Origin of the sequence: Streptomyces ardesiacus, assembly GCF_003112575.1 — a bacterium.
Lineage (GTDB): Bacteria > Actinomycetota > Actinomycetes > Streptomycetales > Streptomycetaceae > Streptomyces > Streptomyces ardesiacus.
Genome location: NZ_BEWC01000004.1, coordinates 115344 through 227079 on the forward strand (window position 1 = coordinate 115344; position 111736 = coordinate 227079).

The 111736-nt window shown below is 72.1% G+C and carries 107 protein-coding genes and 1 tRNA gene (2 of these 108 only partly in view); 45 read left to right on the forward strand and 63 right to left on the reverse strand.

What is annotated here, in order from left to right:
- A protein-coding gene (locus tag Sdi02f_RS15420; protein WP_159107654.1) for an ABC transporter substrate-binding protein crosses the window boundary here: on the reverse strand, positions 1–212 show its 5' portion. 1102 nt of this gene lie to the left of the window's left edge; the window shows 212 of its 1314 coding nt (coding positions 1–212); the start codon lies at positions 210–212; the stop codon falls past the left edge of the window.
- Between the two features lie 223 nt (positions 213–435).
- Here Sdi02f_RS15420 and Sdi02f_RS15425 point away from each other — a divergent pair, with 223 nt between their 5' ends.
- Complete coding sequence (locus Sdi02f_RS15425; RefSeq protein WP_108933470.1) at positions 436–1446, forward strand: LacI family DNA-binding transcriptional regulator; 1011 nt, start codon at positions 436–438, stop codon at positions 1444–1446.
- Positions 1447–1547: 101 nt separating this feature from the next.
- On the opposite strand, the gene Sdi02f_RS15430 is transcribed toward Sdi02f_RS15425, so the two are convergent.
- The gene (locus tag Sdi02f_RS15430) at positions 1548–2858 is read right to left on the reverse strand and encodes a phytase (RefSeq protein ID WP_108933471.1); all 1311 of its coding nucleotides are present in this window, start codon (positions 2856–2858) and stop codon (positions 1548–1550) included.
- Positions 2859–3166: 308 nt separating this feature from the next.
- Positions 3167–4288 carry an FAD-dependent oxidoreductase gene (locus Sdi02f_RS15435; RefSeq protein WP_108933472.1) on the reverse strand — a complete coding sequence of 374 codons (1122 nt, stop codon included), beginning with the start codon at positions 4286–4288 and terminating at the stop codon, positions 3167–3169.
- A gap of 54 nt (positions 4289–4342) precedes the next feature.
- Between Sdi02f_RS15435 and Sdi02f_RS15440 the strand changes: the two genes are divergently transcribed.
- Both Sdi02f_RS15440 and Sdi02f_RS15445 read left to right on the forward strand, forming a co-directional pair.
- Positions 4343–5035, forward strand: coding sequence for a TetR/AcrR family transcriptional regulator (locus Sdi02f_RS15440; RefSeq protein WP_108933473.1), 693 nt, complete (start codon positions 4343–4345; stop codon positions 5033–5035).
- 277 nt (positions 5036–5312) lie between these two features.
- Positions 5313–6146, forward strand: a complete 834-nt coding sequence (locus Sdi02f_RS15445; protein ID WP_108933474.1) for an SDR family oxidoreductase — start codon at positions 5313–5315, stop codon at positions 6144–6146.
- A gap of 226 nt (positions 6147–6372) precedes the next feature.
- Here the strand turns inward: Sdi02f_RS15445 and Sdi02f_RS15450 are convergent, their stop codons facing one another.
- Positions 6373–6741, reverse strand: a complete 369-nt coding sequence (locus Sdi02f_RS15450) for a VOC family protein (RefSeq protein ID WP_031082477.1) — start codon at positions 6739–6741, stop codon at positions 6373–6375.
- Between the two features lie 39 nt (positions 6742–6780).
- Entirely contained in the window at positions 6781–7554 is a 774-nt protein-coding gene (locus Sdi02f_RS15455; protein ID WP_108933475.1) for an oxidoreductase, read from the reverse strand.
- A gap of 81 nt (positions 7555–7635) precedes the next feature.
- On the opposite strand from Sdi02f_RS15455, the gene Sdi02f_RS15460 reads away from it, so the two are divergent.
- On the forward strand, positions 7636–8214 hold the full coding sequence (locus Sdi02f_RS15460; protein WP_108933476.1) for a TetR/AcrR family transcriptional regulator: 579 nt from the start codon (positions 7636–7638) through the stop codon (positions 8212–8214).
- 165 nt (positions 8215–8379) lie between these two features.
- Here Sdi02f_RS15460 and Sdi02f_RS15470 read toward each other — a convergent pair.
- A tRNA-Trp gene (locus Sdi02f_RS15470) sits at positions 8380–8452 on the reverse strand.
- 416 nt (positions 8453–8868) lie between these two features.
- On the opposite strand from Sdi02f_RS15470, the gene Sdi02f_RS15480 reads away from it, so the two are divergent.
- A complete protein-coding gene (locus tag Sdi02f_RS15480) occupies positions 8869–9312 on the forward strand; it encodes a nuclear transport factor 2 family protein (protein WP_108933477.1) in 444 nt (147 codons plus the stop codon).
- Between the two features lie 253 nt (positions 9313–9565).
- On the opposite strand, the gene Sdi02f_RS15485 is transcribed toward Sdi02f_RS15480, so the two are convergent.
- Positions 9566–10537 (reverse strand): NAD(P)-dependent alcohol dehydrogenase, encoded by a 972-nt coding sequence (locus tag Sdi02f_RS15485; protein ID WP_108933478.1) that lies wholly within the window; start codon positions 10535–10537, stop codon positions 9566–9568.
- 102 nt (positions 10538–10639) lie between these two features.
- On the opposite strand from Sdi02f_RS15485, the gene Sdi02f_RS15490 reads away from it, so the two are divergent.
- Entirely contained in the window at positions 10640–11221 is a 582-nt protein-coding gene (locus Sdi02f_RS15490) for a TetR/AcrR family transcriptional regulator (RefSeq protein WP_030400583.1), read from the forward strand.
- 78 nt (positions 11222–11299) lie between these two features.
- Here the strand turns inward: Sdi02f_RS15490 and Sdi02f_RS15495 are convergent, their stop codons facing one another.
- From Sdi02f_RS15495 to Sdi02f_RS15505, 3 genes are all read right to left on the reverse strand, one after another.
- Positions 11300–11728, reverse strand: a complete 429-nt coding sequence (locus Sdi02f_RS15495) for a cyclophilin-like fold protein (protein WP_368668288.1) — start codon at positions 11726–11728, stop codon at positions 11300–11302.
- A gap of 226 nt (positions 11729–11954) precedes the next feature.
- Positions 11955–12332 carry a nuclear transport factor 2 family protein gene (locus Sdi02f_RS15500; protein WP_108933479.1) on the reverse strand — a complete coding sequence of 126 codons (378 nt, stop codon included), beginning with the start codon at positions 12330–12332 and terminating at the stop codon, positions 11955–11957.
- Between the two features lie 199 nt (positions 12333–12531).
- Positions 12532–13527, reverse strand: coding sequence for an alpha/beta hydrolase (locus Sdi02f_RS15505; RefSeq protein ID WP_108933562.1), 996 nt, complete (start codon positions 13525–13527; stop codon positions 12532–12534).
- A 182-nt stretch (positions 13528–13709) separates the two neighbouring features.
- Here Sdi02f_RS15505 and Sdi02f_RS15510 point away from each other — a divergent pair, with 182 nt between their 5' ends.
- Positions 13710–15218, forward strand: a complete 1509-nt coding sequence (locus Sdi02f_RS15510) for a serine/threonine-protein kinase (protein ID WP_108933480.1) — start codon at positions 13710–13712, stop codon at positions 15216–15218.
- Positions 15219–15404: 186 nt separating this feature from the next.
- On the opposite strand, the gene Sdi02f_RS15515 is transcribed toward Sdi02f_RS15510, so the two are convergent.
- Together Sdi02f_RS15515 and Sdi02f_RS15520 are read right to left on the reverse strand one after the other, a co-directional pair.
- Positions 15405–15830, reverse strand: coding sequence for a DUF4267 domain-containing protein (locus Sdi02f_RS15515; protein ID WP_030400579.1), 426 nt, complete (start codon positions 15828–15830; stop codon positions 15405–15407).
- 26 nt (positions 15831–15856) lie between these two features.
- Positions 15857–16303, reverse strand: a complete 447-nt coding sequence (locus Sdi02f_RS15520; protein WP_030400578.1) for an anthrone oxygenase family protein — start codon at positions 16301–16303, stop codon at positions 15857–15859.
- 91 nt (positions 16304–16394) lie between these two features.
- On the opposite strand from Sdi02f_RS15520, the gene Sdi02f_RS15525 reads away from it, so the two are divergent.
- On the forward strand, positions 16395–16973 hold the full coding sequence (locus Sdi02f_RS15525) for a TetR/AcrR family transcriptional regulator (protein ID WP_030400577.1): 579 nt from the start codon (positions 16395–16397) through the stop codon (positions 16971–16973).
- A 101-nt stretch (positions 16974–17074) separates the two neighbouring features.
- Here the strand turns inward: Sdi02f_RS15525 and Sdi02f_RS15530 are convergent, their stop codons facing one another.
- The 5 genes from Sdi02f_RS15530 to Sdi02f_RS15550 all read right to left on the reverse strand — a co-directional run bounded on the left by Sdi02f_RS15530 (position 17075) and on the right by Sdi02f_RS15550 (position 23359).
- Positions 17075–19426, reverse strand: a complete 2352-nt coding sequence (locus Sdi02f_RS15530) for an MMPL family transporter (RefSeq protein ID WP_108933481.1) — start codon at positions 19424–19426, stop codon at positions 17075–17077.
- Positions 19427–19835: 409 nt separating this feature from the next.
- A complete protein-coding gene (locus Sdi02f_RS15535; protein WP_037798700.1) occupies positions 19836–20471 on the reverse strand; it encodes a response regulator in 636 nt (211 codons plus the stop codon).
- Positions 20471–21631 (reverse strand): sensor histidine kinase, encoded by a 1161-nt coding sequence (locus Sdi02f_RS15540; RefSeq protein WP_108933482.1) that lies wholly within the window; start codon positions 21629–21631, stop codon positions 20471–20473. Before Sdi02f_RS15540 ends, Sdi02f_RS15535 begins: the two co-directional genes overlap by 1 nt.
- A gap of 128 nt (positions 21632–21759) precedes the next feature.
- Positions 21760–22422 (reverse strand): DedA family protein, encoded by a 663-nt coding sequence (locus Sdi02f_RS15545; protein ID WP_031082453.1) that lies wholly within the window; start codon positions 22420–22422, stop codon positions 21760–21762.
- Positions 22423–22888: 466 nt separating this feature from the next.
- Positions 22889–23359 carry an ArsI/CadI family heavy metal resistance metalloenzyme gene (locus Sdi02f_RS15550; protein ID WP_030400572.1) on the reverse strand — a complete coding sequence of 157 codons (471 nt, stop codon included), beginning with the start codon at positions 23357–23359 and terminating at the stop codon, positions 22889–22891.
- An 80-nt stretch (positions 23360–23439) separates the two neighbouring features.
- Between Sdi02f_RS15550 and Sdi02f_RS15555 the strand changes: the two genes are divergently transcribed.
- Genes Sdi02f_RS15555 through Sdi02f_RS15565 form a run of 3 tightly spaced genes read left to right on the forward strand, consistent with a single transcriptional unit; the run spans position 23440 to position 25362 of the window.
- Entirely contained in the window at positions 23440–23841 is a 402-nt protein-coding gene (locus Sdi02f_RS15555) for an ArsR/SmtB family transcription factor (RefSeq protein ID WP_030400571.1), read from the forward strand.
- Positions 23838–24962 carry an ACR3 family arsenite efflux transporter gene (gene arsB / locus Sdi02f_RS15560; RefSeq protein ID WP_108933483.1) on the forward strand — a complete coding sequence of 375 codons (1125 nt, stop codon included), beginning with the start codon at positions 23838–23840 and terminating at the stop codon, positions 24960–24962. Before Sdi02f_RS15555 ends, arsB begins: the two co-directional genes overlap by 4 nt.
- Complete coding sequence (locus Sdi02f_RS15565) at positions 24955–25362, forward strand: arsenate reductase ArsC (RefSeq protein ID WP_108933484.1); 408 nt, start codon at positions 24955–24957, stop codon at positions 25360–25362. The genes arsB and Sdi02f_RS15565 overlap by 8 nt, the downstream gene beginning before the upstream one ends.
- Before the next feature lie 123 nt (positions 25363–25485).
- On the opposite strand, the gene Sdi02f_RS15570 is transcribed toward Sdi02f_RS15565, so the two are convergent.
- A complete protein-coding gene (locus Sdi02f_RS15570) occupies positions 25486–26412 on the reverse strand; it encodes an oxidoreductase (protein ID WP_167458181.1) in 927 nt (308 codons plus the stop codon).
- 334 nt (positions 26413–26746) lie between these two features.
- On the opposite strand from Sdi02f_RS15570, the gene Sdi02f_RS15575 reads away from it, so the two are divergent.
- Positions 26747–27421, forward strand: coding sequence for a TetR/AcrR family transcriptional regulator (locus Sdi02f_RS15575; RefSeq protein ID WP_108933486.1), 675 nt, complete (start codon positions 26747–26749; stop codon positions 27419–27421).
- Positions 27422–27698: 277 nt separating this feature from the next.
- Here Sdi02f_RS15575 and Sdi02f_RS15580 read toward each other — a convergent pair whose 3' ends face one another.
- Positions 27699–28061, reverse strand: a complete 363-nt coding sequence (locus Sdi02f_RS15580) for a DUF6223 family protein (RefSeq protein WP_030400566.1) — start codon at positions 28059–28061, stop codon at positions 27699–27701.
- Between the two features lie 235 nt (positions 28062–28296).
- Between Sdi02f_RS15580 and Sdi02f_RS15585 the strand changes: the two genes are divergently transcribed.
- Genes Sdi02f_RS15585 through Sdi02f_RS15595 form a run of 3 tightly spaced genes read left to right on the forward strand, consistent with a single transcriptional unit; the run spans position 28297 to position 30731 of the window.
- Entirely contained in the window at positions 28297–29424 is a 1128-nt protein-coding gene (locus Sdi02f_RS15585) for a sensor histidine kinase (RefSeq protein WP_108933487.1), read from the forward strand.
- Positions 29421–30083 carry a response regulator gene (locus Sdi02f_RS15590; RefSeq protein WP_030400564.1) on the forward strand — a complete coding sequence of 221 codons (663 nt, stop codon included), beginning with the start codon at positions 29421–29423 and terminating at the stop codon, positions 30081–30083. Before Sdi02f_RS15585 ends, Sdi02f_RS15590 begins: the two co-directional genes overlap by 4 nt.
- A gap of 54 nt (positions 30084–30137) precedes the next feature.
- Positions 30138–30731 (forward strand): GNAT family N-acetyltransferase, encoded by a 594-nt coding sequence (locus Sdi02f_RS15595; RefSeq protein ID WP_108933488.1) that lies wholly within the window; start codon positions 30138–30140, stop codon positions 30729–30731.
- Positions 30732–30792: 61 nt separating this feature from the next.
- On the opposite strand, the gene Sdi02f_RS15600 is transcribed toward Sdi02f_RS15595, so the two are convergent.
- Entirely contained in the window at positions 30793–31494 is a 702-nt protein-coding gene (locus Sdi02f_RS15600) for a helix-turn-helix domain-containing protein (RefSeq protein ID WP_108933489.1), read from the reverse strand.
- A 366-nt stretch (positions 31495–31860) separates the two neighbouring features.
- Here Sdi02f_RS15600 and Sdi02f_RS15610 point away from each other — a divergent pair, with 366 nt between their 5' ends.
- From Sdi02f_RS15610 to Sdi02f_RS15620, 3 genes are all read left to right on the forward strand, one after another.
- Positions 31861–32853, forward strand: a complete 993-nt coding sequence (locus Sdi02f_RS15610) for an Acg family FMN-binding oxidoreductase (RefSeq protein ID WP_108933490.1) — start codon at positions 31861–31863, stop codon at positions 32851–32853.
- A gap of 182 nt (positions 32854–33035) precedes the next feature.
- On the forward strand, positions 33036–34562 hold the full coding sequence (locus Sdi02f_RS15615; RefSeq protein ID WP_030400560.1) for a bifunctional aminoglycoside phosphotransferase/ATP-binding protein: 1527 nt from the start codon (positions 33036–33038) through the stop codon (positions 34560–34562).
- Positions 34563–34680: 118 nt separating this feature from the next.
- Positions 34681–37011, forward strand: coding sequence for a heavy metal translocating P-type ATPase (locus tag Sdi02f_RS15620; RefSeq protein ID WP_108933491.1), 2331 nt, complete (start codon positions 34681–34683; stop codon positions 37009–37011).
- Between the two features lie 72 nt (positions 37012–37083).
- On the opposite strand, the gene Sdi02f_RS15625 is transcribed toward Sdi02f_RS15620, so the two are convergent.
- Both Sdi02f_RS15625 and Sdi02f_RS15630 read right to left on the reverse strand, forming a co-directional pair.
- Entirely contained in the window at positions 37084–37482 is a 399-nt protein-coding gene (locus Sdi02f_RS15625; RefSeq protein ID WP_030400558.1) for a DUF302 domain-containing protein, read from the reverse strand.
- A 119-nt stretch (positions 37483–37601) separates the two neighbouring features.
- Positions 37602–38486 (reverse strand): universal stress protein, encoded by an 885-nt coding sequence (locus Sdi02f_RS15630; RefSeq protein ID WP_108933492.1) that lies wholly within the window; start codon positions 38484–38486, stop codon positions 37602–37604.
- Positions 38487–38994: 508 nt separating this feature from the next.
- Here Sdi02f_RS15630 and Sdi02f_RS15635 point away from each other — a divergent pair.
- The 5 genes from Sdi02f_RS15635 to Sdi02f_RS15660 all read left to right on the forward strand — a co-directional run bounded on the left by Sdi02f_RS15635 (position 38995) and on the right by Sdi02f_RS15660 (position 43171).
- Positions 38995–39654 (forward strand): CBS domain-containing protein, encoded by a 660-nt coding sequence (locus tag Sdi02f_RS15635; protein ID WP_053639541.1) that lies wholly within the window; start codon positions 38995–38997, stop codon positions 39652–39654.
- 408 nt (positions 39655–40062) lie between these two features.
- Positions 40063–40521, forward strand: a complete 459-nt coding sequence (locus Sdi02f_RS15645) for a universal stress protein (RefSeq protein ID WP_055469673.1) — start codon at positions 40063–40065, stop codon at positions 40519–40521.
- A gap of 241 nt (positions 40522–40762) precedes the next feature.
- Complete coding sequence (locus Sdi02f_RS15650) at positions 40763–41431, forward strand: CBS domain-containing protein (protein WP_055469603.1); 669 nt, start codon at positions 40763–40765, stop codon at positions 41429–41431.
- Positions 41432–41603: 172 nt separating this feature from the next.
- Positions 41604–42185 carry an Rv1733c family protein gene (locus Sdi02f_RS15655; protein WP_108933493.1) on the forward strand — a complete coding sequence of 194 codons (582 nt, stop codon included), beginning with the start codon at positions 41604–41606 and terminating at the stop codon, positions 42183–42185.
- Between the two features lie 101 nt (positions 42186–42286).
- Positions 42287–43171, forward strand: coding sequence for a universal stress protein (locus Sdi02f_RS15660; RefSeq protein ID WP_108933494.1), 885 nt, complete (start codon positions 42287–42289; stop codon positions 43169–43171).
- A gap of 85 nt (positions 43172–43256) precedes the next feature.
- Here Sdi02f_RS15660 and Sdi02f_RS15665 read toward each other — a convergent pair whose 3' ends face one another.
- On the reverse strand, positions 43257–44993 hold the full coding sequence (locus Sdi02f_RS15665) for a sensor histidine kinase (protein WP_438363744.1): 1737 nt from the start codon (positions 44991–44993) through the stop codon (positions 43257–43259).
- Between the two features lie 270 nt (positions 44994–45263).
- Here Sdi02f_RS15665 and Sdi02f_RS15670 point away from each other — a divergent pair, with 270 nt between their 5' ends.
- From Sdi02f_RS15670 to Sdi02f_RS15680, 3 genes are all read left to right on the forward strand, one after another.
- Positions 45264–47915: a winged helix-turn-helix domain-containing protein gene (locus Sdi02f_RS15670; RefSeq protein WP_108933564.1), complete on the forward strand. Its 2652-nt coding sequence runs from the start codon at positions 45264–45266 to the stop codon at positions 47913–47915.
- Between the two features lie 117 nt (positions 47916–48032).
- Positions 48033–48497 (forward strand): SHOCT domain-containing protein, encoded by a 465-nt coding sequence (locus Sdi02f_RS15675; protein ID WP_030400549.1) that lies wholly within the window; start codon positions 48033–48035, stop codon positions 48495–48497.
- A 59-nt stretch (positions 48498–48556) separates the two neighbouring features.
- Positions 48557–48820 carry a LapA family protein gene (locus tag Sdi02f_RS15680; RefSeq protein ID WP_030400548.1) on the forward strand — a complete coding sequence of 88 codons (264 nt, stop codon included), beginning with the start codon at positions 48557–48559 and terminating at the stop codon, positions 48818–48820.
- 116 nt (positions 48821–48936) lie between these two features.
- Here the strand turns inward: Sdi02f_RS15680 and Sdi02f_RS15685 are convergent, their stop codons facing one another.
- The 9 genes from Sdi02f_RS15685 to Sdi02f_RS15725 form a co-directional block, all read right to left on the reverse strand.
- Positions 48937–49374, reverse strand: a complete 438-nt coding sequence (locus Sdi02f_RS15685; protein ID WP_031082414.1) for a pyridoxamine 5'-phosphate oxidase family protein — start codon at positions 49372–49374, stop codon at positions 48937–48939.
- 126 nt (positions 49375–49500) lie between these two features.
- Positions 49501–50571 carry a zinc-dependent alcohol dehydrogenase family protein gene (locus tag Sdi02f_RS15690; RefSeq protein ID WP_030400546.1) on the reverse strand — a complete coding sequence of 357 codons (1071 nt, stop codon included), beginning with the start codon at positions 50569–50571 and terminating at the stop codon, positions 49501–49503.
- A 223-nt stretch (positions 50572–50794) separates the two neighbouring features.
- A complete protein-coding gene (locus Sdi02f_RS15695; protein WP_108933495.1) occupies positions 50795–53488 on the reverse strand; it encodes a bifunctional acetate--CoA ligase family protein/GNAT family N-acetyltransferase in 2694 nt (897 codons plus the stop codon).
- 92 nt (positions 53489–53580) lie between these two features.
- Positions 53581–54432, reverse strand: coding sequence for a universal stress protein (locus tag Sdi02f_RS15700; protein WP_108933496.1), 852 nt, complete (start codon positions 54430–54432; stop codon positions 53581–53583).
- Positions 54433–54458: 26 nt separating this feature from the next.
- Positions 54459–55364: a universal stress protein gene (locus Sdi02f_RS15705; protein WP_108933497.1), complete on the reverse strand. Its 906-nt coding sequence runs from the start codon at positions 55362–55364 to the stop codon at positions 54459–54461.
- A gap of 155 nt (positions 55365–55519) precedes the next feature.
- The gene (locus Sdi02f_RS15710) at positions 55520–56209 is read right to left on the reverse strand and encodes a response regulator (protein WP_108933498.1); all 690 of its coding nucleotides are present in this window, start codon (positions 56207–56209) and stop codon (positions 55520–55522) included.
- A gap of 137 nt (positions 56210–56346) precedes the next feature.
- Entirely contained in the window at positions 56347–57084 is a 738-nt protein-coding gene (locus Sdi02f_RS15715) for an FAD:protein FMN transferase (protein ID WP_245962198.1), read from the reverse strand.
- Positions 57077–57520 carry an FMN-binding protein gene (locus tag Sdi02f_RS15720; protein WP_030400540.1) on the reverse strand — a complete coding sequence of 148 codons (444 nt, stop codon included), beginning with the start codon at positions 57518–57520 and terminating at the stop codon, positions 57077–57079. Before Sdi02f_RS15720 ends, Sdi02f_RS15715 begins: the two co-directional genes overlap by 8 nt.
- Positions 57521–57528: 8 nt before the next feature.
- Entirely contained in the window at positions 57529–58899 is a 1371-nt protein-coding gene (locus Sdi02f_RS15725) for a ferredoxin reductase family protein (protein ID WP_030400539.1), read from the reverse strand.
- A gap of 149 nt (positions 58900–59048) precedes the next feature.
- Between Sdi02f_RS15725 and Sdi02f_RS15730 the strand changes: the two genes are divergently transcribed.
- A complete protein-coding gene (locus Sdi02f_RS15730; RefSeq protein WP_030400538.1) occupies positions 59049–59780 on the forward strand; it encodes a response regulator transcription factor in 732 nt (243 codons plus the stop codon).
- Positions 59777–61249, forward strand: a complete 1473-nt coding sequence (locus Sdi02f_RS15735) for a sensor histidine kinase (RefSeq protein WP_108933499.1) — start codon at positions 59777–59779, stop codon at positions 61247–61249. The genes Sdi02f_RS15730 and Sdi02f_RS15735 overlap by 4 nt, the downstream gene beginning before the upstream one ends.
- A gap of 50 nt (positions 61250–61299) precedes the next feature.
- On the opposite strand, the gene Sdi02f_RS15740 is transcribed toward Sdi02f_RS15735, so the two are convergent.
- Positions 61300–61671, reverse strand: a complete 372-nt coding sequence (locus Sdi02f_RS15740; RefSeq protein ID WP_030400536.1) for a hypothetical protein — start codon at positions 61669–61671, stop codon at positions 61300–61302.
- Between the two features lie 37 nt (positions 61672–61708).
- Positions 61709–61966: a hypothetical protein gene (locus Sdi02f_RS15745; RefSeq protein ID WP_108933500.1), complete on the reverse strand. Its 258-nt coding sequence runs from the start codon at positions 61964–61966 to the stop codon at positions 61709–61711.
- Between the two features lie 285 nt (positions 61967–62251).
- Between Sdi02f_RS15745 and Sdi02f_RS15750 the strand changes: the two genes are divergently transcribed.
- Positions 62252–62941 carry a hypothetical protein gene (locus Sdi02f_RS15750; RefSeq protein WP_030400534.1) on the forward strand — a complete coding sequence of 230 codons (690 nt, stop codon included), beginning with the start codon at positions 62252–62254 and terminating at the stop codon, positions 62939–62941.
- 139 nt (positions 62942–63080) lie between these two features.
- Here Sdi02f_RS15750 and Sdi02f_RS15755 read toward each other — a convergent pair whose 3' ends face one another.
- Positions 63081–63578, reverse strand: a complete 498-nt coding sequence (locus Sdi02f_RS15755) for a MarR family winged helix-turn-helix transcriptional regulator (protein ID WP_108933501.1) — start codon at positions 63576–63578, stop codon at positions 63081–63083.
- 30 nt (positions 63579–63608) lie between these two features.
- On the opposite strand from Sdi02f_RS15755, the gene Sdi02f_RS15760 reads away from it, so the two are divergent.
- From Sdi02f_RS15760 to Sdi02f_RS15770, 3 genes are all read left to right on the forward strand, one after another.
- The gene (locus tag Sdi02f_RS15760) at positions 63609–64673 is read left to right on the forward strand and encodes a bifunctional NAD(P)H-dependent oxidoreductase/GNAT family N-acetyltransferase (protein WP_108933502.1); all 1065 of its coding nucleotides are present in this window, start codon (positions 63609–63611) and stop codon (positions 64671–64673) included.
- A 77-nt stretch (positions 64674–64750) separates the two neighbouring features.
- Positions 64751–65194: a VOC family protein gene (locus Sdi02f_RS15765; RefSeq protein WP_053639533.1), complete on the forward strand. Its 444-nt coding sequence runs from the start codon at positions 64751–64753 to the stop codon at positions 65192–65194.
- Positions 65195–65203: 9 nt separating this feature from the next.
- Complete coding sequence (locus tag Sdi02f_RS15770; RefSeq protein ID WP_053639532.1) at positions 65204–65542, forward strand: YciI family protein; 339 nt, start codon at positions 65204–65206, stop codon at positions 65540–65542.
- 233 nt (positions 65543–65775) lie between these two features.
- Here the strand turns inward: Sdi02f_RS15770 and Sdi02f_RS15775 are convergent, their stop codons facing one another.
- The 3 genes from Sdi02f_RS15775 to abc-f (Sdi02f_RS15785) form a co-directional block, all read right to left on the reverse strand.
- Positions 65776–66444, reverse strand: coding sequence for a Type 1 glutamine amidotransferase-like domain-containing protein (locus Sdi02f_RS15775; protein ID WP_108933503.1), 669 nt, complete (start codon positions 66442–66444; stop codon positions 65776–65778).
- Between the two features lie 126 nt (positions 66445–66570).
- Positions 66571–68226 (reverse strand): ribosomal protection-like ABC-F family protein, encoded by a 1656-nt coding sequence (gene abc-f, locus Sdi02f_RS15780; protein ID WP_108933504.1) that lies wholly within the window; start codon positions 68224–68226, stop codon positions 66571–66573.
- 459 nt (positions 68227–68685) lie between these two features.
- Positions 68686–70314: a ribosomal protection-like ABC-F family protein gene (gene abc-f, locus Sdi02f_RS15785; RefSeq protein ID WP_108933505.1), complete on the reverse strand. Its 1629-nt coding sequence runs from the start codon at positions 70312–70314 to the stop codon at positions 68686–68688.
- A gap of 118 nt (positions 70315–70432) precedes the next feature.
- Here abc-f (Sdi02f_RS15785) and Sdi02f_RS15790 point away from each other — a divergent pair, with 118 nt between their 5' ends.
- Positions 70433–71122 carry a TetR/AcrR family transcriptional regulator gene (locus tag Sdi02f_RS15790; protein ID WP_108933506.1) on the forward strand — a complete coding sequence of 230 codons (690 nt, stop codon included), beginning with the start codon at positions 70433–70435 and terminating at the stop codon, positions 71120–71122.
- 116 nt (positions 71123–71238) lie between these two features.
- Here the strand turns inward: Sdi02f_RS15790 and Sdi02f_RS15795 are convergent, their stop codons facing one another.
- Positions 71239–71652: a DUF3291 domain-containing protein gene (locus Sdi02f_RS15795; RefSeq protein ID WP_108933507.1), complete on the reverse strand. Its 414-nt coding sequence runs from the start codon at positions 71650–71652 to the stop codon at positions 71239–71241.
- Positions 71653–71781: 129 nt separating this feature from the next.
- Here Sdi02f_RS15795 and Sdi02f_RS15800 point away from each other — a divergent pair, with 129 nt between their 5' ends.
- Positions 71782–72462 (forward strand): MerR family transcriptional regulator, encoded by a 681-nt coding sequence (locus tag Sdi02f_RS15800; protein WP_108933508.1) that lies wholly within the window; start codon positions 71782–71784, stop codon positions 72460–72462.
- A gap of 165 nt (positions 72463–72627) precedes the next feature.
- Here the strand turns inward: Sdi02f_RS15800 and Sdi02f_RS15805 are convergent, their stop codons facing one another.
- Complete coding sequence (locus Sdi02f_RS15805) at positions 72628–73389, reverse strand: SDR family oxidoreductase (RefSeq protein WP_108933509.1); 762 nt, start codon at positions 73387–73389, stop codon at positions 72628–72630.
- 189 nt (positions 73390–73578) lie between these two features.
- Between Sdi02f_RS15805 and Sdi02f_RS15810 the strand changes: the two genes are divergently transcribed.
- The gene (locus Sdi02f_RS15810; RefSeq protein WP_108933510.1) at positions 73579–74442 is read left to right on the forward strand and encodes a helix-turn-helix transcriptional regulator; all 864 of its coding nucleotides are present in this window, start codon (positions 73579–73581) and stop codon (positions 74440–74442) included.
- A gap of 80 nt (positions 74443–74522) precedes the next feature.
- On the opposite strand, the gene Sdi02f_RS15815 is transcribed toward Sdi02f_RS15810, so the two are convergent.
- Positions 74523–75137 carry a hypothetical protein gene (locus tag Sdi02f_RS15815; RefSeq protein ID WP_030400521.1) on the reverse strand — a complete coding sequence of 205 codons (615 nt, stop codon included), beginning with the start codon at positions 75135–75137 and terminating at the stop codon, positions 74523–74525.
- 230 nt (positions 75138–75367) lie between these two features.
- On the opposite strand from Sdi02f_RS15815, the gene Sdi02f_RS15820 reads away from it, so the two are divergent.
- Positions 75368–76804, forward strand: a complete 1437-nt coding sequence (locus Sdi02f_RS15820; RefSeq protein ID WP_245962199.1) for a transcriptional regulator — start codon at positions 75368–75370, stop codon at positions 76802–76804.
- 24 nt (positions 76805–76828) lie between these two features.
- Here the strand turns inward: Sdi02f_RS15820 and aztD are convergent, their stop codons facing one another.
- The 4 genes from aztD to aztB all read right to left on the reverse strand — a co-directional run bounded on the left by aztD (position 76829) and on the right by aztB (position 81239).
- Positions 76829–78031 (reverse strand): zinc metallochaperone AztD, encoded by a 1203-nt coding sequence (gene aztD, locus Sdi02f_RS15825; RefSeq protein ID WP_108933512.1) that lies wholly within the window; start codon positions 78029–78031, stop codon positions 76829–76831.
- Between the two features lie 85 nt (positions 78032–78116).
- Complete coding sequence (gene aztC / locus Sdi02f_RS15830) at positions 78117–79091, reverse strand: zinc ABC transporter substrate-binding protein AztC (RefSeq protein WP_053639525.1); 975 nt, start codon at positions 79089–79091, stop codon at positions 78117–78119.
- On the reverse strand, positions 79088–80332 hold the full coding sequence (locus Sdi02f_RS15835) for a PQQ-binding-like beta-propeller repeat protein (protein ID WP_108933513.1): 1245 nt from the start codon (positions 80330–80332) through the stop codon (positions 79088–79090). The genes aztC and Sdi02f_RS15835 overlap by 4 nt, the downstream gene beginning before the upstream one ends.
- 49 nt (positions 80333–80381) lie before the next feature.
- Positions 80382–81239, reverse strand: a complete 858-nt coding sequence (aztB, locus tag Sdi02f_RS15840; RefSeq protein WP_053639523.1) for a zinc ABC transporter permease AztB — start codon at positions 81237–81239, stop codon at positions 80382–80384.
- Positions 81240–81253: 14 nt separating this feature from the next.
- Here aztB and aztA point away from each other — a divergent pair, with 14 nt between their 5' ends.
- Positions 81254–81997 carry a zinc ABC transporter ATP-binding protein AztA gene (gene aztA, locus Sdi02f_RS15845; RefSeq protein ID WP_078886483.1) on the forward strand — a complete coding sequence of 248 codons (744 nt, stop codon included), beginning with the start codon at positions 81254–81256 and terminating at the stop codon, positions 81995–81997.
- A gap of 272 nt (positions 81998–82269) precedes the next feature.
- Here the strand turns inward: aztA and Sdi02f_RS15850 are convergent, their stop codons facing one another.
- Positions 82270–82644, reverse strand: a complete 375-nt coding sequence (locus Sdi02f_RS15850; protein ID WP_108933514.1) for a winged helix-turn-helix transcriptional regulator — start codon at positions 82642–82644, stop codon at positions 82270–82272.
- An 81-nt stretch (positions 82645–82725) separates the two neighbouring features.
- Here Sdi02f_RS15850 and Sdi02f_RS15855 point away from each other — a divergent pair, with 81 nt between their 5' ends.
- The gene (locus Sdi02f_RS15855; RefSeq protein ID WP_030400513.1) at positions 82726–83136 is read left to right on the forward strand and encodes a RidA family protein; all 411 of its coding nucleotides are present in this window, start codon (positions 82726–82728) and stop codon (positions 83134–83136) included.
- A 210-nt stretch (positions 83137–83346) separates the two neighbouring features.
- Here Sdi02f_RS15855 and Sdi02f_RS15860 read toward each other — a convergent pair whose 3' ends face one another.
- From Sdi02f_RS15860 to Sdi02f_RS15875, 4 genes are all read right to left on the reverse strand, one after another.
- Positions 83347–83880 (reverse strand): 2'-5' RNA ligase family protein, encoded by a 534-nt coding sequence (locus tag Sdi02f_RS15860; protein WP_030400512.1) that lies wholly within the window; start codon positions 83878–83880, stop codon positions 83347–83349.
- 92 nt (positions 83881–83972) lie between these two features.
- A complete protein-coding gene (locus Sdi02f_RS15865; RefSeq protein WP_108933515.1) occupies positions 83973–85481 on the reverse strand; it encodes a carotenoid oxygenase family protein in 1509 nt (502 codons plus the stop codon).
- Between the two features lie 162 nt (positions 85482–85643).
- Positions 85644–86078 carry a glycoside hydrolase family 95-like protein gene (locus Sdi02f_RS15870; protein WP_055469625.1) on the reverse strand — a complete coding sequence of 145 codons (435 nt, stop codon included), beginning with the start codon at positions 86076–86078 and terminating at the stop codon, positions 85644–85646.
- 96 nt (positions 86079–86174) lie between these two features.
- A complete protein-coding gene (locus Sdi02f_RS15875; protein ID WP_030400509.1) occupies positions 86175–86933 on the reverse strand; it encodes a FadR/GntR family transcriptional regulator in 759 nt (252 codons plus the stop codon).
- 880 nt (positions 86934–87813) lie between these two features.
- Between Sdi02f_RS15875 and Sdi02f_RS15885 the strand changes: the two genes are divergently transcribed.
- Positions 87814–89073: a sulfite oxidase gene (locus tag Sdi02f_RS15885; RefSeq protein ID WP_108933516.1), complete on the forward strand. Its 1260-nt coding sequence runs from the start codon at positions 87814–87816 to the stop codon at positions 89071–89073.
- Positions 89074–89142: 69 nt separating this feature from the next.
- Here Sdi02f_RS15885 and Sdi02f_RS15890 read toward each other — a convergent pair whose 3' ends face one another.
- The 3 genes from Sdi02f_RS15890 to Sdi02f_RS15900 form a co-directional block, all read right to left on the reverse strand.
- On the reverse strand, positions 89143–90066 hold the full coding sequence (locus Sdi02f_RS15890; protein ID WP_108933517.1) for an LLM class F420-dependent oxidoreductase: 924 nt from the start codon (positions 90064–90066) through the stop codon (positions 89143–89145).
- 102 nt (positions 90067–90168) lie between these two features.
- Positions 90169–91314, reverse strand: coding sequence for a homoserine O-acetyltransferase MetX (gene metX / locus Sdi02f_RS15895; protein ID WP_108933566.1), 1146 nt, complete (start codon positions 91312–91314; stop codon positions 90169–90171).
- On the reverse strand, positions 91311–92675 hold the full coding sequence (locus tag Sdi02f_RS15900; RefSeq protein WP_079080706.1) for a bifunctional o-acetylhomoserine/o-acetylserine sulfhydrylase: 1365 nt from the start codon (positions 92673–92675) through the stop codon (positions 91311–91313). The genes metX and Sdi02f_RS15900 overlap by 4 nt, the downstream gene beginning before the upstream one ends.
- A gap of 443 nt (positions 92676–93118) precedes the next feature.
- Between Sdi02f_RS15900 and Sdi02f_RS15905 the strand changes: the two genes are divergently transcribed.
- Positions 93119–93385: a GlsB/YeaQ/YmgE family stress response membrane protein gene (locus Sdi02f_RS15905; protein ID WP_030400504.1), complete on the forward strand. Its 267-nt coding sequence runs from the start codon at positions 93119–93121 to the stop codon at positions 93383–93385.
- 43 nt (positions 93386–93428) lie between these two features.
- On the opposite strand, the gene Sdi02f_RS15910 is transcribed toward Sdi02f_RS15905, so the two are convergent.
- From Sdi02f_RS15910 to Sdi02f_RS15935, 6 genes are all read right to left on the reverse strand, one after another.
- Positions 93429–94604 (reverse strand): acyltransferase family protein, encoded by a 1176-nt coding sequence (locus Sdi02f_RS15910; RefSeq protein ID WP_108933518.1) that lies wholly within the window; start codon positions 94602–94604, stop codon positions 93429–93431.
- 40 nt (positions 94605–94644) lie between these two features.
- Positions 94645–95268, reverse strand: a complete 624-nt coding sequence (locus tag Sdi02f_RS15915; protein ID WP_108933519.1) for a TetR/AcrR family transcriptional regulator — start codon at positions 95266–95268, stop codon at positions 94645–94647.
- A 41-nt stretch (positions 95269–95309) separates the two neighbouring features.
- A complete protein-coding gene (locus Sdi02f_RS15920; RefSeq protein WP_218030778.1) occupies positions 95310–95756 on the reverse strand; it encodes a 2-hydroxyacyl-CoA dehydratase family protein in 447 nt (148 codons plus the stop codon).
- A gap of 208 nt (positions 95757–95964) precedes the next feature.
- Positions 95965–99807 (reverse strand): terpene synthase family protein, encoded by a 3843-nt coding sequence (locus Sdi02f_RS15925; RefSeq protein ID WP_108933520.1) that lies wholly within the window; start codon positions 99805–99807, stop codon positions 95965–95967.
- 190 nt (positions 99808–99997) lie between these two features.
- Positions 99998–100606, reverse strand: a complete 609-nt coding sequence (locus tag Sdi02f_RS15930; RefSeq protein ID WP_030400500.1) for a hypothetical protein — start codon at positions 100604–100606, stop codon at positions 99998–100000.
- A 58-nt stretch (positions 100607–100664) separates the two neighbouring features.
- Positions 100665–101291: a TetR/AcrR family transcriptional regulator gene (locus Sdi02f_RS15935; RefSeq protein ID WP_030400499.1), complete on the reverse strand. Its 627-nt coding sequence runs from the start codon at positions 101289–101291 to the stop codon at positions 100665–100667.
- Between the two features lie 140 nt (positions 101292–101431).
- On the opposite strand from Sdi02f_RS15935, the gene Sdi02f_RS15940 reads away from it, so the two are divergent.
- Positions 101432–102193, forward strand: coding sequence for an SDR family NAD(P)-dependent oxidoreductase (locus Sdi02f_RS15940; RefSeq protein ID WP_053639514.1), 762 nt, complete (start codon positions 101432–101434; stop codon positions 102191–102193).
- 59 nt (positions 102194–102252) lie between these two features.
- Here Sdi02f_RS15940 and Sdi02f_RS15945 read toward each other — a convergent pair whose 3' ends face one another.
- A complete protein-coding gene (locus tag Sdi02f_RS15945; protein ID WP_108933521.1) occupies positions 102253–104061 on the reverse strand; it encodes a flavin-containing monooxygenase in 1809 nt (602 codons plus the stop codon).
- A 172-nt stretch (positions 104062–104233) separates the two neighbouring features.
- Here Sdi02f_RS15945 and Sdi02f_RS15950 point away from each other — a divergent pair, with 172 nt between their 5' ends.
- Positions 104234–105256: an SMP-30/gluconolactonase/LRE family protein gene (locus Sdi02f_RS15950; protein ID WP_167458182.1), complete on the forward strand. Its 1023-nt coding sequence runs from the start codon at positions 104234–104236 to the stop codon at positions 105254–105256.
- A 15-nt stretch (positions 105257–105271) separates the two neighbouring features.
- Here the strand turns inward: Sdi02f_RS15950 and Sdi02f_RS15955 are convergent, their stop codons facing one another.
- Entirely contained in the window at positions 105272–105865 is a 594-nt protein-coding gene (locus tag Sdi02f_RS15955) for a TetR/AcrR family transcriptional regulator (RefSeq protein WP_108933523.1), read from the reverse strand.
- Positions 105866–105993: 128 nt separating this feature from the next.
- Positions 105994–107793, reverse strand: a complete 1800-nt coding sequence (locus Sdi02f_RS15960; protein ID WP_108933524.1) for a glycoside hydrolase family 35 protein — start codon at positions 107791–107793, stop codon at positions 105994–105996.
- Positions 107794–108156: 363 nt separating this feature from the next.
- Between Sdi02f_RS15960 and ctaD the strand changes: the two genes are divergently transcribed.
- Both ctaD and Sdi02f_RS15970 read left to right on the forward strand, forming a co-directional pair.
- On the forward strand, positions 108157–109893 hold the full coding sequence (ctaD, locus tag Sdi02f_RS15965; RefSeq protein WP_031082339.1) for an aa3-type cytochrome oxidase subunit I: 1737 nt from the start codon (positions 108157–108159) through the stop codon (positions 109891–109893).
- A complete protein-coding gene (locus Sdi02f_RS15970; RefSeq protein ID WP_030400492.1) occupies positions 109890–110264 on the forward strand; it encodes a hypothetical protein in 375 nt (124 codons plus the stop codon). The genes ctaD and Sdi02f_RS15970 overlap by 4 nt, the downstream gene beginning before the upstream one ends.
- Before the next feature lie 74 nt (positions 110265–110338).
- Here Sdi02f_RS15970 and Sdi02f_RS35885 read toward each other — a convergent pair whose 3' ends face one another.
- Positions 110339–111310, reverse strand: coding sequence for a zinc-binding dehydrogenase (locus Sdi02f_RS35885; RefSeq protein ID WP_167458183.1), 972 nt, complete (start codon positions 111308–111310; stop codon positions 110339–110341).
- Between the two features lie 201 nt (positions 111311–111511).
- Between Sdi02f_RS35885 and Sdi02f_RS15985 the strand changes: the two genes are divergently transcribed.
- A protein-coding gene (locus Sdi02f_RS15985) for a carboxylesterase/lipase family protein (RefSeq protein WP_108933526.1) crosses the window boundary here: on the forward strand, positions 111512–111736 show its 5' portion. 1284 nt of this gene lie beyond the right edge of the window; only the first 225 of its 1509 coding nucleotides appear in the window; the start codon lies at positions 111512–111514; its stop codon lies off the right edge, out of view.

Genomic DNA, 111736 nt, shown 5'->3' on the forward strand with positions numbered 1-111736 from the left:
ACCCGCAGCCCCGGGTGTGCCTTCTCGAAGCCCCGGATGACCGGCTGGAACGTCTCAGGGGTCTCGGGGCCGAGGAACCGCACGGTCCGCCCGGGGTCGCCGGACGCGTCGGAGGCGCACCCCGTCAGCGCCACGCCGGGAGCGGCGGCGAGAGCCGCGGCGAGCAGAGTTCTGCGGCTGAGGGGGCGCGCGGCGCCCGGTGAGCGGTTCATGGCGACCACTCTGCACCGCGTGGAGCCCCGGGAAGGGACGTTATGGCCATCACGCATCCAAATCGTTTTGCATCGCAGGGGGCGAGAAGAGGGCAGACAGACTCAGGTGCACGAAACTGGCCGACACCTTGATGGCGAGCACGATACAAAACGTTTTGCGTTCTGGATAGGGTGACACCGACCACGGCGCCGCACGGGCGCCGCCGACGACCGGGAGGCGAATGTGCACGGCTCGGGCCGCGTCAAGATCGTGGACGTGGCAGCCGCCGCCGGAGTCAGCGTGACGACGGTGTCCCATGTGATCAGCGGGCGCCGCCCGGTGTCGGCGGCCACCCGCGCCCGGGTCGAGGACGCGGTGCGCCGCCTCGGCTACCAGGCCGACCCGTCGGCGCGCGGCCTGCGCACCCAGCGCACCGACACCGTCGGACTCGTCGTCCCGGACATCACCAACCCGTTCAACACCGAGCTGGCCGCCGGCGTCCAGGCCATCGCGTACGCCCGCGGCCTCCTGACGGTGGTGTGCGAGGCGCCCATGACGGACGGGCCGCGCCTCCCGGCCGTACTGCGCCAGTTGACCGCGCGGCGGCTCGACGGGATCGTGCTCGGGCGGTTCGGCGCACAGCGCGCGGACCTCGACCTGATCGCCGGTTCCGGGGCCCGCCTGGTCCGCCTCGGCACACGGATCGCCGACGGCCCCGGCGATGTGGTCCGCGGCGCCGAGACCGAGGGCATGCGGGACCTGGTCCGGTATCTCGTGCGCGAGCGCGGCTACCGGCGGATCGGCTTCATCGGCGGCGAGGCGGGCGTCGAGCCGGGCGGCGAGCGCTACGAGGGCTACCGGCAGGCCCTCGCCGAGGCGGGACGTACCGTGCCGGAGGATCTGACCGTGTGGACGGGCTTCACGCGGGAGGGTGGGCGTGCCGGGGCGGCCCTCCTGCTCGACGCCACCGAGCCGCCGGACGCCGTGGTGTGCGCCAACGACCTGATCGCGATCGGCGCGCTGGACGTCGCACGTGAACGGGGGTTCGATGTGCCGGGGCGGCTGGCCGTCACCGGCTACGACGACATCGACGCGGCGTCGATGGTCTCCCCCGCGCTGACGACGGTCGTCAACCCCGCGCGGGAGATCGGCCGTTCGGCTGCCCGGCTGCTCATCGACCGGCTCGACGGGGACAAGGGGCCCGCGCGGGAGGTGGTGTTGACGCACCAGGTGGTACGTCGCGCCTCGGCGTGAACCCGGCCTGCCCCGCATGCGCCCGCCACGAGGTCTGCCGGCCGCCCCGCCGACCGGGTCGACGAGCGCGGCCGTGCAGGCCCGGGCCGCCCCGGCGGCCGTCAGTCGTCGAGCGCCTCCAGGACGTCACCGAGGTCGACGAACTTGAAGCCCGTGGCCTCCCGGTCGCCGTCCTCCGGAGTCGCGTGACCGTCCTGGACGACGAGCAGGCCGTTCGGGTACCTGCGGCCGAGCGGCTCGGCGACCGCGTCCGCGCCGTCGCACTCCTCGGAACCGTCCAGCGACTGGGAGGCGGCACCCACCCGGAAGCCGCCCTCGTACTCGTAGTCGTCGGACCGTTCGCGGTCGTAGGCGACGAAGGTGTCGTCGCCCTGGCTGGAGGCGAGCAGGTACCCGTCGCCGTCGTCCTGGCGCACCAGGGTCAGGCCCTCGACGTCCGCCGACACCCGGACACCGCCGAAGCCGGGGTCGTCACCCACAACGCACGCGTCGGACGCCTCGTCGTACGTGGCCGGCACACCGTACTCGCGGACCTTGTCCTGCAGGACGGGGGTGCCCTTGAGGTCGGCCCGCAGGCGCCAGATGCCCACATCCTCCTGCCCGGCGAAGAGCGTGCCGGTCTCCGGGTCGACGACCATGCCCTCGACCTGCGGGCCTTCGCCCGGGTCGCCGCAGGGGGACCACTTCGTGCCGTCGGGCATCGTGAAGGCGGCGGGCAGGTCCAGGGTGCGGACCTTCCGGTAGGACACCGTGCCGCCGCGCGTCGTGGTCAGCTCCAGGAGCGCGATGCGGGTGGTCGCGTTCTGGCTGACGAGCGCGTAGGACCTGCCGGTCCCGGAATCGGTGTACGCGGCCAGTCCGTAGGCGGTGCGCTCCTGGTTGACCTCCTCCTGCGAACCGGAGAAGATCCACGGCGCCGAGGGGTCGGTGACATCGGTGAGCGGGGCGTCCGGCCGGTCACCGTCGACCCGGTAGATGCGCAGTTTGTCGCTGCCGCGGTCGCTGACGACCGCCAGATCCGTGCGGCCCGTACCCAAGGGGGTCCGGTGCACCAGGTCGACGTTGTTGAAACGGCCGGGAGCGTCGTCCGCTCCCGGCGCCGCCGGCGCGGGGACCGACTGGACCTGCCGGGCGTCGAGGTCGTAGACGCGCAGGCCCCCTTCCTTGGCCGTGGCGATGACGAGGCTGGCGTCCGGGTCGGCGAGGTTGCGCCAGATCGCCGGGTCGTCGGCGTTCGCGTTCCCGCCCTCGTCGTCGTCGAACAGCGCCGCGGTCTCGGCCCGGGGAACGACCTGGGGCAGTGCGGCGAACGCCGAGGCCTCCGCCGCCGGTACGTGTGCGACAGCGGCGGTGAACACCAGGGTCGCCGTCGCCGCGACGGCACGGGAACGGCGTCTTGTGAACGCGTGCACGGACGGTCTCCTTCGTCAGGGAGCGGGCGAGGCCGGCGCACATCCGGCGTCGGCTCGCGACCGCACCCACCAGTGGGACGACGTCACATGATCGAGAGCGCAGGCGGAGGGCGCGCGTCACCCGGGCGACCGCCCGACGACGAACGCATGACCACGGGATGAAGGGCCGAAGGCCCGAGGATTGAAGGAAGTCGCCCTGCCTCCCCTTGGCCGCGTCGACGCCCATGGCGCCGACCGCACCGGTCGCCGGGCCACCGCCACCGTGCAGCCCCGGGTCGTAGGGCACCTCCGGCGCCACCGCCGGACGGTCAGGACGGCTGCACCTGGTCGAACAGGGCGAGGGCTTCGGCGGGGTCCGGGCCGACGAGGCGTTCCAGGCCGGCCGTCGTGATCTCCGCCCACCTGCCGGCCCGTGCCCACATCCGTTCCTCGAAGGCCCGGACGGTCTCGTCCAGATCTTGGGAGCCGGTGGCGACGGACTCGGCGAGTTCGGCACCTTCCAGCATCGCGAGGTTCGCGCCCGCCCCCAACGGGGGCATCAGGTGGGCGGCGTCGCCCAGGAGCGTCACCCCGGGGACGTGGGCCCAGGTGTGCGACACGGGCAGGACGTGGAGGGGGCGGTGGACGAACGTGTCGCCGCGGCGGATGAGGTCGAGGACGGGATCGGCCCAGCCGTCGAACAGAGCCAGCAGGCGCGAGCGCACTGCCTCGGCGTCCGCCGGGTCCGGGTCCAGGTCCCTGTGCCCGTCCAGTGGTGCGCGGAACTGGGCGTACACCTTGACGTGGCCGCCGCTGTTGCGCTGGGCGACCAGGGCACGGTTCACGCCGTACACGGCGAGGGAACCGTCGCCGATCAACCGGGCGAGGCCGGGGTGGCGGGTGTCGACGTCGTCGAGGGAGGTCTCGATCGAGGTGACGCCGGTGTAGTGCGGCGTCACCGACGAGACCGCGGGGCGGACCCGGGACCAGGCGCCGTCCGCTCCGACGACGAGGTCGAAGGTGTCCTGCCGCCCGTCCTCGAAGTGAACCAGTACGCCGTCCGCCCCGGGCACCACCCGCGACACGCCCCGGCCCCACTGGACGCCGAGGGGGCCGAGCAGCAGGTCACGGAGTTGTCCGCGGTCGATCTCGGGATTGGCCCGGTCCTCGGGCCGGGGACGCCAGTCGCGCAGGACGGTCCCCTCCGTGTCCAGGATGCGCATGGCCTGCCCCTCGGGCCGGGACAACGCCCGGAACTCCGCCAGCAGCCCCGCCTTGTCCAGCGCGAGCTGGCCCAGGGCTTCCTGCAGGTCCAGCGTGCCGCCCGGGGGGCGCGCGTCAGGGGCGGGGTCGCGTTCGAAGACGGCGACGGGGTGGCCGTGGCGGTGCAGGACACGGGCGAAGGTGAGGCCGGCGGGACCGCTCCCGACCACGGCGATACGACGTCTCATGGCGATACAGCGTATTGTTCCGCTACGTCGCATCGCAACAGTACGATGCCTCCCATGACTGTGTGGGACCGTCCTGAGCCGCCGACTCGCCCCGTGCCGCTCGACCGGGAGCGGATCGTGGCCGCCGCCGTCGCGCTGGCCGACGAGGGCGGGCTGGAGTCCGTGTCGTTGCGCAAGGTCGCCGCCCGGCTCAACGCCGGGCCGATGCGGCTGTACGGATTCATCGCCACCAAGGAGGAGCTGTTCGACCTCATGGTGGACGAGGTCCAGGCCGAGATCCTCCCCGAGGAACAGCCCGGCGACTGGCGCGAGGCGCTGAGCGTCCTCGCCCACCGCACCAGGCAGACCGCTCTCCGCCACGAATGGCTCGCCGACCTGCTCGGCGGCCGCCCGACCCTGGGCCCGAACGGCCTCGCCGTGACCGAGGCCACGCTGGCCGCCCTCGACGGCCTCGCCGACATCGACACCGTCATGCGCGCCGTGGAGACGGTCAGCGCCTACTTCACCGGCGCGATCAGACGCGAGGTCGCGAACCTGCGGGCCGAGCGCGCCACCGGTCTGTCCGAGCGCGACTGGCAGCGCGCCCACGGCCCCCATGTGACAAGGATGTTGGCCACGGGCCGCTTCCCGTCCCTGTCCAAGGCCGTCCACGACGGCACGGACACGGACCCCGAAACGTCCTTCGCGACCGGCCTGGACTGGATCCTCGACGCCGTGGCCACCCGGCTGAACCGGCCGCCGGCGTGACGCTCAACTCCAGCAGGACGTGAGCGGGACCGGGGTCGGCACCTACGGGCGGCACGGGTCACCGCCGTCACCCATGCTCCGGGGGGTGCCTGGACCGCGAGGCCAGCACGCAAGCCCGGCCTGCGAGCCGTCTTGTCGGCGTCCACGTGAAGCGCCCGGACGAGTACGGATGACCGTACCCGCCCTCGGCAAGGGCCCAGGCGTCTTCTTGACCTGAAGCATGATTGAGGTCCTAGCGTGTCGCCCACTCGATCATCTGACGACGGGAGACACGCTGGTGATCCTCGTGACCGGAGCCACTGGAAACATCGGCAGTGCCCTGCTGAAGGAGTTGCACGCGCGCGGTGCCGGACCGTTGAGAGGGCTCACTCGTGATGCCGCCCGGGCCGTCTTCCCTCAAGGTGTGGAGACCGTGGAAGGCGACCTCGCAGAGCCGACGCTGCTGAAGACCGCGCTGAAGGGGGTGCGCTCGCTGTTCCTCGTGTCGCGTCTGGGCCCGGACGGCGACATCCTCGAAGCCGCCCGGCGGGAGGGAGTGGAGCACGTCGTGCTGGTGTCGTCCCTCACCGTCCAGACCCACCCGCACCTCGGCCCCGCCGACGAGAACCTGGCGGTGGAGCAGCTGCTCAGGGAATCCGGCATGGCCTGGACGATCCTGCGGCCGACGCAGTTCGCTTCGAACGCCCTGATGTGGGCTGCGTCCATCCGTGACCGCAAGACCGTCCGCGCGCCGTACGCCGGGACCGCGCTGCCGACCATCCACCCCGCGGACATCGCGTCGGTGGCCCGGGTGGCACTGACCGAGCCCGGCCACCACGGACGCACGTATGCCTTGACCGGGCCAGAGCCCATAACCGCCCGACAGCAGGTCGAGGCCATCGCGGCAGCACTGGGGCGGGAGGTGCCCTTCGCCGAGATCAGCCGTCAGCAGGCCCACCCGCAGATGGCCGCGGTCTTCGGGCCCGCAGCGGCCGACGCGGTACTCGACGTCACTGGTGGAGACGTGAACCCCAAGCTGCTGATGGTGCGCGACACGGTTTCCCAGGTCACCGGAGAGCCGGCTCGCCCGTTCCGGCAGTGGGCGTCGGAAAACGCCGACGCCTTCCGTTGAATCGCCGGGGTTGGAGTGAGAGTCCTCCACATGGAGGGTTTTGGACGAGTGGGCCGCGCGGTGCCAACGAGAACACCGGCCGCCAGCGTCGCGAGCATCTGCCCGAGCGCGCGGACCTGCGCACGCTCAGCCGGGCCGACTTGGAAGCCGTCGCCCACGACCTGAACCACCGACCACGGCAAGACCCTGGCTGACGCTCTCCGACAGCGGTCTGCGTCGGCCTGTGTCAAGCCGCGCGCAGACAGAAAGGATGCCCGGCCGGGCTGGCGTAGACGCGGCTGCCGGTGCGGGTGTCCGAAGTGATCTCCTCGGTGGGGCGCAGTCGGGTGGCGCCGGCGTCGGTGGCCGTCCGGTCGGCGGTCGCGAGGTCCTCGACGCCGAAGTCGAGGTGCATCTGCTGGGAGGTACCGTCCGGCCAGCTCGGGGCGACGTGCCCGGGTGCGGACTGGACGACGAGGACCGGGAGGCCGGGCGCCTGAACGAAGTGATGGGTCGGCGTGCGATGGATCGATCCACCCAGCAGCCGGTGCCAGAAGACGCTCTCCGTCTCGATCTCGGCAGCGTCGATGATCACGGAACTCAGAGTGATGGACATGGTGATGCTCCCCTTCTTCACGCTGGCACTGGTCAGTGTTCAGACGGTCGGGATGATGCCGCCGTCGACGCGGAACTGCGCCCCGGTGAGCCACTTCGCTCGGCCGGAGGCGAGGAAGGCGATCATCTCGGCGACGTCCTCGGGGTCCCCGGGGCGGCCCATGGGGACGTTCAGGTGGTCCACGATCTGCTGCGTGACGTCCTCGGTGGTCACGCCCCGCGCCTCCGCCATTCCGCGGAGGTGGGCGGTGGCGCCCTCGGTGACGACGAAGCCGGGAAGGACGCAGACCACGCGCACTCCGTGCGCGCCGACCTCGGTGGCCAGTTCGCGGCTGTAGGCATTGAGCGCGGCCTTGGCCGCGGCGTAGGACGCCTCCGTGCGCTGGGGCAGGTGGCTCGCGATCGAGGAGACGTGCACGACGACGCCGGAGCCCCGCTCGACCATTCCCGGAACCAGGGCCCGGTCCAGGCGTACGGCGCTGAGGAGATTGATCTCCAGGTCCGCCCGCCAGGACGCGTCGGACCGGCTCAGGGTCGGCGCCGGGGTGCTGGCCGCGCCGGCGTTGTTCACGAGCACGTCCACTCCGCCCACCAGGTCGACGACCCGGCGGCCGAGCTCGGCCACGCCCTGCTGCGTCGAGAGGTCCGCCGGCACGAAGGTGGCGCCGCCGTCCTCCTCGGGTCGGCTGCGGGAGGCCGTCAGCACGGTCGCGCCTGCGGCGACGAAGCGGCGCGCGGTCGCCGCGCCCAGGCCCCGGCTGCCGCCCGTGACCAGCACGCGCAGGCCGTCCAGGCCCTCGTCGGTGTTCGGCATGGGGGACTCTCCTCCGTAAGATGAACCTGACTCCGGAAACGATACCCGTAAACGGAGTCGGACTCACCTTATGGAGGATCCTTGCCGTCATCACGCCCACTGCGCGCCGACGCGCGTCGCAACCGCGAGGCACTGCTGTCAGCGGCCCGCCAAGCGTTCCTCGACGGCGACACCGACGCGCACGTGGAGGAGATCGCCCGCAGCGCAGGCGTCGCCGTCGGAACGCTCTACCGCCACTTCGAGACCCGCGAGGCGCTGATCGAGGAGGTCTACCGCAAGGAGGTCGACGACCTGTGCGCCGCGCCCGTCGGCCTGATGAACGAGCACGCCCCGGATGAGGCCCTGCGGCGCTTCCTGCTGCTGCTCGTGGACCATGCCGCCGTGGGCAAGGGGATGTCCGTCGCGCTGGAGAGCATCATGGCGACGAACTCGCCTGTCTTCGACGACGCCCGCACCCGCATGGGCGACGCCCTCACCCGGCTGCTCGACGCCGGCAGCGCGGCCGGAACTGTGCGCGGCGACGTCACCGGCCCCACCCTGCTGCGCGCCCTGGGCGGCATCTGTGCCATGCGTGCCACCGAGGGATGGCTCGACGAGGCCAGGCAGATCACCGGCCTCCTCCTCGATGGCCTCCGCCACGGGGCCCCGCGCGCGAGCTGAGCCGACGGACGCACGTGCCGGGCACGACACTCCGGCCCGCCCTCACACGGGTCGACTCCGCGCTCCTCGTCCGGCGACAGCATCCCTCTACGGCCCCGACCCGCGTCGCCCTGAACATGGCGCCGCCGTCGCCCGCAGAGCAAGCGACGGCGGCAACGGGGCAGGCGGGGCGACCGGATTCGAACCGGCGTCCTCGCGATTTTGGAGACCGCGCGCGTCGACCGCTGCGCTGCGCCCCCGTCCCGGTACGGGATCATAGTCGGCCCGCTATCGGCCTGGCATTGTCATTTGAGGGGCGGCGTCGAACGCGACTCAGCAGGGTGACCTGACCGCCGAGATCCCCGGCCGGCTCCGGTCCGACCGCACGATGCGGCGACCGACACCGCCGCGGGTCCGCGGCCCCCAGGGCGGCCGATCCCGCCGCCGCCACCGCATCAGCGTGCTCTTCGCCGTGCTCCGCGACGGCACCCTCTACGCACCACGCACCCCTAAGCAGCCGTCGCACGACCGACTCGGGCTCGACGACGGACGTAGAAGCCCTCCACCCGGCCATTACCTCTGACGTCATCGACCACGCTCCCCTGCTGCGGCAACGTGGTGCATGTCAACGAGATCCCGACGACGGTTCCGGCACCCAAGGCCCGAGGAGCAACCATGCCCATCACGTCCGCTGAGCTCACCGCGAGTTCCGTCACCGACACCACCCGCCACGTCGTCCAGGAGTTCCTCGCCGCCCGGATGGCCGGGGACGTCGAGCGGCTCGTCGGGCTCTTCGCGGACGACGTCGACTGGCTACTCGCCGAGAACCCCGCCGTCCCGTGGATCCGGCCGCGCTCCACCGGAGCCGAATGCGCCGCCCAGTTCACGGAGCTGGCCGAGCACACGGTGGCCGAGGATGCACGGGCCTCCGTCGACACGTTCCTCGTTGACGGCACCGACGCCGTCCTGATGGGGCACCTCTCGGGGACCGTGCGCGCGACGGGGAAGTCCTTCGAGGGCCCCTTCGCGCTGCGCCTCACCGTCGAGGAGGGCCGGATCACCCGGCATCACCTCTACGAGAACAGCGTATCGATCGCCGAGGCGTGCACCCCTTCCTGAGTCCCGCCCCCCCCGAGTCGCGACCTGGCCGGTGCCGGGGCAGGCCCTCGCGGAAAGGGTCCGCTCCTCCGCCAAGGGGGCTCAGGTGCTTCTGCGCTTCCTGATGTTCTTCGCTCGAAGCAGCGTCCCGGTCGCGGGCACGGCCGTCTCCACCGGCCCCCATCTGTCGGCACGGCCTACGAGCGTTTGCCGTCGCGGGAGTTGATGCATCGTCCACGGTCGGGAGCGTCGAGTGCGTGGGCGCCTGGTGCGGCTACGCGTGTTCGCGTTCCATGTCGATCACGTACTTCCCCCGGACGCCGCCGGCTTCCAGCCTCCCGTGTGCCTCCGCGATGCCGGACATGGGAAAGATCGAGTCGATCACGGGCCGGATGCTTCCTGCCTCGGTGAGGCGGGTCAGCTCGCCGATCCGGTCCGCGGAAGGGTTGTTGCTGAAGAGCTTGAACCGCCGTGGTGATACGGCGGCCCGCAAGCCGGACCCGAGTATCGAGGTGAGCATGCGGTCGGTGTCGAAGGCGAGGGCCACCATCCGCCCCCGCCGGGACAGCCGCGCCCGATAGGAGCCCAGATCGGTGCCCACGACGTCGACGACGACGTCGAAGCGGCCGAGGTCCGCCGGCCGTGCGGTGCGGTAGTCGAGCGCCTCGTCGGCTCCGAGTGCGGTGACCCAGCCGAGATTGCGGGCTGAGGCGAGGGCGGTGACACGGGCACCGAGGGCCTTGCCCAGCTGTACGGCGACGCTGCCGACGCCTCCGGTCGCACCCCGGATCAGGAGCCGTTCGCCGGGGGCGAGATGGGCCTTGTCCGTCAGTGCCGTCAGTGCCGTCAGTGCGGTGGTGCCCGACACGGGGAGAGCCGCGGCTTCGACGAGGCTCAGGTTCTTCGGCGCCCGGGCCAGCCGCTCCTGGGGAACGGAAACGTAGTCGGCGAGAGAGCCGAAGGCGAAGTGGGGCATGAGCCCCCACACCGCGTCTCCGGCCTGCCAGGCATGGACGCCCGGCCCGGTCGCCGAGACGCGGCCGGCGAAGTCGCCGCCCGTGCCGCGGGGGAACGGGGCCCGGCTGATCCGGCGCATCCGCCCCGAGCGGAAGGCGATCTCTCCCGCGTCCACGCTGGCGGCGTGGACCTCGACGAGTACTTCTCCCGGTCCCGGCCGCGGGGCGGGCACTTCGTTGACGCGTAGCACTTCGGGCGGGCCAAAACGGTCGTACTGCACGACACGCATGCGGGATCCCTCGCTCTCCATAAAAGTGGGGTGGCCCCCCACTTTGCTTGGGCTACAGTAACCGGAGAGCCACCCCATTTAGCAAGCGGCAAGGAGGGCACCGTGACCGACTCCCCCCGGCAGCGCCCCATGCGCGCGGACGCCCGGCGCAACTACGAACGCATCGTCGCCGCGGCCCAGGAAGTGTTCGCCGCGGACGGCGCCGGTGCCTCCCTGGAAGAGATCGCCCGCCGGGCCGAGGTGGGGTCGGCCACGCTGCACCGGCATTTCCCCACCCGGCGTTCCCTGCTCGAAGTCGTCTTCCACGACCGCGTCGAGGCGCTCTGCGCCAGGGCCCGGGAGCACGCCGGGCGCAGCGCGCCCGGTGACGCGCTCATCGCGTGGCTCCGGGATCTCAACATCTACGCTGCGGCCAGCCGCGGTCTGGCGTCCTCACTGCTGCGCGACGGCCGGGACACCGACCTCCTGCAAGAGAACGGAGACTGCCGAGCGATGATCACAGCTACGGCCGGAGACCTCCTGCACCGCGCACAGCAGGCAGGCTCACTGCGCGCCGGTGTACAGCCCGAAGACCTCCTCGCCCTCGTCAACGCCATCTCACTCGCCACCGAGCACCACAGGGACGACGCCCAGGCGAACAGACTGCTCGACCTCGTCATCGACGGCATCCGTCTGCCGCACTGACACCCTCCTCCCCCGCAGTGTCGGGGCGGTCGGCGAGCGCCCGGACGGGGAGGGGCAGCCGGCTGGAAGGGGACCCGGTCACGAACCTGGTGGCGGAGGGCATGCGGATACTTCTTCCGCATGAGAAGGCGAGGGGACGAGACGACCAGATGACGGCGAGGTGGGCGGGTTCAGGAGGCCGCTTCGACGGTCATCCGGGCGGCTCCGGAGAGCTGGTCGGCGTCCGCGTCGGTGTGGCCGAGGATCAGCAGGTCCGGGGAGGCGGAGGGGCAGTCCTTGAGGAAGACGGCGAGGTTTGCCCCAGGGGGCGTAGTAGGCGAGGTCTCCGGCCTTGGCGGCGGTCGGCTCGGGAGCGTTCTCGGTGGTCAGCTCGCGCGGCGGGTCGGCGATGCGCTCCGTTCCCTGGAAGTCCTCAGGCCGAGGGTGAGCGGGAGCAAGGAGGCCAGGTCGCGGGCGGCGGGACTGCAGCCCCCTCCCCCACCCGGAGGCAGGGAAGAGGACCACCACGCCTCCCAGGAAACCCCCTCTTCACGCGCGCGGCGAGTCACCGGCAAGGGGCGTACCGGCAGTACATCCCTACGGCAGTGCGCGGACGCCGACAGACATGAGCGTGGACCACTCTTCGCCCACTGGGGCGGACGCCCCCTCAGCACCGCGGCCTGGCCGACCGTGAACCACAGCCCTGAGGGCCGAGGGGACGGGTTCAGGAGATGGACAGCGACAGGAGGACGCCTCAGGAGGCGGACGGTTCGATCTCGCCCGCGAAGACGATGACCTGGTCGATGAGGTTCCGTCGCAGATGGACGACGTCCGTTCCCGCCAGGCGGGGACCTCCGTCCGGCGTGGTGAAGACCCACTGGTACCGGGCCCACTCGTCAGGCATGTCCACCGCCGAACAGCGCACCATCGTGCCGGTCCCCGCCGGGTGGCGCCGAATGTCCAGCACGAACCGCTCGACCGCCGCGATCCCTTCGCTGCGGCCCAACGGCCCCCAGAAGACCACGTCTGAGGTCAGAGCCTGGGAGAGCAGATCGGTCACATAGCTGTCGTCCGAGGCGTTGAACGCGGAGATGAACATGTCGATCGCGGAGCGTGCAATCTCTTCCTGCATGCCCCAGTAATACCAGCAGTTTCGCGTGCGTTCGTCCTGCGAGCCTGCGCCCAGGCCCCGGTGAACCCCCTGTCACAGCATCACGTCGGCGGTCTTCGTCCGGACGAACGGCCTGGCACTGCCGGGCAACGGTCGCCGACAGCGGCGGAGTTCCGGACCGGACGATGCACACCGCACCGGGGCCGAGTGTCGACTCAGGTCACTGGACTCGGTGCCCTGCGAGCGTGTCCAGGACGTCCGCAACGGGGGTGGGATCCAGGGGGCCGACGTGTGACGCCGCGGGAAAATCGTGCACGCGGAACCTGTTGCCGGGTGTGGACGCGTCGGCCTCCGCGATCATTCTGTCCTGGAGCGCGGTGGCGATCGTACGGTCCCTGCCGAAACGCAGGTACGTGCGGGGAATGCGTCCCCAGGTGCCCGCCCGGCCGACCGCTCGGCCCGCGTAGGCGGCGACGGGCTCGTCGGTCTGCATGCCGGCCAGGACCCGGCGGAAGTCGGCGTCGGGGTAGTCCGCGCAGATCATCTCCTTCAGGAGGGCCAACTCGCCCTTGACACCGGTGCGGAAGTTCAGCCGCAGCACCCCGAGCCGGTCCGGGTCACCCACCGTCAGCTCCACCGGGCTGACCGCGTTCGCGTTCTCGGGTGCCGCCGTGCAGGCGTCAGCCGTGGGCAGGACACGGCTGGGACAGAAGGCCGCCATGTAGCAGATGTGGTGAAGCAGGTGGGGCACGGCGTCGCCCACACGGCTGACCGAGACGCCGCCCAGGCTGTGCCCGACCAGCACCACCGGGCCGTTCCGTGCGGCCCGCCGCACGATGCCCGTGACGCGCGCCTCGTAGTCGTCCAGCCCGAGGCCCTTCAGCGGGGAGGGCTCGACCGCCATCGCCGTGAGGTCCTGCCGCTGGTACGACTCCGCCACGAAAGCCTCCGCGCCGTGCCGCGGCTGGTCCACCATGACGACGCGGTGCCCGCGCAGCACCAGTTCCCGCGCGATCGGCATCCAGAACGCGCCGGCGCTGTGGGTGCCGTGCACCAGTACGTAGGTTGCGGGCCCGCGACGCGGGGCCGCCGCGGCCGGCGAGGCCCCGAGCCCGGTGGCCATCGCCACGCCTCCCACCGCGAGTCCCAGCCCACGCAGCGCCGTCCGCCGGGTGGTGCCTGTCCGTTCTTCGTTCGTGTCATCCCTCATGAACACGACGCTACGGACGGCCTGTTCGGCCCACCAGCGGTCCAGCACCCCCACAGGGGTGGACCCAGCACCACCCTGTCGTGCGGCTGGCGGGCACCGACCCGCGCGCCATGAGCGGCCCGACCGACGCGCAAGCGAGCATCTCCCAAGACCGTCTCACTGCTCGTTCTTCCCCTACCCTGAATCGCATGGACGCACCGGGGGACATCGTTCAGGGCCGTTTCGAGCTGATCGAGCGGCTCGGCAGTGGGGGAATGGGCATGGTGTGGCGAGCTCGCGACACCACGCTGCACCGTGACGTGGCACTCAAATCCGTACGCCCGGACATCGATGCCTCCGACACGATGCGCGAGCGCGTCCTGCGCGAGGCCCGGGCCTTGGCACGGCTCAGCCACCCCAACGTCGTCACTGTCCACCACATCGTCGAGGCTGCACCGCACCCGTGGATCGTGATGGAGCTGGTGCCCGGCACGTCGCTCCAAGAGCGCCTTGCCTCCGGCCCGTTGAGCCCCCGAGATGCGGCGGGCATCGGCCGCCAGGTGCTTTCCGGGCTGACGGTGGCTCATGCGGCCGGCATCCAGCATCGGGACGTCAAGCCGGCGAACATCCTGCTGCGCCCCGACGGCACCGCCGTCCTCACCGACTTCGGCATCGTCTCCTTGCAGGGCACCACCTCGCTGACCGCCACCGGCGAACTCATCGGCTCCCCCGAGTACATCGCCCCCGAGCGCATACGCGGCCACGACGCCGACCCGGCGTCCGACCTGTGGTCCCTGGGGCTCGTCCTGTACGTATGTGTCGAGGGCGTAAGCCCGATGCGCCGCGCGTCCACGCTCGCCACACTCGCAGCCGTCCTCGACGACCCGGTTCCCCCGCCCGCCCACTCGGGTCCGCTCGCCCCCGTCCTCGGCGCCCTCCTCGTGCGCGATCCCTCGGCCCGGCCCGACGCGGCACAACTGGACGCCATGCTGGCCCAGGTCGAAAGGGGCACGAGCCCGTACTGGGCCCAGCCGACGGTGACGGCGGTGACACCGGGGACTCGAACCCCGACCGCAAGCTGCGACCTGCCGGAGACCGCAGGATCCGGGATTCCTCGGCGCCGCCGCACCACGATCATCGCTGCCGCGGCCGCTCTCGTGACCGCCGGGGCGGCACTTGCGCTGGGCCTCACTCTGCGGTCAACCGACAACGGGGCGAAGGCAGTCGGTGCAGGAGACGGCACGACGAGCACCTCGTCGGCACCGACCGTCTCCAGCGCGCTGTCCAGCCCCGCCGCTGAGCGGACGGCGACACCCACCAGGTCCCCCCAGGAGAAGGTCTCCCCCGCTCCGGCCCCGTCGAGGACGCCTTCCGATCCACCCACGGACGGCCGCTGGATCGCACAGCTCTTCTCCGAACCCGTCGCCTCGGGCAGCGCAGCGCGCGACCAACGTCTCAGACGCATCCGCGCCTCCGTCCCTGAGGCGACCTTCGTCCGTAGCGACGAGTACGCCTCCCTCCGCCCGGGCTTCTGGGTGATCTACGCTCCGGGCCCCTTCCCCAACGGGCGGGCAGCGCTTGCCTTCTGCGCCGAACATGGACGTGATACGGCGAACACCTGCATCGGACGCTACCTGAGCACCAGCCGAACCGACTTCCCCCTCCAGTGCCGGCCCCCGGCGGCGAACCCATCGGGCCGCTGCTCCCGCGACACGTAACACCCCCTCTGGGACACGACCACGCCACGCAGGACGAGGCGACGCCCCGGCAAGGAGGCCGGCCTTTCCTGGGCGCGCGAGGCGTAGGGGAAGCCGGTCAGGACGAGTGCCTGAACGTCGCCTGCCTCGAGACCGGGCAAAAGGCCGTACGAGACTCGGGACAGGCGGGCAGACCGCGCCATGGTGTCAGGCGGGCCGTGGAGCGTGCGCGGCCGGAGCAGTCGTGACCTTGCGGGTCTCGCGCATGAGCAGCAGGCCGTTGGCCACCATCAGTGTCGCGGTAAGGCCGTGGACGCCGAGCGCGGCGGCCACGGAGCCGTGGTGGGCCAACACGTTGGCCATGTCCCCGTATGCCGCAAGGGCCTCCACCAGCATGGCCCAGCCCAGCGCCCGGCGGTGACCTGCCACGAGCAGGACCCCCAGCACCAGGGCCATGACGAGGTCGCGGGTGCCCTTGACGATCAGGAAGCCACCACCGTCCCCGGACGGCCAGCTCGGCAGGCCGAAGCCCGGCGCCACCGTCTCCGGGCGCAGGACGAACTCCGACCCGAACCAGAGAATGAAGAGGATGAAAGCGACGGCCAGGACGGTGTTGGTCTTCTTCAGCGACATCGTTCTGCTCCTTGTGGGTGTCGGTCTCAGACGAGGGCGGTGACCAGGAAGACGAAGGCGGCGACGATGACGGCGACGCGGACGTAGTGGTAGCGGTCCCAGCGGTTCATCTGCTCCTTCCAGTCCGCGGGCCGGTTCTCGGGGGTCCACGTCTTGCCCCGGTTGTTGATCGGGACGAGCAGCAGGAGCGACATGATCACGCTGACGATCAGCAGCGCGGCGGCGATGACGACGAGTCCGGTGCCGGGGCGGTCCCATCCGGCGATGGCCCAGACGGCACTGAGGACGAGTGAGCCGATGTACCAGAACGGCATGAGGGCGCCGAGCATCCGGCCACCGTGGGCACGGGCGAGCTGGTCACTGTCCTCGGGAAGGGCGCTGAAGATGCGGTTCATGACGAAGGCGACGGAGAACTCCACCCCCACCATCAGGCCGACGATCACGGTGGTGAACACCTCGAGTGCGTTGAGCATGATGACCCCTCCTGGGATCTAGCGTCGCTAGATGATGAGGCAACGCTAGCACTGTTGCCGCTCGATTGTCTAGCGGTGCTAGGGTTGGGTCATGTCAGTACAAGAACGCAAGCAGCGCGAAAGGGCGGAGCGCGAGCGTCTCATCGTGGCGACAGCCCGCGAACTCGCCGAGCAGCAGGGCTGGGACGCGGTCACGACCCGCCGGCTCGCCGAGCGCATCGAGTACAGCCAGCCGGTCCTCTACAGCCACTTCCGCGGCAAGCGGGAGATCATCGGCGCCGTCGCCCTGGAGGGCGCCACCGAGCTGGCCGGGGCGGTGCGTGCCGCGACCTCCGCCGCGCACGGCCCACGCGAACGGGTCGCCGCGCTCGCCCGCGCCTACCTCGACTTCGCCGCACTCAACCCGGCGGTCTACGACGCCTTGTTCCAGCTCGACGGCGGCCTGGCATACGCGCAGGAGCACACCCCGGAGCCGCTGAAGGACGCCTTCGCCGCACTGCTGGAGAGCCTGGGCGAGGTCGCCGGGGACGGTGTCCATCCGGGGCTGTTCACCGAGGTGTTCTGGGCGTCCCTGCACGGCCTTGCGACTCTGACCCGGGCGGGACGCTTGCTGCCGGAGGACGCCGCGCAGAGGGTGGAGTTGCTGGTGGACCGGCTCGCCGTGGTCTGACACACCGTCCCGGCGGCCGGGCACACGAGAAAGAGGGAGGAAAGAGGGCCGTCTCCGTCCGGGGATGACGGGCGACCCTCTTCCTCGCGGTGGAGCTGGCTCTACTGCTGGTAGGAGCCGGGTCGCGGGGCTTCGTCGTGGTACTGGCCGGGCCGCTGGTGTCCGTCGTGCCGGTAGCCGCCCTGCTGGTAGGGCTGCCGCGGAGCCTGTGGCGCGGACGGCTGCCCGTACTGCTGCTCGGCGGCGAACCGCGCGTACTGGGGCTGCTCCTCGGCGTTGCGCCTGGCGGGCTCGGTCTGGTCCGGGAAGGAGGTCGGTCCGCCGGGGCGCGAGACCCTGCCGGGCCACCAGTTCCCCTTGCCCAGCGCCGTCATCAGGGCCGGCAGCACGTAGATCCGGATGATCACGGCGTCCAGCAGGATGGCGGCCGCGAGACCGACGCCCAACTGCTTGAACTCCACCATGCTCAGCGTGCCGAAGATCGCGAAGACTCCGACCATGACGATCGCGGCGCTGGTGACCACGCCCGCGGAGCGGGTGATGCCCTCACGGACGGCGGTCCTGGTCGGGGCGCCCGCGAGGGCCGCCTCGCGGATCCGGCTGACCACGAAGACGTGATAGTCCATCGACAGCCCGAACAGGACCACGAACAGGAACAGCGGCAGCCAGGAGACAACCGCGCCCGAGCTGTGGAAGTCGAGCAAACCCTCGGCCCAGGTGTTCTGGAAGACGGCGACCAGGACACCGAAGGCTGCCGCGGCGGAGAGCAGGTTGAGCAGGATCGCGGAGAGCGCCACGGCGATCGACCGGAAGATCAGCACCATGGTGACGAAGGTCAGCAGCAGGACGAAGCCCACCACCCAGGGCATGCGCTCCTCGAGGTGCGCCGTGAAGTCGACGCCCTGCGCCACCTTGCCGCCGACCGCGCTCTCGGCGCCCGGCACGTCCGCCATCGCGTGCGGCACCCACTCGCGCAGCACGTCCAGGGACTCACGGGCCCCGTCGCTCTTCGGCTGGAAAGGGGTGCCGACGTCGACGATGTGCACCCTGCCGTCCTCGGACACTTCGATGGTGGGGATGGAGTCGTGGGCGAAGAGTTCGTCCTTCGCGGTGCGCTCCAAGAGGCCGTTCAACGCGGTCTTCACGTCGTCGGCCCGGTCGGCGGGCGCCCGGACGGCGACCTGGTGCACGGTGCCCTTGCTGGGGAAGTGTGCCGTGAGCCGGTCCATCGCCCGCACCACGGCGATGTCCCGGGACAGGTCGTCGGAGCCCGGCTGCTTGAGCTTCATGTCGAGGGCCGGCACCGCCAGCAGCAGCAGCGCGCCCACGGACACCACCAGCGTGATGAACGGCTTCGACAGCGCCGGACGCAGCAGCGCGGGCCACACCCGCGACTCGCCCGAGCGCATGGTGAGCCGCCACAGGAACGGCACCTTGGGCTTGTCGACCCAGCGTCCCAGCTTGGCGAGGAGGGCGGGCAGCACGATCAGCGAGGCCAGTACGGCCACCGCCACCACGATGATCGAACCGGTGGCCAGGGAGGCGAAGGTCGCCTCGTGCGCCAGGTAGAGGCCGGCCATGGCCACGATGACGGTGGTTCCGGACACCACGACCGTGTGCCCGGAGGTCTCCGCCGCGACCTCGATGGCGTCGACGTGGGACTTCCCCGCGCGGCGTTCCTCGCGCTCCCGCTTCAGGTAGAAGAGCGAGTAGTCCACGCCCACGGCCATGCCCATGAGCAGGATGACGTTGCCGACCGCGCTGGTCTCGGGCAGGACGTGGGAGGCGAGCGTGGACAGTCCGACGGCGGCGCCCACGCACGAGAGGGCCAGGACCACCGGCACGCCCGCCGCGATGATCGCTCCGAAGACCACGAGCAGGATCAGCAGGGTCAGCGGCAGGCTGATCAGCTCGGCCTTCTTGAAGTCCTCGCCGAGCGTCTCCGACAGGCCCTTGGCGGTCGAACCGGTGCCCACCTCGTCGACCCGCACGCCCTCGTGGGCGTCCTGGACCGACGCTCCGGCGTCGAGCAACGGCTGCACGCGCCGGTCGGCGTTCTCGGTGTCGCCCTTCATCGTCACGGGGACCAGCAGGGCCTCGCCGTCGGGTGCGGGGACCGGGTCGCCGACGTCCTCCACCTCGTCGAGGGCCTTCATCCGCTCGACGACGTCCGCGGCGGCCTCGCGGCCGGCCGCAGGGTCCAGCTTCCCGCCGTCCTCGGCGGTGATCAGTACGTTCTCCTCGGCCTTCTCGGGGAAGTCACCGGAGTGAACGATCTTGCCGGCCCGGCCGGACTCGCGGACGCCGGACTCCTCGTCGCTGATCGCGTTCGTACCTGCCGCTCCGCCCAGAACGAGGCACGCGGCGACGAAGACGACCCACAGGCCGATGGCGGACCACGGGTGCGTGGCACTCCATCGCGCGATCCGTACTGTTGCCGGCTTCTTTCGCACCTTGCGTCCTTCCGTTGCTGCAGGCCGGCCCCAAAAGCGGGTCGGATCTCGACGAGCAGAACGCTAGATCCACCGGAAGTCGGGGGATACGAGGTAAACCGTCGTACTGACCGCGGCTTTCCGCAGGTTCACCGTGCGGAAAGCCGCAGGTGCCGCCCTGCGGGAAACCGCAGGCAGAAACCTGCGGAAAACCGTAACGCCTCTTGGAATCCTCGCCCCTTGAAAGACGGACGGTTACGTTCGGAGCGCGAATTGACCGGCGCCCCGAAAGGGTGAGCAATAGACGCACATTCCTTGGCGATGATCCGCCGAGGCGCGGCGACATTTGAGGGAGGAAATCGGAGTCACGGTCCTCACCCGGCAGCAGGGTGCCGAAATCGTCAGGAAAACAGAGGCGGCACGTCGCGCGTCAGGACTCCAGGTACCGCAGTACGGCCAGGATCCGGCGGTTGTAGCCGGTGGCGTGGCCGAGTTCGAGCTTGTCGAAGATCATGTTGAGATTCTTCTCGACGGTGCTCATGGAGATGTGCAACTTCTCCGAGATCGCCGCATTGGTGTGCCCCTGCGCCAGTGTCTCCAGGACGCTGCGCTCCCGAGGGGTCAGCCGGGCCAGCGGGTCGCTGTGTGTCGTGCGGATCACCAGCTGCCGTACGACCTCCGGGTCGATGGCGGCGCCGCCCGCCTCGATCCGTTCCAGTGCGTCGAGGAATTCCTCCACTTGGGCGACCCGGTCCTTCAGCAGGTAGCCGACCCGCTCCGCGTTCGCCGTGAGCAGCTGCGCCGCGTAGTTGCGCTCTATGTGCTGGGAGAGGACGAGCACCCCGACGCCGGGCCACCGCTTGCGGATCTCCAGCGCCGCCCGCAGCCCCTCGTCCGTGTGGGTGGGAGGCATCCGGATGTCCACGACGACCATGTCCGGCCGCAGCAGCTCGATCTCCCGCAGGAGGGCGACGGCGTCGCCCACTGCGGCCAGGACCTCGTGACCCTCCTCGCTGAGGAGCCGGACCAGCCCTTCTCGCAGCAGGGTCGAGTCCTCGGCCAGCATTACGCGCACGGCAGCTCCGCGGTGATCGTGGTGGGGCCCCCTGAGGGGCTGTGGACGTGCAGCCGGCCGTCCAGGGCGCCGACGCGGGTGCGCAGCCCGGTCAGTCCGCTGCCCTCCGGCTTGGCGCCGCCGACGCCGTCGTCCTCGACCTGGACGACGAGGACCGGCCCGTACTTGCGGACGCTCACCTGGATCTCCGTGGCGGCCGAGTGCTTGGCGGCGTTGGTCACCGCCTCCGACACGACGAAGTACGCGGCGGTCTCCACGGAGGCGGGCAGCGGCTCGGCGAGCGCGAAGTCGGTCCGGATGGGGATGCTGCACCGTTCCGACACCCCGGCGAGCGCCTCCTGGAGCCCCAGATTGTCCAGCGCCGTCGGATACACCCGCCAGGCCACTTCCCGCAGTTCCGTCAGGACGTCCTGTGATTCCTTGTGGGCCTGCTCCAGCAGGCTGCGCGCCTGCTCGGGCGTGCGGCCGCCGCGACGGGCCCGCCCGAGGAGCATGGCCAGCGCGACCAGACGCTGCTGCACGCCGTCGTGCAGGTCCCGCTCGATGCGCCGGCGCTCGGTGTCGACGGCCTGGAGCACCGCTGCCCGGCTGGTGGCCAACTCGTCGATGCGTTGCTGCATCTGCTCGCGCTCCGAGGGCCCGAAGCACTCTCGGGCCATCCGCGCGTCGAGCGCCTCCAGCGAGAGCAGGCCCTGTACGTCCAGGAAGAGCAGCACCCCGCCGAGTACGACTTGGGTGACCAGTTCCCGGCCGTCGAGGGTGCCCCGGGCCAGACTCGCGACGAGCAGGCCCGCGAGGACGGCGCCGAAGGCGAGGAGGCCGAGCACCACGCCGGTGATCAGGCCGGCGTAGGCACGGGCGGCGAGGTAGCGCAGGATGTGCTGGTCGGGCACGGGACGATCGGGGAAGGAGTCCCCGAAGAAGACCGAGCGGCGCCACCGTTCGAGGGCCGTCAGCCGCCGGGCTCCGGAGGTGAGGACGGCGAACGCCCAGCGCCGGGTGCGCGGCCACAGCAGGAGCGGGCCGAGCGGGACACCGGCGACGACGAAGTACAACAGTCCCAGCACCGCGGTCAGACAGCCCAGGAAGACGCCCGCGGCGCGCCGCGGCAGCGCCGGGGCGGGCTTGGCCGCGGGCTCTGCTGCCGGCAACGTGGTTCCGGGCACCGTCGGGAGGGGCTGGATGGTCGTGTCCGCCGAATCCCCCTGCACATTCGGTGAGCCTAGTGGGGCGGCGCAACCGGGGCAAGATCGCTCGGTCCGGGTCAGGACGGGACTGGTCACGACGAGCGGCGGTGCTGGGCGGTGCCGCGCGAGCGCAGCCGGACCAGGATGTAGAAGGCCAGGGCGAGGACCACCATGACCAGGACGGCCTTGCTGATCACACCGACGTAGTCGCCGACCTTGTCCCACTGGTCGCCCAGCCAGTATCCCGACATGACGAGCACGGTGTTCCACGTCAGCGTGCCCAGGCCCGTGAGGGCCAGGAAGGTCGGCAGGGGCATGCGTTCCAGGCCGGCCGGCACGGAGATGAGGCTGCGGAAGATCGGCACCATGCGGCCGAGGAAGACGGCCTTGGTGCCGTGCTTGGCGAACCACTCCTCCGTCCGCTCCAGGTCGGAGGTCTTGACCAGCGGCAGCTTCGCCCAGATCGCGTACATCCGCTCGCGGCCGACCAGTGCGCCGATCCAGTAGAGGACCGCGGCTCCCACCACGGACCCGAGAGTGGTCCAGAAGAGGGCCGCGAACAGGCTGATGACTCCCTGTCCGGCGGCGAAGCCGGTCAACGGCAGGATGATCTCGCTCGGCAGCGGCGGGAAAACGTTCTCCAGGGCGACAGCGAGGCCGGCGCCGGGCGCGCCCATGGCGTCGACCAGGTCGGCCGCCCATCCCGCGATGCCGTCCGCAGGCTCCTGTGGCAGCGCAAGGGGGATGTGGTCCATACGAAGTCTCCAGGTACGAAGCGCACGCCGCGGGCCGGTGCCGCGATCCGTTGACCACGCTAGAAGTGCCTGCTCAGCGCCGGTATGCGGATAGCCGTCGAAGTCGTACGGTTTCCCGCACCTCGGACCCTGCGGTTTTCCGCAGGGTCCGAGGTGGGGGCGGACGGGGAATCGGCAGCAAGGTGCCGGCGGAACGGCATTCGTTGGACGCCCTGTTTCCGGCCTGATCGGCCTCCCCCCTCTTGCCCCCCTCAAGTCCCGTTGGCTGCAACGGACTTGGCTCTGCGCCCATCAGGACGAACGACGTCACCATGCAGTTACTGACCTCCAAAGCGTGGTGTCGTAGGGGCTGACGCCTGAAGAGCAGGTCGTGGGAGCCGAGTTGTCGGCTTGCCCGGTAGATCGCCCGGGCGTCGACCGGTCCGGGGCCCGATCAGCCCCGGACCGGCACCCCGCACGCGATGCCTCAGCCACCGCAGGCGCAGCCCGCCGCAGGCGTGGCCTCGGCCGCCTCCGGCCGGCCGGAACAGCAGGCGTCGCCGTCCAGGTCGGCACTCTTGCCCATCTGGTCGGCATCGGCCTTGACGACGTAGACCTCCCACGGCTCCTTGCCGGGGCCGGTCACCCAGACCTTGTCCTGGAGGGCATAGCAGCAGGACGTGTCGCTCTCCTCGAAGGTGGCGAGCCCGGCCTCCTTGAGCCGGGTGGTGGCGGCGGTGACCTCGTCGGTGCTCTCCACCTCGACGCCGAGGTGGTCCAGGCGGGTCTCCTGTCCCGGCTCGCCCTCGATGAGGACGAGCTTGAGCGGCGGGGCGGTGATCGCGAAGTTCGCGTAGCCGGGACGGCGCTTGGCGGGCTCGACCCCGAAGAGCTTGGAGTAGAAGGCGACGGACGCTTCGAGGTCAGCGACGTTGAGCGCGAGCTGGGCACGGGACATTACGGACTCCCCCATCAGGTTGCATTGAACACTGTCGATACAACCTTGCGCCTTGAATCGAAGAACGTCAACATAGAGGCATGTCGAAACAAGAGCTTGTGGTGCTCGGCCAGGACGACACCAGGGGGTGCTGCCCCGCCCTGCTGACCACCCCACTGGCCGAGGGCCAGGCAGAGACGCTGGCGAAGGTGTTCAAGGCCCTGGGCGACCCGGTGCGGCTGCGGCTGCTGTCGATGATCGCCTCCCGCGCGGGCGGGGAGGTCTGCGTCTGCGACCTCACCCCCGCCTTCGACCTGTCGCAACCGACGATCTCCCACCACCTCAAGCTGCTCAGGCAGGCCGGGCTCATCGCCTCCGAACGCCGCGGTACGTGGGTGTACTACCGGCTCCTGCCAGAGATGACCGACCGCCTCGCCCAGATCCTCACCCGGCCCGCCGGACAGCCGCCGACCGCAACCGCGACCACCGGTGCCGCCTCATGAGCGCCGACACCACCACGGCCGTGGCGCCCACGGGCCCGGCCGCCGGGCGGCTCTCGTTCCTGGACCGCTTCCTGGCCGTTTGGATTCTGATCGCGATGGGCGTGGGCCTGGGCCTGGGCCGCCTCGTTTCGGGCCTCGGTGACGCACTCGCCAAGGTCACCGTCACCGGCGTCTCCCTGCCCATCGCACTGGGCCTGCTGGTGATGATGTACCCGGTGCTCGCCAAGGTGCGCTACGACCGGCTGGACGCCATCACCCGCGACCGGCGCCTGCTCATCCCCTCCCTGGTACTGAACTGGATCATCGGCCCGGCGCTGATGTTCGCCCTCGCCTGGCTTTTCCTGCCCGACCTGCCCGAGTACCGCACCGGCCTGGTCATCGTCGGCCTCGCCCGCTGCATCGCCATGGTCATCATCTGGAACGACCTCGCCTGCGGAAACCGGGAAGCCGCCGCCGTCCTGGTCGCCCTGAACTCCGTGTTCCAGGTGATCGCCTTCAGTGTGCTCGGCTGGTTCTACCTCTCCGTGCTGCCCGGCTGGCTCGGCCTGGAGCAGACCGGACTGAACATCTCGATGTGGGAGATCGCCCGCTCCGTACTGATCTTCCTCGGCATTCCTCTGCTGGCCGGGTTCCTCACCCGCCGCCTGGGCGAGAAGGCCAGGGGCCGCACCTGGTACGAGACGAAGCTGATTCCGCGTATCGGCCCGTTCGCCCTTTACGGGCTGCTGTTCACCATCGTGGTGCTCTTCGCTCTCCAGGGCGACTCCATCACCTCCCAGCCGCTCGACGTCGCCCGCATCGCACTGCCGCTCCTCGTGTACTTCGCCGTGATGTGGGCCGGGTCCATGGCCGTCGGCCGCGCGGTCGGACTGGACTACCCGAAGGCGACGACGCTGGCGTTCACCGCCGCGGGCAACAACTTCGAGCTGGCCATCGCCGTCGCCATCGCCACCTTCGGCGCCACCTCCGGCCAAGCCCTCGCCGGCGTCGTCGGCCCTCTCATCGAAGTACCGGTCCTCATCGGTCTCGTCCACGTGGCCCTGGCCGTCCGACGCCACTTCCCTCCGCCCGTCATGCCGTCCGGTCGGACCGTCGCCCCGGAAGGCTCTGCCCGTGCCTGAGACCAAGCCGTCCGTGCTCTTCGTGTGCGTGCACAACGCAGGCCGCTCCCAGATGGCCGCCGCGTTCCTCGCCCACCTCGCCGAAGGACAGGTCGAGGTCCGCTCCGCCGGATCCGCCCCGGCCGACGCCGTGAACCCGGCCGTCGTCGAAGCGATGGCCGAGATCGGCATCGACCTGTCCGCCGAAACGCCCAAGATCCTCACCGCGGAGGCGCTACAGGCATCCGACGTGGTGATCACCATGGGCTGCGGCGACACCTGCCCCGTCTTCCCCGGCACGAGGTACCTCGACTGGGCACTCGACGACCCGGCCGGTCAGGGCATCGACGCTATCCGGCCCATCCGCGACGAGATCGCACAGCGCGTTCGCAGCATGCTCACCGAACTCCGAACCCACTGACACGTCCCACGGCAGAAAGGCTGACGTCGTCGTGGCAGACGGTGCACTGGCCCCGGCCTCCTCCCTGAAGGCCGGACGAGAGTGCCAGGCTCCTCGCGCCCGTCTGCGTGAGACGGACCGACCCTAGAGGGCGGCCCCGGCTTCGAGGTCGAAAGGGACACCTGTGAGCTCTTCGCTCGCCGCCCACAGCCGCCTGCCCTCCGCGGGGTCGTCGGCGCCCGTGGGAAGTTTGACGGGCTTGGGGGTGCCGGAGGTCTGGTCGCGTCCGGCGGGGCCGATGAACCGGCCCGACCGGACGTGCGGGCTGGTCGCCGCGTACAGGGAGGGCCAGGCGGCGCCCTCGGGGGAACCCATGAGGAGGCGTGCGGCGATCGGGGTCACGATGCGGCTCAGCGCGCCGGTGCCGTGCTGCTGCAGGCCGGTCATCGCCGACCCCGGGTGGACGACGAGGGCCTCGACGGGGCTGCTTGCGGTACGGCGCGCGAGTTCGAGGGTGTAGACGATGTTGGCGCGCTTGGACTTGGCGTAGGCGCCCATGGCGCGGTAGCTCTTCTCGCTCATCAGGTCGTCCAGCCTGCCCATGGACCACCGCGCCGCGATGGCACTGACGGTGACCACGCGCGGCGCGGGCGAGCGGCGCACGGCGGGCCAGACCTGGGCGTCGAAGGCGAAGTGGCCGAGGTGATTGGTGCCGACCGTCATCTCGAGGCCGTCGCTGGTGGTCCGCCGCTCCGGGAGGTTCATCACGCCGGCGTTATTGAAGAGCAGGTCGACCGTCTCGGTCTCGGCGATTCGGGTGGCCGCGTTGCGCACGGAGGAGAGGTCGGAGAGGTCGAGCACGAGGGTGCCCGTCCGGACCCCGGGGGTCGCGGCGCGCACAGCCTCCGCAGCACGGTCCAGCTTGGCCTGGCTGCGGCCGGCCAGGACGACGCGGGCTCCGTGCCGGGCGAGCGCGCGGGCGGTCTCGAGACCGATTCCGCCGTTCCCGCCGGTGATCAGGGCTGTGCGACCGGTCTGGTCGGGGATGTCGTCGGGGGTCCAGTGGTTCACCGTGGCCACGCTCCTCGAATTCGTTGATTCCGTGCTCGGTCGTGCGGCGCTCGGCGGTTTCGTGACACCGAGTGGGAAGAACATGCCGAGGGTGTCCTCGACGACCGGCGACGACCTGGACGATGTCCAGGCGCACGCCGCTGAAGGCGCCGGCGGCACTGGGCGCCATGAGCCTCCCTCAGGCGTCGGTGCCGGCTTCGTCGACGCGGGGCATGGGGCCCGGTGCGGAATCCAAGACCCACCCCTTTTCAGACCGGTGGTCTGTTCGACTGTGTCCCAACGTATTAGACCGCTGGTCTGATGTCAAAAGACCGGTTGTCTGTAATCTGGGGGCATGACGAACTTCCAGCGCGCGCGCAGTGAGGAGCAGCGGGAGGTACGGCGCCGGGCCATCCTCGACACCACGGCCGCCATGCTCGAGGAGATGCCCATCGGCGAGGTCAGCCTCAACGAGCTGAGCCGCCGCGTCGGGCTGGCGAAGTCCAACGTGCTGCGCTACTTCGAATCGCGTGAGGCGATCCTGCTGGAGCTGCTCGACCGTGCCTGGCGGCAGTGGGTGGCCGACCTGCCTGCCCTGGTGCGCGCGGGCATCGACGAGGACGCTCCGGTGCACCGGCGTGCGGAGCAGTTCGCCGCCGTCATCGCGGGCTCGCTCGCCCAACGCCGGGTCCTGTGCGACCTGCTGAGCGCGCAGGCGGGCGTACTGGAACACAACGTGTCCCCGCAGGTGGCCGCCCGCTACAAGCGCGCAGCCGTGGCCAACGTCGCCGACATCGCGGCGTTGGCCCAGCAGCACCTTCCTGAGCTGGGCGACAGCGCACCGCAGTTGACCGCAGCCATGATCATGGCGGTCGGCGCCGTGTGGACCCACGCACGGCCCTCCGCCGCGATGCTCGCCGCCTACGAAGCCGACCCCTCACTCACCGCGTTCAAGCTGGATTTCGTGACTGCCCTGCGGGAGATGCTGGCCACGCTCATCGCGGGCACCATCGTCCGCGCCTCCGCCTGAGCCCGGTTCTGCCCCGCTCGCCTCGGAGCATCCGCGCGCGTCTGCAACAAGGCTTCGACAAACGACAAGTCCAGGCACCGACGGCCGGCACCGGGCTACGGTGTCGGCCGTCGGTGCCTCCGGCTACGGGCTCCGGCTACGGGCTCCGGCTACGGGCTCCGGCTACGGGCTCCGGCTACGGGCTCCGGCTACGGGCTCCGGCTACGGGCTCCGGCGTGCGTGCGGTGGCCGCACGCACGCCGTGACCAGTGGCGGTCAGACCGGGTCAGACGGGTGGTCAGACAGTCATCCGATCGGCTTGGCGGCAGCGGGTCAGAGCCCGGCGGCCGAGGAGCACGGCGCCCAGCCCCAGCGGAACGGCCACGATGGCGCCGACGAGTCCGTTCCCGGTGCCGGGACCACCACTGGAGGTGGCCAGATGCAGCACCGCGAGCCCCGTGCCGACCGTTCCCACGGCGATGGCCGCCACCCCGCCGGTACGCGCGTTGCCGGTGCTGATCCGGCGACCGGCGCGGGCCAGGGCCAGCCAGCCGATCACCAGCCCGAGCGCCCCCACGGCGAGGGCCAGGTTGGCCCCTGTCCGCCCGTCGCCGATGGCCCCGCCCTCGGCGGCCGCCATCAGTGCCGCTGAAGAAGTCATGCCGCTCCCCTCCTGTTGTCTCCGTCGCCACTTTCGACGTCCGATGTCCCTGGAGAGCATGCGCGCCGGCCTTCATGCCGGTCGTCCAGCAGACGCGGGCACTTCCCGCTGCCGCCGCCGTGGCATCCGGATACCGCGGCGGCGGCACGCGGCTCGGTGGTACCGCAGATGCGGTAGCCGACCGCTCGTCCATGGGGCGGACTCGCCCCCAACGGCATCAGGCTACGGTGCACCCATGAACAAAGGACGGTTCGCTGTCCCGGCCGCAGTCACCGACTGGGTGACCGCCGTGGGCGTGGCGGCGCTGCTGCTGGGCACCGGGCTGTCCGCGCCGCACCCGGCCGGGGGCCACGAGCTGGTCGGTTCCGCGCTGCTGGCGGCCGGCGGGCTGGCGCTGGCCGCGCGCCGCCGGGCACCGCTCGCGGTCCTGGCCGTCACCGGGCTGTGCGCCGTGGGCTACCTGGGAGCCGGGTTCGAGGCGCTCTCCGTGCCGTATCTGATCGCGGTCTACGGCGCGGTGCGCGCCGGGCGCCGCACCGCCGCGCTGGCTGCCTCCGCGGGCCTGCTCGCCGTGCTCCACCTCACGGCCCTGCTCCTTCGTGAGGGATCCGCGCGCGAGGTCGTGGCGCAGGCCCGGAGCACCCTTGAACTCGCCTGGCTGATCGCCGCGTTCGCCGCCGGGGAGGCTGTGCGGCAGGCCGAACGGCGGGCGGACGAAGCCGAGCGCACTCGCGAGGAGACCGCGCGCCGCCGGGCCGACGAGGAGCGGCTGCGCATCGCGCGGGAGCTGCACGACTCGCTCACCCACCAGATCTCGGTCATCAAGGTGCAGTCCGAGGTCGCGGTCCACGTGGCCCGGCGGCGGGGCGAGCGGGTACCGGAGGCCCTGCTGGCGATTCAGGAAGCCGGCCGGGAAGCGAGCCGCGAGCTGCGGGCGACCCTCGAGGCGCTGCGCGACGACGGCACCACCCCGCCGCACGGTCTCGAGCACATCCCCGACCTGGTGCAACGATTCCAGGGGCTTGGTCTGGCGGCGACGCTGATGGTCGAAGGACGTCCGCACGCCGTACCGGCCGCGGTGGGCCGTACCGCATACCGGATCGTTCAGGAGTCGCTCACCAACGTCGCCCGGCACGCTGCCGCCACCACCGCCTCCGTACGCATCGACTACCGGTCGGACGCTCTCGCCATCCGCGTCGACGACGACGGAAAGGCCACCTTGCACCCCGTGCCGACGTCCGGGCTCGGGCTGCTCGGCATGCGCGAACGCGTCACGGCCCTGGGCGGCCGACTGCACACCGAGCCGCGCAGTACGGGCGGTTTCACCGTTCAGGCCGAACTGCCCACGACCGGAGCCTCGTGATCCGGGTCCTGCTGGTCGACGACCAGCCACTCATCCGCAGCGGCTTCCGCGCGCTGCTCGACCTCGAGGACGACATCGAGGTGGTCGCCGAGGCCGCCAACGGTCAAGAGTGCCTCGCACTCCTCGAGGAGTGGCTGCCCGACGTCGCCCTCATCGACATCCAGATGCCCGTCATGGACGGCATCGAGGCGACCCGGCGCATCGCCGCTGACCCGGCCCTGGCCGGCGTACACGTCGTCATGCTGACCAACTACGGCATGGACGAGTACGTCTTCGACGCACTGCGCGCCGGGGCCGCCGGATTCCTGGTCAAGGACATCCTGCCGGAGGACTTCCTGCACGCCGTACGCGTCGCCGCCCGCGGTGACGCCCTGCTGGCCCCCGCCATCACCCGTAAACTCATCGACCGGTACGTCACCCAGCCCCCGCCGGCCCCCGCCGGCGGCGGGCTGGAGGAACTGACCGGCCGCGAACGCGAAGCGGTCGCCCTGGCCGCACACGGCCTGTCCAACGACGAGATCGCCGACCGCCTGGTCATCAGTCCGGCGACCGCCAAGACCCACATCAACCGGGCCATGGCCAAGCTCCACGCCCGCGACCGCGCCCAGCTCGTGGTCCTCGCCTACGAGTCCGGCCTGGTGACTCCGCGCCGCTCCTGAGAAGTCCGTCCGGAACTTGTCCCTCGCCAGTCGGAACGGTCCTACGTTCATGCCATGACGACCATTGAGGACATGGACTACGAGTTCCGAACTGCCCGGCCCGATGACATCGAGGCCATCAAGGCGCTCGACGGGTCCTTCACCACCCGCACCGTCTTCCAGGTGACCGTCACCGAGGCCGGGTTCGCCCTCCGGGAAGTCCCTGTGCACCCGCCCGTCCACAAGGTCTTCCCGGCCGAGGACACCCACGACGCGCATACCCCCGTGGCCGAAGAGGATCCGCACAGCCGCACCTTCGTCGCCGTCGGCACCGACGGCAGCCTGGCAGGCTTCGCCACCGTCTCCCACGCTTCGTGGAACCGGCGGCTGACCGTCGAGGACATCGAAATCGCTCCGGCGCATCGAGGCCGGGGCGTCGGCCGCGCCCTGATCGGCCGCGCCGTCGAGTTCGCCGGTGAGTGCGGCGCCGGGCACATCTGGCTGGAAGTCACCAACATCAACGCCCCGGCGATCCACGCCTACCAGCGGATGGGGTTCACCTTCTGCGGCCTGGACACGACGCTCTACGACGGCACGCCCGCATCGGGCGAGCAAGCCCTCTACATGAGCATGCCCTGCCCGGGAAGGTCAGGGCCGGGACGTATCTGATGTGAACCCACTCCACGGGACGGGCCGGTCTCCGGGGATGGCCGCGAACACGGGCGGCACGCTACGCCTCCCCCAGGGACTGGATGACGCGGCCGCTCACCCGGTGCGGCAGGACACGCACCCACAAGTCGCGCTTTCCCCCCGCCCAAGGGCCCGCCGCACGCCTTCGCGCCAGGGCCTCCAGCGCATCGCGGTCGGCCGGGTGCTCGGCGGTGCCCGCCAGCAGGACGCTCCACCCCGTGCCGGTCAGCTCGTCGACATGGTCGGCCTCGAAGGCGACTGCCTCTCCGGCGCGGATTCCGGCCACGCCCGCCGGATCCGTGCGGTAGACGATGCTCCGCCCGTCCACGAGGAAGTTGACCGGCACCACCACCGGAGCCTGCCTGCCCGGGCCGGCCGTGTAGGAGATGCGGCCTATGCCGTGCGTCCCCAGCCGCTGCCAGCACTCCTGCTCGGACAGACGCGTCAGGACCGGCTGCCCGGCCGGCCCTCCCCTGCCCGGCGGCGCATCGGCCCGGCCGGTCGTCAGCTCCTCGTACGACATGTCCAACACGGCTGCGAGCCGCGCGAGCGCCTCTGAGTCGAAGCCTCCGGGGCGGCTCGCGACCTCGTGCAGGTACGTCGTGGACATGCCGGCTCGCCTGGCCAGCTCGTCGCGGGAGATGCCCATCTGCTCACGCCGCACCGCTATCCGGTCGGCCACGCCGCCGTCGTCGCCGGACGGCTGAGCCCGGGCACCTGACCGTTCTGGATCGGCGTGCACGACGGTCAGCTCCCTTCCTTCCGCCTTCTTCCAGAGGAGCAGATGCGCGGATCGTCCGCCAGCGGAGTGAACGCCGGCGAAGCCGGCCGCCCCGCACGAAGCAGACCGCCTCGCCCCGGCGCGGGACGTCTCCGCCCGGCCGAAAGTCCCACAGGGCCTGGGCCGGGCGGGACCGATGGGGAGTCTGTACGGCCCTCCCCGCCGGCGACACGCTCGATGCACCATGGAGGCGGCGCCGAAGTCACGCGCCGAGACGGCCGACGGGGTCTTGTGAGCGGCGCGAGCACAGGACGGAGGCCCGGTGGGGTCCGGTCGGTCCCGGTCCCCGGGGAGCCGTCCCGCCGGTGGGGTCACAAGGAGGACTCCATGACTCATGTCCAACTCGACGAGCAGACGGTGACCACGTTGGTGGCCGAAGCCACGACCGCCCCGTCCATGCACAACGCGCAGCCGTGGCGCTTCCGTTTCCTCGCAGCCGAGCGCCTCCTGCTTCTGCGTGCCGATCCGGATCGGGCCATGCCCCGCTCCGATCCGGGGAACCGGGCCCTGCACATCGGCTGCGGGGCGGCCCTCTTCAACCTGCGCGTCGCCGCAGTGCACGCGTCCCTGGTGCCACTCACCCGGCTGCTTCCCGACCGGCGGGACCCGTCGCTCCTCGCGTCCGTGCGTCTGGCCGATCCGTCGGAGGCACCGCAGGAGAAGGATCTGTGGCGGCTGCATCCGGCGATCCGACAGCGACGCACGAGCCGACACCCGTTCTCCGAAAGAGACATCCCCGAGAACGTCCGGGCCACGTTGCGGGATGCCGCGGCCCGAGAGAAGGCGATCCTGCTCTTCCCAGGTCGATGGCACGTCGAGACCCTGCTCGAACTGGTCCACGATGCCGAGGACCGCGACCTGGTGCACGCGGAGGGGAACGAGGACGTGGTGCGCTGGACGAGGCTCGGCAATGAGGCGGACACCGCTGTCGACGGTGTCCCCGCGTACGCCTTCGGCCCGCGCAAGACGGACGGCAAGGCCCCCGTGCGCGACTTCTCCGGACGCAGGCCGGTACCCGGCCGAGGAAGTGCGGGCTTCGAGCACACTCCGCACCTGGCGCTGCTCGGCACTCGCGGTGACGGCCCCACGGACTGGCTGGAGGCCGGGCAGGCACTGGAACGCGTCCTGCTGGAGAGCACTCTCGCCGGTCTGTCCACGTCCTTGACTTCACACCCGTTGGAGGACCGGGAGCTACGCCTGCTGGCCCGGGACCGCAGATCGGGAGTGGGCCACGTGCAGATGGTTCTTCGTCTGGGGTACGGGCCGAAGGGCCCGGCCACGCCTCGACGGCCCATACCGGACGTACTGAGTATCGGCTGACGGAGGCCCTCCCCCGCTGCGCGGCCGGCGCCGGACGGCGCACCGGGCCGGCCGCGCCCGGATGCACCCCTGAAGACGATGAGGTACTCCTCGAGGGAGAGCACACGCCATGTCGACACAGCGGAGGCCGCCCGTGATGTCAACGGCTGTCGTCGCGACCTTCGACGCCGGGGCGGCTCGCCGTGCCTGAGCCCGGGCGCCGCGAGGATCCGGCAACGGCACAGCCCGCGGACGTCCGTGAGACGCACACCTCGGTGGTCTTCTTCGTGGAAGACCACGTGTACAAGCGCAAGAAGCCGGTGGACCTGGGGTTCGTGGACTACACCACCTGGTCGTCACGTCGCGCCGTGTGTGAGCGCGAGATCGAACTCAACCGGCGGTTCGCGCCGGACGTGTACATGGGTCTGGGTGAACTCCGCACCCCGGGTGAGCAGGACCCCGAGCCGCTCGTCGTCATGCGTCGCATGCCCGATGATCGCCGTCTGTCGCATCTCGTCCGGACAGGGGCGCCCGTCGAGGACCCCCTGCGGGCCGTGGCCAGAGAGCTCGCGGCATGGCACGCGGTTGCCCCCCGTGGCCCCGGCATCGCGGCACAGGGCACGCGGGAGGCCCTGGCGTCCCGCTGGGAGGCCAACTTCGCGCACGTGGACGCCATGGCGTCCGACGGCCCGCGGCCGGACGAGCCGGCGGAGGTCGAACGGCTGGTCCGCCGCTACCTCGCGGGGCGCACGTCGTTGTTCGATCTCCGCATCGAACAGGGCCGGGTGCTCGACGGCCACGGTGACCTCCTCGCCGACGACATCTTCTGCCTCGACGACGGGCCGCGGATCCTGGACTGCCTGGAGTTCGACGACCGTCTCCGGTACATCGACGGTCTCGATGACGCCGCGTTCCTTGCCATGGACCTCGAGCAGCTCGGCGCGCCCGAGTCAGCGGCCTTCTTCCTCGCCCAGTACAGCGAATACTCCGCCGACGCCGCACCGCCGTCCCTGTGGCACCACTACGTCGCCTATCGTGCCTTCGTCCGGGCCAAGGTCGCCATGATCCGGGCCCGGCAGGGCGCACCCGGCGCCCAGGCGGCGGCACGACGGCTCGTCCTCACGGCGCTGCGTCACCTGAGGGCCTCGGCCGTCGGCCTGACGCTCGTCGCCGGTCTCCCCGGCACGGGAAAGTCCACCCTGTCCGGCGCGCTGGCCGACCGTCTCGGAGCAGTACTTCTCAGCAGCGACCGTGTGCGCAAGGAGATGGCGGGGCTCTCCTCGCAGCACACCGCGGCGGCCGACTATCGCGAGGGCTTGTACACCCCCGAGTGGACGGCCAGAACCTACGCCGAACTTCTCGATCGGGCAGCGGCTCTTCTGGCCGTGGGCGAATCCGTGGTTCTGGACGCCTCGTGGATCGACTCGGCCCAGCGCGAGGCGGCACGGCAGACGGCCGAGCACGCCCACGCCGACCTCGTGGCCCTGCACTGCCATGTGCCCGCCGACCTGGCAGCGGCTCGCCTGAACACCCGCTCCCCCGGCGTATCGGATGCCGACGTCGGCGTGGCCGACGCCATGGCGGCCGAGGAACAGCCATGGCCCGAGGCGGTCAGCGTCGACACCAGTGGTGCGCTGGGGTCGGCGGTGGCCCAGGCTCTGGCATCCGTGCGGCCCTGGGGCGCGGACCAGGCGAAGGTGTTCCGGCGTCCCTACATGGAACCGGGCTGACGTACGGCGCCCGACCGGCCCCGTGGAGGGGGCCGATCGTCCCTGGCCTCGGCGTGCGTACCGCGCTTCCATGGGAGGAGCGGATCGACGTTGCAGCGCCGTACGGACCGAGGTACCCATGAACCGCGCTCTCCTCGTCGCGCCACTGCGCCGCTCAACGGCGGCGCTCGCATCTTCCCGGCTCGAGCACGGCCTTCTCGCGTTCACGGCCGCGGCTCTGGTGGGTGGTGGCGTCGCCCTCTTCGCCGGTGCTGCCGGGATCGCGGACCTCCTCTGGGGACTGGGCACCGTGGCCGCCGTCGTCCCCGCGGTGGGATGGGTACTGGTCGCGCTCCGGCGCGGGCACGCGGGCGTGGACCTGGTCGCCGTACTCGCGCTCGGCGGCACCCTGGCCGTCGGTGAGTACCTGGCCGGGGCCTTGATCGCGCTCATGCTGGCCACGGGCCGCACCCTTGAGGGTGCCGCGCAGCGGCGCGCCTCACACGACTTGCACGCCCTGCTGGCACACGCTCCGCGCTCGGCACGCCGCCGCACCGACGACGGCGTGGTCAGGGTGCCACTGGGGGAGATCGCTGCCGGGGACTCACTGGTCGTCGGTCCAGGCGAGGTGGTTCCGGTCGACGGCCGTGTCGAGAGCGCCGAAGCCGTCCTCGACGAGTCGGTGCTCACCGGTGAACCTCTCCAGGTCACGCGTCACCGGGGTGAAAGGGCGCGTAGCGGCGTGGTCAACGCCGGCGGCGCGTTCGACCTGCGCGCCACCGCCACCGAACAGGACAGTACCTACGCCGGGATCGTGCGCCTTGCACAACAGGCCGGCGCGGAATCGGCGCCGGTCGTGCGGCTGGCGGACCGGTACGCCGCCTGGTTTCTCCCCCTGGCTGTCGCCGCGGCGGCACTGGCGTGGCTGGCCAGCGGTTCGGCGGTGCGCGCGGTTGCCGTTCTGGTCGTCGCCACTCCATGCCCCCTGCTGCTGGCCGCCCCGGTCGCTGTCGTCTCCGGTCTTTCCCGCGCTTCGCGCCGCGGTGTGCTCGTCCGCGACGGCGGGGCGCTGGAGAACCTGGGCCGGGCCCGCACCCTCCTGCTGGACAAGACGGGCACGCTGACCCTGGGCCGTCCCCGCGTCCTGGACGTGGTGGCCGCACCCGGTCACACGCCGGCGGAGGTCTTGCGCCTTGCCGCCTCGCTGGACCAGTTCTCGCCCCATGTACTGGCCCAGGCCATGGTCGACACCGCGCGCAACCGGAGGCTGGAGCTGTCGGTGCCCTCGGGCGTGACGGAGGAGCCGGGCCGTGGGGCCAGGGGTGTCGTCGACGGTCACCGGGTCTTCATCGGCCGGGACGACTCCGCGCGGGTGCGGCCGGCCTGGGCGAAGGCAGTCGACAACCGCGCGTTTCTCGACGGGGCGACGGTGGCGTGGCTCGCCGTCGACGAACGCCTGACCGGCGCCGTCCTGCTGCGTGACCCTCTGCGCCACGACGCACCGCACGCCGTGCGCCGGCTTCGATCGGCCGGCATCGAACGACTGCTGATGCTGACGGGCGACCGCCCGACCACGGCTCACGAGGTGGCAGCCGTTCTCGGACTCGACGGCGTACGCGCGGGACTCGCTCCCGCCGACAAGGTGGCAATCGTGCGCGGCGAACGTGCCCGCGCCGTCACGGCGATGGTCGGGGACGGGGTCAACGACGCACCCGCCCTGGCCGCTGCGGACATCGGTGTCGCCATGGGCGCCCGGGGATCCACGGCATCCTCCGAGGCCGCGGACATCGTGCTCACCACCGACCGCGTCGACCGCCTCGCCGACGCCGTTGCCATCGCGCAGCGATCACGCCGTATCGCCGTACAGAGCGCCCTCGGCGGCATGCTCCTGTCGCTGGCCGCCATGGCCGCGGCCGCTTTCGGTCTGCTCCAGCCGGCCGTCGGCGCGCTGCTGCAAGAGGGCATTGACGTCGCAGTCATCCTCAACGCGCTGCGCGCGCTGCGGGCCGGCCGCGCCGAGCAGCCGGCGCTCACATCCACCGCCGAGGCGCTCGTCCGCCGCTTCGCCGCCGAGCACGACGACCTGCGGGACGTCCTCGCATCGGTGCGTGCCGCCGCGGACCGCCTCTGCGACGGTCCCGGTCTGACGGCCCTCGCGAGCGTCGAGGAGGCGCAACGGCTGATCACCGAGCGGCTGCTGCCGCACGAGTACGCCGAGGAGCATCAGCTCTACCCGGCTCTCGCGCCGGCGCTCGGTGGTCCCGAGTCCACCGCCACGATGAGCCGTGCACACGTCGAGATCGGACGCCTGTCCCGCCGCATCGACGCCCACGTGCGGCTCGCCCACGAGAACGGCGGCCTGGCCCCGGACCAGATGGACGACCTGCGCTCCTGCCTGTACGGCCTCAACACCGTGCTGCGTCTGCACTTCGCCCAGGAGGAGGAGAACTACTTCTCCCTGGCCCCGTGACTGGGGGCCACCACGTCGTAGACCTCCGCGAAGCGGGCAGGGGACACAGGACAGGCCTGTCGTGGACGGCCCCTAGGCATCGGCGGACTCGAGTGAACTCAACGTCGCGTCGAGACGGCGGGCGGCTTCGTCGGCCACGGGCGCCATGGCGTCGAGGCCCGTGAGGGTGACCATGGTGCCGGGGTCGATGGCCTGAACGACGACCCGGTCGCCGTCGCCACGGACGACGACGTTGCAGGGCAGCAGCAGCCCGACGGAGCGGTCGGCCTCCAGCGCTCGGTGCGCCAAGGGCGGATTGCAGGCTCCGAGGATCACGTAGGGCTCCATGTCCTGATCCAGCTTGGCCTTGAGGGTCGCCTGCACGTCGATCTCGGTCAGCACGCCGAATCCCTGGTCGGCCAGGGCTTGGCGGACGTCGTGCTGCACCTTGTCGAAGGGTCCTTCCAGCGTGATGGTCCGGCCGTAACGCATGGTTGCCTCCTGACTTCCGAGGCTACCGAGGTACCCGGCGAGGGCACTGTCCACGCGAGGCTCCGCCCTCCGTGTGCCACCCGCAGAGGGGCGGCGGCAGCGCTCCGCCGGGGAGGCCGTCACGTCGTCTGCGGCACCACGACGACCGGGCAGGCCGCGTGCTGCAACAGCGTGTGGGTGACTCGCCCCAGTTGAAGACCGAAGTGTCCCGACCTGCGGCGCGCCCCGACGACAACGAGGTCCGCGGCACTCGTCTGGTGGACGAGTACCTTGCGGGCCGGGCCTTCCAAGGTCTTCTTGCGCAGCTTCACGCTCGGGTGGTCCGCCGCGGCTTGGGCCACCAGCGTGTCGATCAGAGCGGAGGCCCGCTCCTCGTGCCGGAGCGCGGAGTCCTCGCCGGGTGTCCCGTCGGCGGCATTCGGATACGCCGGGTACCGCCAGGCCCGTACGACGTACAGCTCGCATCCCCGTAGGGCGGCCTCCTGAAAGGCGAACCGCACGGCCTCACCGCTGGTGTCGGCTTCTCCGGCGCCCAGCAGAACGCGTTCGTGGGAGCCGGACAGCGCCGGCTTGTCACCCCTGACGACGACCACTGGGCAGTCGGACCGTGCGGCGACGGCGAGGCTGACGGAGCCGAGGAGGGCTCCCCTCAGCTCACCACGGCCGCGCGCGCCGGTGACCACGGCGGTGGCGCGCCTGCCTTCGGCCAAGAGCGCCGACACCGCTTCCGCGGGCACCGTGTCGGTGTCGACCGCGAGGCCCGAACCATGGCGCCGGACACGCTCCGCAGCGGTGCCGACGATATTCTCAGCCATCACCCGCTCGGAGGGGCGCTCTCGTCCCACGGCCGGCAGGGCTCCCTCGTACCGCTGCCAGAGGGAGGCGTAGACCAGGCGCAGCGGAAGCTCTCGGCGCAGTGCCTCGTCCACCGCCCAGTCCACTGCCAGGAGACTGCCGTCCGACCCGTCGAGGCCCACAACCAGGGGAAGTGCCATCATCCCCACCGCCTTTTCTCCTCGTGCCAGTTCGCGCAGCGCAGAGCTGTCACCTTCACCGTGGCACCAGGCGACCGGGGGCGGCAGGGGCGACCGGGTCCCGGCCGGGGACCTTCGGCCCTGAGGCCGCAGGATCCCTCCACCGAACAGCCGCACGACGGGAAGGCGGTCCGCACGCCGACGAGCGCGTTCCCGCCTTCCGTGGACGCGAGGCACGGACCAGGGCCGGTCGGCCCCACCGCACGGGCCGTTTCGGCCTCCTGACGTGAGCCGGCGGACCCATGGCCCGTGCGGTGCAGGGGAGCGAGCATGAGCAAGGGGGCCATCCCGAGACAAGGCGATCGTCATGGAACGCATCCAGGTGACAAGGCGGCCCCGCCCTCCGCGAGGGCCGTGTCCGCCCGACCTGCGCACGCCGTCGGGACGTCGCTTGCCCTACTAGGGAGCCCTCGTTCGGCTACGCGTCCGTGTGGGCGGCCCGGTCCGCCCTCGCCCCCATGGTCAGCAGGAGGAAGCCATGCTTCACAGCCCCCGCACCGTGAGTGAGGTGATGACGCACACGGCCGTGGCAGTGGGTCTGGAGGCCCCGTTCAAGGACATCGTCGCGCTCATGGACCAGTGGAAGGTCAGCGCTCTGCCCGTGGTCGAGGGCGAGGGGCGGGTGATCGGTGTCGTGTCCGAGGCGGACCTGCTGCCCAAGGAGGAATTCCGGGACAGTGACCCCGATCGGTTCACACAACTGCGTCGCCTGACCGATCTGGCCAAGGCCGGCGGTCTGACCGCGTCAGACGTGATGACGACTCCGGCCGTCACCGTCCACCCGGACGCCACCCTCGCCCAGGCCGCGCGCATCATGGCGCAGCGAAAGGTCAAACGGCTGCCCGTCGTCGGCGCCGGGGGACTCCTCGAGGGCATCGTCAGCCGGGCCGACCTGTTGAAGGTGTTCCTGCGCACGGACGACGACATCTCCGACGAGGTCCGCCAGGAAGTCGTCGCGCCCCTTTTCCGCTCGCCGACCGACACCGTCCGGGTGGAGGTGTCCGACGGAGTCGTCACCCTCGTGGGACGGGTCAAGGACACCTCGCTGGTGCCCGTCGCCACTCGCCTGGTGCGCGCCGTGGAGGGTGTCGTCGACGTCCAGTGGAACCCACCGGGCGCCGAAGCCTCTGCCGGGTGAGGGCAAAGGGCTCCACGGCCGCCACCGCCGGAGAGCGGGTCATGTGCGTCTGCAGTGCCGAGTCTCCGTCTCGACGTCGCAGTATCTCCCCCGTCCCCGTCCCCGTCCCCGTCCCCGTCCTGTCGCCGCCCACGCCGTCGCGCCCGCACCCGGTTCTCAGGACGCGCGAGCGGACCCGGCGGCGCTGCCCGCCGACGCCCTGCGTATCCGGGCCCCCGGCCGGGCCGGGCCGTGTACTCCGAGCGGCTGTCCGATGTGACGGCGGACCTCACCAGGCGCCTCCGCTCGCCCCGGTCTCCGCGCGCGGCACCCGGGGCCTGACGTCCCGCCGCCCTCTCTCCGCTGGCGCGGTGGCGCGGCACCGGGCAGCGTGGTCAGTCACGGACGATGCTTCTGAGCGAGGTGATCATGCAATCCTCCGAGCCGGTGGGACGGGTGGTCGTGGGCGTGGACGGGTCTGCCTCCTCCTACGCCGCCCTGCGCTGGGCCGACCGGTACGCGCGTTCCGTCGGTGGTGTCGTGGAGGCGATCCACGTCTGGGACACGCCGTCCGCCGTGGGTTTCGCCGGTCCGGCCATCGATCCCGACTTCGACCTGACCCAGGCGCGTGAGCGCTTCTCGGCGGAGCTGGGTGCGATCTTCCCCGGGGAACGGCCACCGGGACTGAAGGAGGTTCTCGTGGAGGGCGACCCGTCCGAGATCCTGATCCGTGCTTCGCAGGGAGCCGAGCTCCTCGTCGTGGGCCGCCGGGGCAGAGGTGCGTTCGCGCGGGCGATGCTGGGGTCGGTGAGCCAGCGCTGCGCCCAGCACGCCGCCTGCCCCGTGGTCGTCGTCCGCCAGGAAACGGAAACCGACCCGGTTCACTGATCCTTTCCGTCTCACCGGCGGGCAGGGTCGCTGGACGTCCGCGACGGACGCGTACAGCCCCGCGCGGAGACGCTGTGCCCACCAGGCGGCCCATGGTCCCGGCCAGGTTGCCGAACGGCCTTCGTCGTTGACACGAAGGTCCCAAGCCGGGAGCAGCGCCGGGCGGCACGGTGGAGGTGGGGCAGCGAGCCGCCGCGACACGGGTGGCCCGCAGCCGCTCGCCGTCGAGAGGAGGCGCGCCATGCAGCACCGCACGGTAGGTGATCTCATGACCTGGCCCGTCGTCCACGTCCGAACGGACGCGTCCTTCAAAGCGGTCGCCGAGGCCCTGGCCGGCAACGACGTCACCGCCGTCCCAGTGGTGGACGACATCGGCCACCCTGTCGGCGTCGTGTCGGAGGCGGACCTGGTCCGCAAGGTCGCACAGCACCCCGACCCCGCCGGTCCGACCCGTCTGCCGGAACCGAGGGACCGCTTGGCAGGTGAGCGCGTGACGGTCGAGGAGCTGATGACGGCGCCCGCGGTGTGCGCACGGCCGGAGTGGACCATCGTGGAGGCCGCGCGTCTCATGGTCACCGAGGGAATCAAACGCCTTCCCGTGGTCGACGAGGCGGACCGCCTGGTCGGCATCGTCAGCCGCAGCGATCTCCTCCGGGTGTTCCTGCGCCGTGACGACGCGCTGCGGGAGGAGATATCCGGTGACGTCCTGATCCGCACGCTGGGTCTGGCACCGACCGACATGACGGTCGAAGTGGATGCGGGCCAGGTGACCGTCGAGGGTCTCGTCGACGATGAGCACCTCGTTCCGGTCATCGAGCGGCTGTGCCTGGGCGTCGACGGTGTCGTCTCGGTCCACATGGACGTGTCCAGACGAAGTGACGGCACCCGCGCCTTCGACAGGCGGGACTGAGCCGCCCACCATCACGAGCGCACCGGTCGAGTGCGGTCGGCGTTCTGCGGGGGACCCGACGGGGTTTGGGGTCGATCGACCCACCCGGATCCCGAGTGGTGCCCGAACGGCCCCTGGTGTGCGGATCGCCGCGGCGCGAGGCTGAGGACGACGACAGCCGGAGGTGGTCACAGTGCGCGCAGGTACAACCATTCGGCGGTCCCTGTGGCGTTGGCGCCGCAATCCGCTGCGTCGCCGCGAGGACGTGATCGAGGGCTGGGTCCTCGTGATCGTCTGGCTCGTCGTGGCCCTCGCGGGCCCGGTGGCCGGAGTGCTGGCGGCACACGCCTCGGCACACGGCGACGCCCAACGACGCACGGAGCGACACTCGGTGTCCGCCACCCTCGTGTCCGACGTGTCCAGCACGTCCCCGGCCACGGCGGCGCCCGGCGGCCGGCTCGACGCCACCGTGCGGTGGACGGCGCCCGACGGCACACGGCACTCGGGCAAGATCCCCGTCGACATGGGAACGAAGGCGGGCTCGCGGGTGACCGTATGGACGGACTCCCGCAATCAGGTGACCGCGGCGCCGCCCACCACCACCCAGGCGGGGGTGGACGCGGCGTTCATGGGCGCCGCCTCCTCCTTCACCGTCGCCACGACGGCCGCCGCCGGCTACTACGGCGCGCGGGTCGTCCTCAACCGGCGTCGTCGCGCCGCGTGGGAACACGAGTGGGAAGACGTCGCTTCTCGGTGGGGGCACACGGCCAGTTGAGCCACGACACGTCGTGCGGATCCCGACGGGCTCGGTTTCGAGCGGACCTGACGGTCCGGGGCGGGACGGGTCCAAAACCTCGGAATGGGAGGGTGCGGACTATGCGCACCGACATGAAGGCGTCCCCGATCGTGGTCGGTGTCGATCCCGATGCCGAGAGGCGCACGGCTCTCGCCTGGGCCGCCGACGAGGCACAGCGTCGTCGGCGCCCTCTGAGGCTGGTGTACGCCGAAGGTGAACCGCTTCCGGGCGACCGGCGGAGAGACGGCCTCCCTTCGTGGGAGCGGTGGCGCGACGCGTCCCACGTCGCGGGAGACACCATCCTCGAGGACGCGCTGGCTTTCGTCGAGAGTCGCTGCCCCGGCCTCGCGACGTCCACGCTGCTGGCCGAGGGGCACCCCGCGTGGGTCCTGGCCGAACAGTCGCGCCATGCCGCGCTGGTGGTGACCGGCTCACACCGGACCGGGGCCGCGCGTGAGCTGTTCTCCTCCGCCTCGGTCTCGCTGCCGCTGAGCGCGCGATCGGCATGCCCCGTCGTCGTCCTGCGTGAAGCCGAGCACACGACACAACAGCCGCCCTACTTCGTCGTCGGCGTCGACGGCAGCTCCGGCTCGGCCGCCGCCATGGACTTCGCGTTCGAGGAGGCCCAACTGCGCGACGCGCACCTGCGCGCCTTGTACGTCTGGCACAGCCCCCTGCGCGGTGTCCTGGACGAGCACCACGCGCTGCAGGAGTGCCGACGGCTCCTGGCCGAGACGGCGGCGGGGCGCACCGCGGCACATCCCGGCGTGGAACTGCACCACGAGGTGATCAAAGGGCACCCGGTCCGAGAACTGAGCGAAGCCTCCGCGCACGCACTCGGTCTGGTCGTGGGCGCCCGCGGACACGGCGGCTTCCGCAGCATGCTCCTGGGCTCCGTCAGCCAGGGCGTCCTGCAGCATGCGTACTGCCCGGTGCTCCTCGTCCCCCACCCGCGACACCAATGATCGTCCAGGACACAACGGCCAGGACACAACGGCCAGGAGCCCGAGAGGAAGCCGGTGGCGCGCCGGGACGCTCCCCCCGTGCTCCTTATCCTTCCCCGTTGTCTACCGGTGCCCGCCAGACGAGGCGTGTGCCGCCGCCCTCCCGAGTCCCCAGTTCCAGCTCTCCCCCGCATCTGCGTGCCCGTTCCTCCATGTTCCGCAGCCCGCTGCGGCGGCCCCCGGGAGCGCACCCCACACCGTTGTCACTCACCGTGAGACACACCTCCCTCCCGTCCGTCTCCAGCAGGACGTCGACACGGTCCGCACGCGCGTGCCGGGCGACGTTGGCAAGTGCCTCGGACAGAACGGCCAGAAGGTGGTCCGCGATCCTTCCGGGTACGTGCGTGTCCAGCAGGCCCGCCATGCGCACGCTGGGAGCGAAGCCGAGGACGCCCACCGCGTCCCCGACCGCTCCCACGACCCGGGTACGGAGACCGGAGGCCATTTCGTCGTCCCGGGAACGCAGACCGAAGATCGTCGACCTGATGATCTTGATGGTCTCGTCGAGATCGTTCACCGCCCGCAGCACACGCTGCCGGGCCTTGTCGTGGTCGATCAGCTTTCCGGCACTCTGCAGTGTCATAGCCGTGGCGAACAGACGCTGGATCGCGAAATCATGCAGGTCGCGGGCGATCCGGTCCCTGTCCTCCAGGACAGCGATCTGTTCCGCGTCCCGGCGGCGGTCGGCCAGTTCCATCGCCACGGCTGCCTGGGCAGCGAAAACCTGCAGGGACTCCGTCTCACGATCGCTGAACGACGCACCGCCGGCCTCGCGGGCCAGGAGCACCACGCCACGCACGCCTTCGCCCGACCCGATGGGGACGGTCACCGCCGGCCCCAGCCCCTCGAAGCGCCGGGGGCCGGCCGAGATCCGCTCATCCCGGGACACGTCCGGGCTGCTCACCGGCACCCCTTGTGCGAAAGCCTCTCCGACGAGGGTCCCCCGAACGGGCAGGACCATCCCGCGCATCACCTCGGCCTCCTTCCCGATGGCGAGTTCCACCGTCAAGGAGTCGGTTCCTCGCACCGGCATGGCCACCATCCCCAGCGCCGCGGCGGTGATCTCCTGGCTCCGCTCCGCGATCAGTTCCAGGACGTCGCTCTGCTCGGCTCCCGACATGAGCGACTGAGCGATCTCCGCGTTGGCTGCCAGCCAGCGCTCACGCAGCCGGGACTCCTCGTACAGTCGCGCATTGTCGATCGCCACGCCCGCGGCCACCGCCAGCGTCGACAGCACGGACTCGTCGTCCTCGTCGAACTGCAGACCGCCCCTCTTCTCGGTCAGATACAGGTTGCCGAAGACATGGCCGTGCACACGGATCGGCACTCCGAGGAAGGTGTTCATCGGGGGATGGTGCACGGGGAAGCCGTACGAAGCCGGATGCTCGGAGAGTTTCGGGAGCCGCAAGGGCTCGGGATGCCGAATCAGCTCTCCGAGGATTCCGTGTCCCTCCGGGTACCGACCGATGCGCGCGATCTGCTCTCCCCAGACACCCACCGTATAGAAAGCAGACAGGCTCCGGCCGTCGGGACCGATCACGCCGAGCGCGGCGTACTCCGCGTCCACCAGGCTCGCCGCGGCCTCGACGATCGTGCGGAGGGCCTGTTCCAGCTGCAGATCACGCCCCACGAGAAGCACCGCCTCCAGAAGGCTGTGCACGCGATCCCGCGTTCCACGCGCCGCGTCCAGACGGGCCTGAAGCTCCTCCAACAACTCGTCCAATTTCATCTGCGGCAGACGTACCGAAGCGTCTCGGGCCTCCTCGGAACTTCCCACCGTCATGCCTCCGTGCCCTCGGACTCTCGACCGGCCACGACACCCACTTGCCACGGTAACGAATCGCGACGGAACAGCGATGCCGACGAAGCGCGAGCGCGGAAGCGAACGTGATGCGTCGAGGAATGCACGGGGTTTCCCGGCATCGGACCATCGCGCGAGGAGTCGCGCGGTCGCCGGTCGACGCACCGCGCAGCGGGGCGGAAGTGCTGAGATGCTGGAAGGCGAACCAGCACGGTCCGCGGCACGTCTCGAACGGACACAGTGGTGAGCGACATGGCCCGGAAACACGCAACCGTCGCGAATCCGACCGCCCCGCGCCCCTGCCCTCCGGGGGAGCCTTTCCTGCGAACTCGGTTCACGCTCCCCACACGGCCGGCCACCTTCGTCAGGCGGCAGCGGCTCGTGGCACACCTTGACCACGCCCTCACCACGCCGCTGACTCTGGTCAACGGCACAGCCGGGGCCGGCAAGACCCTGGCGACCGCCGACTGGGCAGCCGGGCTGCGAGAACCGGTCGCCTGGTTGACCCTGGAGGCTGACGACCGCCAGCCAGGGACCTTCTGGGCCTACGTGTTCGAGGCCCTTCGAACCTGCGCGGCAAGGACCTCCCGTACCGGGGAGAACCGCGCCGTGGGTGCCGTCGGGCCGGGTTCGTTGACCTCCCTCGCCGCGGATCTGAACGCGCGCGACCGCCCCGTGGTCCTCGTGCTCGACGCGTACGACCGGCTGACCGAGCCCGAGGTCGGACGACAACTGGAGTTCGTCCTGCGCCACGCCGGACAGGGGCTGCGTCTCGTCCTCGTCACCCGCGGCGAACCAGCGCTTCCCCTGCACCGCTACCGGGCCGCGGGCCGGGTGACGGAGATCCACGATGCCGAACTGTCGTTCACCACCGCCGAGGCCCGGTCGCTGCTGCGACTGCACGGACTGTGTCTCCCCGAGGCCGCCGTCCGCGCCCTGGTGGAGCGCACCCGGGGCTGGGCCGCGGGACTGCGTCTGTCCGCGCTGGCAGCTCAGGGGAGCAGGGATCCGGAACGCTGTCTCAAGGAGTTCGAGGCAGACCACGGTGCGGTCGCGGACTTCCTCCTGGCCGAGGTGTTCGAAGGCCGGACGGAGGAGACCCAGGACCTGCTGCTGCGCGTCAGCGTCCTGGACCGCTTCTGTCCCGGCCTGGCCGACGCCCTGACCCTGCGCCGCGACGCCGAACCCCTCCTGGCCGCGCTGCACCGGGAGAACGCGTTCATCGAGCGTCTCGAACACTCCTGGTACCGCCTGCACCCGCTCTTCCGGGAGGTCCTCCGGGCGCATCTGCACGCACGCATGCCCGGCCTGGAGCCGGAACTGCACCTGCGTGCCGCGCGCTGGCTGCACCGCTCCGGCTTTCTCCTGGAGACGCTCGCCCACGGCGCCGCCGGTGGTGACTGGGACCTGGCTGCCGGCGCGCTCGTCGACGACCTAGCGATCGGACAGATCTTCACGGGCCCCTCCTCGCACACGCTGGCCGCGCTCTTCAGCGGGATGGGGCCCGAAGCGGAGAGCCCGGCGAGCAACCTCGTGCGCGCCGCGGAAGCACTGGGCCGACACCGCCTCGATCACGGTCTGACCCGACTGCGACGGGCGGAGTGGCAACTGTCCCGTGCTCACGACTCCCCTGGTCAGACGGCGGCCCGGATGAGCTGTGCGCTGCTGGACGCGCTCGCTGCCCGGCTCACGGGATGTCCGGCGAGAGCAGAGCGGGCCGCCGCGGCTGCTGCGGAACTACGGGAAGGGCTGCCCGTCCGACTGCTGGACGCGCACCCGGAACTGGTAGCCCTGCTGAGGACACACGTGGGCTCGACCCGTGTGTGGGAAGGGCGTCTCGACGCCGCGCGTGCCGTGCTGGTGGGTGTGTCGAGTGCGCCCGGCGGGTCCGCGACCGCGCTGCCTCGGGCGGAGGCGAGGGGGCACCTGGCTCTGATCGACTACCTGAACGGCTGGATCGGCCGAGCGGAACGCAGGGCCCTGGCCGCGGTCTCGGAGGCGGAAGGCGCGGGTATCGGGTGGCTGGTCCTCGCGGCCGTGGCGGTGGAACGCCAGGAGCTGGACCGGGCGCGCGTGCTGCTCGACAAGGCCGCTCGGCTGCCGGCACAGGACCATGACCCCGTATCGGTGGCAGGCCGGGCCCTTGCCATGTCACGCCTCCTCCTCGACAACGGTGAAGGGGAAGCCGCCGTCGAGACGGCGGAACCGGCCGTGCCCGCGGAAACGGCGTCCCCGTGGGTCAGGAGTCATGCGGCAGTGCTCCGCGCTGCCGCCTGTCTGGCCGACGGCCGGACGCGCGAAGTCAGCCGCTTGCTCCAGGGCGTCTGCGACGGCCCACCGGTGTGCACCGTGGAAGCAGCGGCGATCCAGGCCGCTGCCGGGCGCAGCCGGGCCGCGGTCGACGCCCTCGGCTCCCTTCGCGCCGAGCAACACACCGGCCCCGTGGTGACCGTCGGGACGGCGTTGGTCCAGGCCCGGGCGGCCCAGGAGTCGGGGGACACGGCCACCGCGCGCAGGCTCGTCGCGCGGGCACTTCTCGACGCCCGGCGCGAACGCCTGCGGCGCCCTTTCCGCCAGGCGGGAGAATGGCTCGGACCACTGCTGGCCACGAGCGCCCTGCACGAGCTCGCTGACGGCTGGCTCCTGACCGGCCGGCCACCCGGCCACGGTGCACCACCGCGTTCGGTGCCCGGTCCCGCACCTTTGGTTCCGGTGGAACTGAGCGAACGCGAGCGCGACGTCGTGCGACGCCTGGCGCTCGTGATGACCACGGACGAGATCGCTGCCGACTTGTCCGTGTCGGTCAACACCGTCAAGACCCACCTCAAGAGCGCCTACCGGAAGCTGGCGGTGAATCGCCGCAACGACGCGGTACACCGCGCGCGGGAACTCGGCCTCCTGTGACGGGCCGGGAGTGCCGGGTCACCCGTGTCGGGTGATGCGGAACGGCCGGCGTGGCGGCCAACCTGAACCCGGGAGGAACGACGACCGGGTCATGGCGCCCGGGGACGGAGGCCGGACATGGACGCACAGACCTACCTGGCGTACGACTACCCGTTGCTGGGAGCTTTCTGGACCATGCTGATGATCTTCCTGTGGATCATGTGGCTCGTCCTGCTCTTCCGCATCGTCACCGACATCTTCCGGGACGACGGGCTGAACGGCTGGTCGAAGGCCGGCTGGCTGGTGTTCTGCGTAGTCCTGCCCTTCCTGGGTGTATTCGTCTACGTGATCGTCCGCGGCAGGAACATGGGCCTCAGGGAGACGACCAGGGCACGTGCGCAGCAGGAGCAGTTCAACGCCTACACCAGGAAGACAGCGGCGGGAGGATCCAGCAGCGTCGACGAGCTGGCACGGCTCTCCGAGATCAGGGACCGCGGTGCCATTACGGACGAGGAGTTCCGCAGGGCGAAGGAACTCGTTCTCTCCGGGCACGGTCCGGCTGGAGACTCGGGCAGGGCCGGCACCGGCGCCTCTGCTCACTGACGCAGGGCACAGGACACAGGGGCAGCCGGACGTGGGGGGCACCGTGAGGGAGAGAGACCATGACCCGGACCACCACAGGCAAGACGCACGAGTCCTTCCTTGCCCGCCCCGGCGTCCGCCGCCTCATACCGTTCGCGGTGATCACCGCGATCGCGCTGATCTTCATTTTTGAGAACAGGGCGAGCGTGGAGATCCGCTTGCTGGTTCCGATCGTGACCATGCCTCTGTGGGGCGCGCTCCTGATCGCTTGGGCACTCGGCATGCTCGCCTGCCTCTTCACCCTGCGGCGACGGCCGAGTCGGCATTCCCGCCGGCCGGACTGACTCCTTTGCGCGAGGAGAATCCGATGCTCGGAAGGGGGGGGCCGGGCGGGCCGCACGGGACGGAGGCCAATCCGACGACGGCAGGTGGACGACGGCAGGTGAGAGAGCAGGACCTGTCAGCGGGAAAGACGCACGCCGTCAACGGTTCCGGCGAGGAGTTCACGACCGGTGACGAGTTCGGGGGTGATGCGAACGAAGATCTCGCCGGGCCACGACACCCGCGAGCGTGGGCCCCTCTCCCGGAGGCGTTCCCGCTCGGCGGCGTCGGCTATCACGGAGGCGACTCCGGTGACGACGACGCTCCAGCCCGCGTGTGCCGCCGCGTCGACCTCGTCGGCCTCGAACGCGACGACCGCCCCGTCGACCGCACGGGCCATCTCGGACACCGACGAGGTGCGCAGCACCACGGCACCGTCCCGGTCCAGCCAGAAGCGGAACGGGAGGACGGCGGGCAGGGCTTCCTGCGTGAAGACGACGCGGCCCACGACTGCCGCCGCCAATCGCTCCAGGCATTCCCGCCGGTCCAGTTCGCGGAATCCGTCGTTGCCATACATCAGCCGGCCGTCTCTCGCGTGTGCGTGTGGTGGGTGCGGCCTTCCTCGTCTCGGTCGGGACGGTGTGCGACACCGCGAACGCCGGGCTTCCCCGGGATCGGCCCGCGGGCGCCCGGGCCGGGCGTGTCACACCGCGTCTGCGGCGACGACTTCGCGCTGGGGACCGCCGAGGACGACCTTCAGCGCTCCGGTGTCGGCAGCGGCGGAGAAGACCTCGTACGCCTCCTCCATGCGCTCCAGTGGGAAGGTGTGGGTCACCAACTGGGCAGTGGGGAGCCGGCCGGACGCCGTCATCCGCAGCAGCGTCGGCGTGGACCGGGTGTCGACCAGACCGGTGGTGATGGTGATGTTTTTGATCCACAGGTCTTCCAGGTGCAGGGTCGCCGGCCTGCCGTGCACGCCGATGTTGGCGACGTGCCCGCCCGCGCGCACCATCCGGGTGCACATCTCGAAGGTCTCCGGAACGCCCACCGCCTCGATGACGACATCGGCACCGAGGCCCCCGGTGAAGTCGGCGACCAGTTGCTCCGGCTCTTCCCGGGCGTCGGCGACGGCATCGGCGCCGAGCTTCCGTGCGGCCTCCAGCCGGGCCGCGGCCAGGTCCACGACGACGACCCGTTCGGGGGCGAACAGCCGTGCCGTGGCGACGGCGGCGAGGCCGATGGGGCCGGCGCCCACCACGACCACCGTGTCGCCGGGGCGGACACGTCCGTTGAGCACGCCCACCTCGTAGGCCGTGGGGAAGATGTCGGCCAGCAGTACGGCGTCCTCGTCGGCGACCGCACCCGGCAGGGGGTGTACGGAGAGGTCCGCATGCGGAACCCGGACGTACTCCGCCTGCGTACCGTTGATCAGGTGGCCGAGGATCCAGCCGCCCCCGCCGAGGCACTGGCCGTAGGCGCCCTCACGGCAGTACCGGCACCTTCCGCAGGCGGTGATGCAGGACACCAGGACGCGGTCCCCCGGCCGGACGGTACGCACGTCCGTGCCGACCTCGACGATCTCGCCGACCGCTTCGTGGCCGAGGACGGTTCCAGGGCGCACCTCGGGGACGTCCCCCTTCAGGATGTGCAGGTCGGTCCCGCAGATGGTGACGGCGTCGACCCGCACGATGGCGTCGGTGGGTTCCTTGAGGTCGGGATCGGGCAGATCCTCCCACGCGGACCGGCCCGGACCGTGGAATACGTAGCCCTTCATCGCGATACTCACTCTCTGTGCTCGGGAGCCTCCGGGGCCCGGGGACCGGTCTGCGCCGGGTGGGCCCACGACCGCCACTACGACGGGGACTGCCCCACCACTCCAGGCTGTCCCCGGCAGGGCTCACGCGCTTGGGCCGGTCGGCCCTCTCCCGCCGCCCGTCGGCCCCGGGTCCACCAGGGCCGTCCTGGCGTCGTGAGCCGTTCGGATGCTCGGCCCCTCGTCAGCGGAGCCGGCGCAGATACGGGTCGTGCGGACGGGGTGGCAGCAGGCGCACGCGGGCGTCCAGGACCGCGAGCCCGCCGGGTGTCGCGAGGACCGGATTGAGGTCGGCCTCGGCGAGTTGCGGCACGTTCTCCGCCATCCCCGAGAGCCGGTGGAGCAGTTGCTCCAGACCGTCGAGGTCGAGGGGGTCCGCGCCGGACGCGCCGAACAGCAGCGGAGCGCAGCGCGGTGAGGCGATCAGATCGTGCACGTCCAGGTCGGTGAGCGGGGCGAGGCGAGCCGCCCGGTCGGCGAACACCTCCGTGGCGGTACCACCCAGTCCGAAAATGATCAGCGGTCCGAAGACCTGGTCCTGGACGATTCCCGCGAGCAGTTCGGTGCCGCGTTCCGCCAGCGGTTGCACGACGACACCGGTCATCAGTCCCTCGAAGCGTGTCCGGAGGTCCTGGTACGCGCTCCGTACCTGGGCTTCGCCCAGGAGATCGAGACGAACGGCATGCTGTTCGCTCTTGTGCACCAGACCCGGCCAGTGCGCCTTCAGCACGACCCTGCCGCCGTCCGAGCCGCCCAGGTGCTCGGCGGCGCGTACGGCGTCGTCCTCGGTCTCCGCCCAGGCCCACGGGGACTGCGGGATGCCGTAGCAGCCCAGGAGTTCGGCGCAGGTGCGCGGCCCGGGCCAACCGCCCTCCGGGTGCCCGGTGAGCCACTGGTCGGCCACCGCGCGCGCCCGTGGCGGGTCGATGCCCTCCGGGGTCCGCCTGGTGCCGGGAGGCCGGGCCAGCCAGGCCGTCCGGCGGGCGGCATGGGCCAGCGCACGTGCGGCAGCGTGCGGTTGGGCGTATGAGGGGATCTCCCCTCCCTCGGCCGCCGGCAGCAGGCGGACGGACGCGTCCTGCTCCAAACGGACGAGGGCGACGGGACTGCGCCGTGCGGCGGGCCCCCGTGTGACGGCGCGCACCAGGTCATCGCCGGTCGCGGCGGCCACAGCCGTGGGGACGAGGGCCACCACGACGGCGTCGACACCGCGATGGGCGGTGAGCCGGTCGAGGCAGGCACCCAGTTCGTCCTCGGCGACGGCGGCGGTGACGTCCACGGGGTTGCCGACGGCCGCTCCGTCGGGCAGCACCGCGAGCAGGTCCCCGACCAGGTCGGAGGTGAGCGCGGGCAGGACGAGCCCCGCCTCCACGCACGCGTCGGCCGCGAGTACGCCGGCCCCGCCCGCGTTGGTCACGACGGCGACCCTGGTGCCGGCGGGCAGGGGCTGGGCGTGGAACAGGGCGGCCGCCTCCAGCAGTTCGCCGACGGAGCGGGTCGCGGTGATGCCGGCCTGGATGAACAGGGCCTGCCTCGTCAGGGTGCCGGTGGCCGCGGCGGCGCTGTGCGAGGCGGCCGCCCGACGTCCCGCGTCGGTGCGACCGGCGTCGACGGTGAGCAACGGCATCCGGCGGGTGACGCGCCGGGCGGTGCGGGAGAAGGCCCGCGGGTTGCCGAAGGACTCCAGGTGCAGCAGGGCGAGATCGGTCGTGCCGTCGTTCTCCCACCACTGGAGCATGTCGTTGCCGCTGACGTCGTACTTGTCGCCGAGCGAGGCGAACGTCGACACCCCGATGCCCAGGCGGGCCAGCCCTTCGAGCAGGGCGATGCCGACACCGCCGGACTGGACGCCGATGCCCGCGGTACCCGGACGCGGATGTCCGGCGGCGAAGGTCGCGTCCATCCGCAGCGCCGGGTCGGTGTTGGCGACACCGAGGCAGTTGGGGCCGACGAGGCGTATCCCGTGGGTGCGGCAGGCGGTGAGCAGCGCCTGTGCCTGAACCGGGTCGAGACCCGCCGACAGCACCACCATGGCGTGCACGCCTGCTTCGCCTGCCTCTTCCGCCACGGTCGGCACGGCGGTGGCGGGGGTGGCAACGACCACGAGGTCGGGAGGGAAGGGCAGTGCCGCGACGGCCGGGTACGACGGAACGCCGAGGAGTGCGTGGGCGTGGGGATTGACTGCGAACAATCGACCGGTGAAGCCGCTGGTGCGCAGGTGTCGGAGTACGGCGCGTCCCACGGAACCGGGCCGTCGGCCGGCTCCCACCACGGCGACCGACCGGGGCCTGAAGAGAGGTTCCATACTGGCCAGGTCCGCGGTACGCCCGCGTTCCTCCACGGCCCTGAGGTAGGCGTCGTCCTGGTCGAGCGCGATGGTGCAGCGCGTCTCGGGTCCGTCGGTGCGACGAGTGACCCGCAGCCCCAGGTCGGAGAAGAGACGCAGCACTTCCGCGTTCTCACTGAGGGCGTCGGCCAGGAACAGCGTGATGCCGTCGGCCCGGGCCGCGGACGCCAGGTGCTCCACGAGCAGGGTGCCCACGCCGCGACGGTGCTGGCCGTCCGCCACGGCGACGGCCAGCTCGGCCGATCGTCGCTCGTCGCACGCGTCGTACTCGGCGAGGCCGATGATCCGGCCCTGCAGCTCGGCCGCCAGAGCCCGGTGGCCGGGACCGGAGGGTGTACAGGCGTGATCCGCGGCGAGGGCGGCGGATCGAGGGCTCACGGCGAAGAAGCGCATGCGCAGGTTCTCCGGCGACATCCGCGCGTAGAGCCTGTGCAGTTGATCGCGGTCCTCGGGTTCCACGGCTCGGACGCGGACGGTGGTGCCGTCCGCGAGCAGGGCATGGATCGCGGGACCGCTCAGGTCGCCTGTCATCGGACTCTCCTCTCGCCCCCGTGCCGGCGGCGCGGACCGGCCCCGCGCCAGTCGGTCGACGGTCCCCGCCGGCTCCGGGCCGCGCGGCGCGCTCACGCCCACTCGGGCACGACGACGACCGGGCAGGCGGAGCGGTGCAGGACGGCGTGGGCGGTCCTGCCGAGCCGCCCGTGGGTGCGCCGGCCGATCACCAGCAGGCCGGCTTCCGCCGAAGCCGCGGGCAGCACCGCGCGGGCCGGGCCCTCGACGGTGTGCCGGCGCACAGTGACGTCGGACGGCGCGGCTTCCAGGGCTGCGTCCAGTTCCTTGGCCGCGTACGCCTCGTACAGCCGGGCGGGTTCTCCCGTCAGCAGAGGGTGATCGGCCGTGTCGTGGGCGGGACAGCGCCAGGCCCGTACGGCTGCCAGTGGCACGTGGCGCAGACGCGCTTCCGTGAAGGCGAACCGCAGGGCGGCTGCCGATGCCTCGCCGACCCCGACGACGATACGGCCGTGTCGCCCGCCCAGGGCCCGGTTGTCGTCGCTGCCGCGGACGACGACCACCGGGCAGTCGCTCCCGGCGGCCACGGTCCGGCTGACGGAACCCAGCAGCCTGTCGGCGATGCCGCTGCGGCCCCGGCTGCCCGCAATGATCATGGAAGCGTTGCGTCCGGCGCGTTCCAGGGCCTGCTCCGCCTCGTCGGGCACCGCTTCGGTGGTGACGACGAGGTCGGGGTGCAGCCGCCGCGCACGCCGGGCGGCGGCGCGCACGATGACGTCGGCCTTCAGACCGGCGGAGGGTTTGCCCAGTTCACGTGCGAGCGCCGCACCCTCATACCGCTCCCACAGGGTCCCGAAGACCACAAGGAGGGGAACTCCGTGCAGGGCGGCCTCGTCCGCCGCCCAGTCCACAGCCCGCAGGCTGGGCTCGGAGCCGTCGACTCCGACCACTAGAGGCAGATACATGACGCCCCTCCTCTCAAACGGGACGGTCAGGGATGCGCGACGACGGCGACGGGTGCACCGACGTGGTGCAGCGCCGCGTGCGCGACCGCGCCGACGTGCACGCCGAACGGGTTGTGCCGGACGCGGCGCCCGACGACCAGCAGGGACGCACCGTGTGAGACGTCGACCAGATGGCGGGCGGGGCTGCCCGGGCGGGACGCCTCGATGACCTCGACGTCCGGGTACTTCTGCCGCCAGGGCAGGAGCAGCCGGGTGAGGTCCGCGGCCTTCCTGCGGGCCGCTCCTTGGCCGAGTACGGCGTCGGCGGCCAGGGGGTAGGTGGAGGAGGGCGGCGGCCGCCAGGCGCTGACCACGTGCACGGCCGTTCCGCGGCGCTGTGCCTCCTCGAAAGCGAAGGCGAGCACACCGTCGTCGGGGCTGTCGGCGTCGAGTCCGACGACGACCGGCCGGAAGGCGGTGACCGCGGACGGGATGCCGACGGGGTCCATGACATGTTCGTCGGCCGCCTGCGCGCCGGCGCGCACGAGGACCACGGGAGTCTCGCTGCGGGCGATCACGGACTGTCCGACGGAACCGACCAGAAAGCCGCCGAGTCCGCTCAGGGCGCGCGAGCCGAGGACCAGCAGTTCCGCCGCGTCGGCGTCGCTGACCAGGGTGTCGGCCGGCGGGCCGGACCGCTGGTCACTGGTCACCAGGACACCCGGGTGGCGCAGCCGGAGCCCTTCGGCCACCTTCCGCGGGATGTGCTCGACCCAGTTCTGGTGGGTCTTGGAGCCGAGAATCGGCTCCTGGGCCAAGACCGCGGGAGCCGGCTCCCAGACGTGCAGCAGTCGTACCGGCAGGTGGCGCAGTTCGGCCTCGCGGGCGGCCCACTCGGCGGCGGCGTGGCTCTCGGGCGAGCCGTCGATCCCGACGGTGATCGTGCGGGTCATGCCGCTCACCTCCGTGTCGCCTTCTCCCTTCAGCCTGTCGTGCTGCCGGTCGGCGGGGGTAGGGCCGCTCGTCCCCGGACACGGCCGAGGGTCCCTTCGGCGGGCTCGTGGGGTCGGGCCCCACGGCGGACGGAGAGCGAACTCGCGGTGGGCGCTCAGTGCCCTTCGTCCCGCAGGCGTTCCTCCGCGTGGGTGGCGATGACGGCGGCCTGAACGCGACGCTCCACGCCCAGCTTGGCGAGCAGGCGTGAGATGTGGTTCTTGACCGTCTTCTCGGCCAGATACAGCCGCTGGCCGATTTGCCGGTTGGTGAGCCCCTCCCCGATCAGCGCCAGGATGTCCCGCTCCCGCTCGGTCAGACCGGGCAGCGCGTCCGGCTCCTCCTCCTGTTTCGGACCGCCTCGCAAGCGGGCCATCAGTCTCGCGGTGGCACTCGGGTCCAGCAGCGACTGGCCTCGGGCCACCGTGCGTACGGCCGCGACGAGGTCCGAGCCCTCGATCTGTTTGAGGACGTACCCGGCGGCGCCTGCCATGATCGAGTCGAGCAGCGCTTCCTCGTCGTCGAACGAGGTCAGCATCAGACAGGCGAGGTCCGGCAGTGCCGACCGCAGTTCCCGGCACACGGTCACCCCGTCGCCGTCCGGCAGCCGTACGTCCAGCACGGCCACGTCGGGACGCAGTGCGGGGACGCGCACGAGGGCCTGTTCGACGGTCGCCCCCTCACCGACCACCGTGATGTCGGGTTCGTCGTCGAGCAGGTCGTGCACCCCTCGCCGGACGACCGCGTGATCGTCCAGGAGGAAAACTCTGATCTCGGTCGCCCGGCCGGCCTGCTCGCTGTCCATCGTCGGTCGCTCCTCGAAGAGGCGTCCTTGCCACTGGACCAGTCTTCTCCCGGACCGGCTCCGGTGCCAGCGCCGGCCGGGCCCTCTTCGGGCCGTCCTTCCGACTGCGCCTCCGGTGCCACTCTCCGCACCCTCGTTCAAAAGGCGCCGGCGCTCCAGGTCTGTTCGTCCGGCATCACCCCGAATGCCGCGACGCCCTGCTGCGCGCCCAGCCACCCGCGCGCCTCGGAGCCCATGCAGGAGGCCGCCGTCGCGAGCATGTCGGCCTCGGTGAGCGAAGGACCGGTCACCGTCAGCGAGGCGGGGCCGTTGGCGGGTGGCAGGCCGGTGCGCGGGTCAATGATGTGGCACCCTCGCTCGCTGGGCCCGGACGTGGCGATCCCCAGCGGGCCTCCGGGCGACTCGACCACCGCGGCGCAGAAGCCGGGCCGCAGGGGATGGGCGATGCCTACGCGCCAGGGTCCGCCGTACAGTTGCACATCGCCTCCCCCGTTGAGACAGACGCGTTCGGCTCCCGCCTCGTGGAGCAGGAGCGCGGCACGCTCCACCGCCCATCCCTTGACGAGACCGGTCGGGTCGAAGACTCCCGAGTGCCACGCAGAGAACGCGCCTCCGGTTCGCCGGTGGGCGTCGGCGCACAGGGTGACGATCTCGCTCAGCTCGGGCTGCCACTGCCTGGGCACGGGCCGCCCGTGCCTGACACGGGTGACGGCACTGTCGGGCCGGAAGGGTGAGAAGACCTCGTCGACGTGGTGCAGCAGGCTTTCGGCCTCGTCGAGGGCACGGCGCAGGCGAGGCGTCGGCTCGACGCGCACCGTGCAGGAGAACACCGTGCCCATCGTGTGCACCACACGGTGCAGCTCCGGCTCACGCACGGGCCTGGTCCAGCGCGCTCTGCAGGGAGCCGATGTAGCCCTCGCTGGTGTAGGTCGCGCCCGAGACGGTGTCGAGGTGGGCGCTCTGGGCCTGCACCGTCTCCTTGATGAGGGCGGGCACCGCGGAGGCGTTGATCTGCCGGCTGCGGGGGTCGCCGCCCGGGGACTGCACCGCGCGCGCTGCGGTGATCCGGGAACCGTCGAGGGTGAGTTCCACCTGGACGGGTCCGTAGCGGGTCTGGACCGTGGGGCCCGTGACCGTGCGGACCCCCGAGGACGCTCCCCCGGCACCGGCGCTGCTGCTCGGCGCGGGCGCCGTGGTGGGCGGCAGCGTGCCGACCGGCTGGTGGTGGGGTTTGAGGGACAGGGCGAGGACCGTCACGGTGACGGTGGCCGCGCAGGTCAGCGCCGTGCGGCGGACGGGGTGGGCACGCATGGCGGGGCTCACAGTTCGAAGGACTCGTGGTGGATGCGGACCGTGGGCACCCCGGCGTCCCGCAGGGCGTCGTACACGGCCAGGGACAGTCCCCTCGGACCGCACAGGTACACGTCGTGCCGCTCGACGTCCGGCACCGTCGCCCTGAGCCGGTCCGCGGTGATCCGGGCGCGGGAGCCGTCCGGGTCGTTCAGGACGTACACGAGGCGGGCACCGCGTGCGGCCGCTATCGCCTCCAGCTCCTCGCTCAGCGCCAGCTCTTCCGGCGTGCGCGCCCGGTAGAGCAGCGTCAGGTCGCCGGGGGCGGCGGGCAGCGTCTCGAACAGCGTGCGCAGCGGGGTGATCCCGGTACCGCCCGCGATCAGCAGCACCTTGCGGCGGCTGCGTCGCGCCGCGGTGAGAGCGCCGTACGGCCCCTCCGCCCACACGCGGGTGCCCGGGTGGAGGTCGGCAACGGCCGCACTGTGGTCGCCGAGCGTCTTGACGGTGATGCGCATCAGGTCGTCGCGCGGCAAGGCCGAGAGCGAGTACGGATGGCTGGCGCCCCACATGCCGCGGGTCAGGAACCGCCAGCGCAGGAACTGCCCGGGCCGGGCGCCGAGCCGGTCGAGCCGACGGCCCCGCAGCCAGACCGAGTACACGCCCGGAGCCTCGCGTACGGCGGCCTCGACGCGAATCCGGTGCCGGAGGTTGAGACGCAACGGAGTGAGGACCCGGAAGTAGAGGACCAGGCAGGCCACACCGATGTAGAGCGTGTACCACGCGGCGCGGGCGGGTGCATGGGCGACGAACTCGGCACCGACGGCCAGTTGGTGCGAGAAGCCCAGGAAGACCGCCGCGTACGTGAGCAGGTGCAGGTGGTACCAGGTCTCGTAGCGCATCCGACGCCGTACCGCGCGCACCGACGTGTAGCCGACGACGAGCAGTATCAGTGCGCCTGCCGTGGCTTTGAGCATGTCCGGCAGATCGAAGACGATCGTCCCGAGCTCCTTCAACGCCCCGACCTGCGCCTGTGCCGCGTAGCCGAGAACGATCAGCAGGACGTGCGCCAGGAGCAGGCCGATGGTCCAGCGCCCCGCCGAGGCGTGCCAGCGTGCGGCACGGTCGCTGCCCACCCGGCTCTCCACCCACGGCACCCTCGCCATGAGGGCCACCAGCACGGCACACATGTATCCGCACAGGAGCCCCGTGATGCGCCCCGCTCCGGTGAGCCAGCCGGCCACGCCGACCACCGCGCCCGTGTCCCGCCACCACAGGGCGAGTACGGCGATGCCTCCGGCCCACGCGGCTGCCAGCAACGGTGCGGCCGGTGGCACCCGCCACGCGGTGCGGCCGGCACGGTGTCGCGCCGGAGGCCGTCGGTCGGTCGCGGTCGTCACGGGGCGTCTCCTCACAGCAGGGGGTGTCCACTGTGGCGCCGCAACCTCTGAGCGGGCTCTGAGCCGGCGCCCCGGCCCCGACGGTGCGGGAAGGACACAGAGGGCGTTCAGAGGAAATCCAGAGGGTTGCGGGAGATGCTGGGTGGGTCATGAACACACGCAACGCAGCTCTGACCCGTTCCGACGGCACCCCCGTGCGCGTCCTCGTCGTCGACGACGAACCCGACCTCGCCGAGGTCGTCACCGGAGCCCTGCGGTACGAGGGCTGGGATGTGCGCAGTGCGGGCTCGGCCGACGCCGCTCTCCGTGAGGCGCGCACCTTCCGACCCGACGCCGTCGTCCTGGACATCATGCTGCCGGACCGCGACGGGCTGTCGGTCCTGCGCGACCTGCGCGCCGAGCAGCCGCACGTGTGTGTTCTCTTCCTCACGGCGCGTGACGCCGTCGAGGACCGGATCAACGGGATCACGGCGGGCGGCGACGACTACGTGACCAAGCCCTTCAGTCTCGGGGAACTCGTCGCGCGGCTGCAGGGCCTGTTGCGCCGCGCCGGAATGACACGCGAGCGGGCAGCCGGCTCCCTGCTCGTGGTCGGGGACCTGGAACTGGACGAGGACGCGCACGAGGTCACCCGGGGCGGAGATCCGATCGACCTGTCGCCGACCGAGTTCCAGCTGCTGCGCTGCCTCATGCGGCACACACGTCGGGTCCTGAGCAAGACACAGCTTCTCGATCTGGTCTGGTCCTACGACTTCGGAGGCCAGGCGCACGTCGTCGAGCTGTACATCTCGTACCTGCGCAAGAAGATCGACTCCGGTCGCGCCCCGATGATCCACACGGTGCGCGGCACCGGATACGTCCTGAGGCCGGCGCACCGGTGAGGTGGCCGCGACGCCGCACCCTGCGCGCCCGTCTCACCGCGGGGCTGCTGGTCCTGCTCGCCGTGGCGTCCGCAGCGGTGGGAGGGGCGGCCGTGCTGGAACTCAACGGGTTCCTCACCGACCGTCTCGACCAGCAGCTCACCGACACCGGCAGCGCCTTCGCGGCAAGTCTGGAGCACCCCGGCACGGATCACGGCGACCACGACGGGGACGAACGCGGTGACACCCGCCGTCAGGCCGCCGAGACACTCGGGGTGCGCATCGTGGACGGCGAGGTGACCAACGCCGCCGTGGTCCGGCGAGGCGATGCACGGGCCGACGTGGTCACCCTGAAGGTCGACGGCAGTGACGCCCGGACCCTTGCGGCTGTCCCCAGGGACGGACACGGCCACAGCGTCGAGCTCACCGGCCTCGACGACTACCGGGTGATGGCCTGGCGGGGGCGGGACGGCGACACCCTGATCACCGGCCTGCCGCTGGAGCCGGTCGAGGCGGCGGTGCACCGGCTCGAACTCGTGGCGGGCAGCGTCTTCGGTCTGGCGCTCGCCGGTGCCGGCGTCGCGGGTGCTCTGTGGGTGCGCTGGTCCCTGAGCTCCCTCAGCCGCATCGCCGACACCGCGGCCCGCGTCAGTGAACTCCCTCTCGCCAGTGGGACCGTGACGCTGCCCCCGCGTGCCCCCGACGCCCGGCCGCGCAGCGAGGAGGTCGACCAGGTCACCAGCGCGTTCAACCGGATGCTGGGGCACGTGGAGCACGCCCTGACCCAGCGCCAGCGCAGTGAGGAACGTCTGCGCAGCTTCTCCGCGGACGCGAGCCACGAGCTGCGCACCCCGGTGGCCTCGGTGCGCGGCCACGCCGAGCTGGCCCTGCTCCACTCCGAGCAGGTGCCCCTGCCCCCCGAGGTGAGCCGTGCTCTGGAGCGGATCGTCGCGGAGGCGTCCCGGATGGGCGCCGTGGTCGACGATCTGCTCCTGCTCGCGCGCCTGGACGCCGGGCGCCCCCTGGAGTACGAACCCGTCGACCTGACACGGCTCGTGCTGGACGTGGTCGCCGACGCCCGCGCGGCCGGTCCGGATCACCGGTGGACCCTCGAACTGCCGCAGGAGCCGGTCGTCGTGTCGGGCGACCGGCACCGCCTTCACCAGCTCCTCGCGAATCTCACGGCCAATGCCCGGCTGCACACACCACCCGGGACCGCCGTCACCGTGGAAGTCACGCGGGACGACGACGGCACGGCCCGCCTCACGGTGACCGACGACGGTCCAGGAATCCCGCCCTCGCTGCGCGGGCACCTCTTCGAACGCTTCGTCCACGGGGACGGTCCTCGCGGCGCCGACGGCGGCGGCACGGGTCTCGGGCTGTCCATCGTCGCCGCCGTGGCCGCTGCTCACGGCGGCACGGCGACCGTCACCAGCGAACCGGGCACGACCAGGTTCACCGTGCGTTTGCCACCCCGACCGCCTGGATAGACCCAAGCCCGCTTCCGAGCAGGCCTGTCGCGGCGCACCCGGGGCAGGGCTCAGGGGATCATCACGCAGTGGTTCTCGACAACCCGGCCGCCGCGATCGAGGCCACCGCAGACGGCCAGCCTCGGGTACGCCCTGATCTCCTGGTTGACGACGAACCGCCACCGCGAGACGTTCGCCCTGCTCCCTCGGTAGTCGCCGACGAACGCACGCAGCGTCCCCGCCAGGCCGTCCCGCGTGGTGACGGTGATGTCCTGGACGTAGTCGCGGCCCTGGTACGCGGTGGCGACGCAGATGTAGGTGCCGCAGGTGGACTTCACTTCGGCACGCGCAGGTGCCGCGGTCACCAGCAGTGAGCCGACGGCAGCCATGAACGCGGCCGCAACCGTGGCAGTCCGCCGTCGGGTCCTTCGTGCTGTGGTCATCAGCTTCTCCCTGTTCGCGTGCGGTGCCTCACCCCGGTTACGGGGCCTGCTCGTACGTCACGGCCTGCTCCGTGCAGGCGGTGGCCGCGGCGCGGCTGGTGGTGTCCCCGGACAGGATCGTGTCGGCGCTCCCGTGCAGGGCGGCGTCCGGGGCACAGGCCCCACGGGCCTGGTCCGCGACCGGACAGCGGGTGATGGTCTCGGCCCGAGGAAGGGTCTCCGCCGCGTGGGCGGGCGCGGCGACGGCCGGGGGCAGGACGGTGAGCGCAGCGGCGGCCAGGCCGCCCGGACACACTCGTGAGCATGCACCGTTGATAGCCGTCCCGGTGGGGGCGCTGTCATGCGTTTGCTCAGTGCGCCGCCCGTGTGGGTGCATTCGTCATACCGGCGTCCGCGTGACGCTCCTCATGGCCACGTACGTCCCGCCCGTGCGCTGCCTCGGGCCGTACGCTCCGGCGGCACGGTCCGCCGCCCGCTCCGGCGACCCGGTGAGGGCGGTCCCGGCGGTGGGACAGGGACCTCGGCCACCAACTGCCCGTCCCTCAGCCCCTGGTGGAAGGCCGGCACTAGGATCTTCGGCATGGCGAAGCGCAAGGTGCAGCGGCGGGCGCGGAAGATCCTGGGCGAGGAACCCGTGGCCCTGGTCTGGTGTGAGATCCACAAGCCCATCCCCGCACCGCCCAAGGACGTTCACCGTGCCGCGGGCAAGGGACGCCTGAAATCGCGCCACCACTGGTTGCTGTACGTCGGGGCCGTGGTGTTCTTCTTCGTGGTCGTACCGATGTTCTTGATTGACAGACTCGGCAGCAAACTCGACCACCTGCTGTCGGGACGGAGCCGTGGCGGGCAGACCGGACAGTCGCGTACCCCGCCCGGCCCACAGCGTTCCGGCCGTGGCCGTTCTCGTGAGGGGGATCGTGCGCAGGACCCGGCCAACGGGGTGTTCGACGGGGACTGGAACCTGACCGCGGGCCAGCTCCTGCTGCGTTGGTACGGGCACTCGCCCAGCCCCAAGCGCCTGGTCCTGCTGACCCGTGACCGCATCTGCGTGGCCGCGTCCCCTCGCCGTCGGCTGTCGCCGACCAAGGCCGACGATTTCCGGACCGTCACGGAGTTCCCCCTCGACCAGGCCCGGATCGAGGGGGAGGCGGGCCAGCCGCGGGGGTACGCCACCTTCCGGCTCGCCTTTGCCGACGGTTCCTGGCTGGAGCTGGGCCGACTGGGCGAGCCGGACGACGCCGATCACTTTCTGCGTACGGTCAGCGGCTGATCGGCGGACTTCCCCACCGGGCGGGCCGGCATCCCGTGCCTGGACTCCAAAGGGCAAACCGCCTTCCCGCCGGGCGGGTTCGGCGAGGGCGATCTCGGCGACGTGCCGCAGCACGCTCCGGTACGCCTCGGCGAGGAGATCAAGGCCGGCGTCGGCCGGTTCCTGACGGGTCCTCCGGGTCGCCCGCGAGTCTGGCGGCGATGCGGCCGAGGATCTCGAGCTCTTGGGGTTCGAGCTGGTCGATGAGGTGGCGCCGCACTGAGGCGACATGAGTGGGAGCGGCTTGCCGGAGAGTGTCCAGTCCCCTCTCGGTGAGCACCAGGAAGCAACCTCTGCCGTCAGCCGGGTCCGGTTCACGGCGGATGAGCCCACGCGCCTCCATGCGGGTGGCGTGGCGGGACAAACGGCTTCGGGACCACTCCATCTTGGCGGCCTGCTCACGCAGGGTGCCGGTGCCGTCGGCGCGCTCGGACAGGGTGCTGAGCACCTCGTAGTCGGGCTCGGACAAACCGAGTTCGGCCAGGTCCTGCGCGGTGCGGGCCTGCACGACGGTCACCATGCGGCGGTAGGCCCTCCAGGCCTGCTCCTCCTCCGGACCGAGCCAGCGGGTAGCACCGTCCGACACATTCGTTGACATGTAATCAAATTACCAGGTAATTTCATTTCCATGTCAACGAAAAGACCGCGTGTCCTGGTACTGATCTGCAGTACTCGTCCCGGCGCGCTCGGCCCGGCAGTCGGCACATGGCTGACGGAGACGCTCGCACCGAGCGCCCTCACGCTGGACGTGGACCTGGCGCCGCTGGCCCTCGGTGATCTGCAGCTGCCCTTCCTGGACGAGGAGGAGCACCCCTCGACCGGCGTCTACCACCACGAACACACGCGCCGGTGGAGCGCGATCGTCGACGAGGCCGACGGCTTCGTCGTCGTGACGCCGGAGTACAACTACGGGATGCCCGCGACCCTGAAGAACGCGCTCGACTACCTCGGCCCCGAGTGGGCCTGGAAGCCGGTCGGGTTCGTGAGCTACGGCCACACCTCGGCGGGCACCCGAGCGGTCCAGCACGCCAAGCAGGTGATGACCACCCTTCGCCTCGTCCCCCTGGGCTCCACCGTCGCGATCCGGATCGCGGACGCGATGCGAGAGGGCCGCTTGCACCCCGGAACGCACCTCGAAGCCGCCGCCGAGGGACTGCTTGCGGAACTCGTGCGGGTCGCTCACGCCCTGGCCCCGCTTCGCGAGCGCGGGCGCGTGAACGCGGTGGCAGGCCCCGTCGCGGGTTCGTACGCACGGCGCCTCGCCCCGGACGACGCCCCGGAGGTGACGGTGCTGCAGCGCTGCTGCTGGACCGAGGAGGCGGTCGCCAACAGCACCCTGGCAATACCGGCCCTGCACGAGTCGCCCCACCAGGTGCGCGCGTGGCTGGCCGACTGGCAGGCCACGGGCCTGTGGCGGGACGGCCGGCTCCTCGGGATGGTACGGACGCGTCGCAGCGGCGAAGACCTGCACGTGGGGCGGCTCGCCGTCGTCCCCGACCTGCGCGGGCGCGGTCTGGGCCGATGGCTGCTCCGCATGGCCGAGTCGGCCGGGCAGGGTTGCCGGCGCATCGTCCTGTCCACCGGCGCCGCCAGCAGCCGGAACCTCGCCCTTTACGAGAGTCAGGGGTACGCTCCGCTTCGCGAGGAAGCGGACGACGGTGTGGTCCACCTCGCCAAAGCCGTCCCTGCCTGAGCGCTTCGGGGCCCGCCGGAAGCAAGGGCTCGAGGAGCGGTCATGTTCGTCCGGCACGATGCCTTGAAGGGAATCCGATGACGTTCGTCAGGCGCTTCGACCACGTCGGCATCACCGTCGCCGACCTCGACGCCGCGACGGCGTTCTTCGTCGGCCTCGGCCTGGAGGCCGACCGGAAGATGGCTGTCGAAGGCGAGTTCCTGGACACGGTGGTCGGCATGAGCAACGCCCGCACCGAGATCGTCATGCTGCGACCGCCCGGCGGAGGGACGACGCTGGAGCTCTCCAGCTTCACGCGGCCGGACCACCTCCCGGGCTCGCCTGCCGCGCCGGCCAACGAGTTGGGCCTCCGCAACGTCGCCTTCGAGGTGCACGACCTCCACGCCGCGGTCGAGCATGCCGCAGTCAACGGCTACGGCCTGGTGGGAGGCATCGGCACATACGAGGGCGTGTGGCGGATGGCCTACGTCCGCGGGCCCGAAGGAATCATCGTCTCCTTGGCCGAGCGCATCGAGAAGTAGGGGAGCATCATGAGCACGACCGTGACCGACGAACAGATTCAGGCTCTGGCCACGTCCGCGCGGCCCTACAGCCTGGCGCTCCTCCACTGGGGGCCGAAACGGACGATGGACGGCGCGGACGCCGTCGAACGCGAACACCAGCGGCGCATGGTGTCGCTGCGCGCAGACGGGGTGATCGCGATCCTGTGCCCGGTCGCCTCCGACACCGTGGCCGGCGTCGCGATCATGACGGTGCCGACCGAGGAAGCCGCGGAGATCATGGCCCAGGACCCCTGCGTGCGGGCCGGGATGATGCGCTGCGAGGTCCACCCGTGCCACGGCTTCCCCGGAGACGCTCTCCCCGCGTGAACGATCCCCGCCGGCACAACCGCCGCCTCCCCGCAGCGTGCGACTTGCCGTGAGTGAGGACCTGGTGCCGTGCAACCGGCGAGGACTCTTGATGCGGTCAGGCGGTCCTCCGAGGGGGTGCCCGGCTCGGTCGTGTGAATGATCAGGTCGGTGCGGAAGTCAGGGCTGAGCGTGGACAGTTCGACCCATGACCGCCATCGACCAGAACTGGCCTTCCCCTCACCCGGACTCCGTCACGGATGGAACCGCCACCGGCCTTCCGTGACGACGTCCAGCTCGCCGTCCCTGACGCGGACGGCCGTCTCGTCGTCGATGAAGTACACCGGGAAGTCCGCCCGCTCGGCGATCCGGTCGGCCCAGGCGTCGTCCCGCTCGGGGAAGTCCGGTGAGTACAGGTGGGGCTTGAGATACCAGTCGAAGAGGCCGAACGGCGGCTCCACGGTCGTCGCGCCGAGTACGTGCAGGTCCGCGGCGTCCCCGATGACGTCGGCCGAGTGTGCGGTGAGATGGCGGCTGAAGATCATTGATCCGGCGCTGAACCCCACGTAGATCCGGCTCTCCAGCGCCTTCAGGAGACCGTCGGCCAGGCCGTTGCCGGTGATGCTGCGCGCGAGGTGGTAATGGCTGCCGCCTGCCCCATAGATGACGTCGGCGTGGAGCAGCCGGTCGAGCACCAACCGCGGGGGCAGGCCGTTCAGCTCCAGGACGTCGAACTCCCGCCAGCCGAGGCCGTACAGCCGGTTCATGTCCGCGACGAGCCACCCGTGGTCGCCGGGCTCGGCGACGGACGCCGTGGGGACGTACACGACGTTCGCCGACCCGAAGGGCTTGCCCAGCATGTCCCGCAGAGCGTCCCGCAGCGTCTCGTTGCGCAGGCCGCTCGCCGTCATCAGAAAGTTCATCCGGCGAGCCAAGCACGGCTGAAGGGGGCCGCGCAAAACCCGTTCACCGGACGTGGGAGCAGACGGCCGGGACACGGCATGAGCCGAGTGTGTCGCACGTCGGCGCGGGCGCAAGCGCGGGCCGGGTCAGCGCCTTCGGCCGGCGTGCAGTTCCAGGTGCTCGGCTTCGAAGCGTGCACGGAAGTCCCGGTCGTGCGAGACCGCGACCACCGCCCCCGGGTACGCCGCGAGCGCCGTCTGGAGGTCCTCGACCAGGTCGAGTGCGATGTGGTTGGTCGGTTCGTCGAGGACCAGGAGGTCTGCGGGCCGGGTCACCAGGGTCGCGATCTGCAGCCGCCGCCGTTGTCCCACGGACAGGGCGGCGACCGGGACGTGGAGGTCCTGTTCGCGGAACAGGCCCAGGGACAGGAGGCGTTCGGCGTGCTCGTCCGGCGTCCCGGGCCGCCCGGCGGCGAACGCGGCGAGCAGCGGCATGGGCGGGGCGTGCGCGGGCAGTTCCTGGGCGAGGTAGCCGATCCGGGCGGGGCGGCGTACCGTGCCCGCGTCCGGCTGCAGGTCGCCGGCCAGGACGCGCAGCAGCGTCGACTTGCCCGCACCGTTCTCGCCCGTGACGAGGAGGCGCCCACCGGGTTCCACGGTTATGAGCCCGTCCAGGCGCAGCCGTTCCCCGACCCGTACGTGGTCCAGTTCGGCGAGTGTGCCCTGCGCCGGGCCGGCGACCGCCGACGGCGGCGCCGTCTGGAACCGGAGGGGTGCCGGCGGCTCGGCCACCGGGTTGCGCCGCAGCCGGTCCAGGCGCTCGCGCACCGAGCGCACCTGCCCGCCGAGCTTCGCCTCGCTGGAGCGGCGGTGCTTGCCGAAGCCCTGCTTCGGGTCACGGCCGGTGCCGGCCAGTCGCCTGCCGGCGGCCTCCAGCAGTTCCTCCGCGCGGGTCACCTCCTCGGCCCAGTCCGCGTACCGCTGCTCGGCTCCGCGCCTGGCTGCGGCCTTCGCGGCGCGGTAGCCGGCCCATCCGTCGCCGTACCTGCGCACGGTGCGCTCGTCCCGGTCGACCTCGAGGACGGTGGTGGCGATGCGTTCCAGGAAGCCTCGGTCGTGGGTGACCGCGACGACGGTGCCGCGGTGGGCGCGCAGGTGGTCCTCCAGCCAGCGCACGGCGGCCGCGTCGAGGTGGTTCGTCGGCTCGTCCAGGAGCAGCAGTTCGGGGGCGGCGGCCAGCACACAGGCGAGCGCGAGCCGCGCCTGCTCGCCTCCGGACAGCGAGCCGAGCGGGCGTTCCCGGGTGATCCGGGCCAGCCCCAGCCCGTGCACGGCGGCGTCCACGCGGGCGTCCGCCTCGTATCCGCCGCGCTCCTCGTAGGCGGTCAACAGGTCACCGTACGCGGTGAGTTCCTCCTCCGACGCGTCGGCGAGGGACGCCTCTGCGGCACGCAGCCGCCGCTCCATGTCGCGCAGTTCGGCCAGGGCGAGGTCGACGGCGTCCTGCACGGTGCGGTCCGCGTCGAGGTCGCGGGTCTGGGCCAGGTGGCCGGTCCCACCGGGGAACCGGACGGTGACCTCCCCGGCGTCCGGCACCTCGGCGGTGGCGAGCAGCCGCAGCAGGGTGGACTTGCCGGAGCCGTTCTCACCGATCACGGCGGCCTTCTCGCCCGGGCGGACGGTGAAGGAGACCTGGTCGAGGAGGGTTCGGGTGCCGTACGACTTGGTGACGCACCTGACGGAGAGCTGCGCCACGGCGGGGACGGCGGCGGTGGGCAGGGTGGTGCGAGCGCGGTCGCGCATGAGGGCTTTCCCTGGGGGTGCGAAGGGCCTACGGGCAGCAGAAACGGCGGCGGGGCCGTGCCGGGACTCAGACGAAGAAGAGGAAAGCCATGACCTCACCCTAGCAAGACGAAGCGTCTCGTCTCAAGGCGGGAGCGGCGGCGACCAGGGCGGTGACGTAGTCCTCGTGGGCTCGGTCCGCGGGGGCACGGCGCTCATGTGGAGACGCCGGGCCACGTGACGGGGTTCAGGACCACGCCGATGGCCGTGGTGAACTCCTGCCACGCCGTCCGCTCGCTGATCGGCGTCCGGCGTCCGGCGTGCGGCCTCGTTGAGCTCGTAGCAGCGCCTGCGGCGCTCACCGACGGACCGTCGGTCGCCGCGCAGCAGCCCGACGCGCTCGGGCCGGTTGGGCGCCGGATGGAGCAAGGGGGGTCGGCGCCCTGTCCGCGGGCAGTCCATGGACACCGGCCCCTCCCGTCAGTTGGCCGGGGACGGGACCGTGTCGCGCGGGGAGAGGGCGATGTGCTCGCCCTGCCACCGGCCGCGCAGGCTGCGGTCGTGGGAGACCAGGACGAGCGTGCCGGGATAGTCGGCCAGGGCCCGTTCCAGGTCTTCGACGAGCGCTGGGGAGAGATGGTTGGTGGGTTCGTCCAGCAGCAGGACGTCGCAGGGCCGGGTCAGCAGGCGGGCCAGGGCCAGACGCTGGCGCTGGCCCGTGGACAGTTCGGTGACGCGGGCCGTGAGGCGTTCCGGGGTGAACAGGCCGAGGGCCAGCAGGCGTTGGGCGTGCTCCTCGGGCTGCCCCGGCAGGCCCCGGGCGTAGGCCTGGAGCAGGGTCACGCCGGGGCGGCCGGGGGCGGGCTCCTGAGGGAGGTGACCCAGGCGCCCCCGGCGGGTGACCCGGCCGGCGTCGGGTGCGAGCCGTCCGGCCAGGACGCTCAGCAGGGTGCTCTTGCCGGTGCCGTTGCTCCCCGTGATCAGGAGGCGGTCCCCTGCCCGGACGGTGAGATCGGTGGGAGCCAGGCGGCCGGCGACGGCGACACCCGTGGCGTCCAGGACCGTGCCGGTGAGCCGGCCCGAACGCAGGGCGGGCGTGAAGCGGAGCGGTTCGGGCGGCGCGGGCACGGGCTCGGCGAGCAGGCGGCGCAGGCGTTCCTCGGCGTTGCGCACCCTGCTGGCCAGGGACTGCTGGACGCGGCCGCCGGCGCGGTCGTACGCCATCTTGTTGCCGTCGGTGATGGCCCGGCCGGGGGCGACACGGCGGGCGGTGGTGGCGGCCGCCTCCCGCTGGGCGGCCACCTCCGCCTCCCAGCGGGCGTGTTCCTGAACCCAGCGCTGCCGGGCCGCGGCCTTCTCGGCGAGGTAGCCGGCGTAGCCGTTGCCGTAGCGGGTGACGGTGCGGCGGTCGGCGTCGACCTCCAGCAGGGTGGTGGTGACGCGATCGAGGAAGGTGCGGTCGTGGGAGACCGCGACGGTGGTGCCGCGCCGGGTGCGCAGGTGGTCCTCGAGCCAGGCCAGGGCGGCGTCGTCGAGGTGGTTGGTGGGCTCGTCCAGCAGCAGGACCTCGGGGGACGCGGCCAGGAGCGCCGCCAGGCGCAGACGGACCTGCTCGCCGCCGGACAGCGCGCCGACGGCCCGGTCGCGCGGCAGGTGCCCGAGGCCGAGGCCGCGCAGGGCGCGCTCGACGCGGGCGTCGGCCTCGTAACCGCCGCGCAGTTCGAAGGCGGTCAGCAGGTCGCCGTACTCGGCGAGGACCCGGTCGTCGCCGTCTCCGTCGGTCATGGCGGCTTCCAGGTCGCGCATGCGGCGTTCCATGGCGCGCAGGTCGCTCAGGGCGTCGTCGACGGCCTGCTGGACGGTGTGGTGCGCGGGGAGGCCACCGTTCTGCGCGAGATGCCCGACTCCCCCGTCGGCCTGGACGGTGATCTCGCCGGTGTCCGGCTGCTCCGCCCGGGCGAACAGGCGCAGCAGGGTGGTCTTCCCCGAGCCGTTCTCCCCGATGATGCCGGTGCGCTCACCCGTGGTGAGGGTGCAGGTGACGGAGTCGAGGACGAGACGGCCGTGGTACGACTTCGTGACGGCGCGGGCGCTGATCTGCGTGGGCATGAGGGTGCTCCGAGACGTTCGTGTGCGGGGCGGCCCCGGCGGGCCGCGGGATCCGGTGAGCGTCCCGGAAGAGCATGTCCACTCCTTACTGCGACAACAGTTGCATTAAGATGCTGTCATGGTGGCCGCGGTGGGAGCAAGCGGAAATCGCGACACGGGACCCGGGTCCGGTCGACCGTCGGACGGTGGGCGGACGGGGCCCTCGGCGTCGGTCCCGGTACGACGGCCGGGCGGCCGTACCGCACGCGTCCGGGCACACGTACTCGTCGCGGCGCGGGAGTTGCTCGTGGAGCGGGGTTACGACGAGCTGACGATGGACGCGGTGGCGGAGCGGGCCGGGGTGCACCGCACGACGGTGTACCGGCGCTGGCGGGACGTGGGCGGGCTGCTCGCCGACGTTCTCGACGCCGCCGGGGGTGACGACTGGCGGCCACCGGACACGGGGACGCTGGAGGGGGACCTGGTGGCCGTGAACGCCGAGGTGGAAGCCGCCCTCTCCGCCGAGGCGGTCGTCGCCGCGCTGATCGCCGCCTCGTTCCGTTCCCAGGAGGCCGCCGGCGCGCTGCGGCGGTTCTGGGAGGAGCGGTACGCACGGTGCGCCGTCGTCGTCGAGCGGGCGGTCCGGCGGGGCGAGTGCCCCGAGGGCACGTGCGCGCGGCGGGTGCTGGTCGCGGCCACGGCACCCGTGTACCAGCAACGGGTGCTGGTGCGCGGCGGGGCCGACCCGGAGCTGGGACGCCAGGCGGCCCGGAGCGTGGCGCTGGGCGCGGCGGGCGGGGTGTTCGTGTCCGGGGCGGGCGGGGGATGAGGGCGTCGCCCGCCCCGGCGGTGGCCGGCGCGGGCATCGGGACAGGTCCCGTGCGCCCGGTGCGGTGGTGCGAGCGGGCGGGCGGCGCCCCCGGTCTCCGGTGCTCTCGTCGGGGCTCAGGCGCCGCCCGCCACGTCGGTGCGGGCCTGCTCCGCCAGCCGGCGCTTGGCGTCGTCCCAGGTGATGGGCAGGGTGGCGACGTCGACCTCCCAGAAGGTGAAGGTGGAGTCGCGCATCGTGGAACGCAGCGAGGTCACGATGCCGCGGTGCGGTTCGGACTTGGCGTAGGCGTACAGGGTGTCGCGGTCCTGCCAGGCCGACAGCGTGTAGAAGACACGCCTGGAGGGCTGCGCGATCAGGGAGGCGCCGTAGGCGCCGGGGGCCGTGCGGACCTGTTTCCAGGCGGCCAGGGAACGCAGGAAGAAGCGGGGCACGTCCTTGAGCGTCCGTACTTCGAAACGGGACGCCATGACGAACGCGGTGCCGTGCTGCGGGGGCGGATTCGGGACGATCCAGGGAAGGGTGGGCACAGTGATCTCGCCTTCAGGAACGGTGAGTGACACTATCCATAGTAGGGAGCATTGGACAGTGGCACTACCCGTTATCCAAAATGGGTGCCTCGTGGACCATGGACACAGGACGAGCAGGAAGCGAACCGGATGCGCATCTCCGAGCTGAGCCGCCGCAGCGGGGTCTCCATCCCGACGATCAAGTACTACCTTCGGGACGGGCTGCTGCCGCCCGGCCGCGCCACGGCCGCCAACCAGGCCGCGTACGACGAGGAGCACGTGCGCCGGCTGCGGCTGATCCGCTCCCTGATCGGGGTGCGGGGGCTGTCGGTGAGCGCGACCAAGGACGTGCTGGCCGCGGTGGACGCCAATCAGGGCGACCTGCACCTGCTGCTCGGGCTGGTGCTGGGCGCGCTGCCGGTCGAGCGGTCCGGCAGGCCGTCGCGGTCGGGCCCGGAGGAGGGCTCCGAGCGGGACGCGGAGCCGGTCGCGGAGCGGGACGCGGGGGGCGCCGTCGACGACGTGGCGGCGCTGACCGCCGAGATGGGCTGGCAGACGTCCCCGAACCCGCCCGCCGCGCAGGTGATCTCCGAGACGCTGGCGACGATGCGGGCGCTCGGGGTGGACTACGACTGGCGCTCGCTCGTCCCGTACGCCGAACTCGCCGACCGCACGGCCCAACTGGACCTCGACCAGCTGCAGGACGCGGGCGACCCGCTGCAGCAGGCCGAGCGGGCACTGCTGCTGACCGTGCTCCTGGAGCCGGCACTGCTGGCCCTGCGGCGGCTCGCGCAGGAGCACCACTCGGCGCTGCGGTTCCGCAACGACTGAGGCAGCCGGTGACGCCGGACGCGGCCTACGGCCGTGTCCGCGCCGGCCCGGCGCACGGCACGGACACCGTGCGCCTGAGGGCCACTGTTGCTCCGCCGCCATCGGCCCGCCGGCCGGCTGGACAGGCGGCCCCGCGCGGCGGGAGAGGTCGCCGGCCGAAGGGCGTCAGCCCTGGCGGCCCGGGAGCATGGCCAGTGCCCGGGAGCGCTGGGCGACGAGGTCGTCGTAGGTGCCGTCGCGCTCGGCCCAGCGGTGCACGAGGACGCCCTTCACGAGGATCTCGTCGGGGGTGGGGTCCTGCGAGAGCAGGTGCATGACCTCGGTGGCGAAGTCGTCGAGCGGCAGCGCGTGCGGGTTCACCTTTTCCTGTCCTGCCGTGGCGACGGCCGGAGGGACGAGCTCGACGACGCCGACACCGGTGCCGTCGAGCTGCGCGCGCAGTGCCTCGGAGTAGGCGTGCACGGCGGCCTTCGAGGCGGCGTAGCTGGGCATGGGCGGGAACGGCAGGAAGGCGATGCCGGAGGTGACGGTGATGAACGTGCCGCTGCCCCGTCGGACCAGGTGCGGGGTGAAGGCGTCGACGACCCGGATGGTGCCGAGCAGGTTGGTGTCGATCGTCGTGGCCGCCGCCTCGAAGTGCGCGGGGTCGCGCAGGTCCTCCAGGAGCATGACCCCGGACATCGTCACCACGGTGTCCAGCTCGGGGTAACGGGCGAGCGCGGTGTCGCGGGCGGACGCGACGGAGGCGCTGTCGGTGACGTCGACACTGAGCGTGCCGAAGCCTTCCTCGGCGAGTTCCGAGAGGGCCTCCGGGCTGCGTCCGCCGACGGCCACGGTGCTGCCCGCCGCGGCGAACCGCCGGGCCAGCTCCCGCCCGATGCCCGAGGTTCCGCCGACGATGAGAACGGTGCGGTTGGAGAGATCCACGAGGTCTTTCCTCCGGTTCAGGGCGCCGCCGGCGTTCGGGCCCGCGGCGCAGGCAGTGATCCGCGCTGTCCCTTCCGGAACAGTGCCGTCCCAGTCTTGACGCCCTCCGCCGGCTGTGGCAGTGCCCCCGTCTTCCCTGGTCCTGTCAGGGCCCCCTTTGTGATGCGCGCACCGCATTACGGTGTCGGTATGAAGGATGAGGAATCCGGCAACCGGCTCGGCAGCTACCTCCGTGCCCGGCGTGAGCTGGTCTCCCCGGCGCAGGCGGGACTCCCGCCGGGGGGCAACCGCCGCGTGCCCGGTCTGCGCCGTGAGGAAGTCGCCCTGCTCGCCGGAATCAGTCCCGACTACTACCTGCGCCTGGAACGGGGCCGTGACAAGAACCCCTCGCCGCAGGTCCTCGAATCACTCGCGCGGGTCCTGCAGCTCGACGAGGTCGAGCGGACGTATCTGCTCGGCCTCGCGGCGGCACGCCCCAGAGCGCCGCGGCGCAAGCGGCCCGAGCACGTACCGGCGCGGGTGCACGAACTGCTCGCCCACCTTCAGATCCCCGCGTTCGTCGAGGGGCGCGCGTTCGACGTCCTGGCCTCCAACCCCATGGCGGTCGCCCTCTCCCCCCGCCTGCGGCCCGGTCAGAACCGGCTGCGTTCCCTCCTCCTCGACCCCGAGGAACAGGCCTTCCACCAGGACTGGACGAAGGCCACCGCCGATTTCGTCGCCGCTCTTCGCACCACCATCGGGGACGACACCGACAACCCCCGGTTCGTCGAACTCGTCGGAGAACTCGCACTGTCCAGTCAGCGGTTCCGTACCCTGTGGGCCCGCCACGACGTCCGCGCACTCGACGGAGGCACGACCACCGTCCACCACCCCGTCGTCGGTGAACTCCACCTCCACCGCGACAAACTCGCCATCGAGGACGTCATCCTCGTCGTGTACTACCCCGACAAGGACAGCGCCAGCGACGAGAAGCTACGGCTGCTCGCCACGCTCTCCCACCCCGAGACCGAGGGCCCCGCACACGACCGGCCGTCGCACGGAGGCCACCGCTAGGGGGTACGTCCTCGATGCCGGCGCCGTCCTCCCGACCCCCGTGGCGGGAGGACGGCGCGGTCCTGTGGGCGGCCGCCCGGTCAGTACAGCTTGTCGACGGCCGCTCTCGTGGTCTTCTTGAAGGCGGCCACGGGAGCGTCGTGGAAGTCGCCCATCTGTCCCCACTGGACGACGGTGACGGTCCTGTCGTCCCGGCCGACCGACAGCAGGGCGATGTCGGTGGCGCCCCAGGTGGTCTCGGTGTGCAGGCCGCGGACGTGGGCGCCCTCCTCGACCGGCAGGGTGCCGTAGTCGCGGCCCTCGGCCTCGACGTCGGGCGAGGACGCCTCGATGCGGTCGGCGCAGGTGCGGATCAGGTCGTCGTAGTGCTTCGCCAGCGCCTTGGCCCGGGCGGTCGTGCCCGCGACGACGGTCATCTGCACGGCGCCGGTGTCCAGGTCGGTCCGGAACCGCCGGTGCCGGTAGGCGTAGGCGGGCACGGTCTCCGTGCTGACGCACAGTCCGAGTTCGTCCGGGAAGCCCTCGGTGACGGGCCCGGCGGCCCAGGACGACGTCGGGTGCGGCGGCATCTGGGACGCCGACAGGAACGTGGGCGTGGGCGCGGCACCGGCGGCCGGTGCGGTGAGGACCGTGCCCGCCGCGAGGGCGGCGGCGGTGAGTGCGGTGAGCGCGCTCGCTGGGATGCGCAGGGACATGGGTGTTCCCCCGTGGATGACGTGTGGGTGCGGGTGCCGCGGGGCCGGCTGGTCGGCCCGGGCCCGGTGGGCGCGGCACCAAGAGCATCAGCGGTCACGGGGAGCGGATGCAAGGGCCGCCGGCGGGCCGGGTGCGGTGGAACCATCCCAGCCCGTCTGACGTGCAGGTACATGAGTGCCTGGGATACCGTCCCGGGCCGGGCTGGAGTCGTACGAGGACGGGTGGGCCTGTGCCGGTACAGGGGGACTGCGACGGCGTCGACGAGGTGGCCGGGTTCGCGGTGCTGCTGCGGGCGCTGAAGGAACGCACGGACCGCAGCTACGGCACGCTGGCCCGGCGTCTGGGCATGAACACCTCGACGTTGCACCGTTACTGCGCGGGTGACACGGTGCCGCTCGACTTCGCCCCCGTGGAACGCTTCGCGGCCCTGTGCGGGGCGACCCCGGAGCAACGCCTGGAACTCCACCGCCGTTGGCTCCTGGCGGTGGAAGCGCGCCGCCGGCCCCGTACCGCGGGTCCGGTGCACGGCGGGCCCGCCGCCCCGGCGAACGCCGTGGACGACGCGACGCCCGGCGCGGACACCGCGGTGCAGGGCGTCACCGAACCGGATGCGGCGCCGGTCAGCGACAGCGTGCCGTCCGACCCGCCGGCCTCGGAGGCGGCGACGGCCGGACCGGACCACGCGCCCCCGCTCCCCCGCCCGCACCACCCCTGGTACCGCCGCAGACGTCCCGTGGCCGGGCTGGCCTGCGCCTGTGCCTGTGCCGTACTCGCGGCGCTCGCGGCCCTGTCCACTCTGCCGGGCAGGCAGCCGGCGTCTGCCGACGGTGCCGCCCGGGGCGCCGGTCCGACCGCGTCCGGCGCGCCGGCCCCCGACACGGCCGAGGCCCGGCCGCCTGAGTCCCGGGGCGCCTCCCCCGGCCACAGGGGCACCCCCACCCCCGGCACTTCGAGAGGCTCTTCGGACCCCGCCGCCCGGACGGGGCAGCCGGGCGCCGCCCGCCCCTCCGGCGCGGCGCCCGCCCCTTCGCGCGGCGAGCAGCCCGCCGGGCCGCCGCTCACGTGGTCCGTCGACTCACAGGCCTGGAAGCTCGGCTGCGGCCACGACTACGTCATCGCCAAGCCACCGGACCAGGTCCCCCCTCCCCCTGCCCCCCAGGACGCGGCGCCCTGGGCGGCGACGCAGAACGCGGTGCACGGCGGCGAGACGCTCGTGCGGCTGTCGGTCCAAGGGCGCAGCGACACCGCTGTCGTACTGGAGGCACTGCGCGTGCGTGTGGCCGGCCGCACGGCGCCGGCCGGGGGCAACGCCTATGCCATGGACCAGGGCTGCGGCGGCTCGCTCACTCCCCGGTCCTTCACCGTGGACCTGGACAAGGACCGGCCCATCGCCCGCGCGGTCGCCGGGAACGACTCCGGCACGCCGATCCCGGCCCCGCACATGCCCTACCGCGTCTCCGCGAAGGACCCCGAAGTCCTGCTGGTCACTGCCTCCACCAGCTCGTGCGACTGCCGCTGGTACCTGGAACTGGACTGGTCCTCCCAGGGCCGCACGGGCACCGTGCGCGTCGACGACCGCGGCAGCCCGTTCCGCACCAGCGCCATCAAGGACCTGCCCCGCTACACGTACGACACCCAGGGCCGCGAGTGGAGGCCCTACGCCTAGGTTCTCCTGGAGCGGACCGGTCGGTCAGTGACCGGCCACCGTCCCGGACAGTTCGTTGGTGCCCTTCGGCAGCGTCACCGACGTCAGCTTGTCGCCCGAGTCCAGGTCGAAGGCGTGCAGTTGACGCTTGCCCGGTTCGGAGACGTACGCCGTGTGGTCGCGGACGAACAGGGTGGGCCTGGGCTGCTGCCAGTCCAGGGGCTCCGTCCAGTCGCCGACCGCTTCGATCCTCTTCTCCACCTTTCCGCTCTCCGGGTCGATGACGTGGAGGACACCGTTGGTGCCCAGCACGAGGGCCTCGCCGTGCGGACCGCGGGCGAGCGAGCGGAAGGAGTAGCTGGTGCCGAGGTCGACCAGCTTCATCTTCGCCGTGCGGGTGTCGATCAGAGATATGCGGGTCGGCCGCTCCAGCTCCGCCTCGGGGTCGGTCTTGTAGTCGCCCAGAAGGATCGGGGAGGCGTCGCTGCCTGCCTGGTTGCCGGTGCGGGCGTAGTCGTCGGGGGCGTCGACCTTGGTGAACTCGCCGTTCTTGTACAGCAGAACACCGTTCTCGCAGCCGAGGCCGACCACCTCGTCCTCGGCGGCGGCCTCGCCGTGCACGCCCGGGCAGTTCTCGGCGCGTGCGATCTCCTTGTTGTCCTTGTCCAGGACGAGCGCGCCGGTGCGCTTCTCCTCGGTGCCCAGGGTGGTGAGGAGTTCACCGCCGGCCAGTTCGACGGCGACGCCGTGGTGGGGCTCGGCGGAGGTGTAGGTCCGGCCCGCGGGCTGCTTGCCGCCGGCCAGGTCGGCGGGATCGAAGACGTTCACCTCGCCCGTACCATCGGTGAACAGGACCGTCCTGCCTCCGTGCCGCACGACGTGACCGGGCTTCGCGCCCTTGAACTCGGCTTCCGTGAAGGTCTGGTGGACTGCGTCGAACACGCGGAAGCCGCTGTCCGTGGAGATGATGACGTGGTCTTCGTCGCCCGCGGGGCTGACCCGGTTGAAGCCGGGCAGTTCGATCGTCTTCGCCGGCTCCAGGGTCTCGCCGTCGAGGACGTACAGTCCCCCGTCGTAGGAGGCGACCAGCGGGTTCCTGACCGCGGCGGCCCCACTGCCCTTCGTCTGGTTCTTCGGCCCGGCGTCGGACGCGTCGTCGTCGCTGCCGCCGCAGGCGGTCAGTGCCATGGACGCCGTCAGGGCGAGGGCGGCTCCCGTGAGCGTCCTGGCGCGTGTCGACCTGTTCATCGTGGGTATGTCCTCTCCGGCCCTGAGGGCACGGGTTGTGTGGTGGAACGGCGGCGGTGCGCCGGCCGTCGGGGAGTCCGTTCGGTCACCGGGCGGGTCGGTGACGGGTGAGGCCTTCGGTCAGGGCCGAGGCGTTGGCGCGCATCATCTCGAGGTAGGTCCCGGCGCCCTTGCCCTTCTCGGTCAGCGACTCGGAGTACAGCGGGACGACGTCCACGTCACCGCCCATCTCCCGGCGCAGGACCTCCGCGAGCCGGGTGGGCTGGGAGGAGTCGGCGAAGACGGTGCGCACGCCGGCCTCCTCCATGGCCCGGGTGAGGGAGCGCAGGTCGGAGGAGCTGGGTGAGGCGAGTGTCGTGCCGCTGGGGACGACCGCGCCGATCACCCGGAAGCCGAAGCGGTCGGCCAGGTAGCCGAAGACGTGGTGGTTGGTCACCAGGGCCCGGCGGCCCTCGGGGATGGACGCGAAGGACTTCTCCATCCAGGCGGTGAGGTCGGCGAGTCGGCCGTCGTAGCGTGCGGCGTTGTCCCGGACCGCTTGCGCGTTCACTCCCTCGACCTGTTCCACGACGTGGTCGGCGATCAGGCCGGCTGCCTTGCGCACGCGGTCGGGATCGGTCCAGAAGTGCGGGTCCGGTTCGCCCGCCCCGCTGTCGGGGCCGCCCTCCCGGTCGGTGCGGAAGGTGAGAGGGTCGGCCGCCTCTCCGGCCGCGAAGGTGGCCACGCCCGAGGCGCGGGCCGCCTCGACGTGCCGCAGCACGTTCTCCTCGAGGCCCAGACCGTTGTGGACGACCAGGTCCGCGTGCTCCAGTTCGGCGGCCTGCACGGCCGACAGGCCGAAGGAGTGCGGGTCGGCATTGGGCTTCATCAGGACGCTGACGTCCGCCTCGTCCCCGACGATCTCCCGGGTGATGTCACCGAGGATGTTGGTCGTCACCACGACCCGGGGCCGCTCGTCGTCGCCGCTCGTGCAGCCGGCGGCGGTACCGGCGACGACACAGAGGCTGACCAGGGTGAGCAGCAGGGCGCGCAGCCGTGCTGCCCGCACACGCGCGCTCATCGGCCCGTCTCCACCATCAGGGACGGTCGGACGTCCAGGTCGAAGGTGCGGGCGACACGGAGTTCGTCGTTGTAGTCGATCTCGTACACGCGCCTGCCTTCGGGGTCGTTGAGGTAGGCCCGGTTCCGGTCGACCTCGATCACCGGCGCCGCGGCACCGCCGGTGGCGGTCCCGGGGACGTTCCTCAGCAGACGTTCGGTGACCGCGATCTCCCTGCCGGTGGACGGGTCGTATCCGTGCAGGGCTCCGTCGGTCTCCAGAACCATCAGCGGTGAACCCTCGCCCGCGGTGTTGGCCGCGACCACCGGGCCGGTCTCCACCCGCGTCCAGGTCTTCTCGGTGACGTCCAGGACCCAGACGGCGTTCTCGCCCGCGGACGCCGTGAGCGTGCTGCTGCCCGGACGGTGCTGGAACTCCGCCGCCCGCCGCGCCCTCGGTACCTGCTCGCCGTACGGGATCTTCTCGGCGGTGAAGGTGCCGCCGTCCTCGCGGACGAGCAGGGCACCGTCGGCGCAGCCGAGGACGACCCCGCGCCGGGTGACCGCGTCGCCCCCGGGGTCCTCGCACTCGGGCTCGGGAGCGGCGACGGGCTTGCCGGACCGGTCGAGCACGACCACCTTCGCGGGAGCGTCGCCGTCGGGCACGAGGGCGACGAGGTGTTCCGCGTACGGCACGACGGGCCCGGCGTAGGTGCCCGGCAGCCGGTCGGGGGCGTCGAGGAGGCCCTTCTCCAGGTCGGCGCGCACGTGGACGGCGGCCTTGCCGTCCGCTGCCGTGGTGACCGTGACGCCCGCGTCGCCGCGGAGGCTCGTCCCGGAGCCGCCCGGGAGTTCGCCGACCTCCTTGATCTGCGCACGGTAGTAGTGCACGTGGTCCCCGTGGTCGACCGTCCACGCGCCGCCGTCGAGGACGTGGGTGCCGTCCGCGCCCTGGACGTACCCGAAACGGCCGTCCGTGGTGAGCGCGGTGAGACCGGCTCTGCGCGCGGTGGCGTGGATCTCGCCGGTGATCAGGTCCAGCACCCGGGTGTCGCCGGTGGCGGGGTCGCCGAGAAGGAGCCGTGACTGCTGTTCGGCGGACTCGGTGGCGCCCTCGACGTAGCCGTGGGGGGTGCCGGTGGTGGAGGAGGAAGGGCTCTCGGCGCTGGAACGGGCGTCCTCCCGGCCCGCGCAACCCGCGGTCAGCAGGGCCACGGACAGGAGTGCCGGCACCAGGAAGGTGACTTCTCTTCGGACGAACAAGGGGATCGCCTCAGGTTCCGTTCGGTGGGGTCGTGGGGGCGTTCGGGATTCACGTGGCGGCGCGGGCGGCGGGGCCCGCGCGGCGCGCGAGACGCCGGTCCCGGGCACCGGCCGCCAGGTGGGACAGGAAGAAGAGGCTGACCGCGAGGGCCGAGACGGTCGCGCCGGCGGCGGTGCTCAGGTGCCAGGAGAGCAGCAGGCCGCCGAAGGTGGCGGCCGCTCCGAGGGCCGCGGCGAGAACCATGACGCCGCGCACGCTCCGCGCCCAGGGCAGCGCCGCCGCCGGTGGGGCGATGAGCAGACCGAGGACGAGCAGTGTGCCCACGATGTGGAACGAGGCCACGATGGCCAGGGCCAGCAGGCCGAGCAGCACGGCGTGTGCGCGACGGGGGCGCAGGCCGAGGGTCTCGGCCTTGCGGTCGTCGAACGCGAGCGCCAGGAAGGCCCGGTGGCCGGACACCGAGACGACCAGCGCCAGCAGCAGCGCCGCCCCGAGCAGGAACAGGTCGCTCTCGCGCACCGCGAGGACGTCGCCGAAGAGAAAGCCGGTGAGGTCCACGGCGAACGACTGCGAGCGCGACACGAGGATGACGCCGAGGGACAGCATGCCGACGAAGAGCAGGCCTATGCCGGTGTCCTGGGAGAGCCTCGGCGTGCGGCCGAGGACGGTGACGCCGGCCGTCATCACGGCCGCGCTCACCACCGCCCCGACCAGCAGGTTTCCCCCGAGCAGCGCGGCGACCGCCACGCCCGGCAGGAGTCCGTGGGACATCGCGTCGCCGAGGAAGGCCATTCCTCTCAGCACCACCCACGTCCCCGCGAGGGCGCATGTCGCCGACACCAGGATCCCGGCCCACAGGGCCCGCTGCACAAAGGCCGCCTCGAAAGGGGCCGTCAACCACTCCATGGCAGCACACTACAATGACAATCATGTTCAATAAACACCCGGTGGCGCCGCCCGACGACGTGCCGATGCGTGAACGCGTGCGGTTCAGCGACCTGGAGGCGGGGTACCGCGGTCGTCCGGTGCTCCGTCGACTCAGCGCTTCCATACCGGCGTTGGCCATGACGGCACTCGTCGGGCCGAACGGCAGCGGGAAGTCCACACTGCTCGGTGTTCTCGCCGGCGTGATCGAAGCCACAGCCGGGCAACTCCACTACGCGGAGGGCCGCCCGCCGGCCTTCGTCCCGCAGCGCGGCGCCGTCGGCGACGCACTCCCCCTCACAGCACGACAGACCGTGGAGATGGGGCGCTGGAACGAGCGGGGACTGTGGCGGCGGCTGACCCGGCGGGACCGGGCCCTGGTCGACTCGGCCATGGAGCGCCTGGGAGTCGCCGGGCTCGCCGCCCGCCAGCTCGGCGAGTTGTCCGGTGGCCAGCGTCAACGCGTACTGATCGCCCAGAGCTTGGCCCAGCACTCCGACCTGCTGCTCCTGGACGAACCGACCACCGGACTCGACCCCGGAGCCAGGGAAGGGATCACGGCACTGCTGACGGACCTGGTCGCCGACGGCACGACCGTCGTCCAGGCCACGCACGATCTGGAAGCCGCCCGCTCGGCCGACACCTGCCTGCTCCTCGGCGACGGACGGCTGGTGGGGCAGGGTCCGCCCGAGGAGGTCCTCACCCCGGCCGCCCTGTCCCGCACCTGGCGGCCGGCGTGAAAGGCCGGACCGTGCCGGACTCCCGCCCGCGCATGAACCGCCCGGCAGGAGTCGGCGGATGTGACCGGTCCCGCTCCTCGACGACGGTCAGGCCGCGTCGGGCGGTGTGATGCCGAGCATGTCGGCGCACTCGCACCGCCACCTCCCGGCAGGACGCCGCGACCGAGCTGAGCAGCGGCGAGTTGACCGTACGCGGCACCATCGCCCTGCTGCGCGACAGAAGGGCCGAGAGGCTCGACCACACACCGGTCCGCCCGGTCACCAAGGACCCGTCAGAGTTCCGCCTCTTCCATTCGGGTGTCGAAGGCCTCGCGGGCGGCCGTGATGGCGGGCATGTGCTGTGACGCCCAGGTCAGCAGTACGTCGACGGGGTGGCGCAGGGTCTTGCCCAGGGGTGTGATCCGGTACCTGACCGCCACGGGGCGGGTGGAGACGATCTCGCGCTCGACCACGCCGTTGCGTTCGAGTCGCCGAAGCGTCGCGGTCAGCGACTTCTGTGTGACCTGGGGAACGGCCCGGCGCAGTTCGTTGAAGCGGCACGGGCGTTCGCACAGTTCGTTGAGGACGCTGAGCGACCATTTGTCGAGGATCTGGTCGAGCAGTTCGCGGTGCGGGGCGTCGATGCGGAGTCCGGCGTCGGTATCCATGGTGAAACCTGGTCTCGTTGAAGTGTCCTTCCTGCACTAGGTAGCTTACGGATACCTGTTGCGGAGGAAAGGGAGGACGACATGACTGTTCAGCACTTCACCCCGGAGGGCATGCTGCAGCCGACCCCGTATCACCACGTCGCCGTGGGCACGGGGACCAAGCACGTTCATGTCAGCGGTCAGATCGCGCGCCGGGCCGACGGGACCCCGGTCGCACCCGGTGACCTGGCGGGTCAGGTCGCCCAGGCACTGCGCAACACGTCCGTCGGTCTGGCAGGCGCGGGCGCGTCGTTCGCCGACGTGCTGCGCCTGACCTTCTATGTGACGCGGTGGAGCCCCGAGAAGATCGGCGACTTCATGACCGGGGTCGAGTCCGTTGCCGACGGGATCGGACTGCGCCTTCCGATGCCTCCGGCCTCGCTCATCGGCGTCGAGTACCTCTTCGAGCCGGACGTACTCGTCGAGGTCGAGGCGACCGCACTCATCGACTGACGCCGCCCTCCTGCGTGCCGGCGGACCTCCGCGGGACGGTGCCGGCGGGCGGTCCGGGCGATCTCGCGACATCGTCCTGATGGCCCTCGGCATCGGCATCGGCATCGGCGCCATGTACGTCGCACTGCAGACCACCTCTTGAGCGGCGCGGCGCCGCACGACTCCGTGCCGGTGAACCGGTGCCCCCCACGCGTATCCGCGCCCGGGTGCTCAGGAGCGGGGGCGCAGTACCTCGAGGGTGCCGGTCTCGGTGTCGTAGCTGCGCAGGGTGACGAGCCGCGCCGACAGCGGTGGCGGGGGCAGGAGTTCGGGGACGCGCCGGCCGGTGAAGGCCCCGGCCCGCCGGGTGCGGCCGAGGGTGATGTGCGGGCTCCAGCGCCCGGGGTCGTGAAACGGGCTGAGGGTCTGGGGCGGGCTGTCCGAGGTCACCGCCTCCCACACCCGGCGGTGCAGGGCGGCCAGGCCGGCCTCGCGCTCCAGCGCCCAGGCCAGCACGGAGGTGGGCCGCTCGAAGCGGACCACGCCCGTGAACCGCACCGGGACGGGCAGTGCGGCGGCCACCTCGGCCAGCTCCCAGCGGATCGGTGCGGTCAGCTCGGGGCAGGCGGCCAGGGTGAGGTGCGGGCTGTTGGTCGGCGAGCGGTGGCGTGCCTGACTGGGCAGTCCCGCGTCCGCGAGGCGCCGCCAGGCCTCCCGCACCGCCAGGTCCGCAGCCTCGTCCAACAGGAGCTCGACCGTACGCACCGCCGCAGCCTACCCCGCCGCCCGGACACCCTGTGGACGGCGGGAGCCGCGCCGGAGGGGAGGCGGAGGGAGGGCATCGCGACGGCGGCGGCTCAGGCGTCCGGGATCCAGCTGCCGTGGAATCCCAACGGCACCCGGCCGGGCAGCCGGACGCGGGCCAGCGGGTGACCGCCGAAGTCCTGGGCCGAGAGGATCACCAGGTCGGTCGCGCCGCGGTCGGGGTCGTGCACGTACGACAGGACGTAGCCGTCGTCCTCGTCCCGCGCTCCGCGTCGCGGGACGAACACCGGCTCGCCGACCGCAGCGCCCCGGGGGAAGCGGTGGAGCTGCCTGCTGCCGCGCAGCATGTCGTGCTTCACCAGGTAGTTGGCGAACTTCTCGTCGGGGTACACCCCGTCGGCGGCCTCGTACGCGCGCCACATCTCGGCCGCGCACGCGGTGTAGGCGTACCGGTGCCGTCGCGAGACGAGGCTCTCGTTGATACGGGGGAACTCCTGCGGACGGTCGTCGAGCCGGGTGCTGCGGACCCGGCCCGCGCGCAGGTCGATCGTCCACCGGTCGAGCGTCGGCGACCCGGTCGCGGAGGGCCCGCCCATGCCGCGCCCGGCGGCGTAGAACGGCGCGGGGAATCCGATGTACTCCATCACGACCGTGTCGCCCTGGTCGTAGGCGTTGAGGGTGTGCGAGTAGTACACGGGGTCGATCTCGAACCAGCGCGTGGTGCCTCTGGCGCGCGGCAGCAGTCCGATGCGCATGGGGTGCCGGTCGTTCCACTCGTACGGCACGAGCGCGCCGGCCTCCGCCGCGGCGGCGTCGAAGGTGATCGGGACGTCCACGATCACCACGTACTTCTCGGTGAGCGCGAAGTCGTGCATCATCGGCGCGTCCGCGACCGGGATCCGCGTGGCCGGGCGCGCCCTGCCGGTGCGGTCGACCACGATGTGCCGCACGTGGTCCCAGGTGGGGTAGTAGGCGATCGCGTGCAACTCGTCGGCGGTCGCGTCGTACTTGGTGTGCGCGGCGAGCGGTCCCCGGAGCGTGGAGCGGAAGTCGTAGGGGCGCACGGTGTTGAGTTCGCCGTCCAGTTCGTACGGCAGTGGTCCGCCTTCCTGCGTCGCGAGGATGCGGCCCTTGTACGGGATCACGTGCGTGTTGCACGCGAAGTCGTCCGGCGGTACCGGGCCCGGATAGGTCTCGCCGAGCTTCGCCGTCACCTGCGTGGAGCGCACCCAGCGGTTGCGGTACCACTCGGCGCGGCCGCCCCGCAGCCGCACCCCGTGCACCATCCCGTCGCCGAGCATCCAGTGGTGGGCCCGTACGTCTTCGACGCCCAGCGCGTTCGGGCCGTTGCGCAGGTAGCGGCCGTCCAGGTCGCGGGGGATGCGGCCGACGACGTCGAGGTCGAAGGCGGTCAGCTCCTCGGTGGCCGGTGTGAAGGCCCCTTCCAGGAACGGGATCGACCCGGTCGTGGTGCTCTTCGGAGGAGCCGGGTGCGCCCGCGCCGCGGTGGTGAGGGGGCCGGGCCCGACGCCGCCGACCACACCGCCCGCCGCCGCGACCGCGGCGCCCTTGAGGACTTTCCGTCGCGTGTGACTGCCCATCGTGATCCCTCGTTCCTCCGTCGTGTCCGGCCGCCCCGGCCGGCTGCGTGGTGACGGGACCAACCCTCCTCCGGCGGCGCCCGCGAAGCAGGTGGCCCAGACACCGGACCGGGGGTGGTGCCGGCACCACCCCCGGGGACGCGCGGCGGGGCACGGGCGCCGTTACGCGGAGTCCGGGGCGAGCCGGTAGCGGCCGCCGCGGTGGGTGCCGAAGGAGACCACGTTCTTCTCGGGGCGGTCGGCGTGGGCGCCCTCGACGTGCACCGGGTGCGGGGGGCGGATCCGTACGGGGTTGCCGAGCAGCGAGCGCACCTCCGCGCGGGTGATGCCGTCCGCCGTCCACTCCAGGTCGACCTCGAAACCGTCGCGCGCCCGCAGTCCCCGGAAGGAACCGGTGGGCCATGCCGCGGGCAGGGCGGGCAGGACGGCCAGCAGGTCGATCTCACCGGCGTGGCTCTGCAGGAGCATCCCGGTGATGCCGGAGACGCCGCCGAAGTTGCCGTCGATCTGGAAGGGCGGGTGCAGGTCGAAGAGGTTGGGCGCGGTGGCCGAGGCGTACGGGGCCGCCTGGGTCGCGGAGTGGAACCGGCACGTCACCGCCGAGGGGATCGGCCGGCCGTGACCGGCTGAACGCGACGAGGCGGCCGGGCGACCGGCCGGGCGACGGTCCCCCGACCGCCTCGTCGCAGCGTCCTACGCCTGCTGCGCGTCCGGCACGTCCGCCGGACGGCGGCGGGCCCACGAGGACGTGATGTGCTCGCGCATCGCCTCGGCGGCCGCGTCGCCGTCCCCCGCGAGCACGGCGGCCGCGACCCGGGCGTGCCCCTCGTGCGTGAGCTCTATGTCCTCGCGCGTCGGGTCGCCGCTGTACTGCGGCGAGCGCACGGCCTTGCCCTGGACGCTGGAGACGATGGCCCGTCCGAACGCGTCCTGGGAGGCCCGGTGGATGATCTCGTGGAACTCGATGTCCGCACGCGAGTACGCCTCGGGATCGTCGATCAGGCCCGCCAGTTCATCGAGCTTGGCGGCCAGCGCCGCCGACTGCTCCTCGTCGATCCGCCCGGCGGCACGGGTGGCCATCGCGCACTCCAGGGTGGTCCTGATCTCGATCAGGTTGTCCAGGTAGACCAGCCGGTCCTCGCGCTGGAACAGGGCGTCGAGGACCAGCGGGTCGAGCAGGCTCCACTGGTCCTGGCCCAGTACGACGGTCCCCCAGCCCTGACGGGTCGCCACCAACCCCTTCTCGGCGAGCGTCGTCGTCGCCTCCCGGATCACGGTCCGGCTCACCTCGTACGCCTCACCCAGCTCCTCCGCCGACGGCAGCGCCGTGCCCGGCGGGTACTCGCCGAGCACGATGGCCGTGGCGAGGCTCTGGACGACGGCCGCGGCGAGCGGTGGCCGGCGTCGTCGCGGGCGGGACACGACGGTGGTGTCCGCAGACGGCTCGATCATCTGGTCAGAGACTCCCCATGCTCGTGCAGGCTCCCGCCCCCGCTGTCCAATGACTCCAGGCTAGCCGAACACGCCACGGTCATCACTCGTATCACAAGTCGCGACTGGCCGTGGGACGCGCCGGCCGGGAGCGCTGGCCTTGGGCACGGCCTGCCGGTCAGTCCCGTCGGGTACAACGCCAACCCGGTCGCGCACGCGGCGGCCGCCGTGCCCAACCACCCGGTGACCGAGGTGCAGGATCTGTCCCTCCCGGTCGGACCGCGGGTGGACCAGGAGATCACCGACGGCGGGATCGTCCTCGGTGACGCCCCCGGCCCGGGGGATCGAGGTCGACGAGGAACGCACCGTTGCGCGGGCCGCGTCGGGCGGGTGGTCCCTGCCGTCCGGACCGCACGTCCGCCCGGCCGACGCTGGCCTCAGGTGACGCGGGGACCGATCGCCAACGCACGTGCAATGCCGATGCGTTGCCGCCGGCCTCCGTTGTTCCACGCCCGCTGCTCGACATGAGAGGAAGAGGAACGGCCTTGCGAGGCACGTCGGAACGGCGGCCGGCGCACGGCCCCGGACCGGCGTCATCCTCCGTTTGACGCAGGGGACTTGGCCACTCCTTTCCGATCACGCGTCGTCTCCGTACGATGGCCCCATGTTCCGCAGCCGACGCCGCCTCGCCGCCCCGCGGTCCCGCGTGCTCCTCTCGTGCGGCTGTTGTTGATCCGCACCGCGTAGACGACGCTGTCCCGCGCCCGGTCCGGAGCGTGTCCAGGCACCCTCGGACGACGCGTCGCCGCCGTTCCTTTCGTCCCCTCCGGGACGGCCGCCCTTCCCTTCCCCGTCCGCTCGGGGCACGTCCCCGCGCCCCCCCCGTGAAAGGCAGCCCCTCATGCGCACCCCCGAATCCGCCTACGACCGACGCAGACTGCGGCAGTGGCTCTCCGGCGAGGCCCGGGCCGACGGTGTCTCCCGGCGTGACATGCTCCGGCTGCTCACCGCGGCCGGACTGGCCGGCGCCGTGCCCGCGGCGCTGGGCGCTCCGGCCGCGGCCGCCGCTGCCACCGCGCCCGGCATCGTCAAACCCCTGCCCGAGGACCTGTTCACCGTGCGGGGCACGAACGCGGAGACACGGTTCGCCGCCCTCGCCGGCACCGGGTACCACACGCCCAACGACCGCTTCTTCGTCCGCAACCACACCGCGACGCCACTCCTCGACGCGGCCGACTGGAAGCTCACCGTCTGGGGCGACGGCCTCTTGGGGCACCGCTCCGTCGACTTCTCCCTGGCCGACCTGAAGAAGCTGCCGTCCGTCACGCACAGCGCGTTCGTGGAGTGCGCGGGCAACGGGCGCAGCTACTTCACCAGCCAGCAGGGCCAGGAGGCCGGTGGCACCGCCTGGACCCTCGGGGCGATCGGCGTCGCCCGCTGGCGCGGGGCACGCCTGGCGGACGTCCTGAGGCGGGCGGGGCTCGACCGGCGGGCCGTGGACGTCCTGCCCCGGGGCCTCGACGACGACTACGTCACCGCCGACGGCACGAACCTCGGCCGGGTGCGCCGCCCGTTGCCGCTGTCCAAGGCACTGGACGACGTGCTGCTCGCCTACGAGATGAACGGCGCACCGCTGCCGCCCGACCACGGGCATCCCGTGCGGGTCCTCGTGCCCTCGTGGATCGGCATCGCCTCCGTCAAGTGGGTCGGCGACATCCAGGTGTCCGCGGAGCCGCTGTACTCGCCGTGGAACACCGACTTCTACCGCCTGTTCGGCGACGCCCACCCCGAGGGCGGCAGCGCCCCGCTGACCCGGCAGACGGTCAAGAGCGCCTGGGAACTGGACGGGCGGACGAACCTGACAGCGGGCGTGACCCACCGGCTCACCGGGCGGTCCTGGTCCGGCGCCGGCGGGGTCGTGCGGGTGGACGTGAGCACCGACGGAGGCACTTCGTGGAGGGCCGCCCGGCTCCACGACGCACCCCGGCGCGACGGCTGGGTCCGCTGGTCGACCCCCTGGCGCCCGCCGTCGCCGGGGACCTACACGTTGCTGGCCCGGGCGACGGACACGGCGGGGCGGACCCAGCCGGACGTCACCGTCCACAACACCCAGGGCTATCTGTTCGACGCGGTCGTGCGGCACGGCGTCAGCGTGGTCTGACGCTCCGGCGGGTGCGGTGGGAGCCCCGGGCCCCGTACGGCGGCCCGGGGCTCTCGCCGAGGTGCTGTCTCAGCCGGCCAGGTCGCCGAGGAGTGCCCAGGTGCGGCGCCGGTCGGCTTCTCCCGCGATCTCCGTGCCGGCGAAGACCACCTCCGTCGCTCCGGCGTCCCGGTAGCGGCGTACCTCCGCCGCGACCGTCTTCTCGTCGCCGATCACCGCCACGTCGGACGCCCGGAGTCCCCCGGACTGCTCGATGACGCGGGCGTAGGAGGGGATCTGTTCGTAGAACGCCAGGTGCCCGGTGGCCTTCTCCCGGACCGCTGCCACGTCGTCCGTGACGACGCCGTGCACCAGGGCGACGATCCTCGGCGCGGGCCGGCCGGCGGACTCCGCCGCGGCGGTGAGGGCCGGGACGATGTGCGTCTCCAGTGCGCGGGGGCCCGCCAGATAGGGCAGGATGCCGTCCGCCAGTTCGCCGCTGACCCGCAGGGACTGTGCTCCCATCGCCGCGACCAGCAGGGGGACACCCGCTTCCGCACCGGGCACGCGGGCGGGGACCGGGGTGACGGCCGTCAGCAGTTCGCCCCGGAAGTCGGCGGTGCCGTCCCGCGTCAACTGCCGCAATGCGGTGAGGAATTCGCGCAGCCGGGCGATGGGCCGTTCGAAGGGCAGGCCGAAGCCGCCCTCGGTGAGCAGTTTGGTGCCGAGCGCCAGTCCGAGGTGGTAGCGGCCGTGGGTGGCCGCCTGCGCGGTCTGGGCCTGGCTGGAGACGAGCAGGGGGTGCCGTCCGAAGACGGGGATCGCGGAGGTGCCCACCTGGAGCCCGGGCACCTCCCGTCCGACGATTGCGGCGAGTTGCGGCGAGTCCGCGCCGAAGGTCTGGCCGAACCAGGCGGAGCGCAGCCCGGCGGCCTCGGCCTCGCGGGCCAGTTCCACCGTGGCGTCGACCTGGTTGCGCACGTCGCCGGCGTTGAGTGCTACTCCTACTGTCATGTCGGTGCGAACCTCCGGTGTCCGATGCCGATTCCGGTTCCCGTGTGTCGGCTTCTTGTCAGTCGTGTGACCGGGAGAGCCCCGGTTCGGGCCGTGCCCACCTCACGGCAGGAGTTCCGCCACGAGCGCGGCCACCTGATCCACCTCGACGAGGAAGCCGTCGTGGCCGCAGGGCGACTCGATGGTCCGCAGGACGTCGGCCGTGGGAATGCCCGCCGCCAGCTCCGCCTGCTGCGCGGGCGGGTAGAGCCGGTCGGAGTCGACGCCGGCCACCAGGGTCCTGGCGGTCACCCGCCGCAGCGCGGCCTGCACGCCTCCCCGGTCCCGGCCGATGTCGTGACTGTTCATGGCCTCGCACAGGACGACGTAGCTGCCCGCGTCGAAGCGGCGCACCAGCTTGGCGGCGTGGTGGTCGAGGTAGGAGCCCACCTGGTACCTGCCGCCCGCCCAGGGGTCTTCCCGGTCCTGTGCCGAGCGGCCGAAGCGGGCCTGGAGCTCCGGCTCGCTGCGGTAGGTGACGTGGGCGAGCCGCCGGGCCAGGCCGAGTCCCTCGTGCGGTCCCCGGCCGCCCGCGTGATAGTGGCCGCCGCGCCAGTGCGGGTCGGAGCGGATGGCGCGCAGTTGTATGTCGGCCCAGGCGATCTGCTCGGCGCTCGCGGCCGCCGTGGTGGCGAGCAGCAGGAGTGCCCCCGTCCGTTCGGGGTGGGACACGGCCCATTCCAGCGCCCTCATCCCGCCCATCGAACCGCCCACCACCAGGGCCCAGCGCGCGATGCCCAGCTCGTCCGCCAACTCGGCTTCCAGGGCCACCTGGTCACGTTGTGTCAGGAAGGGGAAGTCGCCGCCCCAGGGCCGTCCGCCGGGGCGCGGCGAGGAGGGCCCGGTGCTGCCCTGGCAGCCGCCGAGGACGTTGGGGGCGACGACGAACCACCGGTCCGTGTCGAGCGCCCGGCCGGGCCCGACGAGCCCGTCCCACCATCCGGGAGTCGGGTGGCCGGCGTCCGCGGGCCCGGCCACATGACTGTCGCCGGTGAGGGCGTGCAGGACCAGCACGGCGTTGGAGCCGTCCGGTGCCAACCGCCCCCAGGTCTCGAACGCGAGCCGTGGCCGGGGAAGTCGGCCGCCCGCTTCCAGGCGGAGCGGCGTTTCGCGTACGAACCACTGGCGCCGCCCCGGCGGGTCCCCCTCCCGCCAGGCCCCGGAGACCGGCGGGAGGGGGACCCGGGACGGCGTCCGTACGGTGTTCAGGACGCGCCCTTCGCGGCCCGGAACCCGGCCTCCAGGTCGGCCTTGAGGTCGGCGAGGTTCTCCAGGCCCACCGAGAGCCGCACCAGGCCGGGCGAGGCGCCCGCGGCCTCCAGCTGCCGCTCGTCCAACTGGCTGTGGGTGGTGGACGCCGGGTGGATGACGAGGCTGCGGACGTCCCCGATGTTCGCGAGGTGGCTGAAGAGTTCCACCGCGTCCACGAACCGCTTGCCGGCCTCGGCCCCGGCGCGCAGTTCGAAGGAAAGGACGGCACCCGCGCCCCGGGGGAGATACCGCTGCCCGGCTTCGTACCACCGGTTGGACGGCAGTCCGGGGTAGTGGACGGCGGCGACCTCGTCGCGCTGTTCCAGCCATTCGGCCAGCGCCTGGGCGTTCGCGGAGTGCCGCTCGATGCGCAGGCTCAGGGTCTCCACGCCCTGGAGGAGCAGGAAAGCGGAGTGCGGGGAGATGGCGGGGCCGAGGTCGCGCAGCAACTGGACCCGCAGCTTGACGGCGAAGGCGCCGGGACCGAGGGCGGGCCAGTACCGCAGGCCGTGGTAGCTGGGGTCGGGCTCGGTGAAGTCGGGGAAGCGCCCGGGGTGGGCGCCGAAGTCGAACGTGCCGCCGTCGACGACGACGCCCCCGATGGTGGTGCCGTGCCCGCCGAGGAACTTGGTGGCCGAGTGGACGACGACGTCGGCGCCGTGTTCCAGGGGCCGCAGCAGGTAGGGCGTGGGCACCGTGTTGTCCACGACGAGCGGGACGCCGGCCTCGTGCGCGACGTCGGCCACGGCCCGCACGTCGAGCACGTTTCCGCGTGGGTTGCCCAGTGTCTCGGCGAACAGTGCCTTGGTGCGGGGCCGGATCGCCGCCCGCCAGGCCTCGGCGTCGTCCGGGTCGTCGACGAAGGACACCTCGATGCCGAACCTGGGCAGGGTGTGCCGGAAGAGGTTGTAGGTGCCGCCGTACAGCGAGGCGCTCGCGACCACGTGGTCCCCGGCACCGGCCAGCGTGAGGATCGCCAGGGTCTCCGCCGCCTGCCCGGAGGCCAGGGCCACCGCCGCGACACCGCCCTCCAGCGCGGCGACGCGCTGCTCGAAGACGTCCTGGGTGGGGTTGTGGATGCGGGTGTAGATGTTGCCCGGCTCGGCGAGCGAGAAGAGGTCGGCCGCGTGCCGGGTGTCCCGGAACACGAACGACGAGGTCTGGTAGATCGGCGTGGCGCGGGAGCCGGTGGCCGGGTCCGGCACGGCGCCTGCGTGGATCTGCTTGGTCTCGAAGGACCAGGCCGAGGTGTCGGGCGCGGACGGCTCCTCGTCGGGCGTGTGACCGGCGGTGACGGAGTCGATCGGCTGCTGGCTCATGGTGCTGCTCCCTTGCGCGGAGGACGGGTGCGGGAAGGCGCACCGCGCGCGGCGACGGACCTCGGACGAGGCCGGTGGTCGGTGCGGCGCGGTGCGGTGCGACGGGAGGGGACGGCGCAGTTGGTGCGCGAGAGGGACGTCGGTGCTGAGGACCGGCGTCAGCCCTGGGCGGTACAGCCCGTGGTGGTGACGCGCACGTAGTCGACGTGGCGGCGGGTCACGAGCACGGTCATGAGCCCAGGTAACCACATCCGCGAAGCGCCGCACCGCCCCTTGGGCGTCGATCCGGCGGTCCGCCACACGTCCGCAACACAGCCGTCATGAACGGGGCCGGACGGCCCTCCCGCCGACCCCGATCCTCTACACGCTTGTAGAAGATAGGCTGTCCGGGCTACGGCTCACGAACAGAAACACGAACAGGAATACGGAAAGGGGCGCCGGAGATGAGCGTCATCGGCTGGCTGGTTCTGGGACTTCTGGCTGGGGGGATCGCCAAGCTGATCCTGCCCGGACGGGATCCGGGCGGCTGCATCGGAACGACGGTGATCGGCATCGCGGGCGCGTTCCTGGGCGGCTGGCTGTCGGCCCGGTTCCTCGACCGCCCCGTGCAGAAGGAGTTCTTCGACGCGGCGACCTGGGGTTCCGCCATCGTCGGCGCGCTCGTCCTGCTGATCGGCTACCGCCTGCTGTTCGGCAACTCCCGCGACTGACGGGCACTCCCCCGGCCCCCTCCTCCGCACCCTTCGCTCCCTCCTACAGCACCCGGCGCAGGCCCGGCAGTCGGCGCAGTCCTGCCGCGAGGAGGAAGGCGGACGGCAGTGCGAGGACGACGGCGGCGCACCACGAGCCGGCCGCGGACAGACCGCGGCCGGCCAGGGCGTACTGCACGGCGACGACCAGCGGCACATGGATGATGTAGACGCCGTAGGAACTCGCCGCCAGTTCCCTCGACCACCGGGCACCGCCGCGCACGAACTCCCGGAAGAGCGTGAGCAGTCCGACGCACAGGGACACGCACAGCGCACTCTCGCAGACCGCCCACACCGCGGACGGGAGGTCCGCCCCGCCCGGCCCGAACCACCGCGAGTCGGCCCCGGCCAGGAACAGCAGCGCCACGCCCGCTGCTCCCACGGCCAGCCACACCAGCCCCACCCGGGCGTCGAAGCGCTCCAGCCAGTCCTGACGGCCGGCGACGACGCCCAGCGCGAAGAAGGCGGCGTACTGCGGCACCCTCGCGGGCTCGACCTGCAGGAAGTCCAGGACGGGCACCCAGGCGTCGAGGGGGTACCGCAGGCGGACGAGGAACGTCGCACCGGCCAGCAGGACGGTCAGCGCCACCAGGGCGCGGTGCCCGGGCGGCGCGACAGCACGCCCGGGGCCGCGCCGGCCCCGCAGCGGGCGGCCGAGCCGGCGGAGGACCACGTACACCACGGTGCAGGCGAGCAGGTTCTGCACGAACCACAGGTGTCCGAACTGGAGGTCCGGCCAGGACGGCCCGCTCCAGCCCGCCGGTTCCTCCCCCAGACCGAGGTACACGTCGGTGAAGTAGCGCGGGAACGGCATCGGCGGGTAGCCGCGGTAGTGGGTGAAGTAGGCGTACATCAGTCCCGGCACGATCGTCAGGGCGCCGACGACGACGGGGATGCCGAGCCGCACGAACCGGCCGCGCAGGAAGCGCCGGGTGCCGTGGCGCTCGCACGACCCGGGTATGAGGACGGCGGAGACGAAGAAGAACAGGCTCATGAAGAAGGAGCCGTCGACGGCGGAGAGCGTGGCGAGGGCCCCGGCACGCGGCTGGCCCTCGACGTACCACCAGTCGGCGGGGCCGTAGGGCTGGGCGGCGTGGTGGACCACGACCAGGACGGTCAGGGCGATGCGCAGGTTGTCCAGCCATGCGAGGCGACGGAGTCGCGGTGTCGAGGTGTACATGTGTTGAGTTTCCTCAACACATGTACACCCGGCACTGGGGCTATCCCCCGGACCGGTCCTCCGGGCAGCCGTAGAAGCCCTGGACCAGCAGGCGCTGATTGGCCGCGCTGCGGCGTGCGAGGACCTCCGGAGCGAACATCGGTTCCTCCAGGTTCGGTTGCATCACCCGCTCCAGCAGCAGCGGACCGAGGATGAGGCAGAGCATCTGGAACGGCGCCCAGGTGCTGTCGGCCCCCTCGCCTCCCCGGGCACCGCCGTACACGGAGGACAGCCGCTCCAGCTCGGTCCGCGCTCCCCGCAGCAGCTTGCCGAACAGCGCGGCGCCGGCCTCGCCGTCCTCCAGGAGGACCTGCCGCAGGTAGCCCCGCAGCACGGGGTCCGCCCCGAACAGACGGGCGGAGACCGCCCCGAGCGACTCCATGAGGTCCGCGTCCGGATCCACGTCGGCCAGTTCCCCGCCGATGCGCTCCAGCACGTCCTGGTCGACCGCCGCGCGCAGCCCGTCCTTCGACCCGAAGTGGCGGGTCACCAGAGCAGGGGACACGCCCGCCGCCGCGGCCACCGCCCGCGTCGAGGTCGCCTCGAACCCCCGCTCGGCGAACAGTTCCAGAGCCGCCTTCCGCAGCCGCGCCCGCCCCGTCAGATCACCCTTCTCCACACGCATCCCCGCAGCGTAGCCAAGCGCGCGGGGACACGCGCCGCCGGTCAGCCGCCGGCGAGGACCTGCCGGTCGAGCCAGTCGCCGACGGTGCGGGTCAGGGCGTCGCCGTCGGCACTGCGGGCGTCCACGTTGTCGGCGTGCAGTTCGAGCACCGGAATGCCGGCGGCCTCGAGCGCGCGCGTGGTGAAGTAGCTGCCCCGGGCGTGAGCCTGGCCCGTTCGCGGGCAGACGGACACTCCCGCGGAGACGCGCTCGGCGACCTCGTCGTGGAAGGCGCGGGCGGCGTCGCGCGCCCAGGTGGTACCGCGGTGCCACTGGGGGATCATCACGCTGGGGACGCTGTCGTTGACCGGCAGCGGGCACGGACGGGCACGGGCGATGAGGTCGCGGGTACGGCGATTCCACTCCTGCTGCTCGTCGACGAGGTGCATCACCTCGGCGAAGCCGGTCTCGGAGATGACGCGTCCGGTGGTCTGCGCCAGGAACCTGATGAGCCCTTCGAGTCACCGGTCATGAGGACCGGGCGGTCGCTGCCGACGGCGCCTTCCCAGTCACGCGGCATCCACCACGGTCACGGCCCGGCGGACGGAGCTCGCCGCGGCCCCGGGCAGGCATCCGCCGGCCGCGGCCGACCCGGACGGCGAGGCAATGCTGGGCGTCTTTCCCGGGGCGGCGGGCGGCAGCGGTCGGAAGGCCGCTTCATCGCCCGGCCGTCCCGCAGGTGACCGCTTGGGGGAAGGTGAAGAGGTGGTCCGGGTCGCAGGCGGCCTTGACGCGTTGCATCCTCGGGTAGTTCTCGCCGTGGTAGGCCGTCTGCCAGTCGGTGAGTTCCGGGTCCATGCCGTTGGTGTAGCCGCCGGTTCCGAGGTGGGTCTGCAGGGTGGTGTGGGTGTCGCGCAGCCACTCGATTCTGGCGTCGACGTGCGCGGGGTCGGTGAACTGGTGCCAGTAGGAGTGGTATTGCACGACGCCGACGGCGGCCCGGTGGGGGAAGGCGGTCGCCCCCGGCGGCCGGTCGCCGACCGCGCCGCCGAGGGCGTCGATGAGCAGGCCGCCGGCCCCGCCCACCGCGGTGAAGCGGTGCAGCCGTTCGAGGGCCGCCGCCATGTCGGACGCCGCCGCGGGACTGAGCGGCTCCCGCACGATGTGCGACTTGGCCGCGAAGGCGACCCGGGGCCCCAGGGTGCCTCCTCCCCAGCGGTCGGCCTCACTGGCGGCCCGGGTGTAGTCGCAGGGGACGAGGACCCGCTCGGCCTCCGGCAGGCCCACCGCGGCGGCCAGCCGGTCCAGCACCGGTTCGAGTGCGCCGGGCGGGCCGATGAACGTCCCGGTCACCGTGGGCCGCGAGGGCAGACCGGAGTCGCTGAGCTGTTCGAAGGCGCAGGTCACCGTGCGGGGCGTCGACGGGTCGGCGTTCCAGACCGACCAGCCCCGCAGCACGGCCGCGGTGGCGGCGGAGGGCCAGCCGGCCAGGAACCTCGTGCAGCTCAGGTCGCGGATGTCCTCGGTGGCGAACTCCAGCGCGGTGACGGCGCCGAAGTTGCCTCCGCCGCCCCCGCACAGGGCCCAGAACAGGTCGCCGTCCGGGTACGGCGAGTCCGCCCGCACCCGGCGGACGCGGCCGTCGGCGGTGACGATCTCCACCTCGCGCAGGTGGTCGCAGGCCAGACCCCAGGCGCGGGTGAACGCGGACAGACCTCCGCCGAGGGTGACTCCGGCCAGACCGATGGTGGGGCACCGGCCCAGCGGCAGGCCGGCACCGGCCGCGGCCAGCGCCAGGTGGGCCTGCTGGCCCTTGACGCCGGCACCGAACCTGGCGTACCCGCCGCCCACGGCCGTGGAGTTGAGGGAGCTGACGTCGACCACGAGCCCGGGGCCGGTGGAGTATCCGGCGTAGCTGTGCCCGCCGGAGCGCAGCGCCAGCGGGACGCGGCTCGTGCGGGCGAAGTCGACGCACTCGACCACGTCGTGGACGTCCGCCGGGTAGGCGATCGCCTGGGGGCGGATGCCGTCGAACCGCTGGTTGACCAGCAGGCGGGCCTGTTCGTAGGCGGCCTGCTCCGGCCGCAGCAGCACCCCGCGCAGGCCCGCCTCCAGCGCCGGCCACTTCGCCGCGGAGCCCGCGGAGCCCGCGGAGCCCTTGACCGGCGCCGGTGACGGCGTGCGGGGCGCCGTGGCGGCCGGCACGCGGACGCTGCGCAGGGCGGACAAGGTGTGGATGTCGGCGAGCACCGGATAGTCGAACGGCAACGGCCGCGGGCCGACCTGGTCGGGCGGCGCGGTGAAGCCGCCGTCGGAGTCCTGCCGCTCCAGCAGGTACGTCAGCGCCCGGCCCACGGCGAGCGGCTCGCCGTGACGTGCCAGTACGGGGACGGCCTGGGCGGTGGACAGGACGTCGCCGGGGTCGCCGGGAACCTGGCCCCAGCCGCCGTCGGGACGCTGCGTCGCGACGAGGCGCCGCACCGCGCGGGCGGTGGCGGCCGCGATCCGCGCGGCCAGGCCGGCGTCGGCAGCGGGGATCGCGTGGAGCGCGTCGACGGCGCGCAGGACGGCGCTGGACTCGCTGACCGTCCAGCTGCGTTCGAAGGTCCCGTCCGGGCGCTGGGCTTCGAGGACGCGTTCGATCGCGCCGGACAGGAGGCGCTCGTGCCGCGCGGCCCGGGGGGCCAGCGCGAGGACGGCGCCGGCGGTCATGTCGAGGTCCGGTGTGTCACCGCGCACCCACGTGGGGAAGCCACCGTCCGGGCCGGCGATCCCGGTCAGGTACCCGGCCGCCCTGTCCAGCACCTCCCGGTACCGGTCGGGTCCGGCGGCGTGCAGGAACTCCATGCACCGGGTGGTGGTGTCCACATCGGTCTGCCGCATGCCGGTGGCGAAGGGCCAGCCCCCGTCGGGGGCCTGCCAGGAGGCCACGAGGTCGGCCATCCGCGGCACCTGGCGCGCCAGACTGTCCTCGGCGGTGAACGCCAGGCCGGCCACGGCGGTCAGCCACAGGTCCTGGCTGTCCAGGAACGGCACGCCGTCGTCGGTGTTGACGGCCAGGCACAGCCGCAGCAGGCCGTCGTCGAGGACCGGGTCGCCGGGCCGGAAGGTGCGCACCGCGTGCAGGCCGAGCAGGTGGGTGGTGGCACTGGCCTCCCACAGCACCCGGTTGCGTCCGCGTGCCAGCAGCGACACCAGACGGTTGCGTTCCGCGTCGGTGACCTCGTGCGGGCGGTGGCGGGCGTGCGCGTGGACGATGCGGGCCGACAGCAGGTGGACGTCGGTGAAGGTGGTGAGGCCGGCCGGTGCGACCGGGGCGGGCGCGTCGCCGCTCTCCAGTGCCGAGCCGCACAGCAGGTGCAGCACCGTGCGCAGCATGACGGACTTCAGCCGCCCGCGCCCGGCGGTGCCGCTGCTCATCGCCAAGGGCAGGGCGGCGGCCCGCTCCGGCGCCCGGCCGGCGGTGCCGGCAGGGTCGAGGCAGGCGTCGATCAGCAGGGCGTCCACGTCGTTCGCGCCGGGGCGGCGCCGCCGCAGGAAGCGAGCGAGACGGTCCTGCTCGTCCGGTTCGGCGCCCTGTGCCCGCAGCAGGGCCAGCAGCAGCGTGGACTCCAGCACGCGGCTGCCGCACCGGTCGTCCACATGACCGGCCGCGTCCACGGCGACGGCCAGGTGCTGAGCGAGAGCGGACACGCCCCGTTCGTGGTCGGCGGCAAGGAATCCGCCTCCCGCGGGGTTGCGGTGGGTCTCCCGCTGCCAGGCGAGCGAGCCGTCCCGCACCCGGCGGATCGGCGCGGCCCGGTCGCCCCGTGCGGCCCGGTCGAACTCGTCCATGCGCTCGGCGAGCATGGCGCGGGCGTGGGCCGCGGCCCGGGCCGGGCTGCACCGGTGGTGGCGCGCGAGTACGCCGACGAGGTTCTCGCCGCCCTCGTCCGCCTCCCGCCGCGCGGACCGCAGGTCGTTGGCCCAGGCGACGATGTCGGCGGCCGCGTCCCGCAGCCCGTCGAGTTCCACCGCCGCGGGCCGGGCCCGCTCCACCACGGCCAGCATCGGCAGCACGGTGATGGTACGGCGGCGCAGTGCCACGTAGTCGTCCAGTCCGAGCCGTTCACCGCTCGAGCGCAGCCGTAGTTCGGTGACGGTGGCCTCGGCGAAGTCCCGGTACAGCGTGCAGAAGCGCTGCCTCCAGCCCGGCCGGGCCGCGATCCGGGTCCGCGCCCACAGGTCGGCGAGGGCGCGCACCACCGGCGCCGCCGACGGCGCGCAGCGGGTCCCGTCGTCGCCCCCGAGCACGGCGAGGAGCTCGTCCAGTACGGCCCCGGCCTGCTCCGGCGACTGGCCGTGCCGGTCGAAACCGTCGTCGACCGACGCGATGAACGCACCCCACTGCGCGAGCAGCGCCAGCTCCGCCGGACCGGCGCCGGGCGCCAGCCACCCGGCCATCCGTCCGTGCCCCGTCCGGGCCAGCCGCCGTGCCTCCTCCCCGTCGGCGACGAGGTGGTGCGCGACGGCCCAGGCACGCGCTCGGCGTTCGGCGTGCACCCAGTCGGGGGCGCACACGGTGCCCCTCTCCCCCGTTCCACGGAGCGGCGCCCCTTCTCGCATGTCACCCTCCGTCCCGTCGCGGCGCGGCCCGTGCCGCTCGACCCAGCACACCCCGTCCTCGTCCGCCGGGGTCCGGCCGCGGCGGCAAACCACCCGTCCGTGCGAATCAGTTGGCCCCACCGCGCCGGAGCGGGCAGGCGGACGGTCAGTCGACGAAGAAGTTCCAGAACGCGCCGACTTCCGTCTCCGAGACCGCCAGGATGCCGAAGTCCGTGATGAGGCCGTCGCGTTGCGCGTCCACCCCCGCGAAGCAGGAGAGGGAGAAGCCGTCGCGGTACCAGTGGGGGTCCGTGCCGCCGCTGAGGTCCTCGGCGTTGGTGGCGTACTCCGCCTCGGGACCGAAACGGGCCAGGAGGGTGCGGGCCGCCGACCACAGCCGGCTCCGTCGCACCGGGTCCGCGGCGCCGGGCGGTTCGGCGCCGCCGTGGGGTGTGGCGGTCCAGTGCAGCGCGGTCAGTTCCACCGCGGCCTCATGGGTCAGCAGTTCGAGATGATGGTCGAGGTGGTGCGGCTCCAGCCGGTCGAAGGGGTAGTACGGGCTGTGTCCGGTGCGCTCGGGCCACCTGCTGTGGGCGTCGGGCAGCCAGCCGCGCGGATCGCGCGTGCGGAACTGGAGCACGGCCGCGGCGTCCACGAGCCAGTCCTCGTGCCGCCGGGGCCCCACGGCGGCCAACTGGCAGCCCAAGACGATGAGCGCCTGCCGCCATTCCTGCCGCCCGGGGGCGGGGTGCGTCCCGGGACGGTACGGAAGCATGCGGGCACCCTACAGCGGGCGCGCGCCCCGGTTCGGCAGCACGTGCCGGCCGGCGGGCTCAGGTCAGGCCGGTCGCCGCGAGGGCCAGAGCGGTGCGCAAGGTGGTGGCGAGGTCGGCGTGGGCGGGCGCGGCTTCCGAGCCCGGTGCGGCCGACCGGTGGGCGTGGTGCTCCACGGCCGCGCGCAGGGCGGCGTTGAGCATGGCGGCCCAGACGGCCGGTCGTACGTCGTCGTCGGGCAGTCCGGCGCGCTCGGCGAGGGCGCGTGCGAAGGCGGGTTCCGCTTCGTCGCGGGTCTGCAGCCAGACGGCGCGCAGGCCCGGTTCCGTGCGGGTCAGCCGGAGCAGGGCTCCGACGTCCGGTCCGGCCAGGTCCTGGTCGTCGGCCCACACACCGTCGAAGGCCTCTTGGAGGGGCCGGCCGGGGCGCCACTCGCGCAGCGCGGCGGCGATCGTGTCGATGCCGGACGAGAACAGCGGCCGTACGCAGCTCTCCTTGGTGGGGAAGTAGCGCCACACCGTCCTCGCCGAGACGCCGACCGCCTGACCGATCTGCTCCCCCGTGGTCGCGGCGACGCCCTGCGCGACGAACAGGCCGACCGCGGCCCGGGCGATCTCCAGCCGGATGGCGGCCTTGCGTTCGTCGGTCAGCGGCGGACGCCCCGTCCGTCCACGGGCTGCGGTCATCTGGCCCTCCGGCGCCGGTGATCGATGTCCTGCGTATTCTGCCCCAGGAGTTAATGTCACTCCGCGACATAAAGTCGTAGGGTGTCGGCACGGCACGGCGGCACTCCGCCGCGCCGGCCCTTTCGTGAACGGAGCAGTCGATGACCATGGGTGTGGACGGGCGAAGCGTGATCGTCACCGGGGCGGGATCGGGCATAGGCCGCGCGGCGGCCCTCGCCTTCGCCGCTCAGGGCGACCGCGTCCTGGTGGCGGACCTCGACGCCGAAGGCGCCGCGGCGACCGTCGAGGAGATCGAGCGGTCGGGCGGCACCGCGGTGGCCGTCACGGGCGACCTGAGCGAGCAGGCCGTCGTGGACCGGGTGACCGCCACGGCCGTGGAGCGGTTCGGCGGGGTGGACGTCCTGGTGAACAACGCGGGAATCATGGACAGCATGTCGGCTGCGGCCGATGTCGCCGACGCCGAATGGGACCGGGTCATCCGCGTCAACCTGACGGCGCCGTTCCTCCTCACCCGCGCCGTGCTGCCGCACATGCTGGCCGCCGGCCGCGGCGCCATCGTGAACACCGCCTCCGAGGCCGCCCTGCGCGGCAGCGCGGCGGGCGCCGCGTACACGGCCTCCAAGCACGGGGTGGTGGGCCTGACGAAGTCGCTGGCGGTGATGTACCGCAAGAACGGCGTCCGTGCCAACGCCGTCTGCCCGGGCGGCACCGCGACGGCCATCGCGGTGGAGGCCGACCCGGCGGCGCACGGGCCGGCCGCGCTCGGTCCCCACTTCGTCAATCTCGGCCGTGTGTCGCAGCCGGACGAGCAGGCGGCGGCGATCCTGTTCCTCGCCTCGGAGGCCGCGGGCAACATCAACGGTGCGATCCTGCCGGTCGACGACGGCTGGTCCGCCGTCTGACACGGTCCCACCGCCCACGCCTCCCACGCCGCCGCAGGACGTGCGGCCCGGGCGCGGACCTACCCCCGCGCAGGGTGCCTGGGGCTCAGGATCTCGTCCATGGACTCCTTGCGCCACCGCGCGAGGAGCTCGTGGAAGGCGACGGCGCCGTGCGGGTAGGCGGTGGGGCCGTTCGGCCTGCCGCGCCCCTCGGCGTTGTAGTAGCCCGGGGTGCATTCCGCGTGGAACCACTCGTGGTCGGGCGCGTGCTCGGCCAGGGCGGCGATCCAGGCGTCCTCGGCTTCTCGGGACGGTTCGACGAGGGCGTCCTTCGCCTCGGCGGCCGCGACGAGTGCCGCGCCGTGGACCGCGTGCTCGTCCAGTACGTGCGTGTAGTTGACGCTGCTGGCGCTCTGCGTCCCGCCGAGCTGGATCAGGTTCGGGAAGCCGTTGCTGGTGAATCCGTGCAGCGTGCGCGGACCGTGTGCGGACCACGCGTCGCGCAGCAGGACGCCGCCGTGGCCCCGCACGGGCAGCCGGCCGGAGTGGACGCCGGAGACGCCGACCGAGAACCCGGTGGCGAAGACGAGGCAGTCGAGGGGGTATTCGGTGCCGCCGACCACGACACCGCGCTCGGTCATCCGCTCGATGCCGTGGGTGTCGGCGGTGTCCACGAGGGTGACGTTGTCCCGGTTGAACGCCTGGAGGTACAGGTCGGAGAAGGTCGGGCGCTTGCACGCGTACCGGTACCAGGGCTTGAGCCGGTCCGCCGTCTCCGGGTCGGTGACCACGTCGTCGACCCGGGCGCGGATCTCGTTCATCTTGACGGCGTCCGCGACCTCGTACGCCGCTTCGAAGGCGGCCCGGTCGCCGGTCCGGCGGAAGCTCGGCAGCAGCTTCTCCAGGAGACCGGCCGAGGCGGTCCACCGGTCGGCGACGAGGTCCTCCCCGGTGGCTTCGCCCGAGACGATGCGCAGGAAGTTCTCGCGCCGCTCACGCGCCCAGCCGGGCCGGTCGGCGCCCACGTCCCGGGCCGTGGTGCGGCGGTTGTCGCGCACGTCCACGGAGGACGGGGTCCGCTGGAAGACGTAGAGGTGCCCGGCGTCCTCGGCCAGTTTCGGGACGACCTGCACCCCGGTGGCGCCGGTGCCCACCACGCCCACGCGCTTGTCCGCGAGGCCGGTCAGGCCGCCGTCCGGGGTGCCGCCGGTGTAGGCGTAGTCCCAGCGCGAGGTGTGGAAGGTGTGGCCCCGGAAGGCCTCGATGCCGGGGATGCCGGGCAGCTTCAGCTCCGACAGGGTCCCGGTGGCCGTGATGACGTAGGTCGCCCGGAACTCGTCGTGCCGGTCGGTCCCGACGATCCACGCCCCGTCCGTGTCGTCCCAGGTCAGCGAGGTGACCGCGGTGGAGAACAGGGCGTCGGCGCAGAGGTCGAACTTCTCGCCGATGCGCACCGCGTGCCGGCGGATCTCCTCGCCGGGGGCGTACTTCCACTCCGGGACGTAGCCGGTCTCGTCGAGCATCGGCAGGTACACGTGCGCCTCGATGTCGCAGTGGATGCCGGGGTAGCGGTTCCAGTACCACGTGCCCCCGAAGTCACCTCCCTTCTCGATGACGCGCACGCGCGCGATCCCCTGCTGACGCAGTCGCGCGCCCGCGAGGATGCCGCCGAAGCCGCCCCCGACGATCGCGACGTCGACGCGGTCCCGCACCGGCTCGCGGCCGGCCGCCTCCGTCGCGTACGGGTCGGCGGCGTAGTAGCCGAACTCGGCGTCCGCGCCGAGGTACTGGCGGGCGCCGTCGGGACGTACGCGGCGCTCCCGCTCGCGCCGGTACCGCTCCCTGAGTTCGGCGAGAACCTCGGGAGTCAGCTCCTGTGCCTGTGCCATGTGGGGGGACCTTGTTCCTTCCGCTTCGCCGCCAGGAAGCCGCTCCCCCGCGAACCGGGTTGTGCCGAACGGGACTTGAGCAGCCATGCAGTACGGTAACAAGAACCGGACAACGCTGTCCGGTTGGCCTCAGGCTGCTTCCGCATACTTTCGGACAGGAAGAGTGATGCACATGCGACGCGTCCCGATCCGGCCCCTCGCCGGGCTCGTCACGCTCGGGGTACTGGCCCTTGCGGGGTGCGGTACGCAGACGGCCGGCGCACCGCGGGACCCGGGGACCGCCGAGGGCGACCGGACGATCCGCGCACAGCAGGTCATGCGCGTGACGGAGGTGCACGAGCAGACCGGGATGACCCTGCTGGAGGGCCCGGTCTTCGACGGGGACGGCAGGCTGCTCGTCGTCGACGTCACCGCCCCGGCCGGCGAGCCGAAGGTCCTGCGCGTGAATGTCCGGAAGAAGACGTCGGAGCCCGTCCACACGGATGCGCGCGGCGCCTACACCTCGGCCCAGTTCAGCCCGTACGACGGCCGGATCTACCTGACCGACTTCGCGCACGGGGACATCGTGAGCCTGGCTCCCGACGGCGGCGACCCGCGGACCTTCTTCTCCGGCGAGGTCGACGGGGCACGGATGAACCCGGACGACCTCGCCTTCGACCGGGAGGGCCATCTGTACGTCAGTGACTCGCGCGGCATGTCCGAGGGCGAGGCGAAGGGACGCGTGGTGCGGATCGAGCGCTCGGGCAAGGACGCCACCGTCCTGGCGGACGGCCTCGCCGCGCCGAACGGCATCTCCTTCGACGCGGACTACCGGGGGCTGTGGTTCAGCGAGTTGACGCAGAACCGCGTCTCCTACCTGCTGCTGGACGGCAAGGGCGCCGTGGCTTCGCGGCACACCGCCGTCCGGGTCGACGCCGGGATCGCCCAGACCGACTCCGTCGCGGTGGACGCGGACGGCAACCTGTACCAGGGCCTGCACGGCCGTCCCGCGATGGCGGTCTACGACAAGTACGGCGAGCGCCTGGCGACCGTGGAGGTCCCGGCCCGCGACGCCGCGGGACTCGAGTCGGCGACCAACGTGGCGATCACTCCGGGCGGCACCAGGGCCTACATGACGGTGAGCGGCCCCGACGGGGGCTACCTGTACGCCTTCGAGGCACTGGGCAGGGGCACCCGGCAGTCCAACGGCGGCTGACCCGCGGGCACTTGCTCACCCCGCGAAGGGAAGCACGGGTCCCACCTCGACGCCCAGAAGCCGCCACGCCGCCCGCCCCCGGCGCTCCCGCTCCTCGCGGGTGGGGCCGGTGACGGCGCCGGAGACCATGGCGACGGCGATCATGAGGTCGTCGTCCCCCGCGGCCAGCCGGTGACCGTCCGGCAGGTGTGCGCGCAGGGCACGCCCGACCCGCTCCGACAGGGCCCGCGCGTACGGGGGAACGACGGAGCGGCTGCCCGCCCCGTCGGCGTGCAGGATGCCGATGAAGGCCGCCGACTCCGTCAGGTGCCAGGTCAGGACCCCCAGCACGCGCGCCAGGTCCGTGCCCGGCACGGCCGCGGCCTGCTCGACCTGCCGGACGTTCTCCTCCAGCACCGCGTCGGCCACGGCCTCCCGGTCGGGAAAGTGCCGGTACAGAACGCCCTGGCCGACCCCGGCCCGACGGGCGATCGCCGACAGCGGGGCGTCCAGGCCCTGCTCCGAGTAGATCTCCCTCGCGGCGGCGACCAGGGCCGCTCGGTTGCGAGCGGCGGCCTTCGGCCCCTCGTTCGCGGGCCGCTGCTCCCCGGACATGCGGTGCTGCGTCACCCCCGAGAGCCTACCCGGGCGGCTGCGCGGTCGGCAGGGGAGCCTCTCCGCCGGGATGCCCGCGTCTCCCCCCTCCCCGTCGGGCAGTCGAGATCCCCACCGCTTGCCGCAGCGGCCTCGGCCGCTCCTCAGTCGAAGGTCTCGACGTACTCCTGCGGCGGTCCGAGGTCGGGACGGTCGCGCAGGGCCACGCGGTCGCCGAAGCGTTCGAGTTCCAGCACGGTCAGCGTGTTGTCTCCGGGGCGCAGGAGCGGGCCGGGCAAGTAGAGCGTGGTCTGCGGGCCGATCTCCCAGTAGCGGCCCAGCAGCGTGCCGTTGACCCAGAGGAAGCCCTTGCCGAATCCGGGCAGGGCGACCCAGGCGTCGGCGGGCTCGGCCACGGGCAGGACCGCGGTGGCGAAGCCCGCCCGGCCGTCCGCCGGGGCCGCCGCCGCGGCACGGGCGGCGTCCCGCGGTGTCCACCGGTCGAGCGGCAGCGCGCGCATCGTCCATCCGTGCACCAGCCGGCGTTCCACCCGTACGCCGCCGAGGATGCCCTTGCCCTGGCCCAGCAGCGGTCCGTAGTTGATCCGCCCCTGGTTCTCCACCAGCAGCGCCAGCCGGACGCGGGCTCCGGTGCCGGGGACGTCGAAGGAGGCGTTCTCGCGGTCCAGTACGGCGACGGGTTCGCCGTCGAGGAAGACCTGCGCACGGTCGTGCAGGCCGGAGACGGTCAGCTCGTGGGTGCCCGGCGGCAGCAGCGGTTCGGCCTCGTAGAGCACCAGGCCGGAGGCCAGGGAGAGTTCCTCGAAGCTCAGCGGCAGCGGCGCGGACACCGGCTCGGCCGCCGCGCGCAGCGCGTCCAGCAGGGCCGCGCGCCGGGTCACCGGCAGTTCGCGGGGTGCCAGCACCGGCGGGTCGGCGGGCAGGGGGCGCGGGGGCCCCGAGGCGTCGAGCGCGGTCAGCTTCTCCCGCAGGGCGAAGAACTTGGGCGTCAGCGCCCCGTTCTCCGCGATGGGGGCGTCCGAGTCGTAGCTGGTGACGGTCGGCCGGATGCGGTCGCCGTCGTGGTTGGCGCCGGCCCACAGGCCGAAGTTGGTGCCGCCGTGCGCCATGTAGAGGCTCACCGAGCCGCCCTCGTCGAGGATGTCACCGACGGTCTCCGCCGCGCCGTCCGCCGGCCGGACGTGGTGCTTCTCGCCCCAGTGGTCGAACCAGCCGTTCCAGAACTCCGCGCAGAAGAAGGGTTCCCCGGGGCGGCGGGAGCGCAGCAGTTCCGCGGCCCGGGCGGGGCGTGAGCCGAGGGTCGCCGCCGCCAGTTCGCCGGGCAGGGCGCCGCCGTCCTGCATGAGCGCGGTCGGTCCGTCGGCGGTGTAGAGCAGTTCGGTGACGCCCCGGGCGACGAGGGCGTCGCGCACGTGGCGGACGTAGGCGTGGTCGTCGCCGTAGCTGCCGTACTCGTTCTCGATCTGCACGGCGACGACCGGTCCGCCCCGGCCCGCCTGGAGGTCCGCGATCCGCGGGATCAGTTCGTCGAACCAGCGGTCCACCGCGGCCAGGAAGGGGCCGTGGGAGGTGCGCAGCCGCATGCCGGGCGTCCCGGTCAGCCAGGCGGGCAGGCCGCCGTTGTCCCATTCGGCGCAGATGTAGGGGCCCGGCCGCACCACGACGTCCAGCCCCTCCTCCTGGGCGAGCCGGACGAACCCGGTCAGGTCGCGCGGGCCGTCGAAGCGGATGTCGCCCTCGGTGCGCTCGTGGAAGTTCCACGGGACGTAGGTGTCGACCGTGTTCAGGCCGAGGGCGGCCAGCCGCCGGAGCCGGTCGGCCCAGTGCCCGGGGTGGACCCGGAAGTAGTGCAGCGAGCCCGCCAGAAGGCGGTGCGGGCGCCCGTTCCGCAGCAGGGTGCCGTCGGCGTGGGTCAGGACGGCCGCCGGAGAGGGGGTGGTCATGCGACGGCCCCGGCGGCCGGCCCCGCGTGCCCGCGACCGGGAGTGGACTCCCGGAATGTTATCGATGCCTTCATGTCCCTCCTAGATCAGTAGCCAGAACTATGGCAGGAAATGTTATCGATGCCAACGGCGGCTCGACAGGGAGACGACCACCGGGAGCGACGGCGGACCGCGGACGCCGCGGTCCGTGCGAGCACCGCGCGCCGCGCACGGCGACGTACGGCTTCGGGGTCGTCCCTGACCCGTTCGAGTGCAAAGGGACCGCGCCGGACCGCGTGTCATTTGCCACCAGCGGTATGCCGCGCCCCGCGCGACGAGAATGCCCCGCGTACCTGACGCAGAGCATCTGGAGGCCTTGGCGCCGTGACCACCGTCGAAGGGGCCCACAGCCCCGCAGCAGGCGACCATTACGCGGACGAACTGCCCCTCCTGCGCAAGGCGCCCGGCAATGCAGTGATCAAGTGGCTGACGACCACGGACCACAAGACGATCGGCACGCTGTACCTGGTGACGTCGTTCGCCTTCTTCCTGATCGGCGGCGTTCTGGCGCTCATCATGCGCGCCGAGCTGGCCCGGCCGGGACTGCAGATCGTCTCCAACGAGCAGTTCAACCAGGCGTTCACGATGCACGGCACGATCATGCTGCTGATGTTCGCGACGCCGCTGTTCTCCGGGTTCACGAACTGGATCATGCCGCTGCAGATCGGCGCGCCGGACGTGGCCTTCCCCCGGCTGAACATGCTCGCCTACTGGCTGTACCTGTTCGGCTCGCTCATCGCGGTGGGAGGGTTCCTGACCCCCGGCGGTGCCGCCGACTTCGGCTGGTTCGCCTACTCCCCGCTGTCCAACGCGGAGCACTCGCCCGGGATCGGCCCCGACCTGTGGATCATGGGTCTGGCCCTCTCCGGCTTCGGCACCATCCTCGGCTCGGTCAACTTCATCACCACGGTCGTGTGCATGCGCGCGCCGGGCATGACCATGTTCCGCATGCCGATCTTCACCTGGAACGTGCTGCTGACCAGTGTGCTCGTCCTGTTCGCCTTCCCGGTGCTGGCCGCGGCCCTGCTCGCCCTGGAGGCCGACCGCAAGTTCGGTGCCCACATCTTCGACGCGCCCAACGGCGGGGCCCTGTTGTGGCAGCACCTGTTCTGGTTCTTCGGGCATCCGGAGGTCTACATCATCGCGCTGCCGTTCTTCGGCATCATCACCGAGATCATCCCGGTCTTCTCCCGCAAGCCGATCTTCGGCTACATGGGCCTGGTGGGAGCGACCATCGCGATCGCCGGTCTGTCGGTGACGGTGTGGGCCCACCACATGTTCGTGACCGGAGGTGTGCTGCTGCCGTTCTTCTCGTTCATGTCCTTCCTGATCGCGGTCCCGACCGGTGTGAAGTTCTTCAACTGGGCCGGGACGATGCTCAAAGGGTCACTCAGTTTCGAGACACCGATGCTGTGGGCCACCGGCTTCCTGGTCACCTTCCTGTTCGGCGGGCTGACCGGAGTGCTGCTGGCCTCGCCGCCGCTGGACTTCCACGTCTCGGACTCGTACTTCGTGGTGGCGCACTTCCACTACGTGGTGTTCGGCACCGTGGTGTTCGCCATGTTCGCCGGCTTCCACTTCTGGTGGCCCAAGTTCACCGGCAAGATGCTCGACGAACGCCTCGGCAAGATCACCTTCTGGACGCTGTTCCTCGGCTTCCACGGCACGTTCCTGGTCCAGCACTGGCTGGGCGCCGAGGGCATGCCCCGCCGTTACGTCGACTACCTCGCGTCCGACGGGTTCACCGCCCTCAACTCGGTCTCGAGCATCTCCTCCTTCCTGCTGGGCCTGTCCATGCTCCCGTTCCTCTACAACGTGTGGAAGACGGCCAAGTACGGCAAGCCGGTCGGCGTGGACGACCCGTGGGGCTACGGCCGTTCGCTGGAGTGGGCGACCTCCTGCCCGCCCCCGCGCCACAACTTCTGCACCATGCCGCGCATCCGCAGTGAATCCCCCGCCTTCGACCTGCACCACTTCGAACTCACCTCCCTGGACCAGAAGGAGAACACCGGCCAGCGCGACGTCATCGACGTGGCGGGCCACGAGGGCGAACGGTCGTGACCGGCGGTGAGCGCCCGCGCCGCCCGGTCGGCGACGCCGCGTCCGTCGCCACGCAGGCGGAGGGCTTCCTGCGGGCCCGGGCCTACTACGACGAGGCCCGCGAGGAAGCACGGGCGCTGTGCGACCGCATGCCGTGGATGACCTCGGCCCAGGCGGACGACTTCACGCGGCACTACGTCGACCACCGGCTGACCCTGATGCGTGCCATGCTCAGCGTGACCGTCACACGCGCCGGCGAACTCCGCGAGGAGTACGAAGGGCGTTACCTGCACCTGCGCCGCACGCTGCTCAGGCGGCACGTGACGTGGCTGTCGGTCGTGCTGACGTCAGCCACGGGCCTGCACGCGATGGCCTGGATCTGGCTGCGGTAGCCGGGACGACGGCTTCTACGGGGGCGAGACCCGGGCGGAGGAGTCCGGACCCCACTGCGGGCAGGACGCCTTTCCTACTCGCCCCCGATCAGCAGCAGTGACTTGCCCACGGTGGTGCGCGCGGCCAGGGCGCGGTGCGCGTCGGCGGCCCGCTTCAGCGGGTAGGTGGCACCGATCACCGGGCGCAGGCCGCCCTCGGCGGCCTGTTCCAGGGCCCGGCCCAGCGCTTCCCTGACGGTCTGCCGGTCCGGCGGACCCTCCGCGAGCGGCGTGAGCAGCCGGATGCCCCGGCGGGCGGCCGCCTCCGGGTCCGGGGCGGCGAAGCCGTCGGCGGTGCCGTAGGTGACGAACCGGCCGCCGTCCGCGAGCGCGTCGACGGCGGCCGTGCCGAGCGCCCCGCCCGCGCCGTCGTAGACCAGGGCGGCGCCGCCGCCGGTCGCCTCCCGCACCCGCCCGGTCCAGTCCGCGCGTGTGTAGTCGACGACGGCCTCGGCACCCAGGTCGCGCGCCAGCGCCAGCTTGGCGTCGCTGGAGGCGGCGGCCACGACCCGGGCTCCGGCGTCGACGGCCAACTGCACCAGCAGGGTGCCGGCTCCGCCGGCCGCCGACGAGACCAGGACCCACTCTCCTTCGCACGGTGCCCCCAGCCGGTGCAGGCCGAGCGCGGTCACTCCGTCGTGCACCAGTGCGGCCGCCGTCTCGGTGGCCAGCCCGTCGGGGACGGGCACGATCTCCTCCTCGCCCGCGACGACCTGCTCGGCGTATCCGGTGCCGGTTCGTACGGCCACGCGCCTGCCGATCCAGGCCGGGTCCACTGCGCCGCCGACGGCCAGCACCTCTCCCGCCCCGCCGCCACCGGGCACGTACGGCGGCGTGCGCGGGAAGAGGTCCTGTCCCCACCCGGAGCGCAGCAGGGTGTCGAGGAAGATGACGTCGGCGGCGGCCATGCCGACGACGACCTGGCCGGGGCCGGGCACCGGATCGGGCAGGACCACCGGGGTCAGCACCTCGGGACCGCCGAACGCGACGGCTTGAACGGCATGCATGAGCAGCACCTCTCGTTGAGGACGACGTCCCGGACAGCCTCCGACCTCAAGTCGGGTCGAGGTCAAGGAGATCCCTCCCCCCGGGAACCCGATTGACATCACCGGTGCGTCAGTCCGGCCGAACCCGGTGTTGGCCCTGTTCCGCCGGGCGGTGCGAAGCTGTGGCCCCGGCCCGTCGGCGTGTGACGAGAGGCAGTCTCTGTGGACATCTTCAGTACGGGGCACGGCGCGGTCCGCGGGTTTCGGCCCTCCGAAGACGTCGTCGCCGTCCTCGGCATCCCCTACGCCGCCCCGCCGTTCGGCGCCAACCGCTTCCGGGAGCCCCGCCCGGTGACGCCGTGGACCGGAGTGCGGGAGTGCGGGGCATTCGGGCCGATCGCCCCGCAGTCGGCGGAACTCCCCGGGGCTCCGGTGTGGTCCCCCGGC

Coding starts and splice junctions, on each gene's coding strand:
- Sdi02f_RS15435 (WP_108933472.1), bottom strand. CDS start 4,288: ATGAGACGTCGTATCGCCGTGGTCGGGAGCGGTCCCGCCGGCCTCACC.
- Sdi02f_RS15440 (WP_108933473.1), top strand. CDS start 4,343: ATGACTGTGTGGGACCGTCCTGAGCCGCCGACTCGCCCCGTGCCGCTC.
- Sdi02f_RS15450 (WP_031082477.1), bottom strand. CDS start 6,741: ATGTCCATCACTCTGAGTTCCGTGATCATCGACGCTGCCGAGATCGAG.
- Sdi02f_RS15455 (WP_108933475.1), bottom strand. CDS start 7,554: ATGCCGAACACCGACGAGGGCCTGGACGGCCTGCGCGTGCTGGTCACG.
- Sdi02f_RS15480 (WP_108933477.1), top strand. CDS start 8,869: ATGCCCATCACGTCCGCTGAGCTCACCGCGAGTTCCGTCACCGACACC.
- Sdi02f_RS15485 (WP_108933478.1), bottom strand. CDS start 10,537: ATGCGTGTCGTGCAGTACGACCGTTTTGGCCCGCCCGAAGTGCTACGC.
- Sdi02f_RS15500 (WP_108933479.1), bottom strand. CDS start 12,332: ATGCAGGAAGAGATTGCACGCTCCGCGATCGACATGTTCATCTCCGCG.
- Sdi02f_RS15510 (WP_108933480.1), top strand. CDS start 13,710: ATGGACGCACCGGGGGACATCGTTCAGGGCCGTTTCGAGCTGATCGAG.
- Sdi02f_RS15515 (WP_030400579.1), bottom strand. CDS start 15,830: ATGTCGCTGAAGAAGACCAACACCGTCCTGGCCGTCGCTTTCATCCTC.
- Sdi02f_RS15520 (WP_030400578.1), bottom strand. CDS start 16,303: ATGCTCAACGCACTCGAGGTGTTCACCACCGTGATCGTCGGCCTGATG.
- Sdi02f_RS15525 (WP_030400577.1), top strand. CDS start 16,395: ATGTCAGTACAAGAACGCAAGCAGCGCGAAAGGGCGGAGCGCGAGCGT.
- Sdi02f_RS15535 (WP_037798700.1), bottom strand. CDS start 20,471: ATGCTGGCCGAGGACTCGACCCTGCTGCGAGAAGGGCTGGTCCGGCTC.
- Sdi02f_RS15545 (WP_031082453.1), bottom strand. CDS start 22,422: ATGGACCACATCCCCCTTGCGCTGCCACAGGAGCCTGCGGACGGCATC.
- Sdi02f_RS15550 (WP_030400572.1), bottom strand. CDS start 23,359: ATGTCCCGTGCCCAGCTCGCGCTCAACGTCGCTGACCTCGAAGCGTCC.
- Sdi02f_RS15555 (WP_030400571.1), top strand. CDS start 23,440: ATGTCGAAACAAGAGCTTGTGGTGCTCGGCCAGGACGACACCAGGGGG.
- arsB (WP_108933483.1), top strand. CDS start 23,838: ATGAGCGCCGACACCACCACGGCCGTGGCGCCCACGGGCCCGGCCGCC.
- Sdi02f_RS15575 (WP_108933486.1), top strand. CDS start 26,747: ATGACGAACTTCCAGCGCGCGCGCAGTGAGGAGCAGCGGGAGGTACGG.
- Sdi02f_RS15580 (WP_030400566.1), bottom strand. CDS start 28,061: ATGACTTCTTCAGCGGCACTGATGGCGGCCGCCGAGGGCGGGGCCATC.
- Sdi02f_RS15585 (WP_108933487.1), top strand. CDS start 28,297: ATGAACAAAGGACGGTTCGCTGTCCCGGCCGCAGTCACCGACTGGGTG.
- Sdi02f_RS15595 (WP_108933488.1), top strand. CDS start 30,138: ATGACGACCATTGAGGACATGGACTACGAGTTCCGAACTGCCCGGCCC.
- Sdi02f_RS15610 (WP_108933490.1), top strand. CDS start 31,861: ATGACTCATGTCCAACTCGACGAGCAGACGGTGACCACGTTGGTGGCC.
- Sdi02f_RS15620 (WP_108933491.1), top strand. CDS start 34,681: ATGAACCGCGCTCTCCTCGTCGCGCCACTGCGCCGCTCAACGGCGGCG.
- Sdi02f_RS15625 (WP_030400558.1), bottom strand. CDS start 37,482: ATGCGTTACGGCCGGACCATCACGCTGGAAGGACCCTTCGACAAGGTG.
- Sdi02f_RS15635 (WP_053639541.1), top strand. CDS start 38,995: ATGCTTCACAGCCCCCGCACCGTGAGTGAGGTGATGACGCACACGGCC.
- Sdi02f_RS15645 (WP_055469673.1), top strand. CDS start 40,063: ATGCAATCCTCCGAGCCGGTGGGACGGGTGGTCGTGGGCGTGGACGGG.
- Sdi02f_RS15650 (WP_055469603.1), top strand. CDS start 40,763: ATGCAGCACCGCACGGTAGGTGATCTCATGACCTGGCCCGTCGTCCAC.
- Sdi02f_RS15660 (WP_108933494.1), top strand. CDS start 42,287: ATGCGCACCGACATGAAGGCGTCCCCGATCGTGGTCGGTGTCGATCCC.
- Sdi02f_RS15665 (WP_438363744.1), bottom strand. CDS start 44,993: ATGACGGTGGGAAGTTCCGAGGAGGCCCGAGACGCTTCGGTACGTCTG.
- Sdi02f_RS15670 (WP_108933564.1), top strand. CDS start 45,264: ATGGCCCGGAAACACGCAACCGTCGCGAATCCGACCGCCCCGCGCCCC.
- Sdi02f_RS15675 (WP_030400549.1), top strand. CDS start 48,033: ATGGACGCACAGACCTACCTGGCGTACGACTACCCGTTGCTGGGAGCT.
- Sdi02f_RS15680 (WP_030400548.1), top strand. CDS start 48,557: ATGACCCGGACCACCACAGGCAAGACGCACGAGTCCTTCCTTGCCCGC.
- Sdi02f_RS15685 (WP_031082414.1), bottom strand. CDS start 49,374: ATGTATGGCAACGACGGATTCCGCGAACTGGACCGGCGGGAATGCCTG.
- Sdi02f_RS15690 (WP_030400546.1), bottom strand. CDS start 50,571: ATGAAGGGCTACGTATTCCACGGTCCGGGCCGGTCCGCGTGGGAGGAT.
- Sdi02f_RS15695 (WP_108933495.1), bottom strand. CDS start 53,488: ATGACAGGCGACCTGAGCGGTCCCGCGATCCATGCCCTGCTCGCGGAC.
- Sdi02f_RS15700 (WP_108933496.1), bottom strand. CDS start 54,432: ATGTATCTGCCTCTAGTGGTCGGAGTCGACGGCTCCGAGCCCAGCCTG.
- Sdi02f_RS15705 (WP_108933497.1), bottom strand. CDS start 55,364: ATGACCCGCACGATCACCGTCGGGATCGACGGCTCGCCCGAGAGCCAC.
- Sdi02f_RS15710 (WP_108933498.1), bottom strand. CDS start 56,209: ATGGACAGCGAGCAGGCCGGCCGGGCGACCGAGATCAGAGTTTTCCTC.
- Sdi02f_RS15720 (WP_030400540.1), bottom strand. CDS start 57,520: ATGCGTGCCCACCCCGTCCGCCGCACGGCGCTGACCTGCGCGGCCACC.
- Sdi02f_RS15730 (WP_030400538.1), top strand. CDS start 59,049: ATGAACACACGCAACGCAGCTCTGACCCGTTCCGACGGCACCCCCGTG.
- Sdi02f_RS15740 (WP_030400536.1), bottom strand. CDS start 61,671: ATGACCACAGCACGAAGGACCCGACGGCGGACTGCCACGGTTGCGGCC.
- Sdi02f_RS15750 (WP_030400534.1), top strand. CDS start 62,252: ATGGCGAAGCGCAAGGTGCAGCGGCGGGCGCGGAAGATCCTGGGCGAG.
- Sdi02f_RS15755 (WP_108933501.1), bottom strand. CDS start 63,578: ATGTCAACGAATGTGTCGGACGGTGCTACCCGCTGGCTCGGTCCGGAG.
- Sdi02f_RS15760 (WP_108933502.1), top strand. CDS start 63,609: ATGTCAACGAAAAGACCGCGTGTCCTGGTACTGATCTGCAGTACTCGT.
- Sdi02f_RS15765 (WP_053639533.1), top strand. CDS start 64,751: ATGACGTTCGTCAGGCGCTTCGACCACGTCGGCATCACCGTCGCCGAC.
- Sdi02f_RS15770 (WP_053639532.1), top strand. CDS start 65,204: ATGAGCACGACCGTGACCGACGAACAGATTCAGGCTCTGGCCACGTCC.
- Sdi02f_RS15775 (WP_108933503.1), bottom strand. CDS start 66,444: ATGAACTTTCTGATGACGGCGAGCGGCCTGCGCAACGAGACGCTGCGG.
- abc-f (WP_108933504.1), bottom strand. CDS start 68,226: ATGCGCGACCGCGCTCGCACCACCCTGCCCACCGCCGCCGTCCCCGCC.
- abc-f (WP_108933505.1), bottom strand. CDS start 70,314: ATGCCCACGCAGATCAGCGCCCGCGCCGTCACGAAGTCGTACCACGGC.
- Sdi02f_RS15790 (WP_108933506.1), top strand. CDS start 70,433: ATGGTGGCCGCGGTGGGAGCAAGCGGAAATCGCGACACGGGACCCGGG.
- Sdi02f_RS15800 (WP_108933508.1), top strand. CDS start 71,782: ATGCGCATCTCCGAGCTGAGCCGCCGCAGCGGGGTCTCCATCCCGACG.
- Sdi02f_RS15810 (WP_108933510.1), top strand. CDS start 73,579: ATGAAGGATGAGGAATCCGGCAACCGGCTCGGCAGCTACCTCCGTGCC.
- Sdi02f_RS15815 (WP_030400521.1), bottom strand. CDS start 75,137: ATGTCCCTGCGCATCCCAGCGAGCGCGCTCACCGCACTCACCGCCGCC.
- aztD (WP_108933512.1), bottom strand. CDS start 78,031: ATGAACAGGTCGACACGCGCCAGGACGCTCACGGGAGCCGCCCTCGCC.
- aztC (WP_053639525.1), bottom strand. CDS start 79,091: ATGAGCGCGCGTGTGCGGGCAGCACGGCTGCGCGCCCTGCTGCTCACC.
- aztB (WP_053639523.1), bottom strand. CDS start 81,239: ATGGAGTGGTTGACGGCCCCTTTCGAGGCGGCCTTTGTGCAGCGGGCC.
- aztA (WP_078886483.1), top strand. CDS start 81,254: ATGACAATCATGTTCAATAAACACCCGGTGGCGCCGCCCGACGACGTG.
- Sdi02f_RS15850 (WP_108933514.1), bottom strand. CDS start 82,644: ATGGATACCGACGCCGGACTCCGCATCGACGCCCCGCACCGCGAACTG.
- Sdi02f_RS15855 (WP_030400513.1), top strand. CDS start 82,726: ATGACTGTTCAGCACTTCACCCCGGAGGGCATGCTGCAGCCGACCCCG.
- Sdi02f_RS15865 (WP_108933515.1), bottom strand. CDS start 85,481: ATGGGCAGTCACACGCGACGGAAAGTCCTCAAGGGCGCCGCGGTCGCG.
- Sdi02f_RS15875 (WP_030400509.1), bottom strand. CDS start 86,933: ATGATCGAGCCGTCTGCGGACACCACCGTCGTGTCCCGCCCGCGACGA.
- Sdi02f_RS15885 (WP_108933516.1), top strand. CDS start 87,814: ATGCGCACCCCCGAATCCGCCTACGACCGACGCAGACTGCGGCAGTGG.
- Sdi02f_RS15890 (WP_108933517.1), bottom strand. CDS start 90,066: ATGACAGTAGGAGTAGCACTCAACGCCGGCGACGTGCGCAACCAGGTC.
- Sdi02f_RS15900 (WP_079080706.1), bottom strand. CDS start 92,675: ATGAGCCAGCAGCCGATCGACTCCGTCACCGCCGGTCACACGCCCGAC.
- Sdi02f_RS15905 (WP_030400504.1), top strand. CDS start 93,119: ATGAGCGTCATCGGCTGGCTGGTTCTGGGACTTCTGGCTGGGGGGATC.
- Sdi02f_RS15910 (WP_108933518.1), bottom strand. CDS start 94,604: ATGTACACCTCGACACCGCGACTCCGTCGCCTCGCATGGCTGGACAAC.
- Sdi02f_RS15915 (WP_108933519.1), bottom strand. CDS start 95,268: ATGCGTGTGGAGAAGGGTGATCTGACGGGGCGGGCGCGGCTGCGGAAG.
- Sdi02f_RS15930 (WP_030400500.1), bottom strand. CDS start 100,606: ATGCTTCCGTACCGTCCCGGGACGCACCCCGCCCCCGGGCGGCAGGAA.
- Sdi02f_RS15935 (WP_030400499.1), bottom strand. CDS start 101,291: ATGACCGCAGCCCGTGGACGGACGGGGCGTCCGCCGCTGACCGACGAA.
- Sdi02f_RS15940 (WP_053639514.1), top strand. CDS start 101,432: ATGACCATGGGTGTGGACGGGCGAAGCGTGATCGTCACCGGGGCGGGA.
- Sdi02f_RS15945 (WP_108933521.1), bottom strand. CDS start 104,061: ATGGCACAGGCACAGGAGCTGACTCCCGAGGTTCTCGCCGAACTCAGG.
- Sdi02f_RS15950 (WP_167458182.1), top strand. CDS start 104,234: ATGCGACGCGTCCCGATCCGGCCCCTCGCCGGGCTCGTCACGCTCGGG.
- Sdi02f_RS15960 (WP_108933524.1), bottom strand. CDS start 107,793: ATGACCACCCCCTCTCCGGCGGCCGTCCTGACCCACGCCGACGGCACC.
- Sdi02f_RS35885 (WP_167458183.1), bottom strand. CDS start 111,310: ATGCATGCCGTTCAAGCCGTCGCGTTCGGCGGTCCCGAGGTGCTGACC.